Origin of the sequence: Anoxybacillus thermarum, assembly GCF_000836725.1 — a bacterium.
Taxonomy (GTDB): Bacteria; Bacillota; Bacilli; order Bacillales; family Anoxybacillaceae; genus Anoxybacillus; species Anoxybacillus thermarum.
Window position 1 is genome coordinate 1 of sequence record NZ_JXTH01000003.1, and the last position, 97,089, is coordinate 97,089.

At 41.4% G+C, this 97,089-nt stretch carries 109 protein-coding genes, 1 tRNA gene and 1 riboswitch; of the genes, 89 read left to right on the forward strand and 21 right to left on the reverse strand.

All coding sequences use genetic code 11. The features are described 5' to 3' along the window. Window positions 1-265: 265 nt before the first annotated feature. From LH47_RS01010 to LH47_RS01025, 4 genes are all read left to right on the forward strand, one after another. The gene (locus LH47_RS01010) at window positions 266-574 is read left to right on the forward strand and encodes a hypothetical protein (protein ID WP_235341004.1); all 309 of its coding nucleotides are present in this window, start codon (window positions 266-268) and stop codon (window positions 572-574) included. A 110-nt stretch (window positions 575-684) separates the two neighbouring features. Next, window positions 685-1,047: a cytochrome c550 gene (cccA, locus tag LH47_RS01015; protein WP_019416904.1), complete on the forward strand. Its 363-nt coding sequence runs from the start codon at window positions 685-687 to the stop codon at window positions 1,045-1,047. Window positions 1,048-1,137: 90 nt separating this feature from the next. Beyond that, window positions 1,138-1,842 carry a tRNA (adenine(22)-N(1))-methyltransferase gene (locus LH47_RS01020; RefSeq protein WP_043963948.1) on the forward strand — a complete coding sequence of 235 codons (705 nt, stop codon included), beginning with the start codon at window positions 1,138-1,140 and terminating at the stop codon, window positions 1,840-1,842. Continuing rightward, window positions 1,839-2,957: a Nif3-like dinuclear metal center hexameric protein gene (locus LH47_RS01025; protein ID WP_043963950.1), complete on the forward strand. Its 1,119-nt coding sequence runs from the start codon at window positions 1,839-1,841 to the stop codon at window positions 2,955-2,957. Before LH47_RS01020 ends, LH47_RS01025 begins: the two co-directional genes overlap by 4 nt. A 9-nt stretch (window positions 2,958-2,966) precedes the next feature. On the opposite strand, the gene LH47_RS01030 is transcribed toward LH47_RS01025, so the two are convergent. Continuing rightward, the gene (locus LH47_RS01030) at window positions 2,967-3,914 is read right to left on the reverse strand and encodes a 4-hydroxy-3-methylbut-2-enyl diphosphate reductase (protein ID WP_043963952.1); all 948 of its coding nucleotides are present in this window, start codon (window positions 3,912-3,914) and stop codon (window positions 2,967-2,969) included. A 67-nt stretch (window positions 3,915-3,981) separates the two neighbouring features. After that, the gene (gene vrrA, locus LH47_RS01035; protein ID WP_043963954.1) at window positions 3,982-4,452 is read right to left on the reverse strand and encodes a VrrA/YqfQ family protein; all 471 of its coding nucleotides are present in this window, start codon (window positions 4,450-4,452) and stop codon (window positions 3,982-3,984) included. A gap of 156 nt (window positions 4,453-4,608) precedes the next feature. On the opposite strand from vrrA, the gene LH47_RS01040 reads away from it, so the two are divergent. Then, complete coding sequence (locus tag LH47_RS01040) at window positions 4,609-5,886, forward strand: DEAD/DEAH box helicase (protein ID WP_043963956.1); 1,278 nt, start codon at window positions 4,609-4,611, stop codon at window positions 5,884-5,886. Window positions 5,887-5,899: 13 nt separating this feature from the next. Continuing rightward, window positions 5,900-6,787 (forward strand): deoxyribonuclease IV, encoded by an 888-nt coding sequence (locus LH47_RS01045; protein ID WP_043963958.1) that lies wholly within the window; start codon window positions 5,900-5,902, stop codon window positions 6,785-6,787. Between the two features lie 23 nt (window positions 6,788-6,810). Here LH47_RS01045 and LH47_RS01050 read toward each other — a convergent pair whose 3' ends face one another. Next, entirely contained in the window at window positions 6,811-7,065 is a 255-nt protein-coding gene (locus tag LH47_RS01050) for a DUF2624 domain-containing protein (RefSeq protein WP_043963960.1), read from the reverse strand. Between the two features lie 67 nt (window positions 7,066-7,132). Here LH47_RS01050 and LH47_RS01055 point away from each other — a divergent pair, with 67 nt between their 5' ends. From LH47_RS01055 to LH47_RS01070, 4 genes are read left to right on the forward strand one after another with little or no spacing between them, the layout of a single operon-like run. Further along, window positions 7,133-8,026 carry a YitT family protein gene (locus LH47_RS01055; RefSeq protein ID WP_043963961.1) on the forward strand — a complete coding sequence of 298 codons (894 nt, stop codon included), beginning with the start codon at window positions 7,133-7,135 and terminating at the stop codon, window positions 8,024-8,026. Between the two features lie 58 nt (window positions 8,027-8,084). Then, window positions 8,085-8,840 (forward strand): metal ABC transporter ATP-binding protein, encoded by a 756-nt coding sequence (locus tag LH47_RS01060; RefSeq protein WP_043963964.1) that lies wholly within the window; start codon window positions 8,085-8,087, stop codon window positions 8,838-8,840. Between the two features lie 15 nt (window positions 8,841-8,855). Further along, window positions 8,856-9,689, forward strand: coding sequence for a metal ABC transporter permease (locus LH47_RS01065; protein WP_043963965.1), 834 nt, complete (start codon window positions 8,856-8,858; stop codon window positions 9,687-9,689). A 6-nt stretch (window positions 9,690-9,695) separates the two neighbouring features. Next, entirely contained in the window at window positions 9,696-10,121 is a 426-nt protein-coding gene (locus LH47_RS01070) for a Fur family transcriptional regulator (protein WP_043963968.1), read from the forward strand. 2 nt (window positions 10,122-10,123) lie between these two features. Here LH47_RS01070 and LH47_RS01075 read toward each other — a convergent pair whose 3' ends face one another. Next, on the reverse strand, window positions 10,124-10,699 hold the full coding sequence (locus tag LH47_RS01075; protein WP_009373995.1) for a haloacid dehalogenase: 576 nt from the start codon (window positions 10,697-10,699) through the stop codon (window positions 10,124-10,126). A gap of 130 nt (window positions 10,700-10,829) precedes the next feature. Between LH47_RS01075 and LH47_RS01080 the strand changes: the two genes are divergently transcribed. Continuing rightward, a complete protein-coding gene (locus tag LH47_RS01080) occupies window positions 10,830-11,168 on the forward strand; it encodes a membrane protein (protein ID WP_043963972.1) in 339 nt (112 codons plus the stop codon). 22 nt (window positions 11,169-11,190) lie between these two features. On the opposite strand, the gene ispG is transcribed toward LH47_RS01080, so the two are convergent. Continuing rightward, on the reverse strand, window positions 11,191-12,285 hold the full coding sequence (gene ispG / locus LH47_RS01085) for a flavodoxin-dependent (E)-4-hydroxy-3-methylbut-2-enyl-diphosphate synthase (protein WP_043963974.1): 1,095 nt from the start codon (window positions 12,283-12,285) through the stop codon (window positions 11,191-11,193). A 79-nt stretch (window positions 12,286-12,364) separates the two neighbouring features. Continuing rightward, the gene (locus LH47_RS01090) at window positions 12,365-12,676 is read right to left on the reverse strand and encodes a type IV pilus assembly protein FimV (RefSeq protein WP_043964123.1); all 312 of its coding nucleotides are present in this window, start codon (window positions 12,674-12,676) and stop codon (window positions 12,365-12,367) included. 263 nt (window positions 12,677-12,939) lie between these two features. Here LH47_RS01090 and LH47_RS01095 point away from each other — a divergent pair, with 263 nt between their 5' ends. After that, complete coding sequence (locus LH47_RS01095) at window positions 12,940-14,673, forward strand: methyl-accepting chemotaxis protein (RefSeq protein ID WP_043963976.1); 1,734 nt, start codon at window positions 12,940-12,942, stop codon at window positions 14,671-14,673. 8 nt (window positions 14,674-14,681) lie between these two features. Here the strand turns inward: LH47_RS01095 and LH47_RS01100 are convergent, their stop codons facing one another. Beyond that, window positions 14,682-15,452 carry a DUF1189 domain-containing protein gene (locus LH47_RS01100; protein ID WP_084221223.1) on the reverse strand — a complete coding sequence of 257 codons (771 nt, stop codon included), beginning with the start codon at window positions 15,450-15,452 and terminating at the stop codon, window positions 14,682-14,684. Between the two features lie 135 nt (window positions 15,453-15,587). On the opposite strand from LH47_RS01100, the gene LH47_RS01105 reads away from it, so the two are divergent. The 9 genes from LH47_RS01105 (at window position 15,588) to phoU (ending at window position 24,537) form a co-directional block, all read left to right on the forward strand. Then, window positions 15,588-15,661: transfer RNA gene (locus tag LH47_RS01105), tRNA-Ile, on the forward strand. 167 nt (window positions 15,662-15,828) lie between these two features. Continuing rightward, entirely contained in the window at window positions 15,829-16,437 is a 609-nt protein-coding gene (sodA, locus tag LH47_RS01110; RefSeq protein WP_043963980.1) for a superoxide dismutase SodA, read from the forward strand. An 89-nt stretch (window positions 16,438-16,526) separates the two neighbouring features. Then, window positions 16,527-17,741, forward strand: coding sequence for an MFS transporter (locus tag LH47_RS01115; RefSeq protein ID WP_043963982.1), 1,215 nt, complete (start codon window positions 16,527-16,529; stop codon window positions 17,739-17,741). Window positions 17,742-17,802: 61 nt separating this feature from the next. After that, window positions 17,803-19,956, forward strand: coding sequence for a peptidoglycan D,D-transpeptidase FtsI family protein (locus tag LH47_RS01120; protein WP_052584998.1), 2,154 nt, complete (start codon window positions 17,803-17,805; stop codon window positions 19,954-19,956). A gap of 113 nt (window positions 19,957-20,069) precedes the next feature. Next, window positions 20,070-21,044, forward strand: a complete 975-nt coding sequence (locus tag LH47_RS01125) for a PstS family phosphate ABC transporter substrate-binding protein (RefSeq protein ID WP_043963984.1) — start codon at window positions 20,070-20,072, stop codon at window positions 21,042-21,044. A 97-nt stretch (window positions 21,045-21,141) separates the two neighbouring features. Beyond that, window positions 21,142-22,092, forward strand: coding sequence for a phosphate ABC transporter permease subunit PstC (gene pstC, locus LH47_RS01130; protein WP_043963987.1), 951 nt, complete (start codon window positions 21,142-21,144; stop codon window positions 22,090-22,092). A gap of 2 nt (window positions 22,093-22,094) precedes the next feature. Next, the gene (gene pstA, locus LH47_RS01135; protein ID WP_043963989.1) at window positions 22,095-22,976 is read left to right on the forward strand and encodes a phosphate ABC transporter permease PstA; all 882 of its coding nucleotides are present in this window, start codon (window positions 22,095-22,097) and stop codon (window positions 22,974-22,976) included. A gap of 26 nt (window positions 22,977-23,002) precedes the next feature. Then, entirely contained in the window at window positions 23,003-23,815 is an 813-nt protein-coding gene (gene pstB, locus LH47_RS01140) for a phosphate ABC transporter ATP-binding protein PstB (RefSeq protein WP_043963990.1), read from the forward strand. Between the two features lie 62 nt (window positions 23,816-23,877). Then, on the forward strand, window positions 23,878-24,537 hold the full coding sequence (phoU, locus tag LH47_RS01145; RefSeq protein WP_043963992.1) for a phosphate signaling complex protein PhoU: 660 nt from the start codon (window positions 23,878-23,880) through the stop codon (window positions 24,535-24,537). 35 nt (window positions 24,538-24,572) lie between these two features. Here phoU and LH47_RS01150 read toward each other — a convergent pair whose 3' ends face one another. Further along, a complete protein-coding gene (locus tag LH47_RS01150) occupies window positions 24,573-24,989 on the reverse strand; it encodes an endolytic transglycosylase MltG (RefSeq protein ID WP_043963993.1) in 417 nt (138 codons plus the stop codon). Next, window positions 24,986-25,303, reverse strand: coding sequence for a hypothetical protein (locus tag LH47_RS01155; RefSeq protein ID WP_043963995.1), 318 nt, complete (start codon window positions 25,301-25,303; stop codon window positions 24,986-24,988). The genes LH47_RS01150 and LH47_RS01155 overlap by 4 nt, the downstream gene beginning before the upstream one ends. Before the next feature lie 144 nt (window positions 25,304-25,447). Here LH47_RS01155 and LH47_RS01160 point away from each other — a divergent pair, with 144 nt between their 5' ends. From LH47_RS01160 to LH47_RS01185, 6 genes are all read left to right on the forward strand, one after another. Further along, on the forward strand, window positions 25,448-27,838 hold the full coding sequence (locus tag LH47_RS01160) for a sugar phosphate nucleotidyltransferase (RefSeq protein WP_043963998.1): 2,391 nt from the start codon (window positions 25,448-25,450) through the stop codon (window positions 27,836-27,838). Window positions 27,839-27,918: 80 nt separating this feature from the next. Then, window positions 27,919-28,068, forward strand: a complete 150-nt coding sequence (gene rpmG / locus LH47_RS01165) for a 50S ribosomal protein L33 (protein ID WP_021095202.1) — start codon at window positions 27,919-27,921, stop codon at window positions 28,066-28,068. A gap of 54 nt (window positions 28,069-28,122) precedes the next feature. Then, a complete protein-coding gene (locus LH47_RS01170) occupies window positions 28,123-28,695 on the forward strand; it encodes a 5-formyltetrahydrofolate cyclo-ligase (RefSeq protein WP_043964001.1) in 573 nt (190 codons plus the stop codon). A 160-nt stretch (window positions 28,696-28,855) separates the two neighbouring features. Continuing rightward, window positions 28,856-29,806, forward strand: coding sequence for an L-lactate dehydrogenase (locus LH47_RS01175; RefSeq protein WP_043964002.1), 951 nt, complete (start codon window positions 28,856-28,858; stop codon window positions 29,804-29,806). Window positions 29,807-29,886: 80 nt separating this feature from the next. After that, window positions 29,887-30,072, forward strand: a complete 186-nt coding sequence (locus tag LH47_RS01180; protein ID WP_043964003.1) for a hypothetical protein — start codon at window positions 29,887-29,889, stop codon at window positions 30,070-30,072. Window positions 30,073-30,107: 35 nt separating this feature from the next. Then, window positions 30,108-31,661 carry a rhomboid family intramembrane serine protease gene (locus LH47_RS01185; RefSeq protein WP_052585000.1) on the forward strand — a complete coding sequence of 518 codons (1,554 nt, stop codon included), beginning with the start codon at window positions 30,108-30,110 and terminating at the stop codon, window positions 31,659-31,661. On the opposite strand, the gene LH47_RS01190 is transcribed toward LH47_RS01185, so the two are convergent. Then, the gene (locus tag LH47_RS01190) at window positions 31,632-32,492 is read right to left on the reverse strand and encodes a hypothetical protein (protein WP_043964008.1); all 861 of its coding nucleotides are present in this window, start codon (window positions 32,490-32,492) and stop codon (window positions 31,632-31,634) included. The two genes, LH47_RS01185 and LH47_RS01190, sit on opposite strands and share 30 nt — an antisense overlap. A gap of 121 nt (window positions 32,493-32,613) precedes the next feature. Here LH47_RS01190 and LH47_RS01195 point away from each other — a divergent pair, with 121 nt between their 5' ends. The 5 genes from LH47_RS01195 to LH47_RS01215 all read left to right on the forward strand — a co-directional run bounded on the left by LH47_RS01195 (window position 32,614) and on the right by LH47_RS01215 (window position 38,445). Beyond that, on the forward strand, window positions 32,614-34,059 hold the full coding sequence (locus tag LH47_RS01195; protein ID WP_043964009.1) for a spore germination protein: 1,446 nt from the start codon (window positions 32,614-32,616) through the stop codon (window positions 34,057-34,059). A gap of 109 nt (window positions 34,060-34,168) precedes the next feature. Continuing rightward, entirely contained in the window at window positions 34,169-34,402 is a 234-nt protein-coding gene (locus tag LH47_RS01200; RefSeq protein ID WP_009373964.1) for a YqgQ family protein, read from the forward strand. Further along, window positions 34,387-35,352: an ROK family glucokinase gene (locus tag LH47_RS01205; RefSeq protein ID WP_043964010.1), complete on the forward strand. Its 966-nt coding sequence runs from the start codon at window positions 34,387-34,389 to the stop codon at window positions 35,350-35,352. The genes LH47_RS01200 and LH47_RS01205 overlap by 16 nt, the downstream gene beginning before the upstream one ends. Before the next feature lie 265 nt (window positions 35,353-35,617). Then, on the forward strand, window positions 35,618-37,480 hold the full coding sequence (locus LH47_RS01210) for an LTA synthase family protein (protein WP_043964011.1): 1,863 nt from the start codon (window positions 35,618-35,620) through the stop codon (window positions 37,478-37,480). 95 nt (window positions 37,481-37,575) lie between these two features. Next, window positions 37,576-38,445 (forward strand): M14 family metallopeptidase, encoded by an 870-nt coding sequence (locus LH47_RS01215; RefSeq protein ID WP_043964013.1) that lies wholly within the window; start codon window positions 37,576-37,578, stop codon window positions 38,443-38,445. A gap of 26 nt (window positions 38,446-38,471) precedes the next feature. Here LH47_RS01215 and LH47_RS01220 read toward each other — a convergent pair whose 3' ends face one another. Then, window positions 38,472-38,657, reverse strand: a complete 186-nt coding sequence (locus tag LH47_RS01220; RefSeq protein ID WP_043964015.1) for a DUF2759 domain-containing protein — start codon at window positions 38,655-38,657, stop codon at window positions 38,472-38,474. 131 nt (window positions 38,658-38,788) lie between these two features. On the opposite strand from LH47_RS01220, the gene LH47_RS01225 reads away from it, so the two are divergent. Both LH47_RS01225 and LH47_RS01230 read left to right on the forward strand, forming a co-directional pair. Then, window positions 38,789-39,421, forward strand: coding sequence for an MBL fold metallo-hydrolase (locus tag LH47_RS01225; protein ID WP_043964017.1), 633 nt, complete (start codon window positions 38,789-38,791; stop codon window positions 39,419-39,421). A 148-nt stretch (window positions 39,422-39,569) separates the two neighbouring features. Further along, window positions 39,570-40,640: a class I SAM-dependent methyltransferase gene (locus LH47_RS01230; RefSeq protein WP_043964019.1), complete on the forward strand. Its 1,071-nt coding sequence runs from the start codon at window positions 39,570-39,572 to the stop codon at window positions 40,638-40,640. Window positions 40,641-40,668: 28 nt separating this feature from the next. On the opposite strand, the gene LH47_RS01235 is transcribed toward LH47_RS01230, so the two are convergent. Together LH47_RS01235 and LH47_RS01240 are read right to left on the reverse strand one after the other, a co-directional pair. After that, a complete protein-coding gene (locus LH47_RS01235) occupies window positions 40,669-40,911 on the reverse strand; it encodes a DUF2626 domain-containing protein (protein WP_003394032.1) in 243 nt (80 codons plus the stop codon). Between the two features lie 69 nt (window positions 40,912-40,980). Then, the gene (locus LH47_RS01240; RefSeq protein WP_043964022.1) at window positions 40,981-41,679 is read right to left on the reverse strand and encodes a helix-turn-helix transcriptional regulator; all 699 of its coding nucleotides are present in this window, start codon (window positions 41,677-41,679) and stop codon (window positions 40,981-40,983) included. Window positions 41,680-41,868: 189 nt separating this feature from the next. Between LH47_RS01240 and LH47_RS01245 the strand changes: the two genes are divergently transcribed. The 10 genes from LH47_RS01245 (at window position 41,869) to LH47_RS01290 (ending at window position 47,010) form a co-directional block, all read left to right on the forward strand. After that, entirely contained in the window at window positions 41,869-42,240 is a 372-nt protein-coding gene (locus LH47_RS01245) for a Spx/MgsR family RNA polymerase-binding regulatory protein (protein ID WP_043964024.1), read from the forward strand. Window positions 42,241-42,351: 111 nt separating this feature from the next. Beyond that, window positions 42,352-43,422, forward strand: coding sequence for a competence type IV pilus ATPase ComGA (gene comGA / locus LH47_RS01250; RefSeq protein ID WP_084221225.1), 1,071 nt, complete (start codon window positions 42,352-42,354; stop codon window positions 43,420-43,422). Window positions 43,423-43,444: 22 nt separating this feature from the next. Next, complete coding sequence (gene comGB, locus LH47_RS01255) at window positions 43,445-44,437, forward strand: competence type IV pilus assembly protein ComGB (RefSeq protein ID WP_235341013.1); 993 nt, start codon at window positions 43,445-43,447, stop codon at window positions 44,435-44,437. Window positions 44,438-44,449: 12 nt separating this feature from the next. After that, the gene (comGC, locus tag LH47_RS01260) at window positions 44,450-44,746 is read left to right on the forward strand and encodes a competence type IV pilus major pilin ComGC (RefSeq protein ID WP_043964029.1); all 297 of its coding nucleotides are present in this window, start codon (window positions 44,450-44,452) and stop codon (window positions 44,744-44,746) included. After that, on the forward strand, window positions 44,739-45,176 hold the full coding sequence (comGD, locus tag LH47_RS01265; RefSeq protein ID WP_043964127.1) for a competence type IV pilus minor pilin ComGD: 438 nt from the start codon (window positions 44,739-44,741) through the stop codon (window positions 45,174-45,176). The genes comGC and comGD overlap by 8 nt, the downstream gene beginning before the upstream one ends. Further along, the gene (comGE, locus tag LH47_RS01270; RefSeq protein ID WP_043964031.1) at window positions 45,160-45,468 is read left to right on the forward strand and encodes a competence type IV pilus minor pilin ComGE; all 309 of its coding nucleotides are present in this window, start codon (window positions 45,160-45,162) and stop codon (window positions 45,466-45,468) included. The genes comGD and comGE overlap by 17 nt, the downstream gene beginning before the upstream one ends. Beyond that, window positions 45,465-45,899, forward strand: a complete 435-nt coding sequence (gene comGF, locus LH47_RS01275; protein WP_043964033.1) for a competence type IV pilus minor pilin ComGF — start codon at window positions 45,465-45,467, stop codon at window positions 45,897-45,899. The genes comGE and comGF overlap by 4 nt, the downstream gene beginning before the upstream one ends. Beyond that, window positions 45,859-46,275 carry a competence type IV pilus minor pilin ComGG gene (gene comGG, locus LH47_RS01280; protein WP_043964035.1) on the forward strand — a complete coding sequence of 139 codons (417 nt, stop codon included), beginning with the start codon at window positions 45,859-45,861 and terminating at the stop codon, window positions 46,273-46,275. The genes comGF and comGG overlap by 41 nt, the downstream gene beginning before the upstream one ends. 13 nt (window positions 46,276-46,288) lie before the next feature. Next, the gene (locus tag LH47_RS01285) at window positions 46,289-46,795 is read left to right on the forward strand and encodes a shikimate kinase (RefSeq protein ID WP_043964037.1); all 507 of its coding nucleotides are present in this window, start codon (window positions 46,289-46,291) and stop codon (window positions 46,793-46,795) included. Between the two features lie 26 nt (window positions 46,796-46,821). Next, window positions 46,822-47,010 (forward strand): YqzE family protein, encoded by a 189-nt coding sequence (locus LH47_RS01290; RefSeq protein WP_043964039.1) that lies wholly within the window; start codon window positions 46,822-46,824, stop codon window positions 47,008-47,010. A gap of 14 nt (window positions 47,011-47,024) precedes the next feature. On the opposite strand, the gene LH47_RS01295 is transcribed toward LH47_RS01290, so the two are convergent. Both LH47_RS01295 and LH47_RS01300 read right to left on the reverse strand, forming a co-directional pair. Continuing rightward, window positions 47,025-47,795, reverse strand: coding sequence for a YqhG family protein (locus tag LH47_RS01295; RefSeq protein ID WP_043964041.1), 771 nt, complete (start codon window positions 47,793-47,795; stop codon window positions 47,025-47,027). After that, complete coding sequence (locus LH47_RS01300; protein ID WP_043964043.1) at window positions 47,782-49,425, reverse strand: DEAD/DEAH box helicase; 1,644 nt, start codon at window positions 49,423-49,425, stop codon at window positions 47,782-47,784. Before LH47_RS01300 ends, LH47_RS01295 begins: the two co-directional genes overlap by 14 nt. Window positions 49,426-49,610: 185 nt before the next feature. Beyond that, window positions 49,611-49,699: riboswitch (glycine riboswitch) on the forward strand. Between the two features lie 139 nt (window positions 49,700-49,838). Here LH47_RS01300 and gcvT point away from each other — a divergent pair. Genes gcvT through gcvPB form a run of 3 tightly spaced genes read left to right on the forward strand, consistent with a single transcriptional unit; the run spans window position 49,839 to window position 53,744 of the window. Continuing rightward, on the forward strand, window positions 49,839-50,933 hold the full coding sequence (gcvT, locus tag LH47_RS01305) for a glycine cleavage system aminomethyltransferase GcvT (RefSeq protein WP_043964046.1): 1,095 nt from the start codon (window positions 49,839-49,841) through the stop codon (window positions 50,931-50,933). Window positions 50,934-50,950: 17 nt separating this feature from the next. Continuing rightward, window positions 50,951-52,297 (forward strand): aminomethyl-transferring glycine dehydrogenase subunit GcvPA, encoded by a 1,347-nt coding sequence (gcvPA, locus tag LH47_RS01310; protein ID WP_043964047.1) that lies wholly within the window; start codon window positions 50,951-50,953, stop codon window positions 52,295-52,297. Beyond that, window positions 52,290-53,744 (forward strand): aminomethyl-transferring glycine dehydrogenase subunit GcvPB, encoded by a 1,455-nt coding sequence (gene gcvPB / locus LH47_RS01315; protein WP_043964049.1) that lies wholly within the window; start codon window positions 52,290-52,292, stop codon window positions 53,742-53,744. Before gcvPA ends, gcvPB begins: the two co-directional genes overlap by 8 nt. A gap of 52 nt (window positions 53,745-53,796) precedes the next feature. Here the strand turns inward: gcvPB and LH47_RS01320 are convergent, their stop codons facing one another. Continuing rightward, window positions 53,797-54,168 carry a rhodanese-like domain-containing protein gene (locus LH47_RS01320; protein WP_009373925.1) on the reverse strand — a complete coding sequence of 124 codons (372 nt, stop codon included), beginning with the start codon at window positions 54,166-54,168 and terminating at the stop codon, window positions 53,797-53,799. A 125-nt stretch (window positions 54,169-54,293) separates the two neighbouring features. Here LH47_RS01320 and LH47_RS01325 point away from each other — a divergent pair, with 125 nt between their 5' ends. The 5 genes from LH47_RS01325 to LH47_RS01345 all read left to right on the forward strand — a co-directional run bounded on the left by LH47_RS01325 (window position 54,294) and on the right by LH47_RS01345 (window position 60,436). Then, a complete protein-coding gene (locus LH47_RS01325) occupies window positions 54,294-55,130 on the forward strand; it encodes a lipoate--protein ligase family protein (RefSeq protein WP_009373924.1) in 837 nt (278 codons plus the stop codon). Between the two features lie 159 nt (window positions 55,131-55,289). Then, window positions 55,290-57,851 (forward strand): vitamin B12-dependent ribonucleotide reductase, encoded by a 2,562-nt coding sequence (locus LH47_RS01330; protein ID WP_043964052.1) that lies wholly within the window; start codon window positions 55,290-55,292, stop codon window positions 57,849-57,851. A 107-nt stretch (window positions 57,852-57,958) separates the two neighbouring features. Further along, on the forward strand, window positions 57,959-58,984 hold the full coding sequence (gene splB / locus LH47_RS01335) for a spore photoproduct lyase (protein WP_043964053.1): 1,026 nt from the start codon (window positions 57,959-57,961) through the stop codon (window positions 58,982-58,984). A gap of 69 nt (window positions 58,985-59,053) precedes the next feature. After that, complete coding sequence (mntR, locus tag LH47_RS01340; protein WP_009373920.1) at window positions 59,054-59,482, forward strand: transcriptional regulator MntR; 429 nt, start codon at window positions 59,054-59,056, stop codon at window positions 59,480-59,482. Window positions 59,483-59,557: 75 nt separating this feature from the next. Then, window positions 59,558-60,436 (forward strand): patatin-like phospholipase family protein, encoded by an 879-nt coding sequence (locus tag LH47_RS01345; protein ID WP_043964055.1) that lies wholly within the window; start codon window positions 59,558-59,560, stop codon window positions 60,434-60,436. Between the two features lie 14 nt (window positions 60,437-60,450). Here LH47_RS01345 and LH47_RS01350 read toward each other — a convergent pair whose 3' ends face one another. Next, window positions 60,451-60,792, reverse strand: a complete 342-nt coding sequence (locus LH47_RS01350; RefSeq protein ID WP_043964057.1) for an SA1362 family protein — start codon at window positions 60,790-60,792, stop codon at window positions 60,451-60,453. A 19-nt stretch (window positions 60,793-60,811) separates the two neighbouring features. Continuing rightward, complete coding sequence (locus LH47_RS01355) at window positions 60,812-61,741, reverse strand: DUF1385 domain-containing protein (RefSeq protein WP_043964059.1); 930 nt, start codon at window positions 61,739-61,741, stop codon at window positions 60,812-60,814. A 115-nt stretch (window positions 61,742-61,856) separates the two neighbouring features. Between LH47_RS01355 and LH47_RS01360 the strand changes: the two genes are divergently transcribed. The 4 genes from LH47_RS01360 to efp are packed head-to-tail and all read left to right on the forward strand — an operon-like array spanning window position 61,857 to window position 64,545. Next, window positions 61,857-62,420, forward strand: coding sequence for a YqhR family membrane protein (locus tag LH47_RS01360; protein ID WP_043964061.1), 564 nt, complete (start codon window positions 61,857-61,859; stop codon window positions 62,418-62,420). A gap of 38 nt (window positions 62,421-62,458) precedes the next feature. Beyond that, window positions 62,459-62,905, forward strand: coding sequence for a type II 3-dehydroquinate dehydratase (gene aroQ, locus LH47_RS01365; protein ID WP_043964063.1), 447 nt, complete (start codon window positions 62,459-62,461; stop codon window positions 62,903-62,905). A gap of 2 nt (window positions 62,906-62,907) precedes the next feature. Next, on the forward strand, window positions 62,908-63,969 hold the full coding sequence (locus tag LH47_RS01370) for a M24 family metallopeptidase (RefSeq protein ID WP_043964065.1): 1,062 nt from the start codon (window positions 62,908-62,910) through the stop codon (window positions 63,967-63,969). Window positions 63,970-63,987: 18 nt separating this feature from the next. Then, window positions 63,988-64,545 (forward strand): elongation factor P, encoded by a 558-nt coding sequence (gene efp, locus LH47_RS01375; protein WP_004889583.1) that lies wholly within the window; start codon window positions 63,988-63,990, stop codon window positions 64,543-64,545. 70 nt (window positions 64,546-64,615) lie between these two features. On the opposite strand, the gene LH47_RS01380 is transcribed toward efp, so the two are convergent. Next, window positions 64,616-65,098, reverse strand: coding sequence for a GNAT family N-acetyltransferase (locus LH47_RS01380; RefSeq protein ID WP_200890837.1), 483 nt, complete (start codon window positions 65,096-65,098; stop codon window positions 64,616-64,618). 229 nt (window positions 65,099-65,327) lie between these two features. Here LH47_RS01380 and LH47_RS01385 point away from each other — a divergent pair, with 229 nt between their 5' ends. From LH47_RS01385 to spo0A, 23 genes are all read left to right on the forward strand, one after another. Further along, window positions 65,328-65,600: a YqhV family protein gene (locus LH47_RS01385; RefSeq protein WP_009373908.1), complete on the forward strand. Its 273-nt coding sequence runs from the start codon at window positions 65,328-65,330 to the stop codon at window positions 65,598-65,600. A 13-nt stretch (window positions 65,601-65,613) separates the two neighbouring features. Further along, complete coding sequence (spoIIIAA, locus tag LH47_RS01390) at window positions 65,614-66,537, forward strand: stage III sporulation protein AA (protein WP_043964072.1); 924 nt, start codon at window positions 65,614-65,616, stop codon at window positions 66,535-66,537. Further along, on the forward strand, window positions 66,538-67,050 hold the full coding sequence (spoIIIAB, locus tag LH47_RS01395; protein ID WP_043964074.1) for a stage III sporulation protein SpoIIIAB: 513 nt from the start codon (window positions 66,538-66,540) through the stop codon (window positions 67,048-67,050). Between the two features lie 15 nt (window positions 67,051-67,065). Further along, window positions 67,066-67,272, forward strand: a complete 207-nt coding sequence (gene spoIIIAC, locus LH47_RS01400; protein ID WP_004889589.1) for a stage III sporulation protein AC — start codon at window positions 67,066-67,068, stop codon at window positions 67,270-67,272. 18 nt (window positions 67,273-67,290) lie between these two features. Next, window positions 67,291-67,680, forward strand: coding sequence for a stage III sporulation protein AD (gene spoIIIAD / locus LH47_RS01405; RefSeq protein ID WP_026011550.1), 390 nt, complete (start codon window positions 67,291-67,293; stop codon window positions 67,678-67,680). A 4-nt stretch (window positions 67,681-67,684) separates the two neighbouring features. After that, window positions 67,685-68,845 carry a stage III sporulation protein AE gene (spoIIIAE, locus tag LH47_RS01410; protein WP_043964076.1) on the forward strand — a complete coding sequence of 387 codons (1,161 nt, stop codon included), beginning with the start codon at window positions 67,685-67,687 and terminating at the stop codon, window positions 68,843-68,845. Between the two features lie 16 nt (window positions 68,846-68,861). After that, window positions 68,862-69,431 carry a stage III sporulation protein AF gene (spoIIIAF, locus tag LH47_RS01415; RefSeq protein ID WP_043964079.1) on the forward strand — a complete coding sequence of 190 codons (570 nt, stop codon included), beginning with the start codon at window positions 68,862-68,864 and terminating at the stop codon, window positions 69,429-69,431. 6 nt (window positions 69,432-69,437) lie between these two features. Continuing rightward, window positions 69,438-70,004 (forward strand): stage III sporulation protein AG, encoded by a 567-nt coding sequence (gene spoIIIAG / locus LH47_RS01420; RefSeq protein WP_043964080.1) that lies wholly within the window; start codon window positions 69,438-69,440, stop codon window positions 70,002-70,004. 12 nt (window positions 70,005-70,016) lie between these two features. Continuing rightward, complete coding sequence (locus LH47_RS01425; protein WP_043964083.1) at window positions 70,017-70,580, forward strand: SpoIIIAH-like family protein; 564 nt, start codon at window positions 70,017-70,019, stop codon at window positions 70,578-70,580. A 191-nt stretch (window positions 70,581-70,771) separates the two neighbouring features. After that, window positions 70,772-71,272, forward strand: coding sequence for an acetyl-CoA carboxylase biotin carboxyl carrier protein (accB, locus tag LH47_RS01430; protein ID WP_043964085.1), 501 nt, complete (start codon window positions 70,772-70,774; stop codon window positions 71,270-71,272). 13 nt (window positions 71,273-71,285) lie between these two features. Then, window positions 71,286-72,638: an acetyl-CoA carboxylase biotin carboxylase subunit gene (gene accC / locus LH47_RS01435; protein WP_043964086.1), complete on the forward strand. Its 1,353-nt coding sequence runs from the start codon at window positions 71,286-71,288 to the stop codon at window positions 72,636-72,638. A 21-nt stretch (window positions 72,639-72,659) separates the two neighbouring features. Beyond that, on the forward strand, window positions 72,660-73,055 hold the full coding sequence (locus tag LH47_RS01440; RefSeq protein ID WP_009373886.1) for an Asp23/Gls24 family envelope stress response protein: 396 nt from the start codon (window positions 72,660-72,662) through the stop codon (window positions 73,053-73,055). Between the two features lie 121 nt (window positions 73,056-73,176). After that, window positions 73,177-73,563 carry a transcription antitermination factor NusB gene (nusB, locus tag LH47_RS01445; protein WP_021095250.1) on the forward strand — a complete coding sequence of 129 codons (387 nt, stop codon included), beginning with the start codon at window positions 73,177-73,179 and terminating at the stop codon, window positions 73,561-73,563. 23 nt (window positions 73,564-73,586) lie between these two features. Next, complete coding sequence (folD, locus tag LH47_RS01450) at window positions 73,587-74,438, forward strand: bifunctional methylenetetrahydrofolate dehydrogenase/methenyltetrahydrofolate cyclohydrolase FolD (RefSeq protein WP_043964089.1); 852 nt, start codon at window positions 73,587-73,589, stop codon at window positions 74,436-74,438. A gap of 14 nt (window positions 74,439-74,452) precedes the next feature. Beyond that, window positions 74,453-75,802: an exodeoxyribonuclease VII large subunit gene (gene xseA / locus LH47_RS01455; protein WP_043964092.1), complete on the forward strand. Its 1,350-nt coding sequence runs from the start codon at window positions 74,453-74,455 to the stop codon at window positions 75,800-75,802. After that, on the forward strand, window positions 75,799-76,011 hold the full coding sequence (locus tag LH47_RS01460) for an exodeoxyribonuclease VII small subunit (protein WP_009373880.1): 213 nt from the start codon (window positions 75,799-75,801) through the stop codon (window positions 76,009-76,011). Before xseA ends, LH47_RS01460 begins: the two co-directional genes overlap by 4 nt. Window positions 76,012-76,014: 3 nt before the next feature. Beyond that, entirely contained in the window at window positions 76,015-76,887 is an 873-nt protein-coding gene (locus LH47_RS01465) for a polyprenyl synthetase family protein (protein ID WP_043964095.1), read from the forward strand. Between the two features lie 173 nt (window positions 76,888-77,060). Next, the gene (gene dxs, locus LH47_RS01470; RefSeq protein ID WP_043964098.1) at window positions 77,061-78,953 is read left to right on the forward strand and encodes a 1-deoxy-D-xylulose-5-phosphate synthase; all 1,893 of its coding nucleotides are present in this window, start codon (window positions 77,061-77,063) and stop codon (window positions 78,951-78,953) included. Window positions 78,954-78,956: 3 nt separating this feature from the next. After that, the gene (locus LH47_RS01475; RefSeq protein ID WP_043964100.1) at window positions 78,957-79,799 is read left to right on the forward strand and encodes a TlyA family RNA methyltransferase; all 843 of its coding nucleotides are present in this window, start codon (window positions 78,957-78,959) and stop codon (window positions 79,797-79,799) included. Window positions 79,800-79,892: 93 nt separating this feature from the next. Continuing rightward, a complete protein-coding gene (ahrC, locus tag LH47_RS01480; RefSeq protein WP_004889608.1) occupies window positions 79,893-80,342 on the forward strand; it encodes a transcriptional regulator AhrC/ArgR in 450 nt (149 codons plus the stop codon). Window positions 80,343-80,360: 18 nt separating this feature from the next. Next, window positions 80,361-82,091: a DNA repair protein RecN gene (gene recN, locus LH47_RS01485; protein WP_043964102.1), complete on the forward strand. Its 1,731-nt coding sequence runs from the start codon at window positions 80,361-80,363 to the stop codon at window positions 82,089-82,091. A 114-nt stretch (window positions 82,092-82,205) separates the two neighbouring features. Then, window positions 82,206-83,483 carry a SpoIVB peptidase gene (gene spoIVB / locus LH47_RS01490; RefSeq protein ID WP_043964104.1) on the forward strand — a complete coding sequence of 426 codons (1,278 nt, stop codon included), beginning with the start codon at window positions 82,206-82,208 and terminating at the stop codon, window positions 83,481-83,483. 216 nt (window positions 83,484-83,699) lie between these two features. Continuing rightward, on the forward strand, window positions 83,700-84,479 hold the full coding sequence (spo0A, locus tag LH47_RS01495; RefSeq protein WP_043964106.1) for a sporulation transcription factor Spo0A: 780 nt from the start codon (window positions 83,700-83,702) through the stop codon (window positions 84,477-84,479). Between the two features lie 17 nt (window positions 84,480-84,496). On the opposite strand, the gene LH47_RS14970 is transcribed toward spo0A, so the two are convergent. Then, a complete protein-coding gene (locus LH47_RS14970) occupies window positions 84,497-84,643 on the reverse strand; it encodes a YycC family protein (RefSeq protein ID WP_084221224.1) in 147 nt (48 codons plus the stop codon). 55 nt (window positions 84,644-84,698) lie between these two features. On the opposite strand from LH47_RS14970, the gene LH47_RS01500 reads away from it, so the two are divergent. Beyond that, window positions 84,699-85,433, forward strand: coding sequence for a glycerophosphodiester phosphodiesterase (locus LH47_RS01500; RefSeq protein ID WP_043964107.1), 735 nt, complete (start codon window positions 84,699-84,701; stop codon window positions 85,431-85,433). On the opposite strand, the gene LH47_RS01505 is transcribed toward LH47_RS01500, so the two are convergent. Next, complete coding sequence (locus LH47_RS01505) at window positions 85,425-85,679, reverse strand: DUF2627 domain-containing protein (protein ID WP_021095261.1); 255 nt, start codon at window positions 85,677-85,679, stop codon at window positions 85,425-85,427. The two genes, LH47_RS01500 and LH47_RS01505, sit on opposite strands and share 9 nt — an antisense overlap. A gap of 139 nt (window positions 85,680-85,818) precedes the next feature. On the opposite strand from LH47_RS01505, the gene LH47_RS01510 reads away from it, so the two are divergent. From LH47_RS01510 to LH47_RS01550, 9 genes are all read left to right on the forward strand, one after another. Next, window positions 85,819-87,885, forward strand: a complete 2,067-nt coding sequence (locus LH47_RS01510; protein ID WP_043964109.1) for a sigma 54-interacting transcriptional regulator — start codon at window positions 85,819-85,821, stop codon at window positions 87,883-87,885. Window positions 87,886-88,012: 127 nt separating this feature from the next. Further along, window positions 88,013-88,915 carry a phosphate butyryltransferase gene (yqiS, locus tag LH47_RS01515; RefSeq protein ID WP_043964111.1) on the forward strand — a complete coding sequence of 301 codons (903 nt, stop codon included), beginning with the start codon at window positions 88,013-88,015 and terminating at the stop codon, window positions 88,913-88,915. Window positions 88,916-88,931: 16 nt separating this feature from the next. Beyond that, window positions 88,932-90,035 (forward strand): branched-chain amino acid dehydrogenase, encoded by a 1,104-nt coding sequence (gene bcd / locus LH47_RS01520; protein ID WP_009373861.1) that lies wholly within the window; start codon window positions 88,932-88,934, stop codon window positions 90,033-90,035. 62 nt (window positions 90,036-90,097) lie between these two features. Next, entirely contained in the window at window positions 90,098-91,198 is a 1,101-nt protein-coding gene (buk, locus tag LH47_RS01525) for a butyrate kinase (protein ID WP_043964113.1), read from the forward strand. Window positions 91,199-91,210: 12 nt separating this feature from the next. Further along, complete coding sequence (gene lpdA / locus LH47_RS01530; protein ID WP_043964115.1) at window positions 91,211-92,632, forward strand: dihydrolipoyl dehydrogenase; 1,422 nt, start codon at window positions 91,211-91,213, stop codon at window positions 92,630-92,632. A gap of 14 nt (window positions 92,633-92,646) precedes the next feature. Next, a complete protein-coding gene (locus LH47_RS01535; RefSeq protein ID WP_009373856.1) occupies window positions 92,647-93,645 on the forward strand; it encodes a thiamine pyrophosphate-dependent dehydrogenase E1 component subunit alpha in 999 nt (332 codons plus the stop codon). A 2-nt stretch (window positions 93,646-93,647) separates the two neighbouring features. Beyond that, window positions 93,648-94,631, forward strand: a complete 984-nt coding sequence (locus tag LH47_RS01540; RefSeq protein ID WP_003394199.1) for an alpha-ketoacid dehydrogenase subunit beta — start codon at window positions 93,648-93,650, stop codon at window positions 94,629-94,631. 12 nt (window positions 94,632-94,643) lie between these two features. Next, window positions 94,644-95,954 carry a dihydrolipoamide acetyltransferase family protein gene (locus LH47_RS01545; RefSeq protein ID WP_043964118.1) on the forward strand — a complete coding sequence of 437 codons (1,311 nt, stop codon included), beginning with the start codon at window positions 94,644-94,646 and terminating at the stop codon, window positions 95,952-95,954. A gap of 159 nt (window positions 95,955-96,113) precedes the next feature. Further along, window positions 96,114-96,800: a methylmalonyl-CoA mutase family protein gene (locus LH47_RS01550; RefSeq protein ID WP_043964130.1), complete on the forward strand. Its 687-nt coding sequence runs from the start codon at window positions 96,114-96,116 to the stop codon at window positions 96,798-96,800. The last annotated feature ends 289 nt before the right edge of the window (window positions 96,801-97,089 follow it).

The following is a 97,089-nucleotide window of genomic DNA, read 5'->3' on the forward strand; positions in this document are numbered from 1 at the left end:
CCAAAAGGGCCGCCAACAAGACAGCGAACACCTTTTGAAGAGTTCTGACTAATTGTTCCTCCAGCTCTTTTAATAAAGGCCATTCTGTGGTAAAATGTTTCATGGACTCTCTCCCTCCTGTTTTATTGATGTTGGTCATCACCATCATAGCAGGGAGAGAGTCCTTTTTGCATGACATTTGCTTTTTTCTACCGCGCTTCGCTTGGTGGCCCCGACGAGCGTCGCGAACAAAAGTTCGCAACCCTCGTCGGGGAATCATTCCTGAATGTCACCCACAAATATTTTACTCACACTTTTGTCACTTTTTGTCATAATTTGTTTTGTTTCTGTTCGTTTTTTTGCACAACATAAAATCATTGTTCATATGGCTCTCATTATCGGTGCTTTATCGCTTCTTCTACTTTCTATTCGTGCATGCGATGTTTATTTTTCTGGAAGCATAAGTGCATTAGCGTTCACGGTGATGGGAAATTGTTTCGTTTGGCTGTTGATCGGCTGGCGTTTTTCGCTTGTGTATTTTGTCATTTCGGGCATTGTCGGCATCATTCTTCTTTTTTCTTCATTTTTCATTTAAAAAAATTTACATACAGGGCTTTTCCTTTATGGGAATTTAAAGTACAATAAAATTGTTTGTAACGTTTTCATTTTGAAAAACATGCTTTATTACATAAGGGAGGGTAAAGTATGAATCGCAATCCGTTAATCCCATTTGCACTTATTATGGTGATGGGAATTGGCCTCATTTTCTTTCTGTCTGTAAAAGGCCTCGGGGATATGAAAGAAGTTGCGAAAGAGAAAGAAGGCGGCGCGAAGACAGAAGAAACAGCAGCTGCAGGTCCAGAAGACATTTACAAAAAAAGCTGTGTTGCATGTCACGGCGCGAACTATGAAGGCGGCGTTGGTCCGGCATTAAAAGGTGTCGGTGATCGTCTATCTGTTGACCAAATTAAAGACGTGCTAGTAAACGGTCGCGGAAGCATGCCAGCTGGATTAGTCCCTGCGGATCAAGCAGAAGAAATGGCAAAATGGCTTTCTGAATTAAAATAAACGGAGAAGAAAGATCCCTTTACTTCGGTGAAGGGATTTTTCGTTTCTTATAAAACATGATAAACTGAAGAAAAAAGTGTGGTGATCATCGTGAACGAATTACAGCTATCTAAGCGATTGCAAACAGTTGTTTCATTTATTCCAAAAGGAAGCGTACTAGCAGACATCGGTTCAGATCATGCGTATTTGCCGTGTTACGCGTATTTGCACGGATACATAACAAAAGCAGTTGCAGGGGAAGTAGCGGACGGACCGTTTCGTTCTGCCAAACAACAAGTCGAAAAGTGTGGGCTTTCTCACGTCATTTCCGTTCGAAAAGGGGATGGACTACAAGTTGTGGCCCCGAATGAAGTCGATTGTGTAACAATTGCAGGGATGGGAGGAACGCTTATCTCAAACATTTTAGAAGCAGGAAAGGAAAAATTGGCATCCGTTCAACGTTTAATTTTACAACCAAATGTCGGTGCACATATTGTGCGAAAATGGTTGCTAGACAATGAATGGGAATTAATTGATGAACGCATTTTAGAGGAAGATGGGCAAATGTACGAAGTGCTCGTTGCAGACCGTGGCGATCCTTATCGTCCGTATACGCAACTTCATGTTGAGCTGTTGCTCGGTCCGTTTTTATTGAAAGAACGAAACGAAGTATTTGAAAAAAAATGGGCAATGGAAATGAAGCATTGGCAAAACGTTATCGAGCAATTGAAATATGCGAAAACGGAAGAAGCGGTCAAAAAAAGACAACAATTTGTTGACACGTTACAGATGGTAGAGGAGGTTTTGAAGCGATGAAGACGCCGAACGGATATGAAGTCATTCAATTGTTTGAACAGTTTGCCCCAAAACATTTAGCGATGGAAGATGATAAAATCGGGTTGCAAATCGGCACGCTAAATAAACCGATTCGCCGTATCATGATTACGTTAGATGTATTAGAACATGTTGTCGATGAAGCGGTCGAACAAAACATTGATTTAATCATTGCGCATCATCCGCCAATTTTCCGGCCTCTCAAACATATTGTTACCGATCAACCGTACGGTCGTATGATCGAAAAATGTATAAAACACGATATTGCGATTTATGCGGCGCATACAAATTTAGATATTGTAAAAGGTGGGGTAAATGATTGGCTCGCTGAAGCGCTTCAGCTGCAAAACGTTGATGTTCTTGTGCCCACGTATGAAGAACCGCTGAAAAAGCTTGTTGTATACGTGCCGCGCACACATGCGGATGCAGTAAGAAAAGCGATTGGTGATGCGGGGGCTGGACATATCGGAAATTATAGCCATTGTACATTCAATAGCGAAGGAATCGGGACGTTTCGACCAGAGGAAGGAGCTAATCCGTTTATCGGTCAACAAGGAACGTTAGAAACAGTGGAAGAAGTGCGCATAGAAACGATTGTTCCTGCGCGTCTGCAAAGAAAAGTTGTTCAAGCGATGTTACAAGCACATCCGTACGAAGAAGTGGCATATGATATATATCCGCTTGAAAATAAAGGAACGACATATGGGCTTGGACGAATTGGGACGTTAAGCGAAGAAATGACATTGCAACAATTTGCTGAACATGTGAAACATACATTGCGTGTACCAGCTGTTCGTGTTGTTGGCGAATTGACGAGTCGTGTACGAAAAGTTGCAGTTATCGGCGGAGATGGAAACAAGTATATTCATCAAGCGAAAATGAGGGGTGCGGATGTGTATGTTACTGGCGACTTATATTATCATGTGGCACATGATGCACTAATGCTCGGCTTGAATGTCGTTGATCCGGGACATCATGTCGAAAAAGTGATGAAAGAAGGGGTGGCGAACGTATTAAAAACGATGTTTGCAAAACAAAAATTTGATGTCGATATATACGTATCACAAGCTCATACGGAACCGTTTACGTTTATATAAAAAAGAGGCTTATTCGCCTCTTTTTTTCACTTTTGGTAAAATTTTTTCAAGCGGAACTTTTCGTTCTCTTTTCCATGTTTCAGGATTGTTCGGGTCGAACTGTTCCAAAAAATCAATGACTTCTTTTGTAATCGGTGTCGGTGTAGATGCGCCGGCAGTAACTGCTACTTTTTTGGCGTCTTTAATCCATTCGATGTTGATTTCAGTCACATCCGCTACACGATATGCTTTCGTTCCAGCAATTTCTTCAGATACTTGGGCAAGTCGGTTTGAATTATTGCTTCTCGGATCACCGACAACGATCGTGACATCTGCTTCTTTTGCTTGTTCAGCGACCGCTTCTTGCCGCACTTGTGTAGCTAAACAAATTTCACGATGCATTTCAACATGTGGATATTTTTCTTTTACTTTTTCCATAATATGTGCAACGTCCCATTGGCTCATTGTCGTTTGGTTCGTAACAATAATATGTTTTGCTTGAATATTTAGTTGTTCTACATCTTCAGGTTTTTCAATTAAATGAACGGCGTGTGGCGCAACGCCGACAGCCCCTTCTGGTTCAGGGTGCCCTTTTTTTCCGATGTAAATGACTTCGTATCCGTTCGCTACTTTTTCCCGAATAAGCTCGTGTGTTTTTGTCACATCTGGGCATGTAGCGTCAATAGTGACAAGCCCTTTTTCTCTTGCTCGCTGTTTTACTTCAGGTGAAACGCCGTGAGCAGTAAAAATGACTGTGCCGCGATCGATGTTTTCTAAAATTTCAAGTCGATTCGGACCGTCAAGTGTAATAATTCCTTCTTGTGCAAACGCATCTGTCACATGTTTATTATGAACGATCATGCCTAAAATGTAGATCGGTCTTGGCAGCGTCGGATCGAGAGCGGCGTTGCGGGCGATGACCATCGCATCAACGACTCCGTAACAATATCCGCGTGGCGTAATTTTAATGACTTCCATATGGATCGCTCCTTCTTGGCGTGTTTGTCGTATTCATTATATAAAAGAAGGAGCGAACATACAAAAGTTAAATATATAGTTTTGGCACAGATTTCCCTTTTTCATTCGTTTTTTCTTGTTTTCGTTCGCGTTTTGTTGGAATTGGGCGTTGTTTTTTTAGGGGTTGTTGCTCTGTCGTTGCCGCGCTCGTTGCGTGTGCTGTTTCGTTTGTTTCGCTTGCTGTTTTAGTTGTTTCGTTTGTTGTGTCTGATTGTTTAAATTCGCGAAAAAGGCGCATCATCGATGGAACGCTTTTAATGAGTGGACCGTATTGTTGCACCATTGGTGTAATCGTTTGGACCATGTTTAACATTTTTTGTACATTCGTTAACATTGAATCGATACTTGGCAATGCACCGCCAGCACCAAACGTTTGAGCAGGAAATTGGCTGCCAAACAATCGGGAAAACATGCCCCCCTGTGCTTGGCGCATCATCGGTTGTTGCCACATAGACGGCATAGGCGAACGGGAAGGTGGAAACATGAATGGATGTCGCAATGAAGTTCCTCCTTTCTGTATGAAGTGAAGGTTTGCGTTTTTTTATCTATACTACGATATGCAGAAAAGCTCATATAGTTGAATGAACCGTTTATGTTCGTATATAATATGTAACTGGTCTATTTTTTTACTGAAGAAGAAAGGGGATGAGAAACTATGTTTGAACGTTTTTCGTTTCATCCGTTTATCATAGAAGCGCTTCATCATTTAAAGTTTCATAAACCAACACCCATTCAAGAGCGTGTCATTCCTGCTGTCTTGCGTGGAGAGAGCGTGATCGGACAATCACAAACGGGAACAGGAAAGACGCATGCGTATTTATTGCCAATCATCGAGCGCATTGATCCGCACGTTGAGGAAGTACAGGCGGTTATTACAGCGCCGACGCGTGAGTTAGCTACGCAAATTTATCATGAAGTGTTAAAAATAACGAAATTTTGTCCAAATGATCATCGCATTACAGCGCGTTGTTTTGTCGGTGGAACAGATAAATTACGATCGATTGAGAAGTTGAAAACACAACCTCATATTGTTATTGGCACGCCGGGGCGCGTGTACGATCTCGTTCGCGAACAAGCGCTATTTGTTCATACGGCTCGCATGCTTGTTATTGATGAGGCAGATGTCATGCTTGATATGGGATTTATTACAGATGTCGATCAAGTGGCAGGACGAATGCCAGAAGATTTACAAATGCTCGTCTTTTCAGCGACGATTCCAGAAAAGTTAAAGCCGTTTTTGAAAAAATATATGGAGCACCCAACACATATTCATATTGCTCCGAAACAAGTGGCGGCACCAGCCATTCAACATATTTTGATCCCGCTTCGCCATCGTGATCGTTTGCAGCTTTTACACGATATATTAGTTAGTTACAATCCATATTTAGCTATTGTTTTTGTAAACACGCGTAAAACGGCCGATGAAGTAGCGAATGGTTTAATTGAAAAAGGATTAAAAGTAGGAGTGTTACATGGGGATTTAACTCCACGTGAGCGGAAAAAGATGATGAAAGCGATTCGTGATTTACAATTTCAATACATTGTCGCAACAGATTTGGCGGCGCGTGGAATTGATATTGAAGGTGTCAGCCACGTCATCAACTATGAACTGCCAGCGGATTTAGATTTTTACGTACATCGTACGGGGCGAACGGGCCGTGCAGGTTATGCTGGTATGGCAACAACGATTTACGAACCATCTGATCAACATGCGCTAGTGAAGTTAGAGAAAAAGGGAATTCATTTCCTTCATCGCGATTTCCGTCATGGCGAATGGATTGAGCTTGATGCGTGGAACGGGCGGAAAAAAGAGAAAAAAGATGAAGTTGAGCAACTCGTTGAAAAAATAGCGAAAAAACAAAAGAAAGTCAAACCGGGATATAAGAAAAAATTGCGAGAACAGTTGAAAAAACAAAGAGCGAAAAAGAAATAAGGGAGAGAAAGATGTGTTAAAAATTGGTTCGCATGTTTCGATGAGCGGGAAAGAAATGTTATTAGCTGCAAGTAAAGAAGCGGTATCTTATGGAGCAAATACGTTTATGATTTATACGGGGGCACCACAAAACACAAGGCGTAAACCGATTGAGGAGCTAAACATTGTTCAAGGGCTTGCCCATATGAAACAACATGGGATTGAAGAAATTGTTGTGCACGCCCCGTACATTATTAATATCGGAAATACAATCAATGCAGATACGTTTTCGCTTGGCGTTTCTTTTTTACGTTCCGAAATTGAACGAACAGAAGCGATTGGTGCGAAGCAGCTCGTCCTTCATCCTGGTGCGCACGTCGGTGCAGGTGTGGAAGCAGGCATTGCAAAAATTATTGAAGGATTAAACGAAGTCATTACCAATGACCAACAAGTGCAAATTGCCTTAGAAACGATGGCGGGAAAAGGGTCTGAATGTGGCAGTCGCTTTGAAGAGTTAGCAAAAATCATTGACGGTGTCACGCATAACGATAAGCTTTCTGTTTGTTTTGATACATGTCATACACATGATGCGGGATACGATATTGTGAACGATTTTGATGGCGTATTAGAACAATTTGATCGCATTATCGGGCTTGATCGTCTAAAAGTATTGCATATTAATGATAGTAAAAATCCGTGTGGAAGTCGGAAAGACCGTCATGAAAATATCGGTTTTGGTTATATCGGTTTTGATGCGCTAAATTATATTGTGCATCATCCACGGCTTATGCACGTCCCAAAAATTTTAGAAACGCCATATGTTGGGGAGAAAGCAGCGGCGAAACCGCCATATCAATTTGAAATTGCGATGTTGCGTGCGCAACAGTTTGACCCAAACGTTCGAGAGAAAATTGTCGAGTAGAAGGCTGTCTGTGGGCAGCCTTCTTACTGTATAAATTGTCGAATGAAGTCATTAGCTTGTTTAGCAAGTTGTGGTGATGTGCGCTGGGCGAGTTCGCGAATCCAATTTTTCCTCGCTTGTTCATTAAACATATCGATCGTTTTTTCACGCATCATTTGAATGATCGTTTCGGCGTCTTTTTGGGAAAGTGGAACGTTATATTCCTTCGCATACATCATTAATTCATTTGCCGTGATGGATTTCATTTTATGCTGGACGATTTTATGATACACATTCACGTAACATCCCTCCTTGTTTACCATATGAGAAGAAAGAAGGAAGCGTGCAATGGTATAATGAAAATAGATGAAGGGGGAGATTTATTTGAAAAGACAACATAAAAAAGAGACGATTAGCCATTTAATGTATCGTGTCGTGATGATGACGGTCGGTGCGACGCTTGCTGCGTTATCGATCGAATTGTTTTTAGTGCCTAATGAAATCATTGATGGTGGAGTCATCGGTATATCGCTTATTCTTGATCGCATTCTTCCAAACTACGCATGGTTGAACTTTGCCACGCTTGTCATTTTACTCAATGCGCCATTTATGTATTTCGGTTATAAACAAATCGGAAAAACGTTTATGCTCTCCTCTCTCTATTCGATCATTGTATTAGCTGTCATGGAGCGGTTGTTTCATCATGTATCTCCATTTACAACGGATTCCATTTTAGCAACGGTGTTTGGCGGAGCCATTCTCGGCGCTGGGGTAGGGCTTGTGATTCGCCATGGTGGTTCATTAGATGGCACAGAAATTTTAGGTATTTTAATGACGAAAAAGTTGCCATTTTCTGTTGGAGAATTTGTCATGTTTACAAACGTTTTTATTTTTACTTGGGCCGCATTTGTATTCGGACCAAAGCAAGCGATGTACTCCGTTTTAACTTATTATATCGCTTTTAAAACGATTGATACGGTCATTCAAGGATTAGATGAAACAAAAGCAGTGCTTATCGTATCAGATCGTTACGAAGAAGTATCAGATGCCATTTTAAATCGACTTGGCCGTGGAACGACGAAGTTGATGGGAAAAGGCGGATATACAGACGAACAAAAAGAAGTGATTTATGCCGTTGTTACTCGTCTGGAAGTGACGAAGCTAAAATCAATTGTATATGAAATTGATTCGAATGCGTTTATTACGATTATGAATACACAAGAAGTGCGTGGAGCAAAATTTAAGTCTGCTATTCATTAATGAAAATAAATGCGTTATACTATGAATCGGAATCATTTTGAATTAAGGTGGTCAAACGATGGACGATATTTTACGTATAGAAGACGTGTCGTTTCGATATGACGATGAAGATGTACTGCAACATATTCATTTTCACATTCCGAAAGGTGCTTTCGTTGGTTTAGTTGGTCCGAACGGGTCAGGGAAATCAACGCTGCTAAAATGCATTTTGCGATTGTTAAAACCGCAAACAGGGCGCATTTTTTTATTCGGCACGCCAATTGAGCAGTTTAAAGATTGGCATAAAATTGGATTTGTCTCTCAAAAGGCAAACAGTTTTAATACCGGATTTCCTGCGACAGTATATGAAGTTGTAGCGAGCGGTTTAGCTGGAAAGCTCGGATTATTTCGTCGATTAAAAAAAAGCGACGAAAAAGCAGTATATGAAGCGATTGATGCAGTTGGCATGAGCCCTTTTATTCATCGAAACATTGGAGAACTTTCGGGTGGGCAACAACAACGTGTATTTATCGCACGTGCGATTGTGTCACAACCTGAATTTTTAATTTTAGATGAGCCAACTGTTGGGGTTGATGTGCATCATGTACAAAGCTTTTACGACATGCTTGAACGATTGAATAAACAACATCATATGACATTGCTTCTTGTGACGCACGATATTGGAACGATTACGGAAAAAGTGACGCATGTCGCTTGTTTAAACAAACATTTGCATTTCCATGGAAGCGTGCAACAGTTTGCGCAGCTGAAAACAGAAGATTTAGCATCATTTTACGGGCATCATCTTCACCTACTTGCCCATGACCATGCATAGAAAGAGGGGGAGATTATGCTAGAGGCGTTATTTCAATATGAATTTTTACAAAATGCGTTTATTGTTGGCATATTAATTGGGCTCATCGCTCCTCTTTTAGGTGTGTTTATTGTCGTACGGAGATTATCGCTTATTGCGGATGCGTTGAGTCATGTCACGCTTGCAGGAATTGCGGCCAGTTTACTTGTACAAAAAACGTTTGTCATGGGGGCGACATTCAACCCGATTTATGTGGGCATGGCGTTTTCGGTTGCTGGTTCGTTATTTATTGAAAAGTTGCGTACCGTATATAAGCATTATCAAGAATTAGCGATTCCGATCATTTTATCAGGAGGCATCGGCTTAAGCGTCATTTTTATTTCACTTGCGGATGGCTTCAATACTGATTTGTTTTCATATTTGTTCGGAAGCGTTAGCGCGGTAAGCCGAACGGATGTATGGACAATTAGCATCATTTTTTTCATCGTGTTTGCTGTTATTTTTCTGCTCTATAAAGAGTGGTTTATTTTATCATTTGACGAAGAATATGCCCAAGCATCAGGAGTAAAGGTAAGGGCGCTTCATTTCGTTTTCATCGTGTTAGTTGCTCTTGTCATTGCCGCATCGATGCGAATTGTCGGTATTTTGCTCGTCTCATCGCTCATGACGCTTCCTGTTGCCGCAAGCATTCGAATCGCAAGAGGATTTAAACAAGCGTTATGGTTGTCAGTTCTATTTGGTGAGCTTGCTGTCATTGTCGGTTTATTTCTTTCATATTATTTGAATTTAGCTCCCGGCGGAACGATTGTGTTGTTAGCTGTTTGTATATTAATTGGTGCGATCGTGTGGAGAAAATGGAAGAGAGGATGACGAAGCGTGAACGTTTCTGAAGCGCTACGGTTAATGAAAGAAAAGGGGTTTAAGTATACAGGAAAGCGCGAAGAAATGCTTGAGCTGTTTGCAAAAACAGATAAATATTTAACGGCAAAAGATGTGCTTGATGTAATGAAAGATCGGTATCCGGGACTTAGTTTCGATACAGTTTATCGCAACTTGGCGTTATTTGTTGAGCTCGGCATTTTAGAAATGACTGAGCTGTCTGGAGAGAAGCGCTTTCGGTTTACATGTAATGTGCATCACCACCATCACCATTTTATTTGCATGTCGTGCGGAAAAACGAAAGAACTTGTAACGTGTCCGATGAATGAATTAGCGGAAGATTTGCATGGATATACGATTTCAGGACATAAGTTTGAAGTGTACGGAACATGCCCGATGTGCCAACAACAAGCTGACGTGTAATGTCAGCTTGTTGTTGTGAGTAATTGTTCTACTCGTTGTTTTGCTTCATACCAATTGTACACGCGAATGACGCCTTTTGGGAGCGGACCGCGATTGTAAGGGGTATCAAATAAAATGACAGGAATGAGACATTGTTCAGCAATATCGCAAGCGTTATCGTATTTATCTTCAAAAAACATGTCGATTTTATATTTCTTTACTGCTTCAATTTTATCGTGTGAACCGATCAGTTCGATATGATGGTAATGAACGCCTTGTTGTTGAAACCATTTTTCTGTGATTTCATATAAGTGGCGACCTCGTGCACTAATGTAATACAACTCATATTCATCTTTCCAACTATTAATGACCTCTAATGCTCCGTTCGCAAGAGGTGCTTCGCTGTAGATGATCGGTTCGTATTGTTCCATCCATTCATTTAATTTTTCTTCCGTTGTATCTAAAAAAGGAACTAAATCGTAATCCGTAATATCATCAAGCGTTAAATTTTTTTGGAACGATTTGTTTAAATATGGAATAAACGTACTTGGACATGTTACTGTCCCATCAATATCGATCCCAAATCGCCGTTTGATCATGTTTGTTCATCCTTTCTATGATGTGCTTTTCTCGCCCATTATATCATTGACATAAAGTAACATCTATAATGACGTATCGCTTATTGCATAATAATAGTGCTCCTCATTTTACGAAAGCGAGGGAATTGTCATGGACAATGAACGTCAGCGTCGAGTGTACGATAACGAACGAATAGATACTTTTCCGAATGTTGAGCGAGATTTTATGGAAGAAACAGCAGGTGAAATTGCTGAGCCAATCCGATTTTCTGAAAGAAAAGTCGATCGTGAAGAAAACGGTCGTGGCGTTGGCTGGCTTGCACTTGCGTTATCGGTTGTTTCTCTTTTCTTAATGCCAGTCATCATGGGGGCAGCCGGTATTATTTTCGGCTTCATTGCCCGGCGTCGAGGAGCAGAAACGTTAGGGGCTTGGGCGATTGGAATTGGAGCTGTTTCCATTATTTTAAGCTTTTTCGTCCGATTTTGGTAAATAAGAGGGGAATATTCCCCTCTTATTTTTGCTTTCCTTTCAATGCATATTCTTCCGCTAATTTGTCAATTTCTTTTTTCAATTCTTCAACCATTGTTTCTTCAGGCACTTTACGAACAATTTTTCCGTGACGGAACAATAATCCTTCGCCGCGTGCCCCTGCAATGCCGATGTCAGCTTCGCGCGCCTCTCCTGGCCCGTTGACCGCACAACCGAGAACGGCTACTTTAATTGGCGCTTGAATTTGGGCAATATATTCTTCAATTTCATTTGCAATACGAATTAAGTCAATTTCAATTCTTCCGCATGTCGGACAAGAAATTAATGTCGCAGCGTTTGCCGCAAGACCGAATGTTTTCAACAATTCACGTGCTACTTTTACCTCTTCGACAGGGTCAGCGCTAAGGGATACACGTACCGTATTGCCAATTCCTTTACTTAAAATGGCACCAAGTCCCGCAGCACTTTTCACTGTTCCTGCAAATAGCGTACCCGATTCCGTAATGCCAAGATGGAGCGGATAGTCGAACGTGCGTGCAGCTTTTTCATATGCTTCAATCGCTAAACGAACATCGGAAGCTTTCAGCGAAACGATAATGTCATAAAAATCAAGGTCTTCTAAGATGCGAATATGATGCAACGCGCTTTCGACCATGCCATCTGCAGTCGGATAGCCGTATTTTTCTAAAATGCGTTTTTCGAGTGAACCAGCGTTTACCCCGATGCGAATCGGAACCCCACGCTCTTTTGCAGCTTTTACAACCGCTTCTACTTTTTCCCGCTTTCCGATGTTTCCGGGGTTAATCCGAATTTTATCTGCTCCGTTTTCAATCGCTTTTAAAGCAAGGCGGTAGTCGAAATGAATATCGACAACGAGCGGAATATTGATGCGTTTTTTTATTTCAGCAATCGCATCTGCTGCTCTTTCGTCTGGGCAAGCGACGCGAACGATTTGGCATCCAGCTTCTTCGAGTCGATGTATTTGAGCAACGGTTTCTTCTACATCATGCGTTTTTGTCGTCGTCATACTTTGAATGACGACTTCGTTATTCCCGCCAATTGTAATGTTCCCGACGCGAACGGGGCGGGTTTTCGAACGATGAATGATTTCGCTCACGAGTCAATCGCTCCTTTAACGTATTAATCGAATCATTTTTTATTGTAGCAATGTTTCTTGTTTGTTGACAACGTTTTTGCTATTTCTGCTCATAGTACGGAATGCGGTACGTTTTTCCGATTTGAAGGGAATGGGCGTTAACATGTGGATTCAACTTTTGAAAATCAGCAATGAGCTGATCGATAGATACGGGTGATTTCCCATTCATCTCACGCTCGACGATTGAAAGGAGCGTATCTCCTCGTTGGATCATGACTTCACGATATGGAAGCTCCTTTGTTGGTTTGAACGTTTTTTCTGCACGGATTGTATGAATTGTCCCTTCTGTTATATCATGGTAAGCGATCGCACATATCGCAAGGCATACAAGAAAGATGAAAACTTTTTTCATGGCATTCCCCCGCTTCTCCTTTGGCGAGTGTTGGTCAAGGGCGAATCCGACTTCACCATCCCCTTTATTTTCCTTCAACACGTCGCCCATCGGCACTTTTCATAGAATTTTTGACACTACCCATTCTTCTGTTTTATCCATATGGCATGTCCAAACGATATATGCGTAAAAATTACATTCTCTTTACATCCCTTTACATTACATTAACATGATATTTACATTTTTTTGGTATTCTTTGTCTGTATTTGTCGAAGGGGGGATATATGTTGAGACAGCGGTTAAAACATATAAAAAAGCTTGTGCGAGTGCCTGTGTTTCAACCATCACCGAAAATAAAACAATGGTTATTAAAAATTAGTTTGCAAAACCGTTTATTTATTTTATTTTTGGGTGTGTTAATTATTTCGTTAAGTGCCGTCGGGATGATTGCTTATCATCAAGCGAAACAAACGACGGTAAAAGCGATCGAAAATCGCCTTGAGCGAGAGGCGACGATGATGTTTGAAGTATCACGTAATCTTATGTATATTCATGCTGGAAATGAGCAACTGTTTGAAAAAAGTTTACGGTCTGCAGTAAAGCAACAAAAAGCGGTACTGATGCAAGATGGATTGAGCGCAGACATTTTTTTAATTGGAGATAGACAAGTAACAACGTTTGGGCAAAATAAACAGCTCAATGTACCATCATCCGTCCAACAAATAATTACGAAACAAAAAAATGGTGTGTCGCATTTGGAATGGAACGGACGTACATATACATTTGCATATAAAACTATTCAAGAATTGAAAGGGACATATGTCGTTGCTGTGCCGGATGAACAGTTTATGAAGCCGATCCAACAGCTTGCTAAGTTAACAATTGTAACGATTATGATTAGTGTTGTTATCTCAACGATCATGATTAAATGGTTAGTGAACGGATTAACGAAGCCGATTGCCCAACTTCGGCAAGCGATGAGCCGATTGTCGCGAGGAGATTTAACGGTTGACGAACATATTTATTCGACAACGCCGGAAATTGATTCGCTTGCGCGCAGCTTTCAACGGATGTTGACGAGCATGAGAAATGTTATTCGTGAAATGGACGAAACAACAAGACAGCTAGCCATCACAGGAGGCGACTTAGAGCATGTGTCTGAACATGCCATTGAATCAAACGATCAGCTCTTGGCAGCCATTTCTACTGTGAAACAAGGGGCGGAAGAAACGGCCAATGCTTCAGACGAAAGCATTCATCGCGTCGATGAGATGAAAAAGCGAATGCAACATGTATTAGTGAGCGTGCAAAACATTTCAGCAAGCACTAGCGATATGAATAAGTCTTCGAAAGGTGGAGAAGAGAGGCTGTCGCATTTAATTGCGGATATTCATTCATTTGCCGAGCAATTTAAAAAAGTAAATGACACGATTCAAAGTGTGAAACACCATTCTATGTCGATTACAAAAGTGGTGGATGTCATTCGACAAATTGCCGAGCAAACGAAGTTATTGGCGCTCAACGCAACAATTGAAGCGGCGCGCGCTGGAGAAGCTGGAAAAGGATTTGCGGTCGTCGCCACAGAAGTGAGAAAGCTGGCGGAACATGCTTCAAAAGCAACGGAAGAAATTACATCGTCCATTTTTGCGATGGAGGAAGTATCGATTCATGCGACAAATCAGTTTGAAGGGATGGTCACGCATTTACAACATCAACTCACGTCCGCAAATGAGGCAAAGCGTTCGTTTGACCATTTGTTAAAAGAAATTCAGCGCGTCAATCGCAACGTGGCGCAAATGGAAGGTGAATTGGGACAGTTTCAGCAATTATTGCCGATGATTGAGACGGTGACTGTGGCATTTGCTTCTGTTGCTCAACAAACGCTAGCAAGCGCAGAAGAAATGATGTCTGTTTCATATGATCAAACGAAGCAGATGAATGATATGCATCGTGTTGGTGAACGATTAAATGAATTATCGCAATCATTATCCGCACTGACTGCAGCATTTAAACTATAAGAAGCAGGCTAATGGCCTGCTTCTTTCATAGAAGGAAGTTCTTTGATGGAAGCGAACAAAATCGTGACAGAAACGAACCAATCTAAACCGACAGCATAAGGAACGACAATTTGTAGAGCTTCCATTATTGTGAAAAAGATGGTTGATAATGTAATCGAATAAGCCGAGATGCTCCACATATGGCGGTACGTTCCACGCTTATTTAACGTGCCTCGAAAAATAAGTCCGATGAATGCGAGAACGGTAACGTAAAGAAATTTGCTTGTGCATGTGAAAAAGTATAATACGAGAAACGATAATGAAATCACAATAGGAAGCAACGATTGAAGCGTACGGGCAAATTCATATACATCTTCGTTTGTAAAACGTTCCGCTTGCATGAAAGCATACGGATATGACTGGACGTGTCCATTGGCAACAAGCGCAAATTGTTCCTTTAAAAACGCCACTGCATTCGTATAACGCGCCGCATCATCTGTTGTGAGTGTACCTGTGCTATCGAATAAAATGGTCACGTTTGGACGTGTAAGCTCAATTGGTTTTTGTGTGTTGGATGTCAATACTCCATCGACAACTTCAAATGGAGGAAGCTCTTCTTTTAATAATTGATGTGTTGAGCCGATCATTTTGTTTATGCTCATTGTAAAGTAAATGGCAATCGGTAACGTTGCAATAAGCGATAAAAAAAACACGTAGCTAATCGCCTTTCCGATTGGATGAAAGCGAAAGCGTGCAATATGTACAGGAGAATAAAGACTTTGTAACAACCGTTTCCACATAATCAGTCACATCCTTTATGCGTCATCATTTCTCATTCTACTTCTTTTTCTATTTAGTACACAACCTTTTTGTTTCGTATGTTGCACGTATTGACGATCTTGACCTTTTTTGATAAAATTACCATCGGATATGGCGGACCCTTAGCTCAGCTGGTTAGAGCGGACGGCTCATAACCGTCTGGTCGCAGGTTCGAGTCCTGCAGGGTCCATTTACCTCGCTAAGCAAATTAGCGAGGTTTTTTTGCAAATAATTTGAAACATTCGATGTATTTTGGTACTCTTAAGGTAGGTTCACTTATGAAACTTTTCTGTTTCTTAATCTAGTTAATCGGTTTCATTTGTGAACAATTACATAATGAATGAGGAGGAATGAAACATGGCATTTGAATTACCACAATTGCCTTATGCTTACGACGCGTTGGAACCACATATTGACAAAGAAACGATGAATATTCATCACACAAAACATCATAACGCGTATGTAACAAATTTAAACGCAGCGCTCGAAGGTCATCCAGAATTGCAAAACAAAACAATTGAAGAGTTAATGGCTAATTTAGATGCAGTACCTGAAAATATTCGCACAGCTGTTCGTAACAACGGAGGCGGACATGCGAACCATTCGCTCTTTTGGACTATTCTTTCACCAAATGGTGGTGGTGAACCTACAGGTGAACTCGCTGAAGCAATCAATCGTACGTTTGGAAGTTTCGAAAAATTTAAAGAAGAATTTTCGAAAGCTGCCGCAACACGTTTCGGTTCTGGATGGGCTTGGCTTGTTGCTCATAACGGTCAACTTGAAGTGACAAGCACGCCAAACCAAGATACACCGTTAATGGAAGGAAAAACACCAATTTTAGGATTAGACGTATGGGAGCATGCGTATTATTTGAAATATCAAAACCGTCGTCCAGATTATATTTCAGCATTTTGGAATGTTGTTAACTGGGACGAAGTTGCAAAGCGTTACGCAGCAGCGAAATAATGAAGAAGGGCTCGACAATTTGTCGAGCTCTTTTTGTATATCGTTGTAAAAGAGTAGGCAAACTACTTGTCAAGAAAGGAAGTTTGCCTATGAATAGATGGAAACGAATAGTGGAGCATATTCGAACACATCGCCAATTGTTTCTTTTGTTATCAATTGGCGGATTATACTCCCTTAGCATCGCCTTGTCGAATACGTTTGTAAACGTATACGTTTGGAAAAAAGTAAACAGTTTTCAAGCATTAGGTGTGTACAATTTGGCTATTGTGACATGGCAGCCATTGGCGTTTGTCGTCGCTGGGCAAATTGCTAAAAAAATTGATCGTGTCATCGTTTTACGAATGGGTGTGACGTTTTTAGCGTTCTTTTTTTTAGTCGTATTATTTAGCGGAGATCGGGCGATGAACCATTTATTTTTACTCGGCGGCTTGCTCGGCATCGGTTACGGCTTTTATTGGCTCGCATTTAACGTATTAACGTTTGAAATTACTGAACCAGATACGCGTGATTTATTTAACGGATTGCTTGGTGCGATGACATCTGTCGCGGGAATGATTGGCCCACCGCTTGCAGGATGGGTCATCGCTTCAAGCGAGAAGTTTACCGGATATATGGCGATTTTTTTAGCTTCTTTATGCCTATTTATTGCTGCTGTCATATGTAGCTTTTTTTTACATCGCCGTCGTTCAACAGGACAATTTGCGCTTCGCTCCGTATATGATGAGCGAAAGAAAAATAAAAATTGGCGAATGATTACAAACGCGCATTTTTTTCAAGGATTTCGTGAAGGAACGTTTGTGTTTATTGTTTCCATTTTTTTGTTTATAGCGACAGGAACTGAAAAATCGCTCGGTGTATTTGGATTTGTCAATGCGGTCGTTTCGTTTGTGACGTACTCGTTTGCGTCTAAGTGGATGAAGCAACAATGGCGGTTGCGTGCCATTTTATTCGGTGGTGTACTGTTGTATGCTTCCGTCTTTTTAATTATTTTTGATTTATCATATGTAAAGTTAATCATCTATGGCGCGTTAATCGCCATCGGATATCCTATTTTACTCGTTCCATATTTGTCGCTTACATTTGATGTCATTGGTCAAAGCAATCATGCGAAAGAATGGCGAATTGAATATATTGTCATGCGTGAACTATTTTTAAACGGGGGACGTGCGACGTCTGTTTTATTGTTTTTATTAGCCATTACGTTGTTTGATGCAAAGGAGGCCATTCCATCATTAATGTTAATTGTTGGAGCTGGTCATTTCATTATTTATTTTTTTGTGCGGCGCATTCGACTTTCGATGTAGAAATTTGCGAGCGTTTCTTTTACAATGAGGAAGGAGCAAGTAAAGGAGGTGCTCGCGCGTTTTGAAACAAATACAACATGCTCACAAAGCGAAGAAAAAGAAAAAACGAATGCAGTTGCCATTTCGGTTAAACGTGCTATTTTTTATCGTATTTTTACTCTTTTCTACGATTATTTTACGGTTAGGTGTCATTCAAATTGTTTATGGTGAACAATATCGAAAAGAAGTCGAGCGCACAGAAAATGTCACAGTCAATACACCAGCACCGCGCGGAAAAATTTATGACCGTAACTATCAAGTCGTCGTCGATAACGAGCCGCTTCATGCGATTACGTATACACGCACACAAACAACGAAGCCATCGGAAATGATTGAAGTGGCTAAAAAGTTAGCTGCATATATTGAAAAGTCGACCGAACGCGTCACAGAGCGAGATATAAAAGATTATTGGATTTTGACAAACGAAGAGAAAGCAAAAGAAAAGATTACTGAAAAAGAATGGAAGTTGTTTCGGGAAAAAAAATTAAAAGATAAAGACATTTATCAATTGCAACTCGAGCGCATTATAGAAGAAGATGTAAAAACGATTAAAGAACGTGAGCTTGAGGTTGTTGCTATTTTTCGGGAAATGAATAGTGGATACGCTTTAACCCCGCAAATGATTAAAAATGAAGGAGTAACGGACGAAGAATATGCCGTTGTTAGTGAGCATTTAGAGGAGCTACCAGGTGTAGATGTGACGACAGATTGGAAACGCCAATATGTATATGGTGATACGTTTCGTACAGTGCTTGGAAATATCACATCGTCAGAAGAAGGGTTGCCGCGCGAAAAGCTTGACTATTACTTAGCGCGGGATTATAACCGAAATGACCGAGTAGGAAAAAGTTATATTGAAGCACAATATGAAGATGTATTGCGTGGGCAAAAGGCGAAAATAAAAAATGTGACTGATAAAGCAGGGAACATTATTGAAACGATTGAAATATCGCAAGGACAACGCGGAAAAGATATCGTTTTAACGATTGATATGGAATTACAAAAACGCGTCGAGCAAATTATTGAGGAAGAATTAATGACAATGAAGCGACGCAGTGGAACAGAATTGCTTGATCGTGCTTTCGTTGTCATGATGGATCCAAATACAGGAGAAATTTTATCGTTAGCTGGGAAACGATATACACGCGATGAAAACGGAAAAGTTGTATTAAAAGATTATGCCCTTGGGACGATTACATCTGCTTATGCGATGGGTTCAGCGGTAAAGGGTGCGACCGTATTGACAGGATTTCAAACCGGTGTCATTCAACCTGGCACGGTGCTGATTGACGAACCGTTATATATTAAAGGGACCCCGACGAAAAAATCGCATAGCGGTATTCGTCCAGGACCGATGAACGATTTAAAAGCGCTTGAAATGTCGTCAAACGTTTATATGTTTAAAACAGCGATCGCTATTGCCGGTTCTACGTATCGCCCACATCAAGCGCTACCGATAAAAAAAGAAGCGTTTTCCATTATGCGACGCTACTTTAATCAGTTCGGTTTAGGGGTGAAAACAGGCATTGATTTGCCTGGGGAAATTATCGGATGGCCGGGACAAAGTACACTTCCAGGACACTTGCTCGATTTAGCCATTGGACAGTTTGACGTATATACACCGATTCAAATGGCGCAATACGTCTCAACGATTGCGAATGGTGGATATCGCATTCAACCGCATGTTGTCAAAGAAATTCGTGAACCAATTAGCGAAAAAGATCAAATAGGTAACATCATCTACTCGTTCGAACCGAAAGTGTTAAACCGAATTGATATGAAAACAGAGTATATTGAGCGTGTGCGTGAAGGCTTTTATCGCGTCATGCATGGTTCAAACGGAACGGCGCGTGCCTTTTTCGCAAATGCTCCGTATGATCCAGCAGGGAAAACAGGAACGGCACAGGCGTTTTATGATGGACCGATCAAGTCAAGACGAATGACACAAACATACAATTTAACGTTAGTTGGCTTTGCACCGTACAACAATCCAGAAGTAGCGTTTGCTGTCGTTGTGCCGTGGGTATATCAAAATGCGAGAAACCATTATCCGATCAATAACTACATCGGAAGAAAAATTTTAGACGCGTATTTTGAGTTGAAAAAACAGCGTCAATCTGGTGAACCATCTCCTACTGGACCGTTGAATAATGGCGAACAAACAATGGAAAGATAAAAGAAAGCGAATTTACAAAAGCTTAACATTCGTTTAAAACGAATTTAATACCTTTCCATTATTCTATAACTCGTGGGACAAAACAAAACAAAAAAGTAGGGGGAAATCAAAAGATGAAGAAAAACAAATGGTTTGCACTCGCAAGTGTAACGAGCGCTGTACTAGCATTTACAACAGCATGTGGTGGCGGCGCTGAGCAAGGCGACGAAAATGGTGGAGAAAACGGCGGAGAAAAGCTAAGCGGTAACGTTGTTGTTGATGGATCGTCGACGGTTTACCCAATTTTAGAAGCAGCCGCTGAAACGTATGCGGGTGAACAACCAGATGTGCAAGTGTCTGTCGGTTTATCTGGAACGGGAGGCGGATTTGAAAAATTTACAAAAGGGGAAACGGATCTTTCAAACGCTTCTCGTCCAATTAAGGATGAAGAAAAGAAAGCTGCTGAACAAAACGGCATTGAGTTCGAAGAATTTAAAGTTGCTTTTGACGGTCTTTCTGTTTTAGTAAACAAAGATAACGACTGGGTTGATTATTTAACGGTTGACGAATTAAAGAAGATTTTTACGTCAGGTGCAGTAAATGGTGACGACAAAGTGAAATGGTCAGACATTCGTCCAGAATGGCCGAATGAAGAAATTAAATTGTTCTCTCCAGGACATGACTCAGGTACGTTTGACTATTTTGATGAAGTCATTTTAGATGGACAACCGTTAAATAAAACAGCGCAATTATCTGAAGACGACAACGTCCTTGTTCAAGGAATTTCAGGCGATAAAAATGCTCTTGGCTACTTCGGGTATGCGTATTATGTTGAAAACAAAGATAAATTAAAAGTTGTTCCAATCGATAATGGAAACGGTCCTATTGAACCAACGAACGACACAGTTCGAAGCGGCGAGTATGCGCCACTTTCCCGTCCGCTATTCGTCTATGCGAATACAAAATCATTAAAAGAAAAACCTCACGTATATGATTTCATGAAATACTTATTAGAAAACGGTGCAGAGTTTTCTGAAGAAGTAGGCTATGTGGCACTTCCACAAGAAGAATATGAAGAGCAACTGAAGAAACTTGAAGGATTAAAATAACAAAGCGTAGAGATTAAAATAACAAAGCGTAGAGATGAGAAGCGAAACTACCGTCGCTTCTCATCTTTCCATGAATTTGGAAAGGGGTTTTCATGCTATGGCGATGACAAATGGGAATCGTTCATATTCTGTTCGTGAAATGATTAAAGAGAATAAGAAAAAGCAAAACGGACAGCAGTTTATTGAATGGTTAATGCCAAAATTGTTGTTGTTGACGGCGACAATTTCTGTATTAACGACAATCGGCATTTTATTTACGTTATTGTTTGAAACGTTTATTTTTTTTGAAAGGGTATCTATTGTAGAATTTTTAACAAGCAAAGAGTGGTTGCCTTGGAATGAAGAAACCGGATCGTTTGGTGTTGCTCCGCTTGTGACTGGAACCCTTTTAACGACAGCAATTGCAATGCTTGTAGCAATTCCGATCGGTTTAGCTTCAGCGATTTACTTGAGTGAGTATGCGTCTGAAAAAACAAGAAAAATACTGAAACCGATATTAGAAGTATTGGCGGGAATCCCGACGATTGTGTACGGATTTTTTGCATTAACATTCGTTACACCGCTTTTGCAAAAAATTATTCCTGATTTAGGAATTTTTAATGCGTTAAGCCCAGGAATTGTCATGGGGGTTATGATTATTCCGATGGTTGCTTCCTTATCTGAAGATGCGATGAGTTCTGTGCCGAATTCGATTCGTGAGGGAGCGCTCGGTCTTGGATCGACAAAACTAGAAGTGGCATTGAAAGTCGTTCTTCCTGCAGCGGCGTCAGGTATTGCGGCATCGTTTATGCTTGCCATTTCCCGTGCTGTCGGTGAGACGATGATTGTAGCAGTAGCGGGTGGTTCATCTCCTGTCTTTACATTTGATGTAACGAAATCGATTCAAACATTAACAGCGTACATTGTTCAAGTGACAACAGGAGATGCAGGGTATGGTACAACGGTTTATTACAGCATCTATGCAGTCGGCATGACGCTTTTTGTATTTACGTTGACCATGAACTTACTCGCACAATACATTTCTCGTCGCTTTAGGGAGGAGTATTAATCATGGAGAAGTTAATTGATAAACAACGTGTCGTTCGATATATGAGCAGTCGTCTGTTGCGCAACAATGTGTTAAAACTTTTATTTTTCTTAGCGACGTTGTTTGGACTTATTGTTCTCGTCGTTCTTCTATATCGGATATTCACTCAAGCAATTGGCTGGCTAAATATCGACTTTTTAAATAACTTTCCGTCTCGCCGTCCTGAAAATGCAGGGATTAAAGCGGGATTAGTCGGTTCACTATGGTTGATGATCATCGTTGCTCCTGTTTCACTCATCATTGGGGTTGGAACAGCAATTTACCTAGAGGAATATGCGAAAAAAAACCGTTTTACTGATTTTATTCAAACAAACATTTCGAACTTAGCAGGTGTTCCGTCGATCGTATTCGGTTTGCTCGGTTTGACGATTTTCGTTCGTGAATTAAATTTAGGGCGGAGCATTTTAGCAGCAGGTTTGACGATGAGCTTGCTCGTTCTTCCTGTCATTGTCGTTGCAGCGCAAGAAGCGATTCGCGCCGTGCCGAATCAATTGCGTGAAGCATCATATGGTATGGGAGCAACGAAATGGCAAACGATTTATCGCATCGTTCTTCCAGCAGCGATCCCAGGTATTTTAACAGGCAGTATTTTAGCTTTATCTCGTGCGATTGGTGAAACAGCACCGCTTGTCGTTTTAGGTATTCCGACGTTTTTAGCTTATTTGCCACGAGGTATTCTTGATACATTTACGGTTATGCCAATGCAAATTTATAACTGGACGTCGCGTCCGCAAGCTGATTTCCAACATGTAGCGGCAGCTGGAATTGTCGTATTGCTCGTTGTGCTCATCTTTATGAACTCGATTGCCATTTTCATTCGCAACAAGTTTCAAAAACGTTATTAATTGGGCGTTGAAAGGGGAACTTACTCATGGAATTAACAGTTGTAAAAGAACGTAAAAATAAGCAAACTGAAGAACAAGGCGAAAAAAACGTGGTGTATCGCACGAAAAATTTAAATTTATGGTACGGCGAACATCATGCGTTAAAAAATATTGATTTAGATATTTACGAAAATGAAGTAACAGCGATTATCGGTCCGTCAGGATGCGGAAAATCAACGTATATTAAAACGTTAAACCGAATGATTGAACTCGTGCCGGGCGTGCGTACATCTGGAGAAATTACGTATCGCGGTCGCAACATTTTTGATAAATCATATCGTGTAGAAGAATTGCGTACGCAAGTTGGAATGGTATTCCAAAAGCCGAATCCGTTCCCGAAATCGATTTATGATAATGTGGCATACGGTCCGCGCATTCACGGTATTCGTGATAAGAAAATTTTAGATGAAATCGTTGAGAAAAGTTTACGCGGTGCAGCCATTTGGGATGAAGTAAAAGACCGCTTGAATACGAATGCATATGGATTATCAGGCGGTCAACAACAACGTTTATGTATCGCGCGTTGTTTAGCGATTGAGCCAGATGTTATTTTAATGGATGAACCAACATCGGCGCTTGACCCTATTTCAACATTAAAAGTAGAAGAGCTTGTTCAAGAATTAAAGAAAAACTATAGTATTATTATCGTCACACATAACATGCAACAAGCTGCTCGTATTTCTGATAAAACGGCCTTCTTCTTAAACGGTGAAGTGATTGAGTATAGCGATACAGATAAACTATTCTCGAATCCAGACGATAAACGAACAGAAGATTACATTACAGGTCGATTTGGATAATCGGATCAAAATCGTGCGGGTACGCTCGCACGATTTTTTCAAAATAAAAGGGGGGAGTCAACATGGCTGTACGTGAAAAATTTGATGACGATTTACAAACGTTGCGTGATCAACTATTACAGCTCGGAAGTCTGGCAGAAATCGCATTAACTCAATCGTTTGAAGCATTAAAAACAAAAAATAACGATTTAGCATTACAAGTGCTTGAGAACGATACAAAAATTGATTTGCTTGATGAGGAAATTAACGATTTTGCGATTTTATTAATTGCAAAACAGCAGCCAGTTGCCATTGATTTGCGCCGCATTATTGTCGCCATTAAAATTGCCACAGATGTTGAACGCATGGCAGACTTTGCAGTCAATATTGCAAAATCAGCCATTCGCATCGGCCAACAGCCGTTTGTCATTTCGCTAAATAAGTTAGAAAAAATGCACGACATCGCGGTAAATATGCTTTCGTTAACGTTAAAAGCATATTACGAGGAGGATGTCGTCGCTGCGAAAAAAGTAGCCGATATGGATGATGAAGTCGATCGTCTGTACGGTGAAATCATTCGGGAGTTGCTTGAACACACAAAAGCACATCCAGATGCGATGTCGCAAATTACTCAGCTCTCGTTTACAGCACGTTACATCGAGCGCATTGCAGACCATGCGACAAACATTGCTGAAAACGTATTTTATTTAGTCAAAGGGAAACATTATGATTTGAATGACTAAATGAAAAGGATGTCCTCGCGCGTGCGTGGACATCCTTATTTCGTTATTTTTCGTGCAATTTGTTCATAAGACATGTCGCTTGTTATGACGTATGTGCCAGGGCGTACCGCGCGCGTTAATTCATGTGCATCTAAATATGTTAAAAACGACTGGGCATCATCAATAATATGCGCTTGTTGTAGACGCTCTGCAATGTCACGACTTGATTCCCCCTTAGCGATTGTTAACGTATAAATGTACGTTTCTTTTTGAGGCGGTGTTGTTTTTTCTGTTTCTTTTTTTAATTTTTCTAGTGCATCCGCTAGTTCGTTTCGTTCAGCAACGAGCTGTTCATATTGTTTTTCGCTTACGGTATTATTTTTTGATTGGTTATGATTTGTATAGTAAATTGTAGCGATTATCGTTGTAGCAAACAATATCCCAGCCGCAAAGGCACGCGTTGTCCGTTTCATCGTTCATTCCTCGCGATCATTATATTCACCTCATCTATCGGCATGTTGAGCTTACGAGCAATTTGCTCTTTTGTCCACCCTTGTTTATATAAGTGAGCAATTTGCTCTTCATTCGAAAATGGCTCGATTCCGACAAGCAACTCTTCTTCAAGTGCTTTTACTCTCTTTTTTACTTCGTATAATTGTTGCATCGTCGATAATGTTAGCTGTTCTACTTGTTCTTCTACTTCTTTGACGGGATCTTTTTGGAAGAAAGAAATAAGCAATAGTATGATAGCAAAAGAAGCGAGTCCAATAAATGCATATTCGATCATGTTTTTCACCCCACTTTATTATACATAGGAATGCAGCGATCATGCATCATTTTCGTGTCAAATCGACAATTTTCATCTATTGTCTGCAAGTAGCTGTCATGATATGATGGAAAAAAGTGTGCTTTCACTTGGGGGGGATATGTTGTGAAAGCGGTTATTATGGCAGGGGGAAGAGGAACGCGGTTACGTCCGTTAACTTGCCATGTTCCGAAGCCGATCGTATCGATTATGAATAAACCTGTGATGGAGTATAGTATTGAGTGGTTAAAACAATATGGTATTACACATATTGCTGTAACTGTTGAATATTTAAGTGACGAAATTATTGAATATTTCGGGGATGGACAGCGGTTTGGTGTGCATCTTTACTATTTTGAAGAGGCGACGCCGCTTGGCACGGCAGGAAGTGTAAAACATGCGCAGTCGTTTTTAGACGATACGTTTGTCGTTATCAGCGCAGATACGTTAACGACGATCGATTTACAGCAAGCGATCGATTTTCATTTCTCCAAACAATCATTAGTTACCGTTCTTATGCACCACGAAGCGACTCCCCTTTCATACGGTGGAATTGTAACAGATCGACACGGGAAAATTATTCATTTTGTAGAAAAACCAAAATGGAATGAAGTATGTACCGACTTAGTGAATACAGGCATTTACATTTGTCACCCAACTATTTTTGATTATATGCCACAGCATCCACCTTACGATTTTAGTCAACATCTTTTTCCATATCTCGTTCAACACGAATATCCGATATACGGATGGCAAGCAGATGGATATTGGTCCGATATTGGCGTCATTGAGCAATATCATCAAACACATATCGATTTACTGAATCAACGTTTCGTTCCTTCTCACTATAAAGAAATTGCTCCTGCTATATGGGTTGGTAAAGGGGTTAAGATTGGGCAAGGGGTTAAATTAGAAGGACCGATCATGATCGGAGATGATGTACGTATTGATGACTACGCAACAGTTGAACCTTACACGGTCATCGGCCCACGTTCAGTGATTAGTAAATATGCATCGTTAAAACGATCTATTGTTTGGTCCGACGTATATATTGATCAACATAGTGAATTACGCGGGGCGATCGTTGCTAATGATGTATACATCGGCAAAAAAAATGAAATATTTGATTATGCGGTCATCGGAGCAAAATGTAAATTAGAAAATAAAGTGAAAGTGCAACATGAAGTGAAAATTTGGCCAAATAAAACAATTGCTGAAAAAACGAAAGTGAAACATTCGATTGTATGGGGGGAACAACATACGAAAACGTTATTCAGTGAACAAGGAATAAAAATGCGGGCATATATTGATGCCCATCCGCTATTTATAACGAGGCTTGCTTCCGCGTACAGTAGCCTATATGAAAAGGAAAGTCGTATATTAATCGGCTTTGATGCCCATCCATTTTCGAGATCAATGAGTATGTTATTTGCCGGGTGTTTACACATATATGGCATGCATACAAACATATATGAAGGCGGATATTTGCCAGCTTTTCGTTATATTGTTCCTCATAAACAGTATCATGGCGGTGTATTTATTACGATGAATGAACATGATGAAGTGATTGTTGACATCTATGATGAATATGGCTACCCGATCGATCGAGCGATGGAACGAGCTATTGAACAACAAATGAAGCATGAACATGCCTGTTATGTGTCATTGACACAAATCGGTAAAGCGATGAAACAAAAAGAAAAAGACGAATTGTACGTTCGAGCCTTACGACAATGGATTCCTTTTTCGTCATCGGAACAATGGAAAGTAGTCGTTTGTAGCTCGCCTTTACTGCGGGAAATCATTGAACATACACTTCAGTCGTTTGCCATTCAAGTCGTTTGGACAGATCATCAAGATGACGAACATATTCGCAGGCAAATTAAACGAGAGCACGCTCATTTTGGGATCGTATTTGACCGTTCAGGCGAACGTTTTCGAATTTTTGACGGACAAGGAACGGCATTGACGAATGAGGAAGTCATTTCATTGCACGTATTAGTATCGCTTTTATTTAGTGAAACGAAAAAAGTGGCTGTTCCCTCTTGGGCCCCATCGATGTTGCATACATTAGCGGAACGTCTATATGGGGACATTGTGTATGTCAAAGATGCCAGACGAGATTTTTTGTTTGCCCATCATCATGAGCCGTTTCATTTTTATTTTGATGGACTGTATGCGTGTGTGCAACTGTTCCATTTGCTAGCTATTGAACGTTGTTCTCTTCGAGCCGTTGTTTCGTCCATCCCAACGATTCATTTATCATGCCGCGATGTTTATTGCCCATGGCATGAACGAGCAGCTGTCATGCGCAAATTGTTAGAAGAATGTTATGACAAACATGTTGATTTTACAGATGGCATAAAAGTGTATCATGAAGATGGGGCATGGACACTCATTTTACCAAAGGTAGATGAACCGACGTTAACGATTTATTCCCAAGCGACAAACGCTCAAAAAGCAAAAGAATATACAAAATACTATATAAAGAAAATTCGGCAATATCAAAACGTATAAAATTCATATGGAAATTGTTTAAGAAAAATGATATGATGAGAAGGTGTGATTATAATACTTTTGTTTGGAGGGAAAGAACGATGCGTGTAAATATTACGTTAGCATGCACAGAATGCGGCGAACGCAACTATATTTCAACAAAAAATAAACGCAATAACGCAGAGCGCCTTGAATTGAAAAAATATTGCCCACGAGACAAAAAAGCAACAGTTCATCGTGAAACGAAGTAAGCAGTAGGATTTTTTTCCTGCTGCTTATTTTTTTATAAAACAGGGGGAAGGATAATGGATAAGAAACATTTACGACAACAAATGAAACAACGTCTCTTACATATGACAAAGAAAGAGCGGAAGAAAAAAGAGAACGTCATTCACGACGTATTATTTCAACAACATGGTTGGCAAAAGGCACACATGATCGGTATAACGATTTCAAGACAAATCGAAGTAGACACGATTTGTATTATTGAACGAGCGTGGCAAGAAGGGAAGAGAGTTGCCATTCCGAAATGCAATGTGACAACAAAACAAATGACGTTTCGTGAAATTCATTCTTTTCAACAAATGGAGCGCTCTTTTTTTGATTTATATGAACCGATTGTAGAAGAAACGAAAGAAGTACAAAAACATGAAATCGATTTGCTATTCGTTCCAGGCCTCGCTTTCGTTCGACGCGGATATCGTCTTGGCTACGGTGGAGGATATTATGATCGTTATTTAGTCGATTTTCCTAATGACACCCTTTCACTTGCATATGATTGTCAAATCGTTTCTACGTTGCCGATTGAAAAACATGATATTTCTGTAAAAATGATCATTACGAATGAAGGAATAATCATTTGTGAAAGCGAATTATAAAACAGAATAAGCGCTTTCATATTATACAGGAGAAAAAATTAACAAAATGTTAATAATTCATGCCTCATAAACTTTGTGAAACAGTGTACAATGTAAGTGTGAAACAGATAAACAATGCACATATTGTTGTAAAATGACATATACGAAAGGTGGAAGGAACATGTCAAATAAAGTAAATCGTGTTGTTTTAGTTGGAACAGGTTTTGTCGGTTCAAGTTATGCGTTTGCCCTTTTAAACCAAGGGGTGACAGAAGAACTCGTTCTTATTGACATTAATAAAGAAAAATCTGAAGGGGATGCGATGGACTTAAACCACGGTATGCCGTTCGCTCCATCGCCAACAAAAATTTGGTTCGGTAATTATGAAGACTGCAAAGATGCAGAAATTGTTGTGTTAACGGCAGGAGCAAATCAAAAACCGGGAGAAACACGATTAGATTTAGTGGAGAAAAACACGAAAATTTTCAAAAACATTATTGATCAAGTCATGGCGAGTGGATTTAATGGAATTTTTCTCGTTGCAACAAATCCAGTTGACATTTTAACATATGCAACATGGAAGTTTTCTGGCTTACCGAAAGAGCGCGTCATCGGTTCAGGAACGATTTTAGATACAGCTCGTTTCCGTTATTTGCTAGGGGAATATTTCGATGTCGATACACGTAACGTACATGCTTATATCATTGGAGAACATGGCGATACAGAATTGCCGGTTTGGAGCCATGCGTTTATCGGCTGCCGCCCAATTGCTGATATGATGAAAGAAAAACCACAATATAAACAGGAAGATTTAGACAACATTTTTGTGAACGTGCGAGATGCAGCGTATCAAATTATTGAACGCAAAGGTGCAACATATTACGGTATTGCCATGGGACTTGTTCGTTTAACAAAAGCAATTTTACAAAACGAAAATAGCGTGCTTACTGTTTCAGCTTACTTAGAAGGACAATATGGTCAAAACGATATGTACATTGGCGTACCGGCGATCGTAAACCGCGACGGTATTCGTGAAGTCGTCGAATTGCAATTGAATGAAGAAGAAAAAGAAAAATTTACTCATTCTGCAACGGTGTTAAAAGATGTAATGAAACGCGTTGGGTTGCAATAGGTTGTCTCATAACGAGGCAGCCTTTTTTATAATTTTAATGAGAAAAGGGAACGGTAAGCATGAGGAGGAGGGTGATCATATTGAATGGAAAAACATTGATCGCGACCTTAGCTGTAGTGCTTGTTCTTTATCGTTTTCGCTATCGGCTATTGAATGAAATTTTGAAACGGGAAGCAGTTCAAAAGCGAGTAGTTCAATGGGGAATGTCTATTCCGTTTATTCGCCAACGTCTTGTACCCACATTGTTTTTACAAAAGTACAAATAGTTGCGCTTTGTAAAAGAGTGTGGTAAAAGAAGGGTATGATAGCGAAGGGAGAGGGAAGGTTGAGCATTCGCTTTGACTTTGTATATTGGCAAATCATGTTTCAATTTTTGCAAGCGAACTATGAAATCGTGTATTTATCGCCTGATGAACGAGAAGTTTGGTTGCAGTCTACGCGTGAAAGAAAAGCACCAATCGTTCGTCTCGTTCGCACGGACATGGATTGGAGCGTATCGTTAAAAAATGATATGCAACGCGCCATGACTGCCGTTGATGAATGGCGGAGGCGGCAATTTCGCCGTCAACTTCAAGTCGTTAACATATATGTCATGATGGATCCTCCTGTTGACGATTGGGAACTGTACGTTCATCGCCCGTTAACGACTGAACGAGTACATATGAAAACATTTGTGATGCATATAAACAATATGTATGCCGTACTACATGAACTAAACATGTTGTTTCATCAATCATTGAAAGTATATGTACCTGACGATTCTCCGATGTTACAACACGAATTACAAACGTTTAAACAACACGTGTTATCGTTTGCTGAACGAATGTATGAAAATGAACGGAGCATATTTGAGCGCGGAAAAGCGAGATGGACATATGTATTTATTGCTTTACAAATCGTAATGTTTTTTATTTTAGAATGGAACGGTGGAAGTACAAATACGCGAACATTGATTGAATACGGCGCAAAATTTAACCCGCTCATTTTGCAAGGGGAATGGTGGCGCTTTTTTACACCAATCGTCTTGCATATCGGTTTTGTACACTTGTTTATGAATACGTTTGCATTGTACTATTTAGGTCCGCTCGTTGAAAAACTGTACGGTTCGCTTCGTTTTTTATTCATTTATCTTTTTGCTGGTTTTTCAGGTTCACTTGCTAGCTTTTTATTTTCACCGTCCGTATCTGCGGGAGCGTCTGGGGCGATTTTCGGATGTTTTGGAGCTTTGCTGTATTTCGGAAAGGCACATCCACATTTGTTTTTTCGAACAATCGGCATGAATGTGTTGACGGTCATCGGGATTAATTTAGCGTTTGGTCTCGTTGTTCCAACTATTGATAATGCCGGCCATATTGGCGGCTTAATCGGTGGATTTTTAGCTGCAAGCATCGTCCATCTTCCAAAAGAGCGTGCCCGTCTTGGACAATGGTTGGCTGCTTTGTTCACAGCGGTCGTTACGGCGATTTGTTTATATATTGGCTTTCAACGACCGCTAGCGGATCAAGCGCAACTCATTCTTTCGTTGTCAAAACAGTATATTGATGAACGGGAATACGGTGAAGCAGAACAAATGTTAACACTCATCAATGAACAAGATACGCAAGCATATAAAGCAGACTTTTTACGTGCATATATTCGTATTCAACAAAAAGATTACGATGCAGCGAAACAGTATTTATATGCTGCCGTCGAAAAAAACGACCGTTTTCATGAAGCGTTTTATTATTTAGCGTTATTGTATGCAGAAGAAAAAAATTATGAAAAAGCAAAACAAGCAGTAGAACGTGCATTGCGGATTTATCCAGACGATGAACAATATAAACAATTATTGTTTGAAATCGAGCAATTGCTTTAGTATGACAAGTTCTCCATCTGCTGCTTCTGTCACGACAAACAGCTTGCTGTAATCTTTTTTAATTAAAATAAGCGGAACGGTACTGCCGATTGGTGATTCGATCGAACCGTTCCTTTTTTTTATGCCTAAAAAATAATTTTTATATAATCCTTCCCATAAGTTTCCGATCATCGTTTCTGTTTCATTTGTTGTTAAATCTATAAATGGCTGTTCATTATATTGAACAAGCTCAGTTAAGTACAAATGGTAATAATCATCTTTTGACAAAATGCTCGCCATTTGGTTAGCAGCTTTGTTGACAATCGCTTGTGTTTGTTTATTTAACGCGCTTGCCCATGTTTTTTGTTCGTTTGTCTTCGGTTTGCGAAACGATTGAAGCGGTGCAAAGGATGAATCTATCACATACAATACATCTCCGCTCATTTTTTGACTGCTTCGAATATCATCACCGTTATGCAACTCTCCTTGATGGTATGAAATAGCTTGAAATAATCGACTTCCTTTTTGTTCGATTTGTTTTTGTTGAATGAGGTTTTTTCCGTTTTCTTTCCACTTTGATTGGACAGCAATAAGCCGCCCATTAGCAAATAACAAAGAAATATCTTGTCGTAAGTAGGCGGTTCGATCAAGCGATGAAGTGACGATCCAATCGATCATATAGCGCGTTTCTTTCTTTTTCGGATGCAACGATAATTTTGTTTGAGCCTCTGTAAAGCGAACAGTCGGGTCGATCGGAAAAAACATAATCGTCTCACGAGCCGGTCGCTCAAACGTTTGGATGATAACCACAAATACAAACAGCAATATAAATAGTGAGAATAGACGTTTCATCTCATTCCTCCGGTCAAGCTTACATTTATAAAAAATGTATGTGTGCATAAAAGGAAATATGTATGAATGTATGTCGATATGTCAAAGATGGATGGTAGTAAATGTAAGGTGGGTGATCGGAATGAATCGAGTATCTTCGCGTCTTTCAGAAAACGTTTCATATATGAAAGAAAAGCTTGGAGTCGGGAAAAGTTTTGATGTTATTTATTTAGACGTGCATTATGCCGGAAAAGATATGGCATTATTTATGATTGATGGATTTGTCAAAGACGATATTCTCCATTACTTAATGAAATTGTTGTCCGAATTACCGGATGGCTCGTTAGATGAACAACCGTTACATAAATTATTAAGAACACATCTTCCATATGTTGAATTAGATCAAACAGATGATTTTGAAAAGGTCATTGATGGCGTGCTTGCAGGGCCGACAGCTTTGTTTGTAGATGGAATGGCAAAGGCGATTTTAATTGATGCACGCACATATCCAGTACGCGGACCGCAAGAACCAGATATGGAACGTGTCGTTCGGGGGGCACGTGATGGATACGTGGAAACAATTGTATTTAACACGGCATTAACGAGACGGCGAGTACGCGACCGTTCATTACGGATGGAATATATGCAAATTGGCCGCCGTTCAAAAACAGACGTATGTGTTTGTTATATTGAAGATATTGCTAATTCGACGATTGTGGAAGAAGTAAAACAGTCATTAGCGAAAATTGATACAGACGGTTTGCCGATGGGAGAAAAAACGGTGGAGGAATTTATTTCAGGCCGACACTTTAATCCGTATCCTGTCGTTCGATATACAGAAAGGCCAGATACAGCCGCCGCTCATTTATATGAAGGACACGTGCTTATTTTTGTTGATGGGTCTCCGAGCGTATTAATTACACCAGCCACGTTTTGGCATCATTTACAACATGCAGAAGAATACAGAAATAAGCCGATTGTTGGCGCGTATTTGCGCTTCGTTCGTTTTCTTGCGGTATGGTTATCTATTTTTTTATTGCCGCTTTGGTATATGTGGATGAAAACGCCAGAACTCGTTCCACACGCTTTATCGTTCGTTGCAAAATCAAGTGAAGGGAACATTCCGTTGTTTGGGCAAATATTGCTCATCGAATTTGGGCTAGATATGTTGCGGATGGCAGCTATTCACACTCCATCTGCCTTAGCTACAGCGCTTGGGCTCGTTGCTGCGTTAATGATTGGTGGAATTGCGGTGGAAGTTGGCTTATTTTCTAACGAAGTCATTTTATATTTTGCGATGGCAACGATCGGGACGTTTGCGACACCGAGTTATGAGCTTGGGTTAGCCAACAGGCTCGTTCGGCTTGCATTGCTCGTTGTGACAGCGTTGTTCGGCGTCATTGGCTATGTAGTTGGAATTACTGTATGGTTAATGATGCTTGCGCGCATGCAATCGTTTGGTGTCCCGTATTTATGGCCGTTTATTCCATTTTCGTATCGTGGAATGCGCGATGTGCTTATTCGCTCTCCGATTCCGTTAAAAAATCGTCGTCCAACGGTCTTACATCCAAAAGATCCAGATCGGTAAAAGTGTGAAAAATATCACAAAGTCATTGTTCGGTTCTTGACGACCTTTTGTTTTCCTTATACATTTAGAATATGTAGATTGAAAATGCTTATATGCATAGGTGAAGAAAATGAAATCCGTATACGATGTGCAACAGTTGTTAAAAAAATATGGAACGATCATTTACGTCGGTGATCGCCTTGCTGATTTAGAATTAATGGAAGAAGAAGTAAAAGAATTGTTTCAAGCGCAGCTCATCGACGTGAAAGATTACCAAATGGCGCTTCTCATTTTGCGCCATGAAGCGCAAATTGAACGAGAAAAAAGAGAAAAAGGGATGAAAGAACAATGGAACAATGGTTAGTCGGTGTAGATTTAGGTGGAACGACGGTAAAATTAGCGTTCGTCAATATGTATGGGGAAATCATTTGTAAGTGGGAAATTCCTACAGATAAATCGGAACAAGGGAAACATATTACAACACATATTGCAAAAGCGATTGATGAAAAGTTGCGCGAATTAGATGAATCAAAAGAACGTCTTGTCGGTATTGGCATCGGTGCGCCTGGACCAGTCAACATGGCGACAGGAGACATTTATGAAGCGGTAAATTTAGGTTGGAAAAACTTCCCTCTTAAAAACCGGTTAGAAATGGAAACAGAACTTCCTGTCATTGTTGATAACGACGCTAATATTGCAGCAATCGGAGAAATGTGGAAAGGAGCGGGCGAGGGCGCGAAAAATTTAATTCTCGTTACGCTTGGCACAGGCGTCGGTGGCGGTGTGATTGTAAACGGTCAAATCGTGCACGGCACAAACGGTGCTGCCGGGGAAATCGGTCATATCACTTCCATTCCTGAAGGAGGAGCACCTTGTAATTGCGGCAAAACAGGATGTTTAGAGACGATCGCTTCAGCCACAGGCATCGTCCGCATTGCGACAGAGCGGCTACAACAGACGGACGAACGAAGCCGTTTGCGTGATGTATGGAACGAAACAGGAGCCATTACTGCAAAAGATGTGTTTGATGCGGCGAAAGAAAACGATGCATTGGCGCTACGAATCGTTGATGAAGTGACATTTCATCTCGGCTTAGCACTCGCTAACTTAGCAAACGGTTTAAATCCAGAGAAAATTGTCATTGGAGGCGGTGTTTCCAAAGCGGGAGATTTGTTGGCGCAAACGGTTGCTCGCCATTTTAAACGTTTTGCGTTTCCGCGTGTCGCTGAGGCTGCCGACATCGTCATTGCTACACTTGGAAACGATGCAGGCGTGATCGGTGGGGCATGGCTAGTAAAAACAAATATAGTGTAAAAACAGACGAGAAATCGTCTGTTTTTTTGTCGAAAATTTGTCGGTAAAAAACGTCTTGCATTTTCATAAGAAAAGGTGTAAAACAGTCATATGTGGATGCGCGACTTTTCTATTATATCGTCTATCGTTTAAGAAACAGTTGCTTTTTTGTTAAGAAAGTATTAATATTGTCTTTGGTTAAGATAAAAAAATGTAAAAAAACGGATGTTCCTCATGCAGCATAGAATAAGCATCGGATGTGAGTGGGTTAAAGGAGGGAGAGCATATGAAAAATTACCGTTTCGTTCTTTTAACGGTATTGCTTTTATGGTTGAAGACGTATTTAGTTTATAAAAATAGTTTTGATATAAAAATTGAGTCATGGAAGCAGGAGTTCATTTTATTTATTAGTCCATTAAGCTTCCTGTTATTTATTTTTGGGCTTGCTTTATTTATGAGCGAAAAGCGACGGAATCGCTATATTGTGATCACAAGCTTTATCGTTTCATTCGTTTTGTATGCGAACGTCATGTTTTATCGCTTCTTCAGTGACTTCATTACCATTCCTGTGTTGTTCCAAACGAACAACATGGGCGACTTAGGAAATAGCGTATTCGAATTAATGAACGTTTCTGACATGTTCTTTTTCCTCGACGTTGTGTTGCTTGCTTGGATGGCGTATAAAAAAGTATCGATTGCACAGTATGTGCCAGCGACAAAACGATTTCGCCGCACATATTTTATTGCAACAATAGCCCTAGCTTTATTTAATTTAGGGTTAGCGGAAACAGAGCGTCCAGAGTTATTAACGCGCACGTTTGACCGCGAAATGTTAATTAAAAACTTAGGTATATACAACTACCATGTGTATGATATTATTTTGCAGTCGCGTTCAAAAGCGCAGCGTGCATTAGCGGATAGTAGTGAATTAGCAGATATTCAAAACTATATTAATGCGAACGAAAAGGCGCCGAATAAACAATTGTTTGGTATTGCGAAAAATCGCAACGTCATCATCGTTTCGATGGAGTCGTTACAAAGTTTTGTCATTAACAACACTGTAAATGGACAAGAAATTACGCCGTTTTTAAATGACTTTATTAAACAAAGTTATTACTTTGATAATTTCTATCATCAAACAGGACAAGGAAAAACATCTGATGCGGAATTTCTCATTGAGAACTCGTTATACCCACTTGGTCGTGGTGCGGTCTTTTTCACACACGCGACAAATGAGTATAACGCAACGCCAGAAATATTGAAAAACTACGGTTACTATTCAGCTGTATTTCATGCGAATAATAAAAGTTTCTGGAATCGTGATGTGATGTATCAATCAATGAAGTATGATCGTTTCTTCTCGATGACGGACTATCAAATTACGGAAGAAAATTCAGTTGGTTGGGGTTTGAAAGATATTCCGTTTTTTGAACAATCTGTGGAGCATTTAAAAACGTTGCCACAACCATTTTATACAAAGTTTATTACATTAACGAACCACTTCCCGTTTGAATTAGGGGAAGAAGATAAAATGGTTCCAGAGTACACATCAAATAGCCGAACGTTAAACCGTTATTTCCCAACGGTTCGGTATATGGATGAGGCGTTAAAAGTATTTATTGAGAAGCTGAAAAAAGAAGGATTGTATGAAAATTCCATCATTATTCTTTACGGAGACCATTACGGTATTTCGGAAAACCATAATAAAGCGATGGCTCAATATTTAGGCAAGGATGAAATTACGCCATTTGATCATGTTCAGTTGCAACGTGTTCCGTTCATCATCCATATTCCAGGTGTGACAGATAAAAAACCGAAAGTGATTTCAAAAGTGTCTGGACAAATTGACGTGAAGCCGACATTGCTTCATTTGCTAGGCATTGATACACGCAATCAAATTCATTTTGGTGAAGATTTATTCTCAAAAGATAAACTTGATTTCGTCGTTCTTCGTGACGGTAGTTTTGTGACAAAAGATTATGTATATACGAAAAACGCATGTTACGATAAAAAAACAGGAACAGAAGTCGATGCATCCTATTGCGAGCCGTATATGGAGAAGGCGCGGCAAGAGCTTGATTACTCTGACAAAATTGTATATGGCGACTTGTTGCGCTTCTACAATAAACAACAAGAAAATAAACAATAAGCTAGCTCTTAAGATAGGGCTAGCTTTTTTCTTTTAGCTAGCTATACATACGGACAAATGTATCGTTCATACAATACAACAAGGGGGAGAGAGCGATGTACGATTTTTCGACATTGATGCGTGATATCGAACAACTGCAACATCATTCGATTGTTCGTATACATGAAATTGGACGAAGTGTGCTACACAAACCGATCATTGAATTGCAAATTGGCGAAGGAGAAACATATGTGCATATGAACGCGTCGTTTCATGCGAATGAATGGATCACATCAGCAGTTGTGATGGCGTTTGTACGTGACTATGTGCAAGCATTAAAGAATAAACAACATCTTTGTGGATATGATGTACAATCATTGTATAAAAAAACGACGTTATCGATTGTGCCGATGGTCAATCCAGATGGGGTCGATCTTGTGCTACATGGAAAGAAAGCGGCTCAACATTATGAAGAAGAAGTGTTGCGCATCAACGAAGGAAGCGAAGATTTTTCACAATGGAAAGCAAACATTCGGGGGGTAGATTTAAACAATCAATTTCCTGCAAAGTGGGAGATAGAGAAAGAAAGAAAAGTTCCGAAAGCCCCTGCTCCCCGCGATTTTCCTGGTTTTTCTCCGTTAACAGAACCGGAAGTGCAAGCGATGGCAACGTTGACAATGGAGCGTGATTTTTTAAAAGTATTAGCTTTTCATACGCAAGGAAAAGAAATTTATTGGGGATATGAACAATGTGAGCCACCCGAAGCGGAAGAAGAAGTGAATGAATTTGCGAAGTGGAGTGGTTATGTACCTGTTCGGTATATTGACAGCCATGCAGGATATCGCGATTGGTTTATTTTCAATTGGAAGCGATGTGGGTATACAATTGAGCTTGGCGAAGGGGTCAATCCGCTTCCGTTTTCTCAGTTTCATTCTATTTACAATGAAAGCATCGGTATTTTTATGACCGCTCTTGCTCGTACGTAAAAAGACGCCGATACGTTGGCGTCTTTTTAATGGGCAACTGGATATCCGTGATGAATAACAGTCATAATTGTAAACCAACCGAATACGGCAACTGTTCCGATCCCTAGCAATACGCCAAGGAAATTTTTCTCGCGAAACGAACGAATGACACCGTAAGCAGCGAGCAATGTGACTAACGTAAAAATCACGACTAAAATAATTCCTGTTGGCATAACTTCCCCTCCTTATGTACACCGATTATTCCTTTTTCATTGTAATCGTTTTTGTTACGTTTGTCGAGGTGCAAAACGTATGTTGTTCGTGTACAATGTGAATAGAATATACAGAAAGTGAGGAAAATGAGATGAAGTGGGAACGTATTCCTTTAGGTCCATTGCAAACAAACGCGTATGTGCTTGTTCATGAAAATGGGACATGTTTAATTTTTGATCCAGGTAGCGAAGGAGAAAAATTAATTCAACATATTGCGGCAAACCGTTGGACACCGTTAGCTGTGCTGCTTACACATGCTCATTTTGACCATATTGGAGCTGTGGACGATGTAAGAAACCGATGGACCATTCCTGTATATGTACATAAAAAAGAACAACACTGGCTTACGGATCCGATGAAAAATGGCTCTTTATTATTTATGGGAGAAACGATCATTGTAAACGAAGCTGACGTGTTGCTTGAAGAAGAGCAAACATTGACGATTGGTGATTTCTCGCTTCAAGTGCTTGAAACACCGGGACATTCCCCAGGTAGTGTATCGTACTACGTAGAAGATGCTCAAGCGATCGTGTCAGGAGACGTATTATTTTCAGGAAGCATCGGTCGCACCGATTTACCAGGAGGAAATTACGAACAGCTGTTGCAAAGCATACATCGCCAGCTTCTTGTTCTTCCTGAAGAAACGGTTGTGTTATGTGGTCATGGTCCAGAAACAACGATCGGGGCAGAGATGGATACGAATCCGTTTTTGAACGGTTTTTAGGCAAAAAAAATCCCTTCTCTATACAGAGAAGGGGGTTTGGGGGATGTTTTTATTCCTATAATGGGAGGGGATATAGTTAAGCTACTAACTTAACAATATAACAAATTTAACACTATGTCAATAGTGAAAAAAGGGTGCAGATAAAAAAATGTTAGAAAAAATGAGAAATCAACGTTTGTCATACGCGGATTACATGAAGTTAGCATTGTACGATAAACAGTACGGATATTATATGCAACAAAAAGAAAAAATCGGACGTGCAGGAGATTTTATTACAACGAGCAACGTCGGACATATCATTGGGCATGTATTTGCGAGTGTATTTATTCGTTTAATAGAAACATATGATGTTCCGCCATTTATATGTGAAATCGGTGGAGGGACAGGTCGATTTGCTTATGCCGTTTTAGAACAGTGGAAGCGCCAATCGCCAGACACGTTTGAAAAAGGCAAATATACGATCGTTGAAACAAGTCCGTATCATCGAGAAAAACAAGCAGAAACACTCGCTTCATTGATTGATCACGTACATATTGTTTCGAGTTTTGCTGAGCTTTCTCCTCCTTTTTGTGGCATCGTATTTAGCAATGAATTATTTGACGCTTTTCCTGTTCATGTCATTGAAAAACGGAACGGCCAACTTTATGAATGTTTTGTTGCAGTAGAAGACGATCAGCTTGTTGAACAGTGCGCTCCGCTTGAAAACGAAGAAATTGTTGAATATATCGTTGAGCGGAACATTCAGCTCGTTGACGGGCAACGATTTGAAATCCCGTTAGCGATGAAAAAGTTTATTTTTCAGCTTAATCAAGCGATTGATGAGGCGATCATTTTTACAGTTGATTATGGGTATACAGATGAAGAGTGGAAACATCCAGCACGAAAACAAGGCAGTTTGCGTGGTTATTATCGTCATCAGCTTATTGATGATCCGCTTCGCTATCCGGGAGAAATGGATCTCACGACGCATATTCAATGGGATGCGTTACGTTTTTATGGGGAACAAGCGGGCTGGTCATTTACTTATTTATGGCGTCAAGATGAGTTTTTATTGCAGGCAGGTATTTTGAATGAACTCATTGAACATCATGACCCGAATCCGTTTTCTGAGCAAAGTCGACACAATCGCGCCATTCGCTCACTCGTTATGGGCGATATTGGAAGAGCATTTCAAGTGATGGTTCAACAAAAGAAGATGAATGTTCCAATTTTTACATAAAAAAGCGATGAGGTGCACTCATCGCTTTTTATTCGCCCACGCCAGGGACCATCATAAATGTTGTCCAGTACGTAAATCCGGCAAAAAAGACCGTTAAATACGCACCGAAAATGTAAATGTACATTCTTTCTGTTAATTTTAAGTAGCTTAACAAAAGAAAGAATCCTGTTTGGCCGAGGAACAATAATGATGTTGTATGCATATGGCCAAGATAAAACATGACAGCAAAAATTCCTGTCCAAAATGACAAGACACGGAACATACGATCCATATGTATCCCTCCTTTTCTGACCGTTTCCCTTACTTATTATAATGTACTTGAAATGGTTGTGTAAACGTTCTATTTTTTTAGAATGGCTTGATACGTACATGAATTACAGCCTGATGGCATAATTTCTTCTGTGACTAGTTCGGCGTTTGTAAACAATACTTCTAACATCCCTTTTAAAAAGGCATTATGCATATAGCAGACGGAATCCGGATGTGCAAATGCAAGTTCTTTAAACGGGCAGTTGAAAATTTCAAAATAAATTTTCCCTTGATTTTCGCTATAATGGAATGTCGGATAAAATCCTGCTGCTTCGGCCGCTTTTTGTAAAATGTTCATTTTTTCTTCCACACTTAACTGGTCAAGCGTTTGCATCGATTGAACGTGTTGTTGTACAAGTTCTTGACCGAATAACTTTCCTGTTTCATACAATGCTTGTTTCCCTGCTTCTCCTAGTTTCATCATCGCGTGGATCGCAATTTTTGATAACAGCTGGTAGTCGCGAAACGGAAAGTGAAGCTGAATGACATCATCAGATAGACGGTATAGTCTGCTCGGTCTGCCGCCTTTTCCTGTTTTTTTCGTTTCGGATACAAGCATATTGACATCTTCAAGTTTTGTTAAATGAAGACGAGCGACGTTCGGATGAATATGAAAAGCATCGGCAATTTCTTGGACAGTTACTTCTTGGTGTTTTCTAGCAATATACTGATAAATTTCGTAACGAGTTGGATCGGCAAGGACGCTCGTGATTTTCAATACTTGGTCCATTATGTCTCACTCCTATATGTTCATTCATTTACATTATAATACATGTATTTCCACAATGGAAATGCATATATAGGTCTTTTTCCTTATCTTTTTGCAACGTTCACAAAGTTTTAAAACAAATTACTGTACAAATATTAAACAAACATTATACAATATGTATAACATGAGTGGAGAGAGGAGTGTGTTGTCATGCTGACTGTATATATGCACCCGAGTTGTACATCGTGTCGAAAGACAAAAAAGTGGTTATGCGCCAACAATATTGAATTTCGTGAGCGTCATTTGTTTCGTGAAACACCGACCCATGAAGAATTGTTGCACTTATTGTCATTAACGACGGAAGGAATCGATGAAATTTTGGCAACGCGTAGCCAATCATTTAAGCAACTTGTTGAAAATGTTGAAGAGTGGCCGTTATCGAAAGTCATTGAGCTGCTTGTGAAAGAACCTCGTCTCCTTCGTCGTCCAATCATCACAGATGGCAAACGGCTCGTTGTTGGCTATAACCCTTCAGCGTTAAAAAACATAGCAAAAAAATATCGTCGCGTATGTGTTTCATGACGTTCACCCGCACATGGGTGAATATTTTTTTGAATTTTTTACGAATGAAGAAGGAATTTGACGAAACATGTTGAATAGTGAAGGCGAAAAAATAGAGAAAGGGGGATGGCGTTGCAGGCAATTGAGCAGTTAGCTGATCGCCTAATTGAAGAAGCTTATATTCTTCAAGCTTCCGACATTCACATCGTTCCGCGCAAACAAGATGCGCTCGTGCAATTTCGCTTAGGGGGGATGCTCGTCACGAAAAATGTGTTATCGAAACAGACGTGTGAACGTTTGCTTGCACACTTTAAATTTCTCGCTGATATGGATATTGGAGAACGTCGTCGTCCGCAAAGCGGAGCGATGGAAATGAACCTTGCCCACACGACTGTACATCTTCGGTTATCAACGTTGCCTACTATCTATGACGAAAGCTTAGTTATCCGCTTGCTTCCGTTACATTCATTTCTTCCGCTTAAACAACTCGCGCTCTTCCCTTCAATGGCAAAAAAGTTGCTCGCCTTATTAAACTATTCTCATGGGCTTATTATTTTTACAGGACCAACTGGATCCGGAAAAACGACAACGCTATACAGTTTGTTAAACGTATGTCGTCACCATTTTCAGCGAAATGTTATCACGCTAGAAGATCCGGTTGAAAGGCGAGCGGAAGATGTATTGCAAGTGCAAGTAAACGAAAAAGCTGGTATTACGTATGCAGCAGGGTTAAGAGCGATTCTCCGCCATGACCCAGATGTCATTATGGTTGGGGAAATTCGTGATGCTGAAACGGCAAGAATTGCTGTGCGTGCGGCACTCACAGGACATCTTGTGTTAACAACTATGCATACGAAAGATGCGGTTGGGGCTATTTATCGCCTTCTTGAGTTTGGTGTGCCATTTCAAGAAATGGCACAAACATTAGTCGCTGTAACAGCGCAACGTCTTGTACAATTGAAATGTCCGTTTTGTGAAGGCGAATGCTCACCTTTTTGTCGACAGTATCGACCTGTTCGACGAGCAGCTGTTTATGAACTGCTATATGGAAATGAACTGGCACGAGCGATGCGAGCAGCGAAAGGAGAGCAAGCGACATATATGTACACTCGATTAAAAGATGTCATTAAAAAAGGAATTGCACTCGGTTTTTTACATGAAAGCACCATTGAAAGTTGGTTGTTAGATGAAGCGACGTTGTAATTGGTCGTTACAGGAGCAAAGTATGTTTTTCCTTCAACTTGGTAAATTACTTAGTAAAGGGTATTCGCTTGCTCAAGCGATTGAGTTTTTGCAAATTCAACAACCTCCTACAAAGCAACGCGATCTTGACGATTGTGTACACGCATTGCGATCAGGTGTGCCGATTCATGAAGTTTTTTCTCGCATACAATTTCATTCTCATCTTTTAGCATATGTATTTTTTGCCGAGCAACATGGACAACTTGCTCACGGATTGATAGAAGCAGGGGAAATTGGACAAATGAGGGCAAAATACATCGAGCAAGTGAAGCGTATGTTGCGTTATCCGTTATTTCTTTTTAGTTTTTGTATCATGATGTTTTTCATGTTTCAGCAAGTATTGGCTCCCCAGTTTTCTCATCTTCTTTCTTCGTTTCATGCTCGTTCATCTTTTTCTACTTTCATGTTTACTGCTACAGTATGGTTTCCGCGTATACTTTCTGCTGTGCTCATGATGTTCGTTTTCCTAGGCTTGTTTTATTTGTTTTTCATTCGCTCATGGCCCATTCATAAGCAAGTAGATTTGTTTATGAAGCTCCCGCTTGTCCGTTCATGGATTGTGTCATTTCATACGCAAGTATTTTCTTTACAATTAAGCCACTTGTTAAAAGGAGGGCTGTCTATTTATGAGGCGCTACAAATTTTTGAGCATCAATCCCACCTCCCATTACTGAAGGAAGAAGCGAAAATCATGAAACAGCAACTATGCGCAGGTGAAAAGCTAGATGAAATGATTCAGCAGCGGAAGTATTACGAAAAGGAACTGTCATTTGTCATTCGTCACGGTCAGTCAAATGGGGAATTAGTGCAAGAATTATTTCATTATAGCCAGTTTTCATTGCAAAAATTAGAAAATCGTCTAAAAAAAATCGTATATATTACTCAACCACTTTTGCTTAGCTGTATTGGCATTTTTGTCGTTTTGATGTACGTTGCTATGCTATGGCCTATTTTCCAACTGTTAAATCATATATAGAGGGGGATGTATATGAGAAATGAAAAAGGATTCACATTAATTGAAATGTTAATTGTACTAATGGTCATTACCATTTTGATTTTAATTACGATCCCAAATGTGACAAAACATAACAGTATGATTAACAACAAAGGATGTTCAGCGTTTTTAAAGATGGTTCAATCCCAAGTAAAAGCATATGAAATGGAGCACGGAACGATTCCGACGGTGCAACAGTTATTAGATGAAAAATATATTGAAAGCAACCGTTGCACGAACGGAAAAGAAATCGTTATTACGAGTGAAGGAGACGTTTTTGAAAGTGAATGAACGAGGGTTTACGTTGATCGAAATGTTAATTGTTCTTTTTGTTGTCACAACCATCATGTCGTTTACCGTTCCCCCCCTTCAGCACGTGTTAGCTGAGCGACAGTTGCAATATTTTTTAGAACAGTTTAGGAATGATATGTTATATGCACAACAATATGCAATGAGCCGAAAAAAGACGGTAGCGATTATATTTTATTTCGACACATGTCGTTATCAAGTGAAAGAAGGAGGGACATTTGGGAAGGAGCTCCTCGCTCGTTTCTTCCCTTCCCCTTTTCAATTTCAAATGGCTACGTTATCTCCGCCACTTTATTATTATCCGAACGGCAATGTGAATAAAGCAGGGACGCTTCTTGTTGCATACGGACATAAAAAATATAAAATCGTTTTTCAATTAGGGAAAGGGAGATTGTATGCACAAAAATTGTAACGGTTTCACGTTTGTTGAACTGCTCGTTTCGCTTAGTTTATGGAGCGGTTTAATCGCTATGTTACTCGCTCATTGGACAATTGTTGTTATAGAACGGGAAAACAAAAAAATAGAGGCGATTGCGAATGAAATTTTATATGAGGCAATGATGAATGAACATCGTGTAAACGAAACGGTCGTTGTTCGGGGAAAACGTACATTTTTATTATTTGTGCGATCGAATGAGCGATGCGTTCGTTGGGAAGATTGGCTAAAAAGAACAAAGGAAAGATGTGAGCCATTGTTGCAATGATTCGAACAGAAAAAGGCTTTACTTTAATTGAAGTATTGATATCGCTTACCGCCTTTTTAATCATTTTATCTTTATTGACAACAGCATTTCATTTATCGTTGAACTATACAGCAAAACGCGGGAACTTTCACTATTTTGAATGGCTTGTTTTTATTCAACAAGCAAAAATGGAACTAAGGGAATCAAAAAACGTTCGGATATACGGGACAACGATTCAATTCGATAAATGGACGGGTGAGCTCGTGACGTACGAAAAGTATGGAACGATTATTCGTCGGCGTGTAAATGCCACCGGTCATGAAATTATGCTTCAATCTATTCAACATATATCGTATGAAAAAGAACAAACGGGTATTCGCATGCGAGTATTCACAGATAAGGGAGATGTATATGAAGCGTTTATCCCATCTTTCCGATCATATGAAAAATGAACAAGGTGTTATTTTGCCGTTTACGGTCATGTGTGCGTTGTTTATAAGCGCTCTTTTTCTCCACGCTGTGGCATTGTATCATACAGACATACAGTTTTTTGAAGAAGAGAAAAAGTGGTATGAAGCAGACTATTTGATGAAGCAAACGCTCATTCATGTGAAACAAACGCTTGCCAATGCACCGGAAAACGTGCCATCATTAAGCCAAACGATTTCATTTCCTCGCGGACGTGCAACGTATAGCGCAGCAAAAAACGGAGCGGATGTTTGGGTTGTCAATGTATCATGTGTAACGAATGCTCAATTTCGCTATGACGTTCAGTTTCAATTTCATGTATTAACAAACGACATTTCGGGGTGGAAAGAACTATACTAGAAAGGGAGAGAATATGAGGGCGATTTACTTAACAGGGTTTATGGGGGCAGGAAAGACGACGATTGGAAGAAGATTAGGGGAAGTATTACAGTTACCTGTGATAGACACGGATGCGTATATTGAACAACAAGTTGGAAAAACGATTACAAAGATTTTTGCGGAAGAAGGGGAAGAGGCATTTCGAACGTACGAGCGTGAAACATTAAAAGAGCTTCCAACAGAACATGTCATTATTACAACAGGTGGCGGGATTGTCATTCAAGAAGAAAATCGTCAATTTATGCGCGAGCATGGAATCGTCATTTATTTACATTGTGAGTTACATGAATTGTTTCGTCGTTTAGCTGATGATACGACCCGACCGCTACTGATGGAAAATAAACAAAAACAAATAAAACAGCTATTTGAACAAAGACTTCCGTGGTATCGTGAAGCCCATATGACGATCGATACAACAAATCGTACGATTGATGACATCGTAGAAAACATCGTATCTTTGCTTAAATCACCTCGTTTTTGACGATACTAGCATCGAGGTGATGAACGATGGCAGGAAACGACTATGTTAAATTTATGACCGAACAAGTTGTGAAATATTTAGATCAACCAAAAGATGAACGGAAAAGACAAAAACAAGAGAAGAAACAGTTAAAAAAACAGCAAAAGCAGCCCTTTTTATATCGTTGGTTCGGTGTTATTCCGTATGCCATTATGCTTTTATTTAAGCGAAAATAAGGCTAATACTAGCCTTATTTCGCTTGCAAATAAAATAACCCACCGTTAATAACTGAAATGTGAATTCTCGGTTCATATCTTTGTCGCAACGCTTCCTTTTCATTTTCATATTCTTCTTGTTTCCCCTCGACACCTTCATAAAAATGTTGCAGTAACGCTAAGTCTTCTTCCCAACGTGCGCGCGCTTCATCTGCCCACTCATGCGTTTCAGAGACGATGAGACGTTCAACAAACGCTTCAAGACGTGCAAGTCCACTCATTGGCTTAATAAGTGGAGAAATGGTAAAGCAATAATCTGGCACAGTGACGCCCCATTGTTTTTCTTTTAATACGTCGTAAAATGACTCGATGATTGTTCCGCTAATGAGATGAATACCTAATGATAATAAACGATCTTGTTTCCGATCGCATTCATATGAAAGCAATATGTTTGTATGAAGCCACGGATGAAGAGCGACAGATCGTTCGAATACTTGTTCATAGAGCCGAACGAACCGCCCGTTCATTTTAGCAATCGAAAAAATTTGATGAAGGCGTGGAGAACCAAAATGAATATACTCTCCCTTCTCGTGAATGGATCGTTTCGTGATGAGCGATAGTTGCAATGGTTCACCTACAGCACCGATGCGCTCAACATAATGCCAATAAAACGGGCGATTCATTAATTGTTTATCCATTTCGGCCGTGAGCTGAACACGTATATGTCCATTGCTACGTTCGAGAATTGGGCAATGTGTAGCGATAAAAAAGCGTTCAAGAAAAGATTGGATGTCATCTTGCTGCATGTGTTCGTTCCTCCGTATTTGCTAAAATTTCTACAAAATTTTGCATTTTAATTTTCAGTTCTCCTTCGCTTTTCGACTGAGCAATCATGCGCTCCAAATGGTTCGAAAACGTTGGAGATTGTAGCTTCATTAAAATGTCATCTAATTCACCGACGACCCGTTCAAATAAACGAATTTTTTCGTACAGTAATGCAAATACATGTTCTTCGACCGTGTTGCGCACAACAAAATTATAAATGTGTACATCTTTTGTTTGTCCAAGACGATGAACACGTCCGATTCGTTGTTCTAGACGCATCGGATTCCAAGGCAAATCGTAGTTAATCACATGGTTACAAAACTGCAGGTTAATTCCTTCTCCTCCTGCTTCTGTTGCGATAAGTACTTGGGCGCGATGTTGAAACAGCTCTTTCATCCAATCTTTTTTACTTCGTTTAAATCCGCCACGAAACGGTACAGAAGAAATGCCGTGTTGTTTAAAAAACCATTGTAAATACAATTGGGTCGCTCGGTATTCTGTAAATACAATCACTTTATCGTTTATTGTTTGAATAAGTTCCAGCGCTTTTTTTGCTTTCGTATGTTCGGTGATCTCATTCATTTTTTGTAACAATGCACCAATGGTCGTTTCGATGCCCGGATGTCGCTCCATCATGCTTTTTAACGTGCAAAAAAGAGCTTCTTTACTACTACATATTTCACGCAATAGCGTAATGTGTGATAACGCTGTATCGGAAAAATGGGGCTTTGATTGTCGGATCGTCTCATATACGTTTCGTTCTGCTTCCGAAAAATCAATAAATATCGTTTCGACGTGCCGCTTCGTCCATTCAATTCCTGTATCGTGGCGACGATGTCGAATCATTACTTTTCGAATGAGTTCTTTTAAATGGGCATCATCATGTAATGTGCGTAGCCTTCCGTACCTTTTTTGAAATTGTTCGGCATTCCCTAAATGCCCAGGTTTCAGCAGGGAAACGAGATGAAAAATTTCTTCCACGCGGTTTTGAATCGGTGTCGCCGTCAACAGTAAGCAAAACTTCTTTTTTAATCCTTGAACAAATTCATAGTTTTTCGTTTTATTGTTTTTCAATTTATGTGCTTCGTCAATAATGACAATATCATATGTTTGTTCATAAATGATATCCCGATGCGGTTGTTTTTTCGCTGTATCGATTGATGAAACGACAACGTCACATTGTTCCCATACGTAGCTTTTCCTTTGAGCAACGGCAGGAATAAAAAATTTTTCATTTAATTCTTGCACCCATTGCGAAACGAGAGAAGCAGGAACGAGAATAAGCGCCTTTTTCACAAGTCCACGAATCATATATTCTTTTAAAATTAATCCTGCTTCAATCGTTTTTCCGAGCCCGACTTCATCCGCTAAAATGGCTTTTCCGTTCATTTGCTCGACAACTTGACGTGCAACATCGTATTGATGAGGTAAAATCGTTATATGTGGCAAATGTTTTGGCGCTTGTAGTCCATCAAACTGAGGAATAGTTAACGCTTTGGCTGATTCAAGCGCCAATTCGTACAATTCCCAGTTTGACCACGGACCGTCACGTTCGATACGCGTCATAAATTCGTCCTTCCAACTTTTCTCCCAATGTACTGTGACGTTCATAAGTATCCCTCATTTTCCGAACATTTTTGTTTGAAACAAAAAGAATTTACGTATTTTATTTATAAAAAGATGTTGCGACAAACGAGAAGTTATAAGATAATAAAAAACGTAAGAAAGTTTATAAAATTGTTTCATTATGTGCCTACATGTAGTGTGGCACAAGAGCGACAATTGTATACGGGCGGATGAGAACAGGGGGAGAGACTACGGAATGTAGCGCCGAAGGAGCAAGTGGCAACGCGAATCTCTCAGGCAAAAGAACTCCTGTTTGACGCAGCTCTGGAGAGCGTTCACGAACGTGAACCACCCACGAGGACACCTATTACAGGGAAACTTTCAGGTGAAAGGACAGAGACTACCATATGACAATATGGGGGTCGTCTGTCTTTTTTTTATGAACAAGGAGGGAGCATATGTTAAAAAGAACACCGCTATTTCCTCTGTATGCAGAGTATGGCGCGAAAACGATTGACTTTGGCGGGTGGGAGTTACCCGTGCAATTTTCTAGCATTAAAGAAGAACATGAAGCGGTACGGACGCGGGCAGGATTGTTTGATGTGTCGCATATGGGCGAGTTTGAAGTGAAAGGAAAAGATAGCCTTGCCTTTTTACAAAAAATGATGACAAACGATGTCGCAAAATTAACAAATGGTCGCGCCCAATATACGCTTATGTGCGATGAAGATGGTGGAACAGTTGATGATTTACTTGTTTATAAAAAAGGAGACGACCATTACCTTCTTGTTGTAAATGCCGCAAATATTGAAAAAGATTTTGCGTGGCTTGAAGCGCATGTATTTGGCAATGTTGAACTTGTCAATATTTCAAACGATATTGCGCAATTAGCACTACAAGGGCCGCTTGCGGAAAAAGTGTTACAACGATTGACGACTGTCGATTTATCTACCATGAAATTTTTCGCTTTTGCTGATCACATCGATGTCGCAGGCGTTCAAGCGCTTGTGTCGCGGACAGGATATACAGGTGAAGACGGGTTTGAGCTATATTGCCGAGCAGAAGATGCTCAGGCGCTTTGGCGAGCGATTTTAGAGACAGGAAAAGAAGACGGAGTGCTTCCGTGCGGGCTCGGTGCGCGCGATACACTTCGTTTTGAAGCGTGCTTGCCGCTTTATGGGCAAGAATTGTCGAAAGACATTACGCCAATTGAAGCAGGGCTTGGATTTGCGGTCAAAACGAATAAAGACGTCGACTTTTTCGGAAAAGAAGTATTGAAAAAACAAAAAGAAGAAGGAACAACACGTAAACTTGCCGGTATTGAAATGATCGACAAAGGCATTCCGCGTCACGGATATGCGGTATATGTAAACGGTGAGCAAGTTGGCGTTGTGACGACAGGAACTCAATCACCAACGCTTAAAAAAAATATCGGCCTAGCATTGATTTCTACAGCGTATTCTCCCCTTGATACAGAAGTAGAAGTAGATGTTCGCGGGAAACGACTAAAAGCAAAAGTAGTGGCAACGCCGTTTTATAAACGCACAAAATAATGTGAGGAGAGAGAGTTATGCTTCATCGTTATTTGCCAATGACGGAAGAAGATAAGCAACAAATGTTAGAGACGATCGGTGTGCAATCGATTGATGAGCTGTTTTCCGATATTCCAGAAAGCGTTCGTTTTCAAGGCGAATACAACATTAAACAAGCAAAATCAGAGCCGGAGTTAATGAAAGAATTAATGGCATTAGCCGCAAAAAATGCGGATATCAAGACGTATCCCTCATTTTTAGGAGCAGGGGTGTACGACCATTATATTCCGACGATTGTTGACCATGTCATTTCACGTTCCGAGTTTTATACGGCGTATACGCCATATCAGCCAGAAATTTCCCAAGGGGAATTGCAAGCGATTTTCGAGTTTCAAACGATGATTTGTGAGCTAACGGGCATGGATGTTGCTAACTCGTCAATGTATGATGGTGGGACAGCACTAGCGGAAGCAGCGTTGTTAAGCGCGGCGCATACGAAAAAGAAAAAAGTGTTATTATCCAAAGCGGTGCATCCAGAATATCGCGACGTTGTGAAAACGTACGCAAAAGGCCCAGGGCTAGAAGTGATAGAAATCCCGTATAAAAACGGTGTAACGGATCTTGATGCGCTTCAAGCGGAAATGAATGAAGATGTCGCATGCGTTATTGTGCAATATCCAAACTTTTTTGGACAAATTGAACCATTAAAAGAGCTCGAGCCGATCGCTCATGCGCATAAAGGGATGTTTGTTGTCGCAAGCAATCCACTTGCGTTAGGCGTATTGACACCGCCAGGCCAGTTCGGTGCAGACATCGTCGTTGGCGATGCACAACCGTTTGGCATTCCAGCCCAATTCGGTGGTCCACATTGCGGTTATTTTGCGGTGAAATCGGCGCTCATGCGCAAAATTCCAGGGCGTCTTGTCGGACAAACGACGGATGAAGAAGGGCGACGCGGCTTTGTTTTGACGTTGCAAGCGCGTGAACAACATATTCGCCGCGACAAAGCGACGTCAAATATTTGCTCGAACCAAGCGTTAAATGCGCTCGCTGCATCAGTGGCGATGACCGCGCTCGGCAAAAAAGGTGTAAAAGAAATGGCGACGATGAATATTCAAAAAGCGCATTATGCAAAAGAAGCGTTTGTCAATCATGGATTTGATGTCGTATTTACAGGACCGTTTTTCAACGAGTTTGTTGTTCGACTGAACAAGCCCGTAGCGGAAGTAAATAAAAAGCTATTGGAAAAAAGCATGATCGGCGGCTACGATCTCGGACGCGATTATCCAGAATTGCAAAACTGCATGTTAATTGCAGTGACGGAATTGCGCACAAAAGAAGAAATCGACATGCTTGTGAAAGAATTGGGGGATTGTCATGCATAAAGACCAACCGCTTATTTTTGAATTAAGCAAGCCAGGACGAATCGGGTATAGCTTACCGGCACTAGACGTGCCAGCAGTCGATGTCGCACAAGTCATCCCAACCGAATACATTCGGCAAGAGGCACCGGATCTTCCAGAAGTGTCAGAGCTTGACATTATGCGCCATTATACAGCGCTATCAAAGCGCAACCATGGGGTTGATTCCGGCTTTTACCCACTTGGATCTTGTACAATGAAATATAATCCGAAAATAAATGAAAACGTTGCCCGCTTCGCTGGATTTGCCCACATTCACCCGCTTCAGCCGGAAGAAACGGTGCAAGGGGCACTTGAATTAATGTATGACTTACAAGAGCATTTAAAAGAAATTACCGGTATGGATGCGGTGACGTTGCAGCCAGCCGCTGGTGCGCATGGAGAATGGACAGGACTGATGATGATTCGCGCCTACCATGAAGCAAACGGTGACTACAACCGCACAAAAGTCATCGTTCCTGATACGGCGCACGGAACAAATCCTGCGTCGGCAACAGTTGCCGGGTTTGAAACGGTCACGGTGAAATCGACAGAAGAAGGGCTTGTCGATTTAGACGATTTACGTCGCGTCGTCGGTCCAGATACAGCCGCGCTTATGCTCACAAACCCAAATACGCTTGGTCTTTTTGAAGAAAATATTTTAGAAATGGCAGAAATTGTGCATGCCGCAGGCGGAAAGCTGTATTACGACGGGGCAAACTTAAATGCGGTGTTAAGCAAAGCGCGCCCTGGTGATATGGGCTTTGACGTCGTGCACTTAAACCTTCATAAAACGTTTACTGGCCCGCATGGCGGCGGTGGCCCTGGGTCTGGTCCAGTTGGTGTGAAGGCGGATCTTACTCCATTTTTACCGAAACCGACGGTGGAAAAGGGAGAAAACGGCTACTATCTCGACTATGACAGACCAAAAGCGATCGGTCGCGTGAAGCCGTTTTATGGCAATTTCGGCATTAACGTTCGTGCCTATACGTATATTCGTTCGATGGGGCCAGACGGCTTAAAAGCGGTGACAGAATATGCGGTATTAAACGCTAATTACATGATGCGTCGCCTAGCGGAATATTACGATTTGCCATACAACCGTCATTGTAAACATGAATTTGTGTTATCAGGAAAGCGGCAAAAGAAATTAGGGGTGCGTACGCTTGATATTGCGAAGCGTTTGCTTGACTTCGGCTACCATCCGCCGACGATTTACTTCCCATTGATTGTCGAAGAGTGTATGATGATTGAGCCGACGGAAACGGAATCAAAAGAAACGCTCGATGCGTTCATTGACGCGATGATTCAAATCGCAAAAGAAGCGGAAGAAACGCCGGAAATCGTCCAAGAAGCACCGCATACAACGGTCGTGAAACGATTGGATGAAACGACGGCGGCTCGCAAACCGATTTTGCGATATCAGAAATAAAACAAAAGGTGAAAATGAAAAAACGAGGTGCCAGGCGTTTTTGCTTGGCACCTTATTTTTTCTTCACCTTTCCTGTCCACATTTTAAATCCGCCTTTTAAGTGGTAAAGGTCGCGATATCCTTTTCGGTAAAGCATTTGTGCTGCACGGCCGCTGCGAAGTCCGCTTTGGCAATATAAATAAATCGGCTGGTCTTTACGCAATTCTTTCATACGTAAACGTAGTTGTGAAAGCGGAATGTTACGTGCTCCTAAAATGTGACCGGCAGCATATTCATCTGGTTCGCGAACATCGATGAGTTGCGCTTTTCGATAACCTGCGCGGAACTCTTCTTCCGTAAGCGTTTTAACGACTCGCTTTTGGTAAAAGTATGTAATTACCGCGTACACAATGATTGCCCCGAGAATAATAAGAACTGTTGTCATGCGAATCCTCCTTTTTCATCGTTGCCACGTCTATTATATAAATGTTTCGTCCAAGAAGCAAAGCATTTTCCATTGACTTATTATGTTTGCTACACTATAAAATGATAGAGGAAAGGGTGGAGTAGATGGAAAAAGAAGTATGGCGATTTATTGACTCAGGCGATTGTTCCCCAGCGTTTAATATGGCGCTTGATGAAGCTTTGTTAGAATGGCATAGTGAAGGAAACTTTCCACCAACCATTCGGTTTTACGGTTGGAACCCACCGACGCTTTCGATCGGCTATTTTCAAAAAGTCGAAAAAGAGATCGATATGGATGCAGTAAAAAAATACGGACTTGGTTTTGTGAGACGTCCAACAGGCGGGCGCGGTGTGCTTCATGATAAAGAGTTAACGTATAGCGTTATCGTATCAGAAGCGCATCCAGCTATGCCACAAACGGTGACGGAAGCGTATCGCGTCATTTCACAAGGCATTTTGGAAGGATTTCGCTTCCTTGGGCTTGATGCGTATTTTGCTGTTCCAAAAACAGAAGAAGAAAAAGCGGATTTAAAAAATCCACGCTCGGCTGTTTGTTTTGACGCACCGTCTTGGTATGAGCTCGTTGTCGAAGGAAGAAAAGTGGCAGGAAGCGCCCAAACGCGACAAAAAGGGGTCATTTTACAACATGGCTCGATTTTATTAGACTTAGATGAAGAAATGCTTTTTAGCTTATTTAAGTATCCGAACGAACGAGTAAAAGAGCGATTGCGACAAAATTTTAAAAACAAAGCGGTCGCGATCAATGAGCTAACCGATCGAAAAGTGACGATCGATGAGGCGAAAGAAGCATTTTTCAAAGGATTTGAAAAAGGTTTAAACATTCAGTTGGAACGATATGAATTAACCGATGATGAGCGATTGTACGTTCAGCAACTAGCGAGGAATAAATACGAAACAGATGAATGGAATTTTAAACGATAAATTTTCCTCTTGACAAATAAAAAACACTTGACTTAATTATCAATATGTAGTATGTGTTTTTTGAAAAAACATACTACATATTGATTTTTTTATTGATTATTGTTGTCGATATATGGTAGTTTAATGTAGTAAGATTATGTTGGTAGAGGAGAGGTAGACATGACGGTTGCGTTTTCTGAAAAAATGACGGTGAATGTGGACAAGCTGAATGAGGACATTCGCCTATTTCCACAAGTGCACCCGATTACTTCTGAGATGCACATTACATATAAGGGTGTGTCGCGTTTAGTGATGCTTGATCGCTATTCGTTTAAAGATACGGAAAAGTTGACGCTAAGCGTCGGGGATTTTGTCGTTTTAACAGTGAAGGAAGATCCAAAGTTTCCGGCGCGTGGGCTTGGGTTTATTGTCGAGTTGGATTGGGAAAGTAAAAAAGCACACGTGCTCGTGGAAGAAGAATATCGCCATGTGCTAGAAGGGGACGAGGCGAAAACAGGCATTGTCGTTCGTTCTCTTGATGTGATTGAAAAACCATTAGAAATTTATTATGAGCAAATTGCAAAGCGGAACGCAACCGGGCTAGCCGCTGTTGAACAAACGGAAGAAAAACGGCAAGAGTGGTTCGAAAAGTTTTATGAACAACTTGTCAGTCTAAATTTCGTTCCAGCAGGGCGCGTATTATATGGAGCAGGTTCCGGAACAGAAGTGACGTACTTCAACTGCTACGTCATGCCATTTATCAAAGACTCGCGTGAAGGTATTTCTGAACATCGCAAGCAAGTGATGGAAATTATGAGCCGCGGTGGCGGTGTCGGAACGAACGGTTCTACCCTTCGCCCACGCAATACACTCGCGCGCGGAGTGAATGGAAAATCGTCCGGTTCAGTGTCATGGCTTGACGACATTGCAAAACTGACCCATCTTGTGGAACAAGGTGGTAGTCGCAGGGGAGCGCAAATGATTATGTTGGCCGATTGGCACCCGGACATTATTGAATTCATTATTTCGAAAATGCAAAATCCGCGCATTTTGCGCTATTTGCTTGAAAATACAGAAGATGAAGGCATTCAAAAAGCAGCGAAAGAAAAACTAAAGTTTACACCCCTTACCGAACAAGAGCGCGCGATGTATCAAGGGATCGTCAACTACAAAAACATCCCAGGATACGGTGGCTTTTCAGAAAAAATTATTAAAGACGCGGAAGAAAAGTTGCGGACAGGTGGAACGTATAGCGTGCACAATCCGGACTTTTTAACAGGGGCGAACATTTCCGTTTGCTTAACGAAAGAGTTTATGCAGGCAGTAGAAAACGATGAAGAATATGAATTGCGCTTCCCAGATGTTGAAACGTACTCGGAAGAAGAAATGCGCATCTACAACGAAAAATGGCATGAAGTCGGCGATGTGCGTGAATGGGAGAAAATGGGCTATCGCGTTCGCGTCTATCGGAAAATTCGCGCGCGCGAGCTATGGAAGCTCATTAACATTTGCGCAACGTATTCCGCCGAACCAGGCATTTTCTTTATCGATAACGCCAACGACATGACAAACGCAAGAGCGTACGGACAAAAAGTAGTTGCAACAAATCCGTGTGGTGAACAACCACTCGCACCTTATTCTGTGTGCAATTTAGCAGCAATTAATTTGGCGAATATGGTCGATAAAGAAAAGAAAGTTGTGGATTATGAAAAATTAAAGCGGACGGTTGAAGTCGGTGTCCGCATGCAAGATAACGTTATTGACGCAACGCCGTACTTCCTTGAGGAAAATAAAAAGCAAGCGCTTGGGGAGCGCCGTGTCGGTCTTGGCGTCATGGGACTAGCGGATTTGCTTATTTATTGCGAAAAAGAGTACGGTTCGGAAGAAGGAAATCGGTTAGTTGACGAGCTGTTTAAAACAATTGCGACAACGGCGTATCGTGCGTCCATTGAGCTTGCGAAAGAAAAAGGAAGTTTTCCGTTTTTAGTTGGTGAAACAGAAGAAGAAACGATGAAATTGCGCGAAGCGTTTATTCACACCGGTTATATGAAAAAGATGCCGGACGATATTCGCCAAGATATTTTAAAATACGGCATTCGCAACTCGCATTTATTAACGGTTGCTCCGACTGGATCCACAGGGACCATGATCGGCGTGTCCACAGGACTTGAACCATATTTTTCCTTCTCTTATTATCGAAGCGGCCGTCTAGGTAAGTTTATTGAAGTGAAGGCGGATATCGTTGAAGAATATTTAGATAAACATCCAGAAGCAGATCCGAACAACTTGCCGCATTGGTTTGTAACCGCGATGGATTTATCGCCAGAAGCGCATGCAGATGTACAATGCATTATTCAACGTTGGGTCGATTCAAGCCTCTCGAAAACGGTGAACGCACCGCGTGGCTATACGGTCGAGCAAGTGCAAAAAGTGTACGAGCGTTTATGGCGAGGCGGTGCAAAAGGTGGGACAGTGTATGTTGACGGTAGCCGCGATGCGCAAGTATTAACATTAAAAGCAGAAGAACATGTGGTCGAAGAGCAGCTAGAACTTCTGCCAGAAGAACCGAAAAAACGGGCTGTTGCGCTTGTTGAAACGATTCCGGATTTACGCGCAACGGACGTTACGATCGGTTCGGAAGTCGGCAACATTTGTCCAGTATGCCGTGAAGGAACGGTTGAAGAAATTGGTGGTTGTAACACATGCACAAGTTGCGGTGCCCAATTAAAATGTGGTTTATAACGTAAAAAGGGACGGGAAAACCCGTTCCTTATTTTATTATGAATAATAACAAAAATTGTATTTCATCACTTCATACGAATAAACCATACTAACATTGAGGTGATTGCATGAAGCCATTTATTCCTCAGCTTGTTTATTTTGAGCCCGAAGCGCTTCATTATCCGCTCGGCAAAGAGTTATATGAAAAATTTAAACATATGCATATCGACATTCGCGAAACAACATCGCATAACCAAGTGCGCGGCATTCCAGGAGATAACGAGCTTCAGCAATATCGCAACGCAAAATCAACGCTTGTTGTCGGTGTTCGGCGCACATTAAAATTCGATACGTCTAAACCATCGGCAGAATATGCGATTCCTCTTGCGACGGGATGCATGGGGCATTGTCATTATTGTTATTTACAGACGACGCTCGGAAGCAAGCCTTACATTCGGGTATACGTCAATCTTGATGATATTTTTTCTCAAGCGAAAGCATACATTGATGAACGCGCTCCAGAAATTACGCGCTTTGAAGCGGCTTGTACGTCGGACATTGTCGGCATCGATCATTTGACGCATGCTTTAAAAAAAACGATTGAATTTATTGGAGCGACGGAATACGGCCGACTTCGTTTTGTCACAAAATATGAACATGTCGATCATTTGCTTGATGCAAAGCATCATGGAAAAACACGCTTTCGTTTTAGCGTCAATTCACGGTATGTTATTCAAAACTTTGAACCGGGGACGTCCTCGTTTGACGCACGGCTAGAGGCGGCGCGAAAAGTGGCGCATGCTGGCTATCCGCTCGGATTTATCGTCGCTCCGATTTATATGCATGACGGTTGGGAAGAAGGATATTTTGAACTGTTTGAACGACTGAACACAAATTTGCAAGGTATCGACTTAACAAATTTAACGTTTGAATTAATTCAACATCGCTTCACTAAACCGGCGAAAACGGTTATTCAAAAACGATATCCGAAAACGAAACTTGACCTTGATGAAACGAAACGAAAATATAAATGGGGACGATACGGAATCGGAAAATATGTGTATCGAGATGAAGAGGCGAATCGGCTAAATGACACGATTCGCTCGTATATTGCGCAATTTTTTCCCGAAGCGACGATTGAATATTTTACGTAAATAGTTGTCATGCTTGGTAAACATGTTATAATCATAATGATTGCGGATGTTTGTTTAGGAGGGGAACGTATGCCAACACCAAGCATGGAGGATTATATTGAACAAATTTATATATTGATCGAAGAAAAAGGATACGCTCGTGTATCAGATATTGCTGAAGCGTTATCTGTTCATCCCTCCTCTGTGACAAAAATGGTTCAAAAGCTTGATAAAGACGAATATTTAGTATATGAAAAATATCGTGGGCTTGTGCTTACTCCAAAAGGAAAAAAAATCGGTAAACGTCTCGTGTATCGCCATGAGTTGCTTGAACAATTTATGCGTCTCATTGGTGTAGATGAAGAAAACATTTATCGCGATGTTGAGGGAATCGAACATCACTTAAGCTGGAATGCAATTGATCGCATCGGTGATTTAGTACAATACTTTGAGGAAGATCGGTCACGTCTTGAAGCGCTTCGCAACATTCAAAAGCAAAACGAGCAAGAACAGGCATAAACGCTTGTTCTTTTTTGTTTTTTTATGCTCAATCTCTCCCATTTTTCATACATATATGGCGAGGGAGGGAAGGGCATGGAGATTGACGGTGTGTTTTCTGGTGGAGGAGTCAAAGGTTTTGCGCTAATCGGGGCATATGAGGCGATCGAGGAAAAAGGTTTTCGTTTTAAGCGGCTTGCTGGTACGAGCGCAGGGGCACTTATTGCTTCGCTTATTGCGGCGGGATTTACAAGCAAGGAAATCGTGGACATGATTGAAGAAATGAATGTAATGGACTTTCTCGATGAGCGACATACAATCATCCCGTATGCATGGTTAAAATGGCTCGTGCTTTATTGGAAAATGGGGTTATATAAAGGAGAAAAGCTCGAACGATGGATCGCAGAGCAGTTAAGTAAAAAAGGTGTGTACACGTTTGCCGATTTGCCTCACGAACGATTGCGAGTCATCGCTTCTGATTTAACGAATGGGACGATGCTTATTTTGCCAGATGATTTGCCGAAATACGGCATTGATCCTCTCCGCTTTTCCGTCGCAAAAGCAGTAAGAATGAGCGTCGGCATTCCTTATTTTTTTGAGCCTGTACGGTTAAAGACGGACGAAGGAAAGCATATTGTCGTTGATGGCGGCTTACTAAGCAATTTCCCGATTTTTTTATTTGATGAAGAGCGAAAAAAGCGACCTGTTCTTGGCATCAAATTAAGCGCAAGACAAGCGCAAAAAGCAAAAAAGAAAATTAATAATGCCATTGAGTTGTATGAAGCGTTGTTTCAAACGATGCGCGAGGCGCACGATGAACGATACATTTCGCGCCGCCATGAAAAAAACATCATTTTTCTGCCTGTCAAACATGTCGTTGCCACCGATTTCTCAGTGACAGACGAAGAAAAAAAGAAGCTTATTTCGTTTGGAAAAGAGCGAACAGAACAATTTTTAAAGACGTGGACGTATTAAAAGAAAAAATCGGGTTAAAAAGAGGCCCGATTTTTTTTCTTTCCTTTTTTACCTTCAATGACTGTTAAATGAGTGGCGTGCTTTTTCTTTAAAGCGGTTGGGCGCGGTTGTTTTTTCGACGTCGGCTTCGTTTTTTGATGGTGGAGTTTTTTCGATTGTTTTACCGCTTTTTTATACGAACGACTAAAGCTTTGTCTTTGTATCCATTTATATATGCCATAAAAGGCAGCTGCGACCAATCCGATGAGAAACATTTGTTTTAACAACTGCATCGGATCGTTCCATAGACGATAAGAAAACCCAAAAATAGCGAACACAATAAGCAAAGTGATAAGCGGGAATGGGCGCCGACGCAATCGATCCACCTCCTTTATGTTACACCACTTCTTCTTGCTCGTTCGTCGCTTCTCCCTCTAACTCAAGCAAACGTTGAAATGATGCGATAGCTACTTCCACTTGATCGTTAGTCGGTTCTTTCGTTGTTAATAGTTGTAGCCATAAACCAGGGTAGCCAAACCAACGCAACACAGGAACATGACGTAACGCGTTTGTTAGTTGTAATACTTCAAAAGATAACCCTAATACAACTGGAATGAGTGCTAGTCTATTTAGGACGCGCACCCAAAGCGGTTCGGTCGGGACGAACATGTAAACGAATACGCCGATGATGACGGTAAATAAAATGAAGCTGCTGCCACAACGATAATGAAGGCGAGATTGTTGTTGTACATGTTCAACCGTCAACGGTAAACCATTTTCGTAGGCATTAATTACTTTATGTTCCGCTCCGTGATATTGAAACAATCGTTTAACGAGTGGCGTGAGCGAAATAAAGTAAATATAACCTAAAAGTAAAAGAAGTTTGAAACATCCTTCTACAAGTATTTGAGCTGTGTCCGATGGGAAAATCGGTCTCGTTAATTCAGCCAAAAATACAGGAATAAGGGTAAAAATAAATTTGCCGAATAGAAACGACAACACGCCGATCAGTGCAACACCTAAAATCATCGTCCATTTGGACGGCGTTTCAGCTTGTAACGTTTCATCTTCGTTCGGATCGAGATCATATCGTTCGCTCGAAAATTGTAAATGTTTCGATCCGTTCGCACTTGCTTGAATAATGGCAAAAATGCCGCGAAGAAACGGAATTTTTTTTAATGAAGCAAGCATTTTGTTTGTTTCGCGTGGAACGTGAAAATACTCAATCGAACCGTCTTTGCGGCGAATGGCCGTGACGGAATGATTGCGTCCAGCAAACATGACACCTTCAATGACCGCTTGCCCACCGTATACGTTTTTGCTCATAAGAAGACACCAACCTATTTTCTTTTTTCTTATATTCTACAAGAAAACGATAAAAACCTCTAGGTCGATGTATTGTTTGTATTTGTATTGTTTCCAAAAATGAGAAACGATACACATGAGATCCAACATTTTGGACAAGATAAAAACGGAGGTGATGACTGTGCAAACGAAAACAAAACAAGACGCACAACTTGAACAAAACAAGAGAGAAAAACCAATGCCCGTTCTAGCAAAAGTCGCGCTGATCGGTTTTATTGGGGGCGTGTTTTGGAGCTTCCTTGCATATTGTGCTTATTTTTTTCATTTTACAGAAGTGGCGCCAAATTTTATTTTGCAACCGTGGGCGATCGGTGATTGGAAAAACGGGGCGCTCGGTCAGGCGATTGCCATTTTGTTCATTGGGCTCGCTTCGGTCATTGCTGCGCTCCTGTACTACGCTTTCTTAAAAAATCGTCAAGGCATTTGGCCGGGGGTTGCTTTTGGAATCGGGCTATGGGTGCTTGTTTTTTACGTATTAAATCCCATTTTTCCGCAATTAAAAGCTGTTCCACAACTTGAGCGAAATACAATTGTAACGATGGTATGCTTTTACATTTTATATGGGATGTTCATCGGTTATTCCATTTCATTTGAAGTTGCAGAGATGAGGCGACAAAAACAGGTCGATGTGGTAAAATAACCATATGTATTTTTATCAGTAAAGGGGGGAGAGGGGGAATGGTTCGATTCCTCCTTTTAAACGGTCCGAACTTAAATCGTCTCGGTATGAGGGAACCGCACATTTATGGGCATACGACACTTGCTCAACTAGAAAAACAATTAACGGAATTTGCTAGTGAATATGGGGCGGAGTTGACGTGCTATCAAAGCAATTATGAAGGGGCGTTAATTGACCAAATTCATCGGGCGGAATCGTTATATGACGGGATCGTTTTTAATCCCGGCGCGTTTACGCATTATAGTTATGCATTGCGTGATGCGATCGCAAGCGTACAGACGCCAGTCATTGAAGTACATATTTCAAACATTCATGCAAGAGAGCCGTTTCGGCATCAATCTGTTTTAGCTCCTGTGACAGCAGGACAAATTGTCGGACTTGGTATAAACGGATATCGGTTGGCGATTTTAGCGTTGCTTGATATGGTTGAAGGGAAGGGGAAATAACATTGGATAAAGTACAAAAACTTCGTGCGCAATTTGCAGAGTACGGCATTGACGGATTTCTTATTACAAACGAATATAACCGACGCTATATGACAAATTTTACAGGAACAGCGGGCGTCGTTTTGATTAGCGAAACAGATGCGGTATTTATTACGGACTTTCGCTATGTCGAACAGGCGATGCGCCAAATTGAAGGATATGAAATTGTCCAACATACGCAAACGCTTATTGAAGAAGTGGCAAAACAAGTGGAGCGATTAGGTATTCAAAAGCTTGGATTTGAGCAAGACGATCTTTCGTATGCAACGTTCTCATCATACGAAAAAGCGCTCAAAACAACGCTTATCCCGGTTTCCGGTGCGGTTGAAAAGTTACGCTTGATTAAGTCGGAAGCAGAGATTAAGATATTAAAGGAAGCAGCCGAGATTGCCGATGCCGCCTTTCGTCATATTCTTGATTTTATTCGTCCGGGTGTGCGCGAAATAGACGTGGCAAATGAGCTAGAATTTTTTATGCGCAAACAAGGGGCGACAAGTTCATCATTTGACATCATCGTTGCATCTGGTGTGCGCTCAGCGTTGCCACATGGGGTAGCGACAGAGAAAGTGATTGAAAAAGGCGAGCTCGTCACGCTTGATTTTGGCGCATATTATAAAGGATACTGCTCTGACATCACGAGAACCGTTGCAGTTGGCGAAGTAAGCGACGAGTTAAAGCGCATATACGATGTCGTGTTACAAGCCCAGCTTCGTGGTGTCGAACATATTCGTGCAGGAATGACAGGCCGAGAGGCAGATGCGCTTACGCGCGATTACATTTCTGCTTGCGGATTTGGTGAGTATTTTGGGCATTCCACAGGCCATGGACTCGGCATGGAAGTGCACGAAACGCCGGCGCTGTCGATGCGTTCGGATACTGTGCTACAGCCGGGGATGGTTGTGACGGTCGAACCGGGCATTTACATAGCAGGATTGGGCGGTGTTCGCATTGAAGATGACATCGTTATTACAGAAGATGGCAATGAGCGGCTCACTCTTTCACCAAAAGATCTCATTACTTTATAGACGTAGGAGGAAATGAACATGATTTCAGTAAACGATTTTCGTACAGGTTTAACGATTGAAGTAGATGGTGACATTTGGCGTGTCATCGAGTTCCAACATGTGAAACCAGGAAAAGGAGCTGCGTTCGTTCGTTCCAAACTTCGCAACTTGCGCACTGGTGCGATTCAAGAAAAGACGTTCCGCGCGGGTGAAAAAGTAAACAAAGCACAAATCGACAACCGTAAAATGCAATATTTATATGCAAACGGCGATCAACATGTATTCATGGATATGGAATCGTATGAGCAAATCGAACTTCCTGCAAAACAAATTGAGCATGAATTAAAGTTTTTAAAAGAAAACATGGAAGTATTTATTATGATGTATCAAGGCGAAACGATTGGGGTCGAGTTGCCAAACACAGTTGAGTTAAAAGTTGTTGAAACAGAGCCAGGTATTAAAGGGGATACAGCATCTGGCGGTTCAAAACCAGCAACGTTAGAAACGGGTCTTGTCGTTCAAGTGCCATTCTTCGTCAACGAAGGCGACGTATTAATTATTAACACAACAGACGGCACATACGTATCACGTGCGTAATGAAAAATTGTAAAAGTTAAGGATTCAGCTTGTCGAAAGTCGACAAGCTGAATTTTGTATATGTAAGCTTTTAGAGGTTCAATACCATTCTTATCGTCTTTAAAACATGACCTTCAAACTCCTCATCAAATTCTTTTACAACTTTAAATCCTTTAGCTTCATAGAAGGTTTTTCCAATTTGATTATCTTTTTCAACATTGACATAAATTTCATTTACACCGTTTATTTGCATCCCTTTTTGTAACAAGGCTGAGCCGATTCCTCTGCCTTGTTGTTCTGGATGAACATAAATAGCCCATAATTCAACCTTTCCATCTTCTCTCACTGAAGAAAAATTAGCAAATCCTACAATGTTGTTTTCTACTTCAGCTACAAAAAGAGTAGAGTGTTGTAATCGTTGTTTCATTCGCTCGTCGCTGTAAGCCGATTTTAAAAAATTTTCTTGCACATCTGAAGGAATAACACCCTCGTAAGTAGCATTCCAAGTTACTTTCGCTATATCTTGAACTTGTTTTATATCTTCTTGTTTCATTTTACGAATGATGTATATCATCTTCATTATCTCCTTCATTTGTTATTTAGCATACCGTTTGATGTCCCATCCTTCACTAAAACAATTAGCAAAAAGTTTCTTCACTTAATTATGACGTTTCACACTATTATTGTATGATTTATCCTTTTTATCTACAAACACATTTCCTGATGAATTTTTCCTTTCTATACTTCTGAATTCACTTATTTCAGCATACGTTGTACTAGCACGGTTGTACAAGGAGGATGCGATGAAAATTGATGCAACTGTTTGGACGATGGCGAGTTTACGTTTTTTATCTGCAGCCATTGAATTATGTGCAGCGATTGTCATGTTGTCGCTCAATGATGTAAAAAAGGCAATTGCCGTCAATACATTGCTTGCCGTCGTTGGTCCAACTATTTTTTTAGTCGTTATGATGATTGGTCTTGTTGCAGTGGCAAACGAGCTGTCATTGTTTAAGCTCGTATGGATTGGTGCAGGAGTCATATGTATATTCATAGGCATATATGTCGTGAAGTAAAGGAGGGAAGAGGATGAAAGCGGTGTTTGATCTGTTGCCTAAGGGGATCGTTCATGCGATTCAATCATTGCCTATCGCTTCTCAGTTTACGATTGAAGAAATTCGCATTCGCATCGAACGACCGCTTGAAGTCATTGCTGGTGGGAGATCGTACATATGTCCGCATGTCGTACAAATGGGAGAAGGAATCGAACTATTAAATAAATTAAGCCAATATTCTCTCTACACAATCGAAGAAGAGCTGAAAAAAGGCTACATTACTATTCAAGGTGGACATCGCGTCGGTTTAGCTGGAAAAGTGATTGTAGAAGATGGAAAAGTAAAAGCGATTCGACATATTACATCGTTCAATATTCGAATGGCTCGGCAGCAAATCGGCATGGCTGTTCCCCTTCTCCCTTATTTATACGACGGTCGGTGGCTTAATACGATGATTATCGGTGCACCTCAAACAGGAAAAACAACGCTCCTTCGTGATGTTGCACGCATCGTCAGCAGCGGGGTGACAGAGCGGCGTATTGCTCCTCAAAAAGTTGGCATCGTCGACGAACGATCAGAAATTGCCGGCTGTGTCAAAGGCATTCCGCAATTTACATTCGGCTATCGCGTCGATGTGCTCGATGCATGCCCGAAAGCGGAAGGGATGATGATGATGATCCGTTCGATGAGCCCAGATGTTTTAATTGTTGATGAAATTGGAAGTGAAGCGGATTGTACGGCCATTTTGGAAGCGGTGCATGCAGGAGTTGGCTTATTTATGACAGCGCACGGTCGCCATATGGCTGACATCGTGAAACGTCCAGCGCTGCGTCCGATTATGGAACAAGCTATATTTGAACGATTTGTTGAATTAACAAATGTCGGACGTCCAGGAACGATTCAAGCGATTCGTGATTCACATGGGCGCGATATATATCGAAAGATGGGCGTGATGTGAATGAAATGGATTGGAGCGATATGTATTATATTAGCAACGACATGGTCAGGATTTGAAGCGTCGCGACTTTTAAGAGAGCGCACAAAACAGTTGCGCCAATTAAAAATGGCGTTGCAGTCGTTGGAAGCAGAAATTATGTACGGGCATACACCGTTAATGGACGCTTCTCTTCGATTATCACAGCAACTATCGCGACCGTTATCATGGTTGTTTGAATCGTTTGCGCATAAATTGCAAAAAGGAACGATGAACGCTCGCCAAGCGTGGGAAGAAAGCTTGCATGAAGTATGGAAAATGACCGCCTTAAAAGAAGGAGAGTTTGAGATTATGAAACAGTTTGGCGAGACGCTTGGACAGTACGATCATGAAATTCAACAAAATTACATTCGTTTAACGATGGTGCATTTAGAGCGAGAAGAAGGGGATGCCACGGAAAAACAGCAACGGTATGAAAAAATGATGAAAAGTTTAGGAGTATTAACCGGCATTCTCATCGTGCTTTTACTCATATAGAGGAGGACATTCAAAATGGGCGTTGACGTAGATTTAATTTTTCGCATTGCTGGCGTAGGGATTGTCGTTGCTTTTTTGCATACCGTTTTAGAAGGATTTGGAAAAAAGGAATATGCTCAATGGGTGACGCTGCTAGGATTTATTTATATCCTGTTTTTAGTTATTTCGATCGTCCAAGATTTATTTCAAAAAATTAAATCTGTTTTTTTGTTCCAAAGTTAGGAGGGAGTACCCATTGATATTTTACAAATTGTCGGGCTTGGGCTTATCGCCACGTTTTTAGTGACGATTTTAAACGAACATAAGTCGAATATTTCACTTTTGCTGACCGTTTTTGTCGGAACAGTTATTTTTTTATTTTTAATTGATCGCATTCAAGACATTTTTCGCATGGTTCAAACGTTAGCAAATGAAGCGCACGTTCAAACGGTATACGTTGAAACGATATTAAAAATTATTGGCATCGCATATATTGCGGAGTTTGGTGCACAAATTTCTAAAGATGCCGGGCAAGGAGCGATTGCTGGAAAAATTGAACTAGGTGGAAAAATTTTAATTTTAGCAATGGCCATCCCAATTTTAACAGCTCTTATTGAAACGATTTTAAGCTTTCTTCCGATGAAGGGGTGATGACATGAGGCGCGCTCCCATTTTATTTTTCTTTCTCCTTTTTTTCTTGCCTTCCGTTGTACAAGCATCACCGCCAACAAATGAATTAGTCAAACAACAAGCTGAACAAGTTGGTGTGGAGTCTATTAAACAATATTGGGATCATATCGTGCAACAGTATGGAGGATTATTGCCTGAAAGTCAAAAAGGATCTTTTTGGCAGTTTATAAATGGTGAGAAACAACTATCGCTCAGTGAATGGTTGCAGGCGTTTATGAAATTTTTATTGTACGAGCTGATGGCAAATGGAAAATTGCTTGGCACACTAATTTTATTAACGGTATTTAGTTTATTTTTACAATCGTTACAAAACGCGTTTTCGCATCATGCTGTCAGCAAAGTCGCACATGCGGTTGTTTATATGGTGCTGATGATTATTGCGCTAAACAGCTTTCACGTTGCTGTCACGTACGCAAAGGAAGCCATTCAGACGATGACGAGTTTTATGATCGCTCTTTTACCGATTTTGCTTGCGCTTATGGCGTCATCAGGCGGTGTTGTATCCGTAGCTTTTTTTCATCCGATTGTCTTGTTTTTTATGAATATCACAGGAACGATTATTGAACATTTTTCATTGCCGCTTCTATTTTTAGCAACGATTTTAAGCATTGTTAGTTTATTGAGCGAACATTATAAAGTAACAAAATTAGCAGATTTGTTGCGCAACATTAGCATCGGTTCACTTGGTGTGATGCTCACCATTTTTTTCGGTGTATTGTCCGTTAAGGGAGCGACAACAGCTATTGCCGATGGGATTGCGATACGAGCCGCTAAATTTGTGGCAGGAAACTTTATTCCAATTATCGGGCGAATGTTTACGGATGCGGCAGATACAGTTGTGACCGCTTCCGTCTTATTAAAAAATACAGTCGGCTTGTTCGGTGTCACTTTATTGCTTCTTATTGCTGCGTTTCCAGCGATCAAAATTTTAGTCATCGCTCTCATTTATCAACTAGCTGCTGCGATATTGCAACCGATGGGGGGAGGTATCGTTATCTCTTGCTTGAGCGTGATCAGCAAAAGCATGATGCATGTACTCACCGCCCTCGTGATTGTATCGCTTATGTTTTTTTTAAGCATGACAGTTATTATTGCAGCAGGGAATTTAACGATGATGGTTCGCTGAAAGGAGAATAGACGTTGTGGGACTGTTGACTGAGTGGATTTCCCATATCATTACATTCATCTTGCTCGCCGTTGTCATAGAACTCATTTTGCCAAACGGTTCATTTCAAAAATACGTCAAGATGGTTGTCGGTTTATTGTTTATTTTCATTTTATTTTCTCCGCTTCTTCGGTTATTTCATGGGGATGTAAATACATGGTTTGCCTCAATTCAGCAACAACAACATGCAACGCTTGAAAATGACATTGAAAAAAAGAAAAAAGAAATACAAGCCTCACAACGTGCATATATTTTAGAACAAATGGCTGTCCAGCTAAAGAACATAGCGGCTGAGGAGTTGATGCGCACATATGGTTTAACGGTGACGGACATTTCATTAACAATTGCGGAGTCGGACCAAATCCCCCCTCAGATTGAGGCGATCACGGTGGAGTTAGCAGAAGAAACGACTTCTGTTGTTAAACCGATTCGCATTCAATCTTTGCCGTCGATCACAGAAAAACACGACGACATTGCCCGCTTTTTAGCACAAATGTGGGGAGTAGATCCACAGATGATTACGATTCATCTTGAAAGGAGGGAGTAGGGAGGGGTGAAACAATGGATTGAAAAAAACTTACTGATTGCCATTCTTTTAGCCATCGGCTTATCATTTATGATCTTTGGCAATGTGTTCAACTTTTCGCCAGCAAAACGCGTTCAACAAGAAACAACTCAAACTGTATTTCGTCAAACAGATGAAGAAAAAAAATTAAAGCAAATTGCAGACTATGAAGAGCGATATGAACAACAATTAAAAGAAGCGCTTGAAGCGATTGTTGGCGTTGGTGAAGTGAAAGTAATCGTCAATGTCGATGCAACGGAACAAAACGTACTCGAAAAAAATGCGACGGTTCAGAAAAAACGAACGATAGAAGAAGATAAAGAAGGTGGAAAACGTCAAATTGAAGATGAATCAACAGACGAAAAAATTGTGATCGTACGCAAAGGGGACGGAGAAACACCGCTCGTTTTACAGACGAAAAAGCCAGACATTCGCGGTGTGCTTGTCGTGGCAAAAGGAGCCGATCAAATACAAGTGAAAAAATGGATTGTCGAAGCAGTGACGCGAACGTTGAACGTTCCGAGCCATCGCGTCGCTGTTTTACCAAAAAAGTAAGGGGGAGAACATATGTTGAAAAAGCAAACGGTTTGGTTATTAACAATGTTTAGTTTAGTTGTCGTTTTATCGGTGTACTATGTTACAAGCCCTCAAGTGACAGAACAAGTGGCGTTTGATCAAAAAGAGGAAGCGAACAATGAAAAGGACTTAAAACCAACGGATGAAGCAATGAAAGAAGAAGTTGCCAACGGAGAAGAAGTGACAGTTGAACAAACGAATACAGGAAGCGATGATTTATTTACAGCCCTTCGCCTTGAAATTGAAGATGAACGAAGCAAGTTGCGCCAAGAGTTGAATGCGATTGTCGCTTCCAATAACGTATCTGCTGAAGAAAAAAGTAAAGCGATCGATCAATTACAACAACTATCGAATATTGCAGAAAAAGAAGCGGTGCTAGAAACGTTAATTAAATCGAAAGGATACGACGATGCGCTTGTTCGTGTCCATGAAAATCAAGTGCATATTACAGTGAAAGCAAAAGAACATTCGAAAAAAGCAGCGAACGAAATTATTCAGCTCGTTCAAAGCGAGCTTGGCCGCGTACAAGATGTAGCTGTTCGTTTCCAAAAATAACCGGGAGACCGGTTATTTTTTTTTCGGTTGAAAACGAATTTTATAATACTATATAATAATAATTGTTTTTATGACCAGATATAAATTTTCTAACATTTTCTTATCATTTTATTGAATAATGGAAAAGGTGTGTCGTATCATGGTATTGTATAATCTTTTTCTACAAATGATGGGGCGAGGGGTGTAAGTCAATGTTGAAAATCCAAGAAATTCGCGAATTAATCCGATTAGTAAACGAGTCAAACATTGTCGAGTTCGTCTATGAACATGATGGCTCAAAGATTAAAATGAAAAAAGCTGGAGCGACGGAACAAGTTGTTGTTGCTACACCAAAAGTAGACGTGCCGCAAACAGCTGTTGTTCAACAACAAGCATCGGTGGCACAAGCTGTTGAAAAGGTAGAAGTGAAAGAAGAAGTAAAGCCGGAGAAACAAGTTGTTGCAACAGAAAACTTACATACAATTACATCGCCGATGGTCGGTACATTTTATGCAGCGCCATCACCAGATGCTGCACCGTACGTGAAAATTGGTGATAAAGTGAAAAAAGATACAATTGTATGTATTGTTGAAGCAATGAAGTTGTTTAATGAAATTGAAGCGGAAGTTGATGGTGAAATTGTAGAAGTGCTTGTGAAAAACGGCCAGCTCGTTGAATATGGACAACCTTTATTCCTTGTGAAGCCTGAATAAAGGAGCGATAGTTATGATAAAAAAACTGTTAATTGCCAATCGTGGGGAAATTGCTGTTCGGATTATTCGGGCGTGCAAAGAGCTTGGCATCGAGACGGTCGCCGTATTTTCTGAAGCGGATCGTGAAGCGCTTCATGTTCAAATGGCGGACGAGGCATATTGTATCGGTCCGAAAACGTCTAAAGAAAGCTATTTGAATTTCACAAATATGATGAGCGTGGCAACATTAACTCGGTGCGATGCTATTCATCCGGGATACGGATTTTTAGCTGAAAACGCAGACTTTGCTGAGCTTTGTCGGGAATGTAATGTAACGTTTGTCGGGCCGAGTCCGGAAGCGATTACAAAAATGGGAACGAAAGATGTTGCACGTGAAACGATGAGACAAGCTGGGGTGCCGATCGTTCCCGGCTCGCAAGGAATTATTGAGAGTATCGATGAAGCGATTGCACTAGCGAATGAAATAGGGTATCCTGTTATTATTAAGGCAACCGCAGGTGGAGGCGGAAAAGGAATTCGCGTCGCTCGAGATGAGCAAGAGCTTAGAAAAGGAATTACGATTACGCAACAAGAAGCGGCTACTGCTTTTGGAAATCCGGGTGTATATATTGAAAAGTACATTGAAGATTTCCGACACGTTGAAATTCAAGTGTTAGCAGATTCATATGGAAACGTCATTCACCTCGGCGAGCGCGATTGTACAATTCAACGACGTTTACAAAAACTGTTGGAGGAAACACCATCTCCTGTGCTTGATGAAGAAATGCGTCAAAAGATGGGAGAAGCAGCTGTCAAAGCAGCGCAAGCCGTCCAGTATACGGGGGCAGGAACGGTCGAATTTATTTACGACTATCGCAATCGCCAATTTTACTTTATGGAGATGAACACGCGCATTCAAGTCGAACATCCAGTAACGGAAATGGTGACAGGTGTCGATTTAATTAAAGAGCAAATTCGTGTAGCATCAGGTGAGAAATTGACGTTGAAGCAAGAAGATGTCACTTTCAACGGTTGGTCTATCGAATGCCGAATTAACGCGGAAAACCCTGAGAAAAACTTTATGCCATCGGCCGGAAAAATACAAATGTATTTGCCGCCAGGTGGATTTGGAGTGCGGGTAGATTCAGCTGCTTATCCAGGTTATACGATTCCGCCATATTATGATTCGATGATCGCCAAACTGATCGTTCATGCACCGACGCGCGAAGAAGCGATTGCGCGCATGAAACGGGCTTTAAGTGAGTTTGTTATTGAAGGAGTTCATACGACAATTCCGTTTCATTTAAAATTGCTTGATCATGAAAAATTTATCGAAGGAAACTTTAATACAAAGTTTTTAGAAACATACGATGTAATGAACTCTTAATGATAAAGGAGGGAATCCGTTATGTCTGAACATGTATTAGAAATGGAAAACGGCCATAACAGCTTAGGAAAGGTAGAAATTGCACCGGAAGTGATTGAAGTCATCGCAGGTATTGCGGCGTCTGAAATTGAAGGGGTAGCGCAAATGCGCGGCAATTTTGCAGCAGGTGTCGTTGAGCGATTAGGGAAAAAAAATCACGGTAAAGGCGTAAAAGTCGACTTAACGGACCGCGGGATTGTCATTGACATTTATTGTGTAATGAATTTTGGCGTATCGATTCCAACGGTTTCACAAAAAATTCAAGAAAACGTCCGCCAAGCGTTGCTGACGATGACAGGATTAGAGACAGCGGAAGTGAACGTTCATGTTGTTGGCGTTCAATTCGAATCGTCCAAAGTAGAGGTAGAAGTCGAGTAAAGAAAAGGGGCAATCTCGTTTATGAGATCGCCCTTTTTCGATGGGTGAGTGTTTTCTTTCGTGGAAATGTGTTATGATCATGGTATAATTTTCGACATTACGAATAGAAAGGGTTTTGGTCATGAAACGGCATACAGCAAGAGAAAAAGCGTTGCAAGCATTGTTTCAAATTGACGTGGGAGGCATTGAACCACATGCGGCGATTGCAAACGTCGCTGAAGAAGAGACCGATCCATTTATGGAAATGCTTGTTTTCGGCGTGGTGGAACATCAAAAAGAAATTGACGACTTATTGCGTCAACATTTAGAAAAATGGACATTAGAGCGCGTGGCGAATGTCGATCGTTCCATTTTACGCATGGCTGTATTTGAAATGAAATATATGGATGACATCCCGTTCAATGTAAGCATGGATGAAGCGATTGAATTAGCAAAAGTGTTTGGTGATGAAAAATCAAGTCGCTTTATTAACGGCGTACTTGCGAAAATAAAAGAAACATTGTCTTAAACGAATAAGGGGGAGAAGGATTTATGGCAGCACAAATCATTAACGGTTTTGAACTAGCGAAAGAAAAACGCACACAATTAGCAAAAGAAGTCGAGCAGTTAAAACAACAAGGCATCGAGCCTGCATTAGCGGTCATCCTCGTTGGAGATCATCCCGCTTCACAATCATATGTAAAAGCGAAGCAAAAAGCATGTGAAGAAATTGGCATTCGCTCGATTTTACTTACTTTTCCAAGCGACATATCTGAGGAGTTTTTGCTAGAGCAAATCGCCCGTTTAAACGAAGACCGCTCGGTACACGGCATTTTAGTTCAATTGCCGCTACCAAAACAAATGAATGAACTACATATCATTGAAGCGATTGCACCAGAAAAAGATGTCGATGGGTTTCATCCATTAAATATTGGACGAATGATGACGGGGCAGAAGACGTTTTTACCTTGTACACCGTACGGCATTTTATATATGGTTCAATCTTTGCAAGTCGATATCGCCGGAAAACATGTCGTTGTTGTCGGTCGCAGTAATATCGTCGGTAAACCGGTTGGACAGCTGTTTTTACGCGAACACGCAACGGTCACGTACTGTCATTCGCGCACAAACGATTTAGCAGCGATCACGCGCCAAGCGGATATTTTAATCGTCGCTGTCGGCAAACCGAAGCTGATTACGTCACCATATGTGAAAGAAGGAGCAATTGTGATCGACGTTGGCGTCAATCGATTAGAAAGCGGAAAATTGTGTGGGGATGTCGATTTTGACGATGTAAAAGAAGTAGCAAGCTACATTACTCCGGTGCCAAAAGGAGTTGGACCAATGACGATTACGATGTTGTTGCACAACACGATACAAGCTGCGCGTGAACTACATAAATAAGCGAGGTTATTTTTGTGGCAGAAATGAGATATGTAACAGTTGCAGCGTTAACGAAATACATTAAGCGGAAATTTGAAGTCGACCCTCATTTGCAAGATTTATGGATTAAAGGGGAAATTTCAAACTTTACATATCATTCGCGTGGGCATATGTACTTTACTTTAAAAGACGAACAAGCGCGCATTCAAGCGGTCATGTTTGCGGGATATAATCGACAGTTAACGTTTAAGCCGGAAAATGGAATGACCGTACTTGTGCGCGGTGAAATTTCCGTGTATGAGCCGAGCGGAACGTATCAAGTATATGTAAAAGAGATGCAGCCGGATGGTGTTGGCGCGCTGTATTTAGCGTATGAGCAATTAAAAAAGAAACTAGAACAAGAAGGATTATTTGCTAAGGAACATAAAAAGCCGATTCCGAAATTTCCGCAACATATTGGCGTGGTGACCTCGCCAACAGGAGCGGCCATTCGCGATATTTTAACGACGATTCGTCGCCGCTATCCGCTAGCGAAAGTCATTTTGTTTCCGACGCTCGTTCAAGGGGAACAAGCTCCGTTATCGATCGTTCAATCAATTCAAAAAGCGAATGACATCGGATATATCGACGTGCTCATCGTCGGTCGTGGTGGCGGCTCGATTGAAGAGCTTTGGGCGTTTAATGAAGAAATGGTAGCGCGTGCGATTTTTCATTCGCGCGTTCCGATTATTTCTGCTGTCGGACATGAAACGGATTATACGATCGCTGACTTTGTTGCCGATTTGCGAGCACCGACGCCAACAGGGGCAGCAGAGCTTGCCGTGCCGCATGTCGCTGATTTGCTTTCGCGTGTATCGGACCAACAAGCTCGCCTCATTCGAGCGATGAAAGAGCGAATGAACGCGGAACAACAACGGTTGCAATCGTTACGTTCATCGTATGCGTTTCGCTATCCGAAACGGTTATATGAACAAAAAGAACAACAGCTAGATATGCTTGTTGATCGATTGCAAAGACAAATGAACGATATGTTCAAACAAAAAGAACATAAGCTTCAACAATTGCAGCTTACGTTATTTGCTCATCATCCACAATCGCGAATCGAAAAAGCGGTCGATCGTGTCCGCACGTTAGAACAGACGATCGTTCGCTATATGAACGATATAATAAAACAAAAAAAGTGGTCGCTTGCCACGGCAATGGCAAAACTCGATGCGCTCAGCCCGCTAAAAATTATGGAGCGCGGATATAGCCTCGCATACGATGAGCAGGAAGGGCTCATTAAGACAGTAAAGCAACTGCAAGAAGGGGATCGCGTTCATATCCGTTTTCAAGATGGACGTGCACATTGCATTGTTTCGAATATTGAGGAGGAAGAAGTATGACATTTGAGGAAGCGATGAGTAAACTTGAAGAAATTGTGCAAAAGTTGGAAGAAGGTGACGTTCCGCTAGAAGAAGCTATTCACTTTTTCCAAGAGGGGATGAAATTGTCGAAATTTTGTCATGACAAACTACAACAAGTAGAAAAGCAAATGGAATTTATTTTACGAGAAGATGGGCAACTTGAACCGTTTACGGTGCAGGAGGAGTAAACATTGGAATCGTTATTGCGACAATATAAATCACAAATCGAACAGCAGCTTCCCGCGTATATTGAATCGTTACAAGCGCCTCAAACGATCAAAGAGGCGATGTTATATTCGTTGCAAGCAGGTGGGAAGCGCATTCGTCCTCTCTTATTGCTTTCAACGTTACATGCGTTTCAGAAGCCGGTACACATCGGCATGTCTACTGCCTGTGCGCTCGAAATGATTCATACGTATTCGCTCATTCATGATGATTTGCCAAGTATGGATAACGACGATTTACGGCGCGGTAAGCCGACAAACCATAAAGTGTTCGGTGAAGCGAACGCCATTTTAGCGGGCGACGCGCTACTGACATACGCTTTTCAAGTTGTAGCAGATGACGAAGCCATTTCACCAGATGTAAAAGTTCGCCTCATTTCGGAATTAGCGAAAGCGGCTGGACCTGAAGGAATGGTCGGAGGACAAGTAGCTGACCTTGAAGGAGAAGGAAAAACGATTAGTTTACAGCAACTAGAATACATTCACCGCCATAAAACAGGAAAGTTGTTGCAATACAGCGTTCGGGCAGGTGCGATATTAGGGGGAGCAACGGAACGACAATTAACATTGTTGACGACGTTTGCCGATCATCTCGGTTTAGCGTTTCAAATTCGTGACGACATTTTAGACATTGAAGGAGACGAACAAAAAATCGGGAAAAAAGTGGGTAGCGACATCGAAAATGATAAATCGACGTACCCTTCTCTTTTGACGCTTGATGGAGCAAAGAAAAAACTTCACGATCATATGAAAGAAGCGCGCAAACTTCTTGACGAAGCTAAAATCGATGCGTCGTTATTACATTACATTTGCGATGTCATCGAAACGCGCGATCATTAATAGCATTGAGGAAAAAAGCAACATGTGATATAGTGGAAAAGAAATGTTAGCCGTTCACACGTTTGTGTAAGCGGCTCTTTTTTGCGTGTAAACGTGTTTGTCTGTATAATTAAAAATACAAAAAGCTGTATGATATAAGTTTGTAATAGCTTACATGAAAGAGAGTGGTCGCGTTGGATGTTACAGCGATTCAAAATCCGAAATTTTTAAAGCACATGTCAAACGAACAGCTCGTTCAATTAAGTGAGCAAATTCGACAATTTTTAATTGAAAAATTATCAAAAACAGGTGGACATATTGGCCCGAATTTAGGGGTCGTCGAATTGACGCTAGCGCTTCATAAAGTGTTCGACAGCCCAAAAGATAAGCTCATTTGGGACGTTGGTCATCAATCTTACGTGCATAAAATTTTAACAGGTCGTGCAAATCAGTTTGATACGTTGCGGCAATATAAAGGATTATGTGGTTTTCCGAAACGAAGTGAAAGTGAACACGACGTATGGGAAACGGGGCATAGCTCGACATCGTTGTCCGCTGCTATGGGAATGGCGATTGCACGCGATTTAAAAGGAACAGACGAATATATCGTTCCGATTATTGGAGATGGAGCATTAACAGGCGGAATGGCACTAGAAGCGTTAAATCACATCGGACATGAGAAAAAAGACATCATCGTTATTTTAAACGATAACGAAATGTCAATTGCTCCAAACGTCGGTGCGCTCCACAACGTGCTTGGTCGTCTGCGAACAGCAGGAAAGTACCATTGGGTAAAAGATGAATTAGAAATGTTATTAAAGAAAATCCCAGCTGTCGGTGGAAAGCTTGCGGCAACGGCGGAACGAGTCAAAGATAGCATTAAATATTTGCTCGTTTCAGGTGTGTTTTTTGAAGAGTTAGGCTTTACGTATTTCGGACCGGTAGATGGCCATGATTTTGAAGATTTATTTGAAAACTTACATTATGCGAAAAAGACGAAAGGACCTGTTCTTGTTCACGTCATTACGAAAAAAGGAAAAGGGTATCACCCAGCAGAAAACGATAAAGTGGGAACGTGGCACGGAACGGGACCGTATAAAATTGAAACGGGTGATTTCATCCAATCAAAGCAGTCTGCTCCTTCTTGGAGCGCGCTCGTTAGCGAAACGGTACGTAAATTAGCGCGCAAAGATCCTCGCATTGTTGCCATTACACCAGCCATGCCGGTTGGATCAAAATTAGAAGGGTTTGCAAGTGAATTTCCGGAGCGCATGTATGATGTCGGTATCGCTGAACAACATGCGGCGACGATGGCTGCCGGTTTAGCCACGCAAGGGATGAAACCGTTTTTAGCGATTTATTCAACTTTTTTACAACGCGCATATGACCAAGTCGTTCACGATATTTGTCGCCAAAACTTAAACGTGTTTCTTGGAATCGACCGAGCGGGGCTTGTTGGTGCTGACGGGGAAACGCACCAAGGTGTGTTTGATATCGCCTTTTTACGTCACATTCCAAACATCGTATTAATGATGCCAAAAGATGAAAATGAAGGGCAACATATGGTATATACAGCCATTCAATACGATGACGGACCGATTGCGATGCGTTTTCCGCGCGGCAACGGTCTCGGTGTGCCGATGGATAAACAATTAAAAAACATTCCGATCGGCACATGGGAAGTGTTGCGTGAAGGAACAGACGCTGCCATTTTAACGTTCGGTACGACGATTCCGATGGCGCTTCAAGCGGCTGAGCGCCTAGCGAATGACGGCATTTCTGTACAAGTTGTCAATGCTCGTTTTATTAAGCCGCTAGATGAACAAATGTTGCACGCGTTACTACAAAAAAATATGCCATTACTCACGATTGAAGAAGCCGTGCTTCAAGGCGGATTTGGTAGCGCGGTGCTCGAATTTGCTCATGATCATGGATATCATGGAGCGACCATTGATCGAATGGGTATTCCGGATCGTTTTATTGAACATGGCGGTGTTTCACAGTTGCTCGAAGAAATTGGATTGACGACAGAACATGTGATGGAACGTATTTGTTTATTAACTCCGAAAAAAAGAAAAAGGGCATGAGAGATGAAAGGGAAGAAAGAACGTTTAGATGTATTGCTTGTCGAACGTGGATTGGCTGAAACGCGTGAAAAAGCGAAACGGACGATTATGGCCGGTCTTGTATATTCGAATGAAATGCGGCTTGATAAACCGGGAGAAAAAGTACCTGTTGACATTCCGCTGACGGTGAAAGGACATGCGATCCCATATGTCAGTCGCGGGGGACTGAAACTGGAAAAAGCGTTACGAGCGTTTTCGCTTCATGTCGAAGATAAAGTCATGCTCGATATTGGTGCATCGACCGGCGGGTTTACAGACTGCGCGTTGCAAAATGGGGTAAAGTTGTCGTACGCTCTTGATGTCGGATACAATCAGCTTGCGTGGAAACTGCGTCAAGATGAACGTGTTATTGTAATGGAGCGGACAAACTTCCGCTACGTGACGCCGAGCGACTTTCAGCACGGATTGCCAAACTTTGCAACAATTGACGTGTCATTTATCTCATTAAAGCTCATTCTCCCTGTTTTAAAGACGATTTTAGTGCCGCATAGCGATGTTGTCGCTTTAGTCAAGCCACAGTTTGAAGCCGGAAAAGAGTTCGTTGGAAAAAAAGGAATCGTTCGCGATGCGCGCGTTCACATCCACGTGCTCCATACGATTACGGCATTTGCTCAACAAGAAGGGTACGATATTATCGGATTAACGCACTCGCCGATCACAGGCGGTGATGGCAATATTGAATTTTTACTTCATTTACGTTGGGAAGGCAAAGAAGTAGGAGAAAATCGCTTGGCGGTTTCCCCAGAAGAAGTTGTTGCTAGGGCGCATGACGAACTGAAAGAAAATAAAGAACATGCAGGGGAATAACGATCGGTTATTCCCTCTTGTTTGCCCGTCTATCGTTCGGTAACATAGAAGTATAAATATGCATATGTTATACACGCGAAAGAGGTGTTTTCGTTGAATAAAGGACAACGTCATATTAAAATTCGTGAAATTATTTCAAATCATGATATTGAAACACAAGATGAACTTGTTGATATGTTGCGCAAAGAAGGCTTTAACGTGACACAAGCAACCGTGTCCCGAGACATTAAAGAACTTCATTTAGTGAAAGTCCCAATGATGGATGGGCGCTATAAATATAGCCTACCTGCCGATCAACGATTTAATCCGCTACAAAAATTAAAGCGAGCGTTGATGGATGCGTTTGTGAAAATTGATGGAGCTGGTCATTTGCTTGTCATGAAGACGTTGCCGGGCAATGCGCATGCCATCGGTGTACTTCTTGATCATTTAGAGTGGGATGAAATTGTTGGAACGATTTGTGGCGATGATACGTGTTTAATTATTTGCCGCACGCCAGAAGATACAGAAGTCATTTCAAAACGATTGTTGGACATGCTGTAATAAAGGTGTGAATGTGACATGTTAGCAGAGCTATCCATTAAAAATTTTGCGATTATTGAATCGCTCTCGCTTTCGTTTGAAAAAGGACTAACGGTTTTAACAGGAGAAACGGGAGCGGGAAAATCGATTATTATTGATGCGATTCATTTATTAATTGGCGGACGAGGTTCCGCAGAGTTTGTTCGATACGGGGAAACAAAAGCGGAAATTGAAGGATTGTTTTTGCTTGAACAAGATGACCATCCGTGTTATAGCAAATGTGCGGAACTCGGCATCGATATAAGCGACGGCATGATTGTGCTTCGACGGGAGCTAACAGTAAACGGAAAAAGCGTTTGCCGGGTCAATGGAAAATTAGTAACGATTGCGACGTTGCGCGAAATTGGTTCAACGCTCGTGGATATTCACGGGCAACATGAGCATCAAGAGCTGCTCGACGAGAGTAAACATTTACACTTATTAGACGAATACGGAGGCGAGCATATTCGTGATGCGTTAGAAGAGTATGGGGCATTGTATGCTACATATGAGCGAGTGAAGCGTCAACTGCAAAAATTAAATGAAAATGAGCAACAAATGGCACATCGACTAGATTTATTAACATTTCAGTTAGATGAAATTCAAAAAGCAGAGTTGCAAATAGATGAAGATGAACGGCTGATGGAAGAACGCCGAAAAATCGTTAACTTCCAAAAAATATATGAGGCGTTACAAAGCAGTTATGAGGCGCTTTATGGGGAGCAACGTGGACTAGATTGGATTGGATTAGCGATGAACCATTTGGACCATGTGAGCGATATCGATGCATCAGTGAAACAAGCTCAAGAAGTCGTATCGAATTGCTATTACTTGTTAGAAGAAGTTGCTCACCAACTACGTGAACAGTTAGATCAGTTAGAATACGATCCGCTTCGACTTGACGAAATTGAAAGTCGCTTAAATGAAATTAATCATTTAAAACGAAAATACGGTCAAACGGTGCGCGACATTTTAGAATATGCCGCAAAAGTAGAAGAGGAAATCGAAACGATTCAGCATCGCGACGATCATATTCACAAATTACAGGCTGAACTTCAATCCATTACGGCTGATTTGCTCATTGAAGCGAAGCATATTAGCAAATTGCGCATGCAATATGCGAAACAACTCATCGATGACATTCATCAAGAGCTAAAAGATTTATACATGGAAAAAACGACGTTTGATGTCGTTTTTCGAAAACGTCAAGGATCGTACGATGATCCGCTACTCGATGGAACACCTGTCAAGTTGCAGGCAAGCGGAATAGATGAAGTTGAGTTTTACATTTCGACAAACCCTGGAGAACCGTTAAAGCCGCTCGCGAAAGTGGCATCGGGTGGGGAATTATCGCGCATGATGCTTGCTTTGAAAAGTATTTTTTCTAAACATCAAGGTGTGACATCCATTATTTTTGATGAAGTAGATACAGGAGTAAGTGGACGCGTCGCTCAAGCCATTGCAGAAAAAATTTATCGCGTCGCACGTCATTCTCAAGTATTATGTATTTCGCACTTGCCGCAAGTTGCAGCGATGGCAGATACGCATTTATTTATCGCAAAAGAAACGATCGACGGACGGACAAAAACAACTGTTGAGGCGTTAAATGAAGAAGAAAAAATTAACGAAATAAGTCGGATGATTTCTGGGGTGGAAATTACAGAACTGACGAAACAGCATGCACGTGAGTTGTTACAATTAGCGGAAAAAATCAAAAATGAAACAGTATGAATACCAACATTGGTATTGTTTTTTTCGTTTTATTCGGTTATATTTCATTCGTTTCAGGCAACATTAAATAGTGTAGGATTCGGTGTGTACGTAGGAACGAGGAGAGTGAAGATTTTGGATTTTGACAAATTAAGAAAAGGAATAGGTGCATTTCTCCTTGTTTCTTTTATCGTTCTAAGTATGGCAACACCATTTCAAAAATATGTAAAAATCCCGAAACAACTTGTATTATTTCAAGGACAAACAGCTCATGTACCTGTATTTGGTTCTGTTCAAACGATAACGACAGGTGCTGTCTCTGTTCAGCAAAAAGAAAAATTAGCGATCAGCGGGGAACATGTCGGAGAAAGCGATGTCATTTTACAGATGGCAGGATTCCCGATTAAGCAAGTAAACGTAAAAGTATTACCGGATTTTAAAGTCGTTCCTGGCGGTCAATCGATTGGTGTGAAATTAAATACAGTTGGAGTTCTTGTCGTCGGCCATCATCTAGTGGAGACGGAACAAGGAAAACAATCCCCCGGTGAAACGGCTGGCATTCAAGTCGGAGACGCCATTACACATATCAATGGAAAAAAAATCGAAAAGATGACAGATGTCTCTCCGTTTATTGAAGAAGCGGGGAAAACAGGCAAACCTTTACGACTCACTGTTGCGCGTGATCGTCATACGTTTGAAACGACCTTGACCCCATTAAAAGATAAACATGATCAAGCGTATCGCATCGGATTATACATTCGCGATTCAGCGGCGGGAATTGGAACGATGACGTTTTTTGATCCGAAATCAAATATATACGGGGCACTCGGACATGTCATTTCTGATATGGATACGAGGAAGCCGATCGTCGTTCGTGATGGAACGATCGTCAAATCGACGGTAACGGCTATTGATAAAGGGAGAAATGGAAGTCCAGGTGAAAAATTAGCGAGATTTTCAAGCGATAAACAAGTGATTGGTGACATTAAAACAAACAGCCCGTTCGGTATTTTCGGTAAGCTTTCACAGCCGATTCAAAACGGTATTTTTGATAAACCGATGCCGATTGCTTTATCGACAGATGTGAAAAAAGGACCGGCAAAAATATTAACCGTCGTCGAACGAGATCGTGTCGAGGCGTTTGATGTTGAAATCGTGAGTGTCACTCCGCAAAAATTTCCTGCGACAAAAGGAATGGTCATTAAAGTGACGGATCCACGTTTGTTAGAAAAAACAGGTGGCATCGTTCAAGGGATGAGTGGGAGCCCGATCATTCAAAACGGAAAACTTGTTGGGGCTGTGACGCATGTATTTGTCAACGATCCGACATCTGGGTACGGTGTGCACATTGAATGGATGTTGCACGAAGCTGGAATTAACATTTATGATAAAAGCGAACAAAAAGCGAGCTAATATTGGCTTGCTTTTTGTTTTTCCACGCAATTTGTCATATTTTATCATGACACGGCGTAAACATGTAGTGTAAAATGAAAGAAAAAACGTGCACATGTGTTTTATGAAAAATATAAATTATTTGACTAATTTTGCAAAGAAAAAAGGATTTTTGTCCATTGCGTCGAATTAAGCACGTATGTGACAAAAGATCATTGCTTTAGGGAGGAAGATTTCGTGAGTACAATAAAAGTTTGCATTGTAGATGATAACCGAGAATTAGTGCATTTGCTTGAAGAATACATTACGAGCCAAGGAGATATGGAAGTCATTGGTGTTGCATATAACGGGCAAGATTGCTTGCAACTGTTGCGCGATCGCGATCCAGATGTTCTCGTTCTCGACATTATTATGCCGCATTTAGACGGTTTAGCTGTGCTAGAAAAGTTGCGCATGATGAAACAACCATTGCCAAACGTCATTATGTTAACGGCGTTTGGACAGGAGGATGTAACGAAAAAAGCGGTTGAGCTCGGCGCTTCTTACTTCATTTTAAAGCCGTTTGACATCGAACATTTAGTGAATCAAATTCGTCAAGTATGTGGCAAGAAACCAGCGGTATTCAAACGACCGCTTCTTTCGGCAATTCGCGACGGCAAGCCAAAAAATTTAGATGCGAGCATTACAAACATCATTCACGAAATTGGTGTCCCAGCCCATATTAAAGGATATTTATATTTACGCGAAGCGATTGCCATGGTGTATAATGACGTCGAGTTGCTCGGATCGATTACAAAAGTTCTTTATCCGGACATTGCGAAAAAATATAATACGACAGCTAGTCGCGTAGAGCGAGCGATTCGTCATGCAATTGAAGTCGCATGGAGCCGTGGTAATTTAGAGTCCATTTCTTCTTTGTTTGGCCATACAGTCAGCATGTCAAAAGCGAAACCGACGAACTCAGAATTTATTGCCATGGTTGCAGATCGGTTAAGACTTGAACATAAAGCAAGTTAAAAAAGGTAGTCGGGCGACTACCTTTTTTGTTGCTCGTTTTTTTCGACTTCAAGCAATTTTTGGACTAATACGTGCTGAGGCATGTGCATAATTTGTTCTAGCGGCACGTTCAATGCTTTAGCAAGCTTTTGCGCTGTTTCTAACGAAATTTGTAACGGTCGCATGAGTTCCACTCCTTTCATATGTTAAGTATAGAACGTTTTTAAAGGTGGGAAAAGGATGACACATATTTTTGCTCATCGCGGTTCAGCTGGGACGCATCCAGAGAATACAATGGCCTCTTTTATAGAAGCAGCACGTGTTCATGCGGACGGGATTGAACTTGATGTACAACTTTCAAAAGACGGTGTTGTTGTCGTCATTCATGATGAAACGGTCAATCGGACGACAGATGGAACAGGATGGGTTGGACAAATGACGTATCGGCAATTACGAAAATTAAACGCCAACTATAAATTTAAACAATACGGGTTTTGTCCGATTCCGTCGTTACAAGAAGTGCTTGAGTGGGCACAACACACGTCGTTGCTTATTAATATTGAATTAAAAAACAATCTTGTACCTTATGAACGACTAGAAGAAAAAACAATTGAACTTGTAGAGCGATATCGTTTAGCACCGCGCGTCATTTTTTCTTCGTTTAACCATGAAAGTATGGCAACATGTCATCAGTTAGCTCCTCATATTGAAACAGCGCTACTATATATGGAAAAATTGCATCAGCCGTGGGATTATGCCCATACTTTACACGCTTTGGCGCTTCATCCGTATCATCGCGCTGTAGATCGACCGTTTGTTGAAGCGGCCCATACCAATCAATTGCTCATTCGTCCTTTTACAATCAATAAAGAAGAACAGATGAAAACGATGTTTCAATATGAAGTCGATGGGATATTTACAGATTTCCCTGAAAAGGCAAAAAACGTGCGCGAAAAAACGCTTCGATCATTGTGAATCGAAGCGTTTCTTTTTTTGAAAGCGTGGCTGTACTTTGTTTCGCTTTCGATCGCGGTGCAAAATAAATCCTGCAATAAAGCTAAGACCAATGATAAAACAAAATAAACCGAGCAAAAATTGAATGACAAGTGAAGGGATTGGTGCGTGTAAAATGCCAAATACGGTATCGCGCATCCATTTAATCCCTAGCGCTGCGATAAATCCTGGAATTAGTAAAATAAGTAGGGCGATCATTCGCTGCATAAAACAAAACCCTTTCCATTCGTTCTGTTTTCATCTCGTTCTGTTTTCATCATAAATGTTTTTGTTTGTTTGTCAAGAAGAGAAAAAAAATGTATGATGAAAGCGTCTGCAAAAAATTGCAAACGAATAGGTGATGGGAATGAAAAAAGTATTAATTGTTGGGGCAGGCAAAGGTGGAAGTGCATTATTAAAAATGTTTCATGAAACGAAATTGATGGATGTCGTGGCGATTGTGGATCGAAACGAAGATGCCCCTGGGATAAAAGCTGCGCGCGAAATGGGGATCCAAACGAGCAAACATTGGCGCGATGTGTTAATAGATGATCTTGACATTATCGTTGAGGTCACAGGAGATGATGAAGTGTTTACTGCGTTGCGCAAAGAAAGTCCGGCGCATACGGTCGTTATTCCCGGGGATATCGCTTATATTATTGCGCAGCTTGTGGAAGAAAAAGAGCAACTCATTGCGACGTTAAAAACAGCAACAACGAAACACGATTTAATTTTTCATTCTACGCATGACGGAATGATCGTCATTGACGAACGTGGTTTTGTCACCCATATGAATCCGAGCGCAGAAAAAATGATTGGAAAAAGAAAAAAAGAAGTCATTGGCACGCATATTTTGCGTGTTATTCCAGCTAGCGGATTGCCGCGTGTATTACAAACGAGAGAAGTTGAGTTGAATCAAGAATTAATATTAGAAAACGGAAAAAAAATGATTACGACACGCATCCCACTTATTGATGAAACCGGAAAATTATTTGGTGCTTTCGCTGTATTTAAAGACATTACAGAAGTTGTCCATCTAGCAGAAGAAGTAACGAATTTAAAAGAAATTCGCACGATGTTAGAAGCGATTATTCACTCTTCAGAAGAAGCGATCTCTGTTGTTGATGAATACGGTAACGGCATTTTAATTAATCCTGCATATACAAAATTAACGGGGTTATCAGAAGAAGAAGTGATCGGAAAACCGGCGACAGCGGACATTTCTGAAGGGGAAAGCATGCATATGAAAGTGTTGAAAACGCGGCGACCGGTCAGAGGAGTGCGCATGAAAGTCGGTCCGAAAAAGCGCGATGTCGTTGTTAATGTTGCGCCAATTATTGTCGACGGCATGTTAAAAGGAAGTGTCGGTGTCATTCATGATGTATCAGAAATTGAACAGTTGACTTCTGAGTTACAACGCGCTCGCCAAATTATTCGTACATTAGAGGCAAAATACTCATTTGATGATATTGTCGGCACATCAGAAGAGATGATGTTAGCGATTGAACAAGCAAAATTAGCGGCGAAAACACCTGCAACGATTTTGCTTCGCGGGGAGTCGGGAACAGGGAAAGAACTGTTTGCTCACGCCATTCATAATGCTAGTGATCGAAAATATCATAAATTTGTTCGTGTAAACTGCGCAGCCATTTCCGAATCGTTACTTGAAAGTGAATTGTTCGGCTACGAGGAAGGGGCGTTCTCAGGCGCAAGGCGCGGAGGGAAAAAAGGATTGTTTGAGGAAGCGAACAACGGAAGTATTTTTTTAGACGAGATTGGCGAATTATCCGCCAATATGCAAGCGAAATTGTTGCGTGTATTACAAGAAAAAGAAATTGTTCGCGTCGGTGGCACGAAGCCTATTCCAATTAATGTGCGCGTCATTGCTGCGACGAATGTTCACTTGGAAAAAGCGATTGCCGATGGGACATTTCGTGAAGACTTATATTATCGGCTCAATCGCATGCCGATTTACATTCCTCCGTTGCGTGCACGAAAGCAAGATATTCCTGCGTTATGTGAACGGCTCATACAAAAACTAAATCAAGATTACGGGCGCAACGTGGAAGGAATTACGGATGATGCCCTTGCTTATTTACTGTCGTACGATTGGCCGGGAAATGTACGTGAACTAGAAAACGTAATAGGACGCGCGATGATTTTTATGAAATATAATGAAGTGATCATTGAACGGAAGCATATTTCATTGTTGCACAAATCGAAAGAGCCAGAACATCTTTCGTCCTCTGAATTGCCTTATGGGCATAAACCGCTAAACGAGCTCGTGGAGCAATACGAAGCGAAAGTGATTGAGAACGTTTTACAAGCGTGCCAAGGAAATAAAACCGCGGCTGCCAAACAACTAGGCATTTCGATTCGAAATTTATACTACAAACTTGAAAAGTATGGACTTGATAAAAAAAGCATGCAATAATGTTCATAGTATGCAAAAAGTTGCAACGAAAAATAAATAAAATAAAGCGTTTTCAATAACAAAAAAGTTGGCATAGTTTTTGCAAGAATAAAAGGTGACGAAAAAACAAAGGGGTTGAGCAGATGAGATGAAGCTACAATCGTTAATCACCAAAGCAACCCAATTTCCTGAAGCAACCATAGCTGTTGCGGCAGCTGAAGACGAAGAGGTGTTAAAAGCAGTCGCACAGGCGTTACAAGCAGGATTCGGGCGATTTATTTTATATGGCGATGAATCCGTTTTATCGCGTCTTGTTCCAGAATATGTTCAAGACGAAAATCGCCATGCCATTCGCATCGTTCATGCTTCGACAAAAGAAGAAGCAGCTCACATGGCCGTCAAAGCGGTACATGGAAAAGCAGCAAGCGTCTTAATGAAAGGGAATGTACCGACAGCAACGATTTTAAAAGCAGTGCTTAATAAAGAATATGGACTTCGCACAGGCCGTGTGTTATCACATGTTGCTTTGTTTGATGTGCCACATTATGAACGGCCGATTCTTGTCACAGATGCCGCGATGAACATTGCGCCTGATTTGCAACAAAAAACAGAAATTATTATAAATGCCGTGCAAGTGGCGAAAGCGATTGGTATTCATACACCGAAAGTTGCGCCGCTCGCCGCTGTTGAAGTTGTGAATCCAGCGATGCCAGCAACGATTGATGCAGCAGCGTTGTCGCTTATGAATCAACGCGGACAGCTAAAAGATTGCATCGTCGATGGCCCGCTCGCTTTAGATAATGCCATTTCCGTTGAATCTGCCCAACATAAAGGCATTGAAAGCTCGGTGGCAGGACATGCTGATATTTTAGTCGTACCGAACATTGAAACGGGAAATGTGCTATATAAGTCACTCGTTTATTTTGCCCGCGCACAAGTCGGAGCGATCATTGCTGGCGCGAAAGCACCAATCGTATTAACATCGCGCGCCGATTCAGCAGAAAGTAAATTGTATTCACTAGCATTAGCCATTTGTGCAACGAACGAATAACAAGGGGGAACGAAAGATGGAAATTTTTAAATATATGGAGCAGTACGACTATGAGCAATTAGTATTTTGCCAAGATAAAGAATCAGGATTGAAAGCGATTATCGCTATCCATGATACAACACTTGGACCAGCATTAGGCGGCACGCGCATGTGGATGTATGAATCAGAAGATGCAGCGATTGAAGATGCGCTTCGTTTAGCGCGTGGGATGACGTATAAAAACGCAGCAGCTGGGTTAAATCTTGGCGGTGGAAAAGCGGTCATCATTGGGGATCCACGGAAAGATAAAAACGAAGCGATGTTCCGTGCGTTCGGTCGCTTCATTCAAGGATTAAACGGTCGCTACATTACAGCGGAGGACGTTGGTACGACAGTTGCTGATATGGATATTATTTACGAGGAAACAGACTATGTGACAGGGATTTCACCAGCATTCGGTTCGTCTGGAAACCCTTCTCCGGTTACTGCGTACGGCGTTTATCGCGGAATGAAAGCAGCAGCGAAAGAGGCTTTCGGTAGCGATTCACTTGAAGGAAAAGTGATCGCGGTACAAGGAGTCGGTAATGTCGCTTACAATTTATGCCGTCATCTTCATGAAGAAGGGGCGAAGCTTATCGTTACAGACATTAATAAAGAAGCGGTGCAACGCGTTGTTGAAGAGTTTGGCGCACAAGCCGTTGACCCGAACGATATTTACAGCGTAGACTGCGACATTTTCGCTCCATGTGCCCTTGGCGGTGTAATTAACGATCAAACGATTCCTCAATTAAAAGCGAAAGTCATTGCAGGTGCTGCGAACAACCAATTGCGTGAAGCAAGACATGGCGACATCATTCATGAAATGGGTATCGTTTATGCGCCAGACTATGTGATTAACGCGGGCGGTGTCATTAACGTAGCGGATGAACTATACGGATATAACCGCGAACGTGCGATGAAAAAAGTTGAACAAATTTATAACAATATCGAAAAAGTGATCGAAATTGCGAAACGTGACGGCATTCCGACATACCAAGCAGCAGACCGTTTAGCTGAAGAGCGCATTGCAAAAATGCGTCAATCACGCAGCCAATTTTTACAAAACGGTCAACACATTTTAAGCCGTCGCCGCACACGTTAAACATAACAAAGCGAGGACGTTCGTTCTCGCTTTGTCGATGATAAAAAATGGAGGGGCAAACATTGCAGGAACATTCATTTCGCATCTTAGTCATTAATCCGGGATCGACGTCAACAAAAATTGGCGTTTTTCATAATGAACGCTCCATTTTTGAGAAAACGATTCGTCATGATACAGAGGCGTTACGAGCGTATAAAAAAATTATTGACCAATATGAATTTCGTAAACAAACGATTTTAGAAACGCTTGATCATGAAGGGATAAATATTTCAAAGCTCGATGCAGTATGCGGGCGCGGAGGCTTACTTCGTCCGATCGAAGGCGGCACGTATGCTGTCAATGAGGTGATGTTACAAGATTTAAGGCGTGGATACTCTGGTCAGCACGCGTCAAATCTCGGGGGCATTTTAGCTCATGAGATTGCTTCTGCATTAAATATCCCAGCATTTATTGTCGACCCAGTCGTTGTAGACGAACTCGATCCGATCGCTCGCATTTCCGGTTTTTCGTTAATCGAGCGTCGCAGCATTTTTCATGCATTAAATCAAAAAGCGGTCGCTCGTCGCGTCGCTAAACAGATGGGAAAAGCGTATGAAGAAGTCAATTTCATCGTCGCACATATGGGCGGTGGAATTACCGTTGGCGCGCATAAATGTGGACGCGTCATCGATGTCAATAACGGATTAGACGGGGAAGGTCCGTTTAGCCCAGAACGTGCTGGGACTGTTCCAGCTGGCGATCTTGTCTCCCTTTGTTTCTCTGGTGAGTATTATCGCGAAGAAGTGATGCGCATGCTCGTTGGAGGAGGAGGTCTTGTTGGATATTTAGGGACGAATGATGCGGTGAAAGTTGAAAAAATGATTGAAAATGGCGATGAAAAAGCGAAACTCGTTTATAGCGCAATGGCATACCAAGTAGCGAAAGAAATTGGAGCTGCAAGTGCAGTGTTAGCCGGGAAAGTGGACGCCATCATTTTAACGGGTGGTTTAGCATACGGAAAACAGTTTGTGAAAGAAATTGCTGATCGGGTACAATGGATTGCCGATGTCATTGTGCAACCAGGGGAAAATGAATTGCAGGCACTTGCTGAAGGGGCACTTCGCGTGTTGCGTGGAGAAGAAGAAGCGAAACAATATCCACGAGCGGTCAAAACAACAGTTTAAGGGGATGAAACGATGGCTAAAGAGTACGATGTCGTGATACTTGGCGGCGGAACGGGCGGATATGTTGCCGCCATTCGTGCAGCCCAACTCGGTTTAAAAACAGCGGTTGTTGAAAAAGGAAAGCTTGGGGGAACGTGTTTGCATGCAGGATGTATCCCGAGCAAAGCGTTATTGCGCAGCGCAGAAGTGTATGCTCAAACGAAACAAAGCGAAACGTTTGGCGTGTTTGCTAGGGAAGTGCGTTTAGATTTCGCTCAAGTACAAGCGCGCAAACAAGCGATCATTGATCAACTGCATAAAGGGATCCACATGTTAATGAAAAAAGGAAAAATTGATGTATATGAAGGAACAGGACGCATTTTAGGACCTTCCATTTTTTCACCGATGGCTGGAACGATATCCGTTGAGATGAATGATGGAACGGAAAATGAAATGCTCGTACCAAAATATGTCGTGATTGCAACAGGATCTCGTCCACGCACGCTACCGGGGCTAACCATTGATGGACAATTCGTTATGACGTCAGATGAAGCGTTGCGCATGGAAACGTTGCCAACTTCCATTATCATCGTCGGTGGCGGAGTCATTGGAATTGAATGGGCATCGATGTTAAACGACTTTGGTGTAAATGTCACGGTCGTTGAATATGCCGACCGCATTTTGCCGACGGAAGATCGCGACATATCAAAAGAAATCGAAAAAATATTAAAACAACGTGGTGTACGCATCGTTACAAAGGCGAAGGTATTGCCTGACACGCTCGTTGTTGAGAACGGTGTACGCATTCAAGCAGAGATCAATGGACAAAACGAAACGTTTACAGCTGAAAAAATGCTCGTTTCCGTCGGACGTCAAGCAAACGTTGAAGCAATCGGATTGGAAAACACCGATATTGTTATTGAAAAAGGATTTATTCAAACAAACGAGTATTATCAAACGAAAGAAAAACATATTTATGCGATTGGTGATGTGATCGGTGGTTTGCAACTTGCCCATGTCGCTTCGCATGAAGGAATTATCGCGGTGGAACATCTTGCTGGACATACTGTTCATCCACTTGATTATACGATGGTGCCAAAATGCATTTACAGTCGTCCTGAAGCGGCAAGCGTTGGTTTGACAGAAGAAGAAGCAAAAACAAAAGGATACGACGTGAAAGTCGGCAAATTTCCGTTTAAAGCGATCGGCAAAGCGCTTGTGTATGGGGAAGCTGAAGGATTTGTCAAAATCGTCGCCGATGCAAAAACAGATGATGTACTCGGTGTGCATATGGTTGGCCCGCATGTAACGGATATGATTTCTGAAGCTGGATTAGCGCGTGTGCTCAATGCAACACCTTGGGAAATTGCCCACACGATTCATCCGCATCCGACGCTGTCAGAAGCGATGGTGGAAGCGGCGCTTGCCGTTGACGGAAAAGCGATTCATTTTTAAAGGAGGAATGAATGATGGCGGAAAATCGTCATAAACAACTCGGTTTAAGCGATGAAACCGTTTTACAAATGTATGAAACGATGGTGTTAGCGCGTAAAATTGACGAGCGGATGTGGTTGTTAAACCGCGCAGGTAAAATTCCATTCGTTATCTCTTGCCAAGGACAAGAAGCGGCGCAAGTAGGAGCGGCATTCGCTTTAGATCGCACGAAAGACTACGTCTTGCCGTATTATCGTGACATGGGTGTTGTATTAACGTTCGGTATGACACCGACAGAATTGATGCTTTCAGCATTTGCGAAAGCGGAAGATCCAAACTCTGGCGGTCGCCAAATGCCAGGGCATTTCGGGAAAAAGAAAAACCGAATCGTCACAGGTTCTTCCCCTGTTACAACACAAGTGCCGCATGCGGTTGGCATTGCGTTAGCAGCAAAAATGGAGAAAAAAGATTTCGTATCGTTCGTTACATTTGGAGAAGGGTCTTCGAACCAAGGTGACTTCCACGAAGGAGCAAACTTTGCAGGCGTTCATAAGCTTCCGGTCATCTTTATGTGCGAAAACAATAAATATGCCATCTCTGTTCCGATTGAAAAACAATTAGCATGCGAAAAAGTGTCAGACCGTGCGATCGGCTATGGCATGCCAGGATATACAGTAGACGGTACAGATCCGCTTGAAGTATATCGCGTCGTAAAAGAAGCAGCTGATCGTGCGCGCCGTGGTGAAGGGCCAACATTAATTGAAACGGTTGCTTATCGTTTAACAGCGCATTCATCAGACGATGACGATCGTGCATATCGTACGCCAGAAGAAATTGCAGAAGCAAAATCAAAAGATCCAATTTATTTATTTGCGAACTACTTAAAAGAAGTAGGCGTATTAACGGATGAACTGGAAAAAGAAATTGTTGATCGCGTGATGAAGCAAGTGAACGAAGCGACAGACTACGCCGAAAAAGCACCGTATGCACAACCAGAACATGCGTTGAAATACGTGTACGCAGAGGAGGAATAAACATGCCTGTCATTTCATATATCGATGCCGTTACGATGGCCATTCGCGAAGAAATGGAACGTGACCCGCGCGTATTTGTGCTTGGGGAAGATGTCGGAAAAAAAGGGGGCGTATTTAAAGCGACGCAAGGGCTTTATGATCAATTTGGGGAAGAGCGAGTCATTGATACGCCGTTAGCGGAATCTGCGATCGTTGGTGTCGGGATCGGTGCAGCGATGTACGGATTACGCCCAATTGCTGAAATTCAATTTGCGGATTTTATTATGCCTGCTGTCAACCAAATCATTTCTGAAGCGGCGCGCATTCGTTATCGTTCGAATAACGATTGGAATTGTCCGATTGTCATTCGTGCTCCATACGGTGGCGGTGTTCACGGGGCGTTATATCATTCTCAATCTGTTGAAGCAATTTTTGCAAATCAGCCGGGATTAAAAATTGTCATGCCTTCTACACCGTACGATGTGAAAGGATTATTAAAGGCAGCGATTCGTGATGAAGATCCGGTGCTGTTTTTTGAGCATAAGCGCGCATATCGTCTCATTAAAGGAGAAGTTCCAACAGACGACTACGTGCTTCCGATCGGTAAAGCAGATGTCAAACGTGAAGGAGAAGACATTACAGTTATTACGTACGGCTTATGCGTTCATTTTGCTTTGCAAGCTGCTGAAAAATTGGCGCAAGAAGGCATTTCCGCTCACATTTTAGATTTGCGTACTGTCTATCCGCTCGATAAAGAAGCGATTATTGAAGCAGCAAGCAAAACAGGAAAAGTATTGCTTGTGACAGAGGACAATAAAGAAGGAAGCGTCATGAGCGAAGTAGCGGCGATTATTGCAGAACATTGCTTATTCGATTTAGACGCACCAATTATGCGACTAGCTGGTCCAGACGTTCCAGCTATGCCATATGCGCCAACGATGGAAAAATTCTTTATGGTCAACCCAGATAAAGTCGAAAAGGCGATGCGCGAATTGGCGCAGTTTTAAGGAGGAGTCACGATGGCGATTGAGAAAATTACGATGCCACAGCTTGGGGAAAGTGTAACGGAAGGAACGATTAGTCAATGGCTTGTATCTGTTGGCACTCGTGTCAACAAATACGATCCGCTTGCCGAAGTGATGACAGATAAAGTGAATGCGGAAATTCCATCTTCATTTGCTGGTGTCATTAAAGAAATTATCGCAAAAGAAGGGGAAACGTTGCCAGTTGGCGCCGTCATTTGTACGATTGAAGTCGAAGGAGAAGGCATAGAAACGGCGGAAACGAAACAAGAAGAAGCACCGAAAGCGGAAGCTCCGGCAGCGCCAGCACAAGCAGCAGCGCCGAAAAAACCGGCGGGAGAAAAAGGCCGCTATTCCCCAGCCGTTCTTCGCCTTGCCCAAGAGCACAACATCGACCTTGAACAAGTACAAGGAACAGGTATGGGCGGACGCATTACGCGCAAAGACTTGTTGAAATTGATCGAATCCGGCAACACTCCGACGCCAAGTCAAACGCCAACAGCTGCGGTTCAAGAGTCTGTGCAGTCGGTGCAAGAAGCGTCAAAAGCGGAAGCTTCAGTTGCGGCAGCACCAAAACAAGCCGCTGCGCCTAACGTACCTGTTCAACTAGGCGATATTGAAATTCCAGTGACACCAGTTCGAAAAGCAATTGCGACAAACATGCTGCGCAGCAAACATGAAGCACCGCACGCATGGACGATGGTTGAAGTCGATGTAACAAACTTAGTCGCTTATCGCGATTCGATTAAAGACGAATTTAAAAAGCGCGAAGGCTTTAACTTAACGTATTTTGCGTTTTTTGTAAAAGCGGTGGCTCAAGCGTTAAAAGAATTCCCACAAATGAACTCGATGTGGGCAGGAGATAAAATTGTTCAAAAGAAAGATATTAACATTTCAATTGCCGTAGCAACAGATGACGCCTTATTCGTTCCAGTCATTAAACATGCTGATGAAAAATCGATTAAAGGCATTGCGCGTGAAATCGCTGAATTAGCAGCGAAAGTGCGCGCAGGTAAGCTCCGTCCGGAAGATATGCAAGGGGGCACATTTACAGTCAATAACACAGGTTCGTTCGGTTCGGTGCAATCGATGGGAATCATTAACTACCCGCAAGCAGCGATTTTGCAAGTTGAATCGATCGTGAAACGCCCGGTTGTAAAAGACGGCATGATTGCGGTTCGCGATATGGTTAACCTTTGCTTATCGCTAGATCATCGCGTGCTCGATGGTTTAATTTGCGGTCGCTTTTTAGCGCGTGTCAAAGAAATTTTAGAGCATGTCACAAAAGAAAACACACCAATTTACTAATGATGAGGAGGAGGGTAACGAATAGTTATCCTCTTCTTCTTATATCAATGATTTCTCTTTTCTTCCTTTCAACGATGTACTACAATAAAAAATGTAACGAATATTTTCAAAAATAAGAAAAGAAAGCGTTTTAACAACAAAGGGGGATGGGGTGCCACAATGAAACAAATATCGTTTCCGATTCCAAGCTACGACGAATGGAAACAAGAAGTTGAGAAATCGCTAAAAGGAAAACCGTTTGATCGGTTATATACCAAAACATACGAGCAAATTCAATTAAAACCGATTTATACACGCGCTGATTTAGAGGGGTTACCTATTGAACAATATCCGGGTTTTCCTTCATATGTGCGCGGAACAGAAGTAGAAGGATATATAAAAAAAGCGTGGGAAGTCAGTCAACAGTGCGCAGCTTCGACACCTGAACGATGGAATGAGCTGATGAAACATCAACTTGAACGTGGACAGACAGAAATTCATGTCGTATTGCCGAAGCTAAAATTTGTTGTTCAAACGATAGAACAAATAGAAACGATGTTTTCAAACATTTCTCTAGAAAATTACTCGCTTCGCATCGATACAGGGGCATGTGCATTTCCGTTTCTTCCGCTTTTTGTCGCATATATTGAGGAAAGTGGACAGCCGCTTAGTCGCATGCGCGGGACGATCGGAATGGATCCACTTCATTCACTGACGATCACAGGGCAGCTTCCTATGTCGCTCTCTACTTTATACGATGTCATGGCTGATGTGACGACATGGGCGAAAACAAATATGCCACATGTGAAAACAATCCTTGTTCATGCCGATCCGTATCATAATGGGGGAGGCAATGCGATTGTGTGAGTAAAATATTTGTGGGTGACATTCAGGAATGATTCCCCGACGAGGGTTGCGAACTTTTGTTCGCGACGCTCGTCGGGGCCACCAAGCGAAGCGCGGTAGAAAAAAGCAAATGTCATGCAAAAAGGACTCTCTCCCTGCTATGATGGTGATGACCAACATCAATAAAACAGGAGGGAGAGAGTCCATGAAACATTTTACCACAGAATGGCCTTTATTAAAAGAGCTGGAGGAACAATTAGTCAGAACTCTTCAAAAGGTGTTCGCTGTCTTGTTGGCGGCCCTTTTGGAG

Coding starts and splice junctions, on each gene's coding strand:
- LH47_RS01010 (WP_235341004.1), top strand. CDS start 266: ATGTCACCCACAAATATTTTACTCACACTTTTGTCACTTTTTGTCATA.
- cccA (WP_019416904.1), top strand. CDS start 685: ATGAATCGCAATCCGTTAATCCCATTTGCACTTATTATGGTGATGGGA.
- LH47_RS01025 (WP_043963950.1), top strand. CDS start 1,839: ATGAAGACGCCGAACGGATATGAAGTCATTCAATTGTTTGAACAGTTT.
- LH47_RS01030 (WP_043963952.1), bottom strand. CDS start 3,914: ATGGAAGTCATTAAAATTACGCCACGCGGATATTGTTACGGAGTCGTT.
- LH47_RS01040 (WP_043963956.1), top strand. CDS start 4,609: ATGTTTGAACGTTTTTCGTTTCATCCGTTTATCATAGAAGCGCTTCAT.
- LH47_RS01055 (WP_043963961.1), top strand. CDS start 7,133: ATGAAGGGGGAGATTTATTTGAAAAGACAACATAAAAAAGAGACGATT.
- LH47_RS01060 (WP_043963964.1), top strand. CDS start 8,085: ATGGACGATATTTTACGTATAGAAGACGTGTCGTTTCGATATGACGAT.
- LH47_RS01065 (WP_043963965.1), top strand. CDS start 8,856: ATGCTAGAGGCGTTATTTCAATATGAATTTTTACAAAATGCGTTTATT.
- LH47_RS01075 (WP_009373995.1), bottom strand. CDS start 10,699: ATGATCAAACGGCGATTTGGGATCGATATTGATGGGACAGTAACATGT.
- LH47_RS01080 (WP_043963972.1), top strand. CDS start 10,830: ATGGACAATGAACGTCAGCGTCGAGTGTACGATAACGAACGAATAGAT.
- LH47_RS01090 (WP_043964123.1), bottom strand. CDS start 12,676: ATGAAAAAAGTTTTCATCTTTCTTGTATGCCTTGCGATATGTGCGATC.
- LH47_RS01095 (WP_043963976.1), top strand. CDS start 12,940: ATGTTGAGACAGCGGTTAAAACATATAAAAAAGCTTGTGCGAGTGCCT.
- LH47_RS01100 (WP_084221223.1), bottom strand. CDS start 15,452: ATGTGGAAACGGTTGTTACAAAGTCTTTATTCTCCTGTACATATTGCA.
- sodA (WP_043963980.1), top strand. CDS start 15,829: ATGGCATTTGAATTACCACAATTGCCTTATGCTTACGACGCGTTGGAA.
- LH47_RS01115 (WP_043963982.1), top strand. CDS start 16,527: ATGAATAGATGGAAACGAATAGTGGAGCATATTCGAACACATCGCCAA.
- LH47_RS01125 (WP_043963984.1), top strand. CDS start 20,070: ATGAAGAAAAACAAATGGTTTGCACTCGCAAGTGTAACGAGCGCTGTA.
- pstC (WP_043963987.1), top strand. CDS start 21,142: ATGGCGATGACAAATGGGAATCGTTCATATTCTGTTCGTGAAATGATT.
- pstA (WP_043963989.1), top strand. CDS start 22,095: ATGGAGAAGTTAATTGATAAACAACGTGTCGTTCGATATATGAGCAGT.
- pstB (WP_043963990.1), top strand. CDS start 23,003: ATGGAATTAACAGTTGTAAAAGAACGTAAAAATAAGCAAACTGAAGAA.
- phoU (WP_043963992.1), top strand. CDS start 23,878: ATGGCTGTACGTGAAAAATTTGATGACGATTTACAAACGTTGCGTGAT.
- LH47_RS01150 (WP_043963993.1), bottom strand. CDS start 24,989: ATGAAACGGACAACGCGTGCCTTTGCGGCTGGGATATTGTTTGCTACA.
- LH47_RS01155 (WP_043963995.1), bottom strand. CDS start 25,303: ATGATCGAATATGCATTTATTGGACTCGCTTCTTTTGCTATCATACTA.
- rpmG (WP_021095202.1), top strand. CDS start 27,919: ATGCGTGTAAATATTACGTTAGCATGCACAGAATGCGGCGAACGCAAC.
- LH47_RS01170 (WP_043964001.1), top strand. CDS start 28,123: ATGGATAAGAAACATTTACGACAACAAATGAAACAACGTCTCTTACAT.
- LH47_RS01175 (WP_043964002.1), top strand. CDS start 28,856: ATGTCAAATAAAGTAAATCGTGTTGTTTTAGTTGGAACAGGTTTTGTC.
- LH47_RS01185 (WP_052585000.1), top strand. CDS start 30,108: ATGATAGCGAAGGGAGAGGGAAGGTTGAGCATTCGCTTTGACTTTGTA.
- LH47_RS01190 (WP_043964008.1), bottom strand. CDS start 32,492: ATGAAACGTCTATTCTCACTATTTATATTGCTGTTTGTATTTGTGGTT.
- LH47_RS01195 (WP_043964009.1), top strand. CDS start 32,614: ATGAATCGAGTATCTTCGCGTCTTTCAGAAAACGTTTCATATATGAAA.
- LH47_RS01200 (WP_009373964.1), top strand. CDS start 34,169: ATGAAATCCGTATACGATGTGCAACAGTTGTTAAAAAAATATGGAACG.
- LH47_RS01205 (WP_043964010.1), top strand. CDS start 34,387: ATGGAACAATGGTTAGTCGGTGTAGATTTAGGTGGAACGACGGTAAAA.
- LH47_RS01210 (WP_043964011.1), top strand. CDS start 35,618: ATGAAAAATTACCGTTTCGTTCTTTTAACGGTATTGCTTTTATGGTTG.
- LH47_RS01215 (WP_043964013.1), top strand. CDS start 37,576: ATGTACGATTTTTCGACATTGATGCGTGATATCGAACAACTGCAACAT.
- LH47_RS01220 (WP_043964015.1), bottom strand. CDS start 38,657: ATGCCAACAGGAATTATTTTAGTCGTGATTTTTACGTTAGTCACATTG.
- LH47_RS01225 (WP_043964017.1), top strand. CDS start 38,789: ATGAAGTGGGAACGTATTCCTTTAGGTCCATTGCAAACAAACGCGTAT.
- LH47_RS01230 (WP_043964019.1), top strand. CDS start 39,570: ATGTTAGAAAAAATGAGAAATCAACGTTTGTCATACGCGGATTACATG.
- LH47_RS01235 (WP_003394032.1), bottom strand. CDS start 40,911: ATGGATCGTATGTTCCGTGTCTTGTCATTTTGGACAGGAATTTTTGCT.
- LH47_RS01240 (WP_043964022.1), bottom strand. CDS start 41,679: ATGGACCAAGTATTGAAAATCACGAGCGTCCTTGCCGATCCAACTCGT.
- LH47_RS01245 (WP_043964024.1), top strand. CDS start 41,869: ATGCTGACTGTATATATGCACCCGAGTTGTACATCGTGTCGAAAGACA.
- comGB (WP_235341013.1), top strand. CDS start 43,445: ATGTTTTTCCTTCAACTTGGTAAATTACTTAGTAAAGGGTATTCGCTT.
- comGC (WP_043964029.1), top strand. CDS start 44,450: ATGAGAAATGAAAAAGGATTCACATTAATTGAAATGTTAATTGTACTA.
- comGE (WP_043964031.1), top strand. CDS start 45,160: ATGCACAAAAATTGTAACGGTTTCACGTTTGTTGAACTGCTCGTTTCG.
- comGF (WP_043964033.1), top strand. CDS start 45,465: ATGATTCGAACAGAAAAAGGCTTTACTTTAATTGAAGTATTGATATCG.
- comGG (WP_043964035.1), top strand. CDS start 45,859: ATGAAGCGTTTATCCCATCTTTCCGATCATATGAAAAATGAACAAGGT.
- LH47_RS01285 (WP_043964037.1), top strand. CDS start 46,289: ATGAGGGCGATTTACTTAACAGGGTTTATGGGGGCAGGAAAGACGACG.
- LH47_RS01290 (WP_043964039.1), top strand. CDS start 46,822: ATGGCAGGAAACGACTATGTTAAATTTATGACCGAACAAGTTGTGAAA.
- LH47_RS01295 (WP_043964041.1), bottom strand. CDS start 47,795: ATGCAGCAAGATGACATCCAATCTTTTCTTGAACGCTTTTTTATCGCT.
- LH47_RS01300 (WP_043964043.1), bottom strand. CDS start 49,425: ATGAACGTCACAGTACATTGGGAGAAAAGTTGGAAGGACGAATTTATG.
- gcvT (WP_043964046.1), top strand. CDS start 49,839: ATGTTAAAAAGAACACCGCTATTTCCTCTGTATGCAGAGTATGGCGCG.
- gcvPA (WP_043964047.1), top strand. CDS start 50,951: ATGCTTCATCGTTATTTGCCAATGACGGAAGAAGATAAGCAACAAATG.
- gcvPB (WP_043964049.1), top strand. CDS start 52,290: ATGCATAAAGACCAACCGCTTATTTTTGAATTAAGCAAGCCAGGACGA.
- LH47_RS01320 (WP_009373925.1), bottom strand. CDS start 54,168: ATGACAACAGTTCTTATTATTCTCGGGGCAATCATTGTGTACGCGGTA.
- LH47_RS01325 (WP_009373924.1), top strand. CDS start 54,294: ATGGAAAAAGAAGTATGGCGATTTATTGACTCAGGCGATTGTTCCCCA.
- LH47_RS01330 (WP_043964052.1), top strand. CDS start 55,290: ATGACGGTTGCGTTTTCTGAAAAAATGACGGTGAATGTGGACAAGCTG.
- splB (WP_043964053.1), top strand. CDS start 57,959: ATGAAGCCATTTATTCCTCAGCTTGTTTATTTTGAGCCCGAAGCGCTT.
- mntR (WP_009373920.1), top strand. CDS start 59,054: ATGCCAACACCAAGCATGGAGGATTATATTGAACAAATTTATATATTG.
- LH47_RS01345 (WP_043964055.1), top strand. CDS start 59,558: ATGGAGATTGACGGTGTGTTTTCTGGTGGAGGAGTCAAAGGTTTTGCG.
- LH47_RS01355 (WP_043964059.1), bottom strand. CDS start 61,741: ATGAGCAAAAACGTATACGGTGGGCAAGCGGTCATTGAAGGTGTCATG.
- LH47_RS01360 (WP_043964061.1), top strand. CDS start 61,857: ATGAGATCCAACATTTTGGACAAGATAAAAACGGAGGTGATGACTGTG.
- aroQ (WP_043964063.1), top strand. CDS start 62,459: ATGGTTCGATTCCTCCTTTTAAACGGTCCGAACTTAAATCGTCTCGGT.
- efp (WP_004889583.1), top strand. CDS start 63,988: ATGATTTCAGTAAACGATTTTCGTACAGGTTTAACGATTGAAGTAGAT.
- LH47_RS01380 (WP_200890837.1), bottom strand. CDS start 65,098: ATGATATACATCATTCGTAAAATGAAACAAGAAGATATAAAACAAGTT.
- LH47_RS01385 (WP_009373908.1), top strand. CDS start 65,328: ATGAAAATTGATGCAACTGTTTGGACGATGGCGAGTTTACGTTTTTTA.
- spoIIIAA (WP_043964072.1), top strand. CDS start 65,614: ATGAAAGCGGTGTTTGATCTGTTGCCTAAGGGGATCGTTCATGCGATT.
- spoIIIAB (WP_043964074.1), top strand. CDS start 66,538: ATGAAATGGATTGGAGCGATATGTATTATATTAGCAACGACATGGTCA.
- spoIIIAC (WP_004889589.1), top strand. CDS start 67,066: ATGGGCGTTGACGTAGATTTAATTTTTCGCATTGCTGGCGTAGGGATT.
- spoIIIAE (WP_043964076.1), top strand. CDS start 67,685: ATGAGGCGCGCTCCCATTTTATTTTTCTTTCTCCTTTTTTTCTTGCCT.
- LH47_RS01425 (WP_043964083.1), top strand. CDS start 70,017: ATGTTGAAAAAGCAAACGGTTTGGTTATTAACAATGTTTAGTTTAGTT.
- accB (WP_043964085.1), top strand. CDS start 70,772: ATGTTGAAAATCCAAGAAATTCGCGAATTAATCCGATTAGTAAACGAG.
- accC (WP_043964086.1), top strand. CDS start 71,286: ATGATAAAAAAACTGTTAATTGCCAATCGTGGGGAAATTGCTGTTCGG.
- LH47_RS01440 (WP_009373886.1), top strand. CDS start 72,660: ATGTCTGAACATGTATTAGAAATGGAAAACGGCCATAACAGCTTAGGA.
- nusB (WP_021095250.1), top strand. CDS start 73,177: ATGAAACGGCATACAGCAAGAGAAAAAGCGTTGCAAGCATTGTTTCAA.
- folD (WP_043964089.1), top strand. CDS start 73,587: ATGGCAGCACAAATCATTAACGGTTTTGAACTAGCGAAAGAAAAACGC.
- LH47_RS01460 (WP_009373880.1), top strand. CDS start 75,799: ATGACATTTGAGGAAGCGATGAGTAAACTTGAAGAAATTGTGCAAAAG.
- LH47_RS01475 (WP_043964100.1), top strand. CDS start 78,957: ATGAAAGGGAAGAAAGAACGTTTAGATGTATTGCTTGTCGAACGTGGA.
- recN (WP_043964102.1), top strand. CDS start 80,361: ATGTTAGCAGAGCTATCCATTAAAAATTTTGCGATTATTGAATCGCTC.
- LH47_RS14970 (WP_084221224.1), bottom strand. CDS start 84,643: ATGCGACCGTTACAAATTTCGTTAGAAACAGCGCAAAAGCTTGCTAAA.
- LH47_RS01500 (WP_043964107.1), top strand. CDS start 84,699: ATGACACATATTTTTGCTCATCGCGGTTCAGCTGGGACGCATCCAGAG.
- LH47_RS01505 (WP_021095261.1), bottom strand. CDS start 85,679: ATGCAGCGAATGATCGCCCTACTTATTTTACTAATTCCAGGATTTATC.
- LH47_RS01510 (WP_043964109.1), top strand. CDS start 85,819: ATGAAAAAAGTATTAATTGTTGGGGCAGGCAAAGGTGGAAGTGCATTA.
- yqiS (WP_043964111.1), top strand. CDS start 88,013: ATGAAGCTACAATCGTTAATCACCAAAGCAACCCAATTTCCTGAAGCA.
- bcd (WP_009373861.1), top strand. CDS start 88,932: ATGGAAATTTTTAAATATATGGAGCAGTACGACTATGAGCAATTAGTA.
- lpdA (WP_043964115.1), top strand. CDS start 91,211: ATGGCTAAAGAGTACGATGTCGTGATACTTGGCGGCGGAACGGGCGGA.
- LH47_RS01535 (WP_009373856.1), top strand. CDS start 92,647: ATGGCGGAAAATCGTCATAAACAACTCGGTTTAAGCGATGAAACCGTT.
- LH47_RS01540 (WP_003394199.1), top strand. CDS start 93,648: ATGCCTGTCATTTCATATATCGATGCCGTTACGATGGCCATTCGCGAA.
- LH47_RS01545 (WP_043964118.1), top strand. CDS start 94,644: ATGGCGATTGAGAAAATTACGATGCCACAGCTTGGGGAAAGTGTAACG.
- LH47_RS01550 (WP_043964130.1), top strand. CDS start 96,114: ATGAAACAAATATCGTTTCCGATTCCAAGCTACGACGAATGGAAACAA.